Source organism: Xanthobacter autotrophicus (assembly GCF_005871085.1).
In the GTDB taxonomy this organism is placed as follows: domain Bacteria; phylum Pseudomonadota; class Alphaproteobacteria; order Rhizobiales; family Xanthobacteraceae; genus Xanthobacter; species Xanthobacter autotrophicus.
Genome location: NZ_VAUP01000007.1, coordinates 1 through 110,819 on the forward strand (window position 1 = coordinate 1; position 110,819 = coordinate 110,819).

General features: G+C 68.1%; 105 protein-coding genes and 1 tRNA gene. 43 read left to right on the top strand and 63 right to left on the bottom strand.

Annotation, left to right across the window (positions count from 1 at the left end):
* Positions 1-367: 367 nt before the first annotated feature.
* Genes FBQ73_RS02490 through FBQ73_RS02500 form a run of 3 tightly spaced genes read right to left on the bottom strand, consistent with a single transcriptional unit; the run spans position 368 to position 1,815 of the window.
* Complete coding sequence (locus FBQ73_RS02490; protein WP_138397955.1) at positions 368-910, bottom strand: hypothetical protein; 543 nt, start codon at positions 908-910, stop codon at positions 368-370.
* Positions 903-1,433: a twin-arginine translocation signal domain-containing protein gene (locus FBQ73_RS02495; RefSeq protein WP_138397956.1), complete on the bottom strand. Its 531-nt coding sequence runs from the start codon at positions 1,431-1,433 to the stop codon at positions 903-905. Before FBQ73_RS02495 ends, FBQ73_RS02490 begins: the two co-directional genes overlap by 8 nt.
* A complete protein-coding gene (locus tag FBQ73_RS02500) occupies positions 1,426-1,815 on the bottom strand; it encodes a hypothetical protein (protein WP_138397957.1) in 390 nt (129 codons plus the stop codon). Before FBQ73_RS02500 ends, FBQ73_RS02495 begins: the two co-directional genes overlap by 8 nt.
* Positions 1,816-1,905: 90 nt before the next feature.
* Between FBQ73_RS02500 and FBQ73_RS02505 the strand changes: the two genes are divergently transcribed.
* The 6 genes from FBQ73_RS02505 (at position 1,906) to FBQ73_RS02540 (ending at position 5,386) form a co-directional block, all read left to right on the top strand.
* Complete coding sequence (locus FBQ73_RS02505) at positions 1,906-2,145, top strand: transcriptional regulator (protein ID WP_138398051.1); 240 nt, start codon at positions 1,906-1,908, stop codon at positions 2,143-2,145.
* Positions 2,142-2,348 carry a hypothetical protein gene (locus tag FBQ73_RS02510; protein ID WP_138397958.1) on the top strand — a complete coding sequence of 69 codons (207 nt, stop codon included), beginning with the start codon at positions 2,142-2,144 and terminating at the stop codon, positions 2,346-2,348. The genes FBQ73_RS02505 and FBQ73_RS02510 overlap by 4 nt, the downstream gene beginning before the upstream one ends.
* Before the next feature lie 99 nt (positions 2,349-2,447).
* Positions 2,448-2,837, top strand: a complete 390-nt coding sequence (locus tag FBQ73_RS23040) for an excisionase (RefSeq protein ID WP_246089521.1) — start codon at positions 2,448-2,450, stop codon at positions 2,835-2,837.
* A gap of 21 nt (positions 2,838-2,858) precedes the next feature.
* Complete coding sequence (locus FBQ73_RS02525; RefSeq protein ID WP_138397959.1) at positions 2,859-3,038, top strand: hypothetical protein; 180 nt, start codon at positions 2,859-2,861, stop codon at positions 3,036-3,038.
* A gap of 452 nt (positions 3,039-3,490) precedes the next feature.
* Entirely contained in the window at positions 3,491-4,738 is a 1,248-nt protein-coding gene (locus tag FBQ73_RS02535; protein ID WP_138397960.1) for an AAA family ATPase, read from the top strand.
* Positions 4,739-5,386: a hypothetical protein gene (locus FBQ73_RS02540; protein WP_138397961.1), complete on the top strand. Its 648-nt coding sequence runs from the start codon at positions 4,739-4,741 to the stop codon at positions 5,384-5,386.
* Between the two features lie 284 nt (positions 5,387-5,670).
* Here FBQ73_RS02540 and FBQ73_RS02545 read toward each other — a convergent pair whose 3' ends face one another.
* The 6 genes from FBQ73_RS02545 to FBQ73_RS23045 all read right to left on the bottom strand — a co-directional run bounded on the left by FBQ73_RS02545 (position 5,671) and on the right by FBQ73_RS23045 (position 12,839).
* Positions 5,671-6,102 carry a terminase small subunit gene (locus FBQ73_RS02545; RefSeq protein WP_138397962.1) on the bottom strand — a complete coding sequence of 144 codons (432 nt, stop codon included), beginning with the start codon at positions 6,100-6,102 and terminating at the stop codon, positions 5,671-5,673.
* On the bottom strand, positions 6,099-9,926 hold the full coding sequence (locus FBQ73_RS02550; protein ID WP_138397963.1) for a hypothetical protein: 3,828 nt from the start codon (positions 9,924-9,926) through the stop codon (positions 6,099-6,101). Before FBQ73_RS02550 ends, FBQ73_RS02545 begins: the two co-directional genes overlap by 4 nt.
* The gene (locus FBQ73_RS02555) at positions 9,926-11,092 is read right to left on the bottom strand and encodes a hypothetical protein (RefSeq protein WP_138397964.1); all 1,167 of its coding nucleotides are present in this window, start codon (positions 11,090-11,092) and stop codon (positions 9,926-9,928) included. The genes FBQ73_RS02550 and FBQ73_RS02555 overlap by 1 nt, the downstream gene beginning before the upstream one ends.
* Positions 11,093-11,095: 3 nt before the next feature.
* Complete coding sequence (locus tag FBQ73_RS02560; RefSeq protein WP_138397965.1) at positions 11,096-11,284, bottom strand: hypothetical protein; 189 nt, start codon at positions 11,282-11,284, stop codon at positions 11,096-11,098.
* A 134-nt stretch (positions 11,285-11,418) separates the two neighbouring features.
* Entirely contained in the window at positions 11,419-11,832 is a 414-nt protein-coding gene (locus FBQ73_RS02565) for a hypothetical protein (RefSeq protein WP_138397966.1), read from the bottom strand.
* Between the two features lie 11 nt (positions 11,833-11,843).
* Entirely contained in the window at positions 11,844-12,839 is a 996-nt protein-coding gene (locus FBQ73_RS23045) for a winged helix-turn-helix domain-containing protein (RefSeq protein WP_246089522.1), read from the bottom strand.
* 216 nt (positions 12,840-13,055) lie between these two features.
* Between FBQ73_RS23045 and FBQ73_RS02575 the strand changes: the two genes are divergently transcribed.
* Entirely contained in the window at positions 13,056-13,289 is a 234-nt protein-coding gene (locus FBQ73_RS02575) for a hypothetical protein (RefSeq protein WP_246089523.1), read from the top strand.
* Positions 13,290-13,537: 248 nt separating this feature from the next.
* Here FBQ73_RS02575 and FBQ73_RS02580 read toward each other — a convergent pair whose 3' ends face one another.
* The 8 genes from FBQ73_RS02580 to FBQ73_RS02615 form a co-directional block, all read right to left on the bottom strand.
* On the bottom strand, positions 13,538-15,646 hold the full coding sequence (locus FBQ73_RS02580; protein ID WP_170218724.1) for an AAA family ATPase: 2,109 nt from the start codon (positions 15,644-15,646) through the stop codon (positions 13,538-13,540).
* Between the two features lie 2 nt (positions 15,647-15,648).
* Entirely contained in the window at positions 15,649-15,915 is a 267-nt protein-coding gene (locus FBQ73_RS02585; RefSeq protein WP_138397969.1) for a hypothetical protein, read from the bottom strand.
* On the bottom strand, positions 15,912-16,214 hold the full coding sequence (locus tag FBQ73_RS02590; protein WP_138397970.1) for a hypothetical protein: 303 nt from the start codon (positions 16,212-16,214) through the stop codon (positions 15,912-15,914). The genes FBQ73_RS02585 and FBQ73_RS02590 overlap by 4 nt, the downstream gene beginning before the upstream one ends.
* On the bottom strand, positions 16,214-16,408 hold the full coding sequence (locus tag FBQ73_RS02595) for a hypothetical protein (RefSeq protein WP_138397971.1): 195 nt from the start codon (positions 16,406-16,408) through the stop codon (positions 16,214-16,216). The genes FBQ73_RS02590 and FBQ73_RS02595 overlap by 1 nt, the downstream gene beginning before the upstream one ends.
* 78 nt (positions 16,409-16,486) lie before the next feature.
* Entirely contained in the window at positions 16,487-16,723 is a 237-nt protein-coding gene (locus tag FBQ73_RS02600; RefSeq protein WP_138397972.1) for an excisionase family DNA-binding protein, read from the bottom strand.
* A 133-nt stretch (positions 16,724-16,856) separates the two neighbouring features.
* The gene (locus FBQ73_RS02605) at positions 16,857-17,699 is read right to left on the bottom strand and encodes a hypothetical protein (RefSeq protein ID WP_138397973.1); all 843 of its coding nucleotides are present in this window, start codon (positions 17,697-17,699) and stop codon (positions 16,857-16,859) included.
* 106 nt (positions 17,700-17,805) lie between these two features.
* Positions 17,806-19,011 (bottom strand): tyrosine-type recombinase/integrase, encoded by a 1,206-nt coding sequence (locus tag FBQ73_RS02610; protein ID WP_138397974.1) that lies wholly within the window; start codon positions 19,009-19,011, stop codon positions 17,806-17,808.
* A gap of 174 nt (positions 19,012-19,185) precedes the next feature.
* A tRNA-Ile gene (locus FBQ73_RS02615) sits at positions 19,186-19,261 on the bottom strand.
* 223 nt (positions 19,262-19,484) lie between these two features.
* Between FBQ73_RS02615 and FBQ73_RS02620 the strand changes: the two genes are divergently transcribed.
* The gene (locus FBQ73_RS02620; RefSeq protein WP_138397975.1) at positions 19,485-20,240 is read left to right on the top strand and encodes an SIMPL domain-containing protein; all 756 of its coding nucleotides are present in this window, start codon (positions 19,485-19,487) and stop codon (positions 20,238-20,240) included.
* 282 nt (positions 20,241-20,522) lie between these two features.
* Positions 20,523-21,926: an NUDIX hydrolase gene (locus FBQ73_RS22885; RefSeq protein ID WP_210236647.1), complete on the top strand. Its 1,404-nt coding sequence runs from the start codon at positions 20,523-20,525 to the stop codon at positions 21,924-21,926.
* A gap of 184 nt (positions 21,927-22,110) precedes the next feature.
* On the opposite strand, the gene FBQ73_RS02630 is transcribed toward FBQ73_RS22885, so the two are convergent.
* Together FBQ73_RS02630 and FBQ73_RS02635 are read right to left on the bottom strand one after the other, a co-directional pair.
* On the bottom strand, positions 22,111-22,908 hold the full coding sequence (locus FBQ73_RS02630; RefSeq protein ID WP_138397976.1) for a DUF2189 domain-containing protein: 798 nt from the start codon (positions 22,906-22,908) through the stop codon (positions 22,111-22,113).
* 111 nt (positions 22,909-23,019) lie between these two features.
* Positions 23,020-23,490 carry an Lrp/AsnC family transcriptional regulator gene (locus tag FBQ73_RS02635; RefSeq protein ID WP_138397977.1) on the bottom strand — a complete coding sequence of 157 codons (471 nt, stop codon included), beginning with the start codon at positions 23,488-23,490 and terminating at the stop codon, positions 23,020-23,022.
* A 159-nt stretch (positions 23,491-23,649) separates the two neighbouring features.
* Here FBQ73_RS02635 and putA point away from each other — a divergent pair, with 159 nt between their 5' ends.
* A complete protein-coding gene (gene putA / locus FBQ73_RS02640; protein WP_138397978.1) occupies positions 23,650-27,330 on the top strand; it encodes a bifunctional proline dehydrogenase/L-glutamate gamma-semialdehyde dehydrogenase PutA in 3,681 nt (1,226 codons plus the stop codon).
* A 30-nt stretch (positions 27,331-27,360) separates the two neighbouring features.
* On the opposite strand, the gene FBQ73_RS02645 is transcribed toward putA, so the two are convergent.
* The 11 genes from FBQ73_RS02645 to FBQ73_RS02695 all read right to left on the bottom strand — a co-directional run bounded on the left by FBQ73_RS02645 (position 27,361) and on the right by FBQ73_RS02695 (position 37,600).
* Positions 27,361-27,630, bottom strand: a complete 270-nt coding sequence (locus FBQ73_RS02645; RefSeq protein ID WP_246089524.1) for a cysteine rich repeat-containing protein — start codon at positions 27,628-27,630, stop codon at positions 27,361-27,363.
* Positions 27,631-27,921: 291 nt separating this feature from the next.
* A complete protein-coding gene (gene ltnD / locus FBQ73_RS02650) occupies positions 27,922-28,845 on the bottom strand; it encodes an L-threonate dehydrogenase (RefSeq protein ID WP_138397979.1) in 924 nt (307 codons plus the stop codon).
* Between the two features lie 183 nt (positions 28,846-29,028).
* Complete coding sequence (locus FBQ73_RS02655) at positions 29,029-30,039, bottom strand: polysaccharide deacetylase family protein (protein ID WP_170218725.1); 1,011 nt, start codon at positions 30,037-30,039, stop codon at positions 29,029-29,031.
* A gap of 171 nt (positions 30,040-30,210) precedes the next feature.
* Positions 30,211-31,077: an ABC transporter permease gene (locus FBQ73_RS02660; RefSeq protein ID WP_138397981.1), complete on the bottom strand. Its 867-nt coding sequence runs from the start codon at positions 31,075-31,077 to the stop codon at positions 30,211-30,213.
* On the bottom strand, positions 31,070-31,918 hold the full coding sequence (locus FBQ73_RS02665) for an ABC transporter ATP-binding protein (RefSeq protein ID WP_210236648.1): 849 nt from the start codon (positions 31,916-31,918) through the stop codon (positions 31,070-31,072). The genes FBQ73_RS02660 and FBQ73_RS02665 overlap by 8 nt, the downstream gene beginning before the upstream one ends.
* Before the next feature lie 10 nt (positions 31,919-31,928).
* Positions 31,929-32,987 (bottom strand): ABC transporter substrate-binding protein, encoded by a 1,059-nt coding sequence (locus FBQ73_RS02670; RefSeq protein WP_246089525.1) that lies wholly within the window; start codon positions 32,985-32,987, stop codon positions 31,929-31,931.
* A 17-nt stretch (positions 32,988-33,004) separates the two neighbouring features.
* Positions 33,005-34,189 (bottom strand): FMNH2-dependent alkanesulfonate monooxygenase, encoded by a 1,185-nt coding sequence (ssuD, locus tag FBQ73_RS02675; RefSeq protein ID WP_138397982.1) that lies wholly within the window; start codon positions 34,187-34,189, stop codon positions 33,005-33,007.
* Between the two features lie 113 nt (positions 34,190-34,302).
* Positions 34,303-34,779: a tetratricopeptide repeat protein gene (locus FBQ73_RS02680; RefSeq protein WP_246089526.1), complete on the bottom strand. Its 477-nt coding sequence runs from the start codon at positions 34,777-34,779 to the stop codon at positions 34,303-34,305.
* Entirely contained in the window at positions 34,776-35,558 is a 783-nt protein-coding gene (locus tag FBQ73_RS02685) for an ABC transporter ATP-binding protein (RefSeq protein WP_138397983.1), read from the bottom strand. Before FBQ73_RS02685 ends, FBQ73_RS02680 begins: the two co-directional genes overlap by 4 nt.
* A 24-nt stretch (positions 35,559-35,582) precedes the next feature.
* Positions 35,583-36,434 carry an ABC transporter permease gene (locus FBQ73_RS02690; protein ID WP_138397984.1) on the bottom strand — a complete coding sequence of 284 codons (852 nt, stop codon included), beginning with the start codon at positions 36,432-36,434 and terminating at the stop codon, positions 35,583-35,585.
* 71 nt (positions 36,435-36,505) lie between these two features.
* On the bottom strand, positions 36,506-37,600 hold the full coding sequence (locus FBQ73_RS02695) for an ABC transporter substrate-binding protein (protein WP_138397985.1): 1,095 nt from the start codon (positions 37,598-37,600) through the stop codon (positions 36,506-36,508).
* Positions 37,601-37,805: 205 nt separating this feature from the next.
* Between FBQ73_RS02695 and FBQ73_RS02700 the strand changes: the two genes are divergently transcribed.
* From FBQ73_RS02700 to FBQ73_RS02730, 7 genes are all read left to right on the top strand, one after another.
* Positions 37,806-38,663, top strand: a complete 858-nt coding sequence (locus FBQ73_RS02700) for a transporter substrate-binding domain-containing protein (protein WP_138397986.1) — start codon at positions 37,806-37,808, stop codon at positions 38,661-38,663.
* Between the two features lie 41 nt (positions 38,664-38,704).
* A complete protein-coding gene (locus FBQ73_RS02705) occupies positions 38,705-39,739 on the top strand; it encodes a cytochrome-c peroxidase (RefSeq protein WP_246089527.1) in 1,035 nt (344 codons plus the stop codon).
* Between the two features lie 69 nt (positions 39,740-39,808).
* Complete coding sequence (locus FBQ73_RS02710; RefSeq protein WP_138397988.1) at positions 39,809-40,894, top strand: LLM class flavin-dependent oxidoreductase; 1,086 nt, start codon at positions 39,809-39,811, stop codon at positions 40,892-40,894.
* Between the two features lie 64 nt (positions 40,895-40,958).
* Positions 40,959-41,786, top strand: a complete 828-nt coding sequence (locus FBQ73_RS02715; protein WP_392567215.1) for an ABC transporter permease subunit — start codon at positions 40,959-40,961, stop codon at positions 41,784-41,786.
* Positions 41,783-42,493, top strand: a complete 711-nt coding sequence (locus FBQ73_RS02720) for an ABC transporter ATP-binding protein (protein ID WP_138397989.1) — start codon at positions 41,783-41,785, stop codon at positions 42,491-42,493. The genes FBQ73_RS02715 and FBQ73_RS02720 overlap by 4 nt, the downstream gene beginning before the upstream one ends.
* A 22-nt stretch (positions 42,494-42,515) precedes the next feature.
* The gene (locus FBQ73_RS02725; protein WP_138397990.1) at positions 42,516-43,514 is read left to right on the top strand and encodes an NrtA/SsuA/CpmA family ABC transporter substrate-binding protein; all 999 of its coding nucleotides are present in this window, start codon (positions 42,516-42,518) and stop codon (positions 43,512-43,514) included.
* 57 nt (positions 43,515-43,571) lie between these two features.
* Entirely contained in the window at positions 43,572-44,801 is a 1,230-nt protein-coding gene (locus FBQ73_RS02730) for an acyl-CoA dehydrogenase family protein (protein ID WP_138397991.1), read from the top strand.
* Positions 44,802-45,045: 244 nt separating this feature from the next.
* On the opposite strand, the gene FBQ73_RS02735 is transcribed toward FBQ73_RS02730, so the two are convergent.
* Genes FBQ73_RS02735 through FBQ73_RS02745 form a run of 3 tightly spaced genes read right to left on the bottom strand, consistent with a single transcriptional unit; the run spans position 45,046 to position 50,736 of the window.
* Positions 45,046-48,399, bottom strand: coding sequence for an error-prone DNA polymerase (locus tag FBQ73_RS02735; RefSeq protein WP_210236650.1), 3,354 nt, complete (start codon positions 48,397-48,399; stop codon positions 45,046-45,048).
* An 11-nt stretch (positions 48,400-48,410) separates the two neighbouring features.
* On the bottom strand, positions 48,411-49,853 hold the full coding sequence (locus tag FBQ73_RS02740) for a DinB/UmuC family translesion DNA polymerase (RefSeq protein WP_138398059.1): 1,443 nt from the start codon (positions 49,851-49,853) through the stop codon (positions 48,411-48,413).
* Positions 49,854-49,866: 13 nt separating this feature from the next.
* On the bottom strand, positions 49,867-50,736 hold the full coding sequence (locus FBQ73_RS02745; RefSeq protein ID WP_210236651.1) for a hypothetical protein: 870 nt from the start codon (positions 50,734-50,736) through the stop codon (positions 49,867-49,869).
* Between the two features lie 337 nt (positions 50,737-51,073).
* On the opposite strand from FBQ73_RS02745, the gene FBQ73_RS02750 reads away from it, so the two are divergent.
* Positions 51,074-52,231, top strand: a complete 1,158-nt coding sequence (locus tag FBQ73_RS02750) for an SbmA/BacA-like family transporter (RefSeq protein ID WP_138397992.1) — start codon at positions 51,074-51,076, stop codon at positions 52,229-52,231.
* A gap of 90 nt (positions 52,232-52,321) precedes the next feature.
* On the opposite strand, the gene FBQ73_RS02755 is transcribed toward FBQ73_RS02750, so the two are convergent.
* The 9 genes from FBQ73_RS02755 to FBQ73_RS02795 form a co-directional block, all read right to left on the bottom strand.
* A complete protein-coding gene (locus tag FBQ73_RS02755; RefSeq protein WP_138397993.1) occupies positions 52,322-52,900 on the bottom strand; it encodes a hypothetical protein in 579 nt (192 codons plus the stop codon).
* A gap of 271 nt (positions 52,901-53,171) precedes the next feature.
* The gene (locus tag FBQ73_RS02760) at positions 53,172-54,773 is read right to left on the bottom strand and encodes a GMC family oxidoreductase (protein WP_138397994.1); all 1,602 of its coding nucleotides are present in this window, start codon (positions 54,771-54,773) and stop codon (positions 53,172-53,174) included.
* 38 nt (positions 54,774-54,811) lie between these two features.
* Positions 54,812-56,200 (bottom strand): FAD-binding oxidoreductase, encoded by a 1,389-nt coding sequence (locus FBQ73_RS02765; protein WP_138397995.1) that lies wholly within the window; start codon positions 56,198-56,200, stop codon positions 54,812-54,814.
* 164 nt (positions 56,201-56,364) lie between these two features.
* On the bottom strand, positions 56,365-57,120 hold the full coding sequence (locus FBQ73_RS02770) for an SDR family NAD(P)-dependent oxidoreductase (RefSeq protein WP_138397996.1): 756 nt from the start codon (positions 57,118-57,120) through the stop codon (positions 56,365-56,367).
* Complete coding sequence (locus FBQ73_RS02775) at positions 57,117-57,950, bottom strand: shikimate dehydrogenase family protein (protein WP_138397997.1); 834 nt, start codon at positions 57,948-57,950, stop codon at positions 57,117-57,119. Before FBQ73_RS02775 ends, FBQ73_RS02770 begins: the two co-directional genes overlap by 4 nt.
* A gap of 28 nt (positions 57,951-57,978) precedes the next feature.
* On the bottom strand, positions 57,979-58,683 hold the full coding sequence (locus tag FBQ73_RS02780; RefSeq protein ID WP_138397998.1) for an ABC transporter ATP-binding protein: 705 nt from the start codon (positions 58,681-58,683) through the stop codon (positions 57,979-57,981).
* Positions 58,667-60,517 carry a branched-chain amino acid ABC transporter ATP-binding protein/permease gene (locus tag FBQ73_RS02785; protein WP_138397999.1) on the bottom strand — a complete coding sequence of 617 codons (1,851 nt, stop codon included), beginning with the start codon at positions 60,515-60,517 and terminating at the stop codon, positions 58,667-58,669. The genes FBQ73_RS02780 and FBQ73_RS02785 overlap by 17 nt, the downstream gene beginning before the upstream one ends.
* Before the next feature lie 4 nt (positions 60,518-60,521).
* A complete protein-coding gene (locus FBQ73_RS02790; protein WP_012113643.1) occupies positions 60,522-61,394 on the bottom strand; it encodes a branched-chain amino acid ABC transporter permease in 873 nt (290 codons plus the stop codon).
* A 227-nt stretch (positions 61,395-61,621) separates the two neighbouring features.
* Positions 61,622-62,848 (bottom strand): ABC transporter substrate-binding protein, encoded by a 1,227-nt coding sequence (locus FBQ73_RS02795; RefSeq protein WP_138398000.1) that lies wholly within the window; start codon positions 62,846-62,848, stop codon positions 61,622-61,624.
* A 331-nt stretch (positions 62,849-63,179) separates the two neighbouring features.
* On the opposite strand from FBQ73_RS02795, the gene FBQ73_RS02800 reads away from it, so the two are divergent.
* The 4 genes from FBQ73_RS02800 to FBQ73_RS02815 all read left to right on the top strand — a co-directional run bounded on the left by FBQ73_RS02800 (position 63,180) and on the right by FBQ73_RS02815 (position 66,466).
* Complete coding sequence (locus FBQ73_RS02800; protein WP_392567214.1) at positions 63,180-64,163, top strand: NAD(P)H-quinone oxidoreductase; 984 nt, start codon at positions 63,180-63,182, stop codon at positions 64,161-64,163.
* Positions 64,160-64,930, top strand: coding sequence for an SDR family oxidoreductase (locus tag FBQ73_RS02805; RefSeq protein ID WP_138398002.1), 771 nt, complete (start codon positions 64,160-64,162; stop codon positions 64,928-64,930). Before FBQ73_RS02800 ends, FBQ73_RS02805 begins: the two co-directional genes overlap by 4 nt.
* A 17-nt stretch (positions 64,931-64,947) precedes the next feature.
* Positions 64,948-65,688, top strand: a complete 741-nt coding sequence (locus FBQ73_RS02810; protein WP_138398003.1) for an SDR family NAD(P)-dependent oxidoreductase — start codon at positions 64,948-64,950, stop codon at positions 65,686-65,688.
* Positions 65,689-65,749: 61 nt separating this feature from the next.
* Entirely contained in the window at positions 65,750-66,466 is a 717-nt protein-coding gene (locus FBQ73_RS02815; RefSeq protein WP_138398004.1) for a FadR/GntR family transcriptional regulator, read from the top strand.
* A gap of 716 nt (positions 66,467-67,182) precedes the next feature.
* Here FBQ73_RS02815 and FBQ73_RS02820 read toward each other — a convergent pair.
* Complete coding sequence (locus FBQ73_RS02820) at positions 67,183-68,784, bottom strand: serine hydrolase (protein ID WP_138398005.1); 1,602 nt, start codon at positions 68,782-68,784, stop codon at positions 67,183-67,185.
* Positions 68,785-69,077: 293 nt separating this feature from the next.
* On the bottom strand, positions 69,078-71,390 hold the full coding sequence (locus FBQ73_RS02825) for a sensor histidine kinase (RefSeq protein ID WP_210236652.1): 2,313 nt from the start codon (positions 71,388-71,390) through the stop codon (positions 69,078-69,080).
* 302 nt (positions 71,391-71,692) lie between these two features.
* Between FBQ73_RS02825 and fae the strand changes: the two genes are divergently transcribed.
* From fae to FBQ73_RS02840, 3 genes are all read left to right on the top strand, one after another.
* Complete coding sequence (fae, locus tag FBQ73_RS02830) at positions 71,693-72,232, top strand: formaldehyde-activating enzyme (protein ID WP_138398006.1); 540 nt, start codon at positions 71,693-71,695, stop codon at positions 72,230-72,232.
* A gap of 344 nt (positions 72,233-72,576) precedes the next feature.
* Positions 72,577-73,110: a sigma-70 family RNA polymerase sigma factor gene (locus FBQ73_RS02835; protein WP_246089528.1), complete on the top strand. Its 534-nt coding sequence runs from the start codon at positions 72,577-72,579 to the stop codon at positions 73,108-73,110.
* Positions 73,107-73,823, top strand: a complete 717-nt coding sequence (locus FBQ73_RS02840; protein ID WP_138398008.1) for a cupin domain-containing protein — start codon at positions 73,107-73,109, stop codon at positions 73,821-73,823. The genes FBQ73_RS02835 and FBQ73_RS02840 overlap by 4 nt, the downstream gene beginning before the upstream one ends.
* A gap of 109 nt (positions 73,824-73,932) precedes the next feature.
* Here FBQ73_RS02840 and FBQ73_RS02845 read toward each other — a convergent pair whose 3' ends face one another.
* Complete coding sequence (locus tag FBQ73_RS02845) at positions 73,933-74,472, bottom strand: DUF2244 domain-containing protein (RefSeq protein WP_138398009.1); 540 nt, start codon at positions 74,470-74,472, stop codon at positions 73,933-73,935.
* A 373-nt stretch (positions 74,473-74,845) separates the two neighbouring features.
* Between FBQ73_RS02845 and nth the strand changes: the two genes are divergently transcribed.
* Positions 74,846-75,523 carry an endonuclease III gene (gene nth / locus FBQ73_RS02850; protein ID WP_246089529.1) on the top strand — a complete coding sequence of 226 codons (678 nt, stop codon included), beginning with the start codon at positions 74,846-74,848 and terminating at the stop codon, positions 75,521-75,523.
* A gap of 9 nt (positions 75,524-75,532) precedes the next feature.
* Here the strand turns inward: nth and aroB are convergent, their stop codons facing one another.
* The gene (gene aroB / locus FBQ73_RS02855; protein ID WP_138398062.1) at positions 75,533-77,257 is read right to left on the bottom strand and encodes a 3-dehydroquinate synthase; all 1,725 of its coding nucleotides are present in this window, start codon (positions 77,255-77,257) and stop codon (positions 75,533-75,535) included.
* Positions 77,258-77,553: 296 nt separating this feature from the next.
* On the opposite strand from aroB, the gene FBQ73_RS02860 reads away from it, so the two are divergent.
* Together FBQ73_RS02860 and FBQ73_RS02865 are read left to right on the top strand one after the other, a co-directional pair.
* Entirely contained in the window at positions 77,554-77,697 is a 144-nt protein-coding gene (locus tag FBQ73_RS02860) for a potassium-transporting ATPase subunit C (RefSeq protein WP_138398010.1), read from the top strand.
* Positions 77,694-78,788, top strand: coding sequence for a site-specific tyrosine recombinase XerD (locus FBQ73_RS02865; protein WP_281278778.1), 1,095 nt, complete (start codon positions 77,694-77,696; stop codon positions 78,786-78,788). Before FBQ73_RS02860 ends, FBQ73_RS02865 begins: the two co-directional genes overlap by 4 nt.
* A 4-nt stretch (positions 78,789-78,792) precedes the next feature.
* Here FBQ73_RS02865 and FBQ73_RS02870 read toward each other — a convergent pair whose 3' ends face one another.
* Positions 78,793-79,356, bottom strand: a complete 564-nt coding sequence (locus FBQ73_RS02870; RefSeq protein WP_138398011.1) for a nitroreductase family protein — start codon at positions 79,354-79,356, stop codon at positions 78,793-78,795.
* A gap of 229 nt (positions 79,357-79,585) precedes the next feature.
* On the opposite strand from FBQ73_RS02870, the gene FBQ73_RS02875 reads away from it, so the two are divergent.
* Positions 79,586-80,659: a hypothetical protein gene (locus FBQ73_RS02875; RefSeq protein WP_138398012.1), complete on the top strand. Its 1,074-nt coding sequence runs from the start codon at positions 79,586-79,588 to the stop codon at positions 80,657-80,659.
* 118 nt (positions 80,660-80,777) lie between these two features.
* Positions 80,778-81,134, top strand: a complete 357-nt coding sequence (locus tag FBQ73_RS02880) for a c-type cytochrome (protein WP_138398013.1) — start codon at positions 80,778-80,780, stop codon at positions 81,132-81,134.
* 64 nt (positions 81,135-81,198) lie between these two features.
* Here FBQ73_RS02880 and thrS read toward each other — a convergent pair whose 3' ends face one another.
* Complete coding sequence (gene thrS / locus FBQ73_RS02885; RefSeq protein WP_138398014.1) at positions 81,199-83,181, bottom strand: threonine--tRNA ligase; 1,983 nt, start codon at positions 83,179-83,181, stop codon at positions 81,199-81,201.
* Positions 83,182-83,632: 451 nt separating this feature from the next.
* Between thrS and FBQ73_RS02890 the strand changes: the two genes are divergently transcribed.
* The 3 genes from FBQ73_RS02890 to FBQ73_RS02900 all read left to right on the top strand — a co-directional run bounded on the left by FBQ73_RS02890 (position 83,633) and on the right by FBQ73_RS02900 (position 86,623).
* Positions 83,633-84,262, top strand: a complete 630-nt coding sequence (locus FBQ73_RS02890) for a L,D-transpeptidase (protein WP_392567216.1) — start codon at positions 83,633-83,635, stop codon at positions 84,260-84,262.
* A 39-nt stretch (positions 84,263-84,301) separates the two neighbouring features.
* Positions 84,302-85,315, top strand: a complete 1,014-nt coding sequence (locus FBQ73_RS02895; RefSeq protein WP_138398016.1) for an amino acid ABC transporter substrate-binding protein — start codon at positions 84,302-84,304, stop codon at positions 85,313-85,315.
* Positions 85,316-85,594: 279 nt separating this feature from the next.
* Positions 85,595-86,623 (top strand): MBL fold metallo-hydrolase, encoded by a 1,029-nt coding sequence (locus FBQ73_RS02900; protein WP_138398017.1) that lies wholly within the window; start codon positions 85,595-85,597, stop codon positions 86,621-86,623.
* 32 nt (positions 86,624-86,655) lie between these two features.
* On the opposite strand, the gene cutA is transcribed toward FBQ73_RS02900, so the two are convergent.
* On the bottom strand, positions 86,656-86,982 hold the full coding sequence (gene cutA / locus FBQ73_RS02905; protein WP_138398018.1) for a divalent-cation tolerance protein CutA: 327 nt from the start codon (positions 86,980-86,982) through the stop codon (positions 86,656-86,658).
* 268 nt (positions 86,983-87,250) lie between these two features.
* Here cutA and FBQ73_RS02910 point away from each other — a divergent pair, with 268 nt between their 5' ends.
* The 3 genes from FBQ73_RS02910 to FBQ73_RS02920 all read left to right on the top strand — a co-directional run bounded on the left by FBQ73_RS02910 (position 87,251) and on the right by FBQ73_RS02920 (position 90,771).
* Complete coding sequence (locus FBQ73_RS02910) at positions 87,251-88,033, top strand: NAD kinase (protein WP_138398019.1); 783 nt, start codon at positions 87,251-87,253, stop codon at positions 88,031-88,033.
* 90 nt (positions 88,034-88,123) lie between these two features.
* Positions 88,124-89,542, top strand: coding sequence for an MBOAT family O-acyltransferase (locus FBQ73_RS02915; RefSeq protein WP_138398020.1), 1,419 nt, complete (start codon positions 88,124-88,126; stop codon positions 89,540-89,542).
* 14 nt (positions 89,543-89,556) lie between these two features.
* A complete protein-coding gene (locus tag FBQ73_RS02920; protein ID WP_138398021.1) occupies positions 89,557-90,771 on the top strand; it encodes an alginate O-acetyltransferase AlgX-related protein in 1,215 nt (404 codons plus the stop codon).
* A 33-nt stretch (positions 90,772-90,804) separates the two neighbouring features.
* Here the strand turns inward: FBQ73_RS02920 and FBQ73_RS02925 are convergent, their stop codons facing one another.
* From FBQ73_RS02925 to folE, 4 genes are all read right to left on the bottom strand, one after another.
* On the bottom strand, positions 90,805-91,443 hold the full coding sequence (locus FBQ73_RS02925; protein ID WP_138398022.1) for a flavin reductase family protein: 639 nt from the start codon (positions 91,441-91,443) through the stop codon (positions 90,805-90,807).
* Positions 91,444-91,624: 181 nt separating this feature from the next.
* Positions 91,625-92,731, bottom strand: coding sequence for a patatin-like phospholipase family protein (locus FBQ73_RS02930; RefSeq protein WP_138398023.1), 1,107 nt, complete (start codon positions 92,729-92,731; stop codon positions 91,625-91,627).
* 293 nt (positions 92,732-93,024) lie between these two features.
* Positions 93,025-93,516, bottom strand: coding sequence for a phosphoribosyl-AMP cyclohydrolase (gene hisI / locus FBQ73_RS02935; RefSeq protein ID WP_138398024.1), 492 nt, complete (start codon positions 93,514-93,516; stop codon positions 93,025-93,027).
* Positions 93,517-93,635: 119 nt separating this feature from the next.
* Positions 93,636-94,364 (bottom strand): GTP cyclohydrolase I FolE, encoded by a 729-nt coding sequence (gene folE, locus FBQ73_RS02940; RefSeq protein ID WP_138398025.1) that lies wholly within the window; start codon positions 94,362-94,364, stop codon positions 93,636-93,638.
* A gap of 383 nt (positions 94,365-94,747) precedes the next feature.
* Here folE and FBQ73_RS02945 point away from each other — a divergent pair, with 383 nt between their 5' ends.
* Positions 94,748-95,206, top strand: coding sequence for an iron-sulfur cluster assembly scaffold protein (locus FBQ73_RS02945; RefSeq protein ID WP_138398026.1), 459 nt, complete (start codon positions 94,748-94,750; stop codon positions 95,204-95,206).
* A 4-nt stretch (positions 95,207-95,210) separates the two neighbouring features.
* Here the strand turns inward: FBQ73_RS02945 and FBQ73_RS02950 are convergent, their stop codons facing one another.
* Positions 95,211-95,819, bottom strand: a complete 609-nt coding sequence (locus FBQ73_RS02950; RefSeq protein ID WP_138398027.1) for an HD domain-containing protein — start codon at positions 95,817-95,819, stop codon at positions 95,211-95,213.
* A 126-nt stretch (positions 95,820-95,945) separates the two neighbouring features.
* On the opposite strand from FBQ73_RS02950, the gene yidD reads away from it, so the two are divergent.
* Positions 95,946-96,332 carry a membrane protein insertion efficiency factor YidD gene (gene yidD / locus FBQ73_RS23050; RefSeq protein ID WP_138398028.1) on the top strand — a complete coding sequence of 129 codons (387 nt, stop codon included), beginning with the start codon at positions 95,946-95,948 and terminating at the stop codon, positions 96,330-96,332.
* A 227-nt stretch (positions 96,333-96,559) separates the two neighbouring features.
* Here the strand turns inward: yidD and FBQ73_RS02960 are convergent, their stop codons facing one another.
* Both FBQ73_RS02960 and FBQ73_RS02965 read right to left on the bottom strand, forming a co-directional pair.
* Entirely contained in the window at positions 96,560-98,716 is a 2,157-nt protein-coding gene (locus FBQ73_RS02960; RefSeq protein WP_392567217.1) for a transglycosylase domain-containing protein, read from the bottom strand.
* Positions 98,717-99,022: 306 nt separating this feature from the next.
* The gene (locus FBQ73_RS02965; RefSeq protein ID WP_210236653.1) at positions 99,023-99,439 is read right to left on the bottom strand and encodes a YidB family protein; all 417 of its coding nucleotides are present in this window, start codon (positions 99,437-99,439) and stop codon (positions 99,023-99,025) included.
* A 233-nt stretch (positions 99,440-99,672) separates the two neighbouring features.
* Here FBQ73_RS02965 and ccmI point away from each other — a divergent pair, with 233 nt between their 5' ends.
* Genes ccmI through FBQ73_RS02985 form a run of 4 tightly spaced genes read left to right on the top strand, consistent with a single transcriptional unit; the run spans position 99,673 to position 103,801 of the window.
* Positions 99,673-100,848, top strand: coding sequence for a c-type cytochrome biogenesis protein CcmI (gene ccmI / locus FBQ73_RS02970; RefSeq protein WP_138398031.1), 1,176 nt, complete (start codon positions 99,673-99,675; stop codon positions 100,846-100,848).
* Positions 100,845-101,327 carry a cytochrome c maturation protein CcmE gene (ccmE, locus tag FBQ73_RS02975; protein ID WP_138398032.1) on the top strand — a complete coding sequence of 161 codons (483 nt, stop codon included), beginning with the start codon at positions 100,845-100,847 and terminating at the stop codon, positions 101,325-101,327. The genes ccmI and ccmE overlap by 4 nt, the downstream gene beginning before the upstream one ends.
* Before the next feature lie 3 nt (positions 101,328-101,330).
* The gene (locus FBQ73_RS02980; RefSeq protein WP_138398033.1) at positions 101,331-103,316 is read left to right on the top strand and encodes a heme lyase CcmF/NrfE family subunit; all 1,986 of its coding nucleotides are present in this window, start codon (positions 101,331-101,333) and stop codon (positions 103,314-103,316) included.
* A 5-nt stretch (positions 103,317-103,321) separates the two neighbouring features.
* The gene (locus tag FBQ73_RS02985; RefSeq protein WP_138398034.1) at positions 103,322-103,801 is read left to right on the top strand and encodes a cytochrome c-type biogenesis protein; all 480 of its coding nucleotides are present in this window, start codon (positions 103,322-103,324) and stop codon (positions 103,799-103,801) included.
* Positions 103,802-103,816: 15 nt separating this feature from the next.
* On the opposite strand, the gene miaA is transcribed toward FBQ73_RS02985, so the two are convergent.
* On the bottom strand, positions 103,817-104,767 hold the full coding sequence (gene miaA, locus FBQ73_RS02990) for a tRNA (adenosine(37)-N6)-dimethylallyltransferase MiaA (RefSeq protein ID WP_138398035.1): 951 nt from the start codon (positions 104,765-104,767) through the stop codon (positions 103,817-103,819).
* On the opposite strand from miaA, the gene serB reads away from it, so the two are divergent.
* Positions 104,766-105,665, top strand: a complete 900-nt coding sequence (gene serB, locus FBQ73_RS02995) for a phosphoserine phosphatase SerB (RefSeq protein WP_138398036.1) — start codon at positions 104,766-104,768, stop codon at positions 105,663-105,665. The genes miaA and serB overlap by 2 nt on opposite strands.
* Positions 105,666-105,761: 96 nt before the next feature.
* On the opposite strand, the gene FBQ73_RS03000 is transcribed toward serB, so the two are convergent.
* The 6 genes from FBQ73_RS03000 to FBQ73_RS03025 form a co-directional block, all read right to left on the bottom strand.
* The gene (locus FBQ73_RS03000; protein WP_138398037.1) at positions 105,762-107,258 is read right to left on the bottom strand and encodes a DegQ family serine endoprotease; all 1,497 of its coding nucleotides are present in this window, start codon (positions 107,256-107,258) and stop codon (positions 105,762-105,764) included.
* A gap of 373 nt (positions 107,259-107,631) precedes the next feature.
* Positions 107,632-107,820 (bottom strand): DUF2065 domain-containing protein, encoded by a 189-nt coding sequence (locus FBQ73_RS03005; protein WP_138398038.1) that lies wholly within the window; start codon positions 107,818-107,820, stop codon positions 107,632-107,634.
* A gap of 19 nt (positions 107,821-107,839) precedes the next feature.
* Positions 107,840-108,742: a protease modulator HflC gene (gene hflC, locus FBQ73_RS03010; protein ID WP_138398039.1), complete on the bottom strand. Its 903-nt coding sequence runs from the start codon at positions 108,740-108,742 to the stop codon at positions 107,840-107,842.
* Positions 108,739-109,896 carry an FtsH protease activity modulator HflK gene (hflK, locus tag FBQ73_RS03015; protein WP_138398040.1) on the bottom strand — a complete coding sequence of 386 codons (1,158 nt, stop codon included), beginning with the start codon at positions 109,894-109,896 and terminating at the stop codon, positions 108,739-108,741. Before hflK ends, hflC begins: the two co-directional genes overlap by 4 nt.
* 244 nt (positions 109,897-110,140) lie before the next feature.
* Positions 110,141-110,419, bottom strand: a complete 279-nt coding sequence (locus FBQ73_RS03020) for a ribbon-helix-helix domain-containing protein (RefSeq protein WP_138398041.1) — start codon at positions 110,417-110,419, stop codon at positions 110,141-110,143.
* Entirely contained in the window at positions 110,400-110,615 is a 216-nt protein-coding gene (locus tag FBQ73_RS03025) for a DUF4169 family protein (RefSeq protein ID WP_342780521.1), read from the bottom strand. Before FBQ73_RS03025 ends, FBQ73_RS03020 begins: the two co-directional genes overlap by 20 nt.
* Between the last annotated feature and the right edge of the window lie 204 nt (positions 110,616-110,819).

The following is a 110,819-nucleotide window of genomic DNA, read 5'->3' on the forward strand; positions in this document are numbered from 1 at the left end:
ACCTACGCCGACATCGTCGATGCCGCCTGCGAGGCTTGGCGCAGTCTCACCGAAAACCCAGAAACCATCACATCCATCGGCAGCAGCCAATGGGCGCACATCGGTCATTCATAAGGGCCGTTGGTATTAGTCATTGAAAAATGATGATGAAAAACTCTGGAAGATTACGTTAGCTTACGCCGATGAAGCGGGAAGGTGTACCCGGCAGGACGGACAATAAGTAAAAATACTTGTTAAATATCAAATACATATGTTTGATGATTTTTTATAGATACCAGCAAAAATACCAGCAAATCGCGACGTTGGCCCCTGTTTGGCACCTTTCGGAATTTGCCGGGATCAGGCGGGATTGGGTGGGACGCGACCGTTAGGCCGCCTCTCGCCGCCCCGGCACCCACACCCCCACGATGCGCCCCACCAGTTTCTCGGCGGCGTGCTCGGTGGTGAAGGGGCCTTCACTGGTGCCGACACAGCCCGTGCGCAGCGCGGCGGCGTACCCCTCCCGCGTGCCCGGCGGGATCCAGTGGCAGGCGGTCCAGCACACGACCGGCACCGCGCCCTCTTCCGGCCGGAGCACCATGCACCCGTCCGGGCGCTGGAATTCTCTCCGGCCGCGCATCTGGCAGATGCGATAGACGAAGCCGCATTCCGTGTTCGGAGACGTGTAGGACATCAGGAACAGCTCGCCCTCGGCCGGTTGATGGTCGGCCAGGTCCACCACCGCGAATTCGCCGCGCCGCAGGTGCGGATAGAAGGCGTCGTCCGGGACGGGAAACGTCATGTGCCCGGCCGGCAGCGTCGGGAACATCATCAGGGCGCGCAGTTCGGGCTGGTGCTCGAAGGGGATGGCGCGGGCTTTCGGGGCAGGCCGGCCGGCAGAGGTGCGGCGGGAGGGGCTGCGCTCAGACATGGGCCGCCACCTTCGCCATGCGCTCCACCTCGCGGACAAGCTGAAGGAAACAGCCTTCCTGCCAATCGATCTGATCGGGCGGCAGGTCGAAACTCAGGCTGAAATGGCAATCGTAGGCCGTCGCACGCACCTTCACCGCGAGGCCCGCGATGGTCCGGGCCGGAATGGACCGGATCACGCTGGTGATGGCATCCAGCTTGTCGAACTGATCGCTCGCTTGCGAGACGGCTTCCTTGGCCCCGACTTCCTCATGCAGCGCAGTCAGGGCGTCCCATCCTCTGGTGCCGCGACGCTCCTTCTCGGCCTCGAAGACGGAGTTGAGGCGGTCTTCCTCATTTTTCAGGCTGGCGAGGGTGACGTGCTCGCGCTCGAATTCAGCGCCCAGGCGCAGCAGCTCAGCGTCGGGGTGTTCTCCGGCCTCCGCCTTCGGGAGGATGGCCACCGGCACCGCGAGGGCCGCGACGGTGCCGAGGGCTCCGGAGGCCTTGAGAAGGGAGCGGCGGGTGGCGGTGCGCTCACGCATGGGTTGCCTCCTCAGCGCTTGAAGAGGCGATGATCCGGGCCGCCGCCATGGCGTATTGATTCACGCCCCGGACAAAGCCGGCGTGCACACCGCTCCACCTCTGCCCGGCTACGGCATGGTCGATCATGTCGCGAATTACGCAGGGCAGCAGCGTCGAATGCCCCACGGTGGGATGCGCGCCGATGAATGCGAGGAACTCGTCCGCCAGGCGCTCTCCGGTCTCCAGGTCGGCGCCGTAGTGGCCGGTCGGGCTCACCACCCAATGGTCGATCCCGCTGCCTCGCGGCTTGCGCAGCGCCATGAACGAAAGAGCGGCGGCGTAGTGCGGGACTTTGGGGGCAGGCAAGGGGGCGGCGTTTGCCGCCGCGGTGGGCTTCGGCATTGGGTTTGCTCCATTGATCGGAAACGCGTTAACTGATATGAAACAGATCATGTGGATGATTTGAGCGAATGTCAATCAGGAGATAGGAAATTGATCACTGGCGCTCAAATCCGGGCCGCGAGAGGCCTCATCCGGTGGAGCGCCGACGCGCTCGCCGAAAGCTCCAAGCTTGGTGTAGCCACAGTCCGCAGGGCTGAAAGTGTTGATGGCGTTCCGACAATCACCGAGGCAAACTTGGCCGCCATCCGTGCCGCCCTGGAAGCTGCCGGCGTGCTCTTCATCGAGCAAAATGGTAATGGTCCGGGCGTGCGCCTGAAGGATCGGAAATGACGGACGAGCCAGACGGCCAGACGCCGGCCACGCCCTATCACCCCGAGGAGATGAGGGCGACGTGGGACCTGAAAGTCGGCAAGAGCATCTCCCTGCAGGGTACGGCCCGCTGGACGCCTGCCGGCGTCGTGACGGCGGGGATTGCCGCCTCGGCCGTGCTGCTCTCGATTGCCGCCCTGGTTCGGGCGACGCGGCGGTCGTGATGCACGTCCTCGAAACCGCCGGCGTCATCTTCGTGGCGGAGAACGGCGAGGGGCTTGGCGTGAGGCTCAAGAAGCATCTGTGATCCCAAAGGTTCGACCATGACGAAGCGCATCCCACGCCTGGACGAAGTCACGGACACGATGCCCCTGCGGCTCACCGTCGCCGCTGCCCTCGCATTCCCGGATGGGAGCATGGGCGCGAGCGGCCTACGCCGGGAGGCGGCGAGGGGCCGGCTTGCCGTTGAGCGTATTGCGGGCAAGGATTACACCACCCTGCGCGCAATCGAGGAGATGAGGGAGCAATGCCGCGTCCAACCAAAGGCGCCCGCTTGTGGCTCCGCCCAGCCAGGCGCGACGCGGCGGGAAAGCTCACGCACGCAGCGGCATGGGTCATCCTCGACGGTGGACGACAGCATTCCGCTGGCGTCGGCCCTGATGATCGCGAGGGGGCTGAAAGAGCGCTCGCCGACTACTAAGCGCCGATCCTGAGACCCGAGCGGAGAAGCAATCATGAGCCGCCGTGCCGCTCGCTTCACCCAGGCAGACCTCGCCCGCGTCTTTGCCGCCGCGAAGCGCACAGGGATGGCCGTCCGCATCGATCTGGTGAACGGCGTGGCCGAGGTCATTCCATATGAGCGCTTGTCGATTCCTTGCGAGGAGCCGAAACCCAAGCGCATCCCGATCCTGTAGGCAGGCGAGCGAAACCACCATGGCCCGCGACAAGGACACCTCTGGTCCGACCATCGAGCCGCGCTGCCTGACGCAGCAGCAGGCCGCGGCATACTGCGGCCTTACTTCCAGCGGGTTCGCGGCTTGGTGCCGGCAGGGCATCGTTCCTGGCCCGATCCCTGGCACCAAAAGGTGGGATCGCCACGCACTCGATGCTGCCCTCGACAAGGCCAGTGGCCTGCGTCACGCTGAGGTTGAGCCAGATGACCCTTGGGCGGAATGGGAGCGCCAGCAAAATGCGGCAGAACCTGCCAGGGCTCGCTAGCGCCACCAAGACGCTCGTAGACGATCATGGTAAGGACAAGCCGCTCTAGCATGGGGAGGCAACTTTTGCCCTACCTTAGCGTTGGTCGTCGCCAAAAATCTCGACACAGCATCGCAGCGCCGCTAAGGAATGCCAGATATACCGAGGTATGGATGTGCTGAAAAAGCTGAGAATAGAGCGTTTCAAGTCGATCTACGAACAGGAGATCGAATTCGGGAGCGTTAACCTTCTTGTTGGCCCAAATGGCTCTGGCAAATCGAACTTGCTGGAAGCTCTTGGCGTTTTATCTGCAGCCCTATCGTCAGGTTTAGAGTCAACCACACTCGATATTAAGGGCGTCAGGCTTTCGCTTCCTCACATTTTTAAATCTGCATTCAAAAATCATGAACTTCCCAAGACTTTTCGTCTCGAGGCTCATTTTGAGCATGGCCGGTATGATTGCAGCATTCGGTCCGGCATTAATAGCCAGTTCCTAGAGTTCGCAACTGAGGCCCTATATGACGGTGATGCTCAAGTATTTGGGAGGAGCGGTCATGGAACAAGGCTCCATTCCGTAGCTAAAGACGTGCCAAATTTCGACAAAAGCCTCGTGCCAAGCACCAGAAGCGTTTGGAGCGTAATCGAGCCCTTAGTGCGCATTTCGGCCGAACTGCGCGCCGAGCTCGATGAGTTTTCGAAGTTTGCGATTTATGCACCCCAAACTGCTGTCATGCGTGGCTTGGCCATCGACCAGCGGGTCGTAGAGCCCTTGGGCTTAACGGGATCTGGCTTGGCTACGGCGTTGGCGACGACAGAGCGACGCGACCCGATAAAGTTCAGAAATTTGATGAAAATAGTTTGGGAACCGGGCTGGGCAGACATGATCCGCCCAGGGGCTTTTGACCCTCAAGTGGTTCCCTCACAGGTCCGATCCGAGGGCACGGTTCTATATATTCGCGATAAATTTATGAAGGGGGGCCGCAATTTACTTAGTGCATTTGATGCGAGCGAGGGCACTTTGTACCTAATATTTGTCGCAACTTTCTTAGCGCACAATTTAACGCCACAAGTATTTTCGCTCGATAATATTGATGGGACCTTGAATCCAAAACTGGTTAGGCGAGTTTCACGGCATTTGATTGATGCGATAATATCGGCCGAAGCTTCAGACAAGAAGCAGGCTTTCATGACATCGCACCACCCATCTTCTCTAGATAGCTTTGACATTTTCGATTCACATCAATGCATCTTTGTTTGCAGCCGCAGCTCCGAAAATTCGGCAAATGGTGGCGGGCAGACCACATTCCGAAAGCTTTTGCCGCCGAAAGATATGACCAAAGAGGATTGGACTCTAAAGCATGGAGCGAGAAACCTTTCTGAACTGATGCTTAACGATCGAATCCCGGGCGCGCTCTAAATGATAAATATTGGATTGGTCGCCGAAGGCACGCATGATTTCATCATGCTAAAGCCATTCATCACCCATGAGGTATCCTCCCGATTTGGCAAGCGCGTTCAGTTTCGGCAACTTCAGCCCGCCCCCGACTCCACTGGCAATATGACATCTGGAGGGTGGGCGCGCGTTGTCGGTTGGTGTCAAAGTAATTCCGGACCTAGATTGGACACCTTTTTCACACCGCTGTTCTCGAATGACGCACCATGCGACATAATTATTTTACACTTGGACGGGGATGCCCTGGAGGTGGCGAGTCAACATCACTCATTTACTGTTCCATCTGCCATTTTGGATGCTAAACAGCGCGTATCTATTTTGACATCTATACTTGAACACTTCCTCTCTCCGACGACAGAGCAGAGGGGGAAAATCGCGATGGCCCTGCCCGTGCAGCACACTGAGTCATGGGTCCTCTCAGCCGAAAACTTGCCCGGAGATCCAGAAACTATCGATGCCAAAAAGGAGCTGAGAAAAGTATTTCCAAAGCCCCACAGACGCCTTTCGGACCATTATCAGAAGAGGGTGTCAGGTTTAAATGGGGCGATTCCCAAAGAAACCTGTGTCAGCTATAGGTGCTTTGTTGATGAAATATCTAATATCCGCATATGATTTGATATTGCGGCAGCTTATTTCCAACTACGTTTCATGGACATGGCGCCGGACGCGGTAGTATTACGTTTTTCCGAACTATCATGATCGCCCGGTCCAGTTCGTTGCAGCTTACGGCTGCGGCGCGGCGCCTACCGCGGCCCAGGTTTCACACATGGCGGGTAGCCGGACGGTGGACCGCAGTCGCCCAGCTCATCCCCTCAATGCACCACCTCGCCCTCGCCGAACGTGAGGTCGAGTGCCGCGGCGAGCTGGCGAATGCGGCGGTCCAGTTCCTTGTCGCCTCAGCCGGCCCCAGCACCTTCCGGCCCATATTCCGCTGCCCATTCCTCTTCGGACATAGGCTTGTCGGTAATTGTGTGGGTGACGCTCACGCTCTCGCTCTTGTCCACCACGAGGCCGTTTAGCTTCGCGACGTCCATCCATGCGGCGCGGGCCACCGAGAGGCCAGGCGCTCCGCCTTCCTCCTCGGCTGCCTCCGCGATGCGCTTCAGGTTCTCGGTCACGTCTGCCAGGGTGATTTCCGCGCGCATGGCGCCACCTCTCTGAAGGCCGGTGATCCGGGCGCGCACGTCCGGATCGTTTGCCAGCCGATGGGCGTTCTGGCGGTTCTCACGAAAGCCGGCCTCGGTGTAGGCTTCCGCCACGGTGCGCCCTTCGGCCACGAGCTGGGCGAACCGCTCGCGGCGGCCGTTGCGAAGTGGGGGCGTGGTCACGGCCCCACCCCCAGCAGGCGCCCGGCCAGTCCGCCGGGCGTGGGAGGCGGCAGAAAGCCGGCCGCTGGCCGCGTCGGCGGGCGAGGAGCACTACCCCGCTGCGGCTGGGGCGCCTTGTTCTCTCCGTCCGATCCAGGCAGCAGCCCGGCCCGCATGTAGACCCGGGCAAGGCTGATCGCCTGCCCGCGCGTCGGCGCGTCAGGCACCTTCGCCAGCAGCGCGCGCGCCCGCTCCGGGTTCAACAGCGCGTCCTTCACGATGTCGTCCACGCTCGCGAGGCCGGCCTGTCGCATGGCCTCGATGACGCGGCCGAGGTGGGCACCACCACCGGCGCCTGCCGCAGCCCCGAGGCCGCCGCTGGCCATGCTGCCGGCCGCAGCACCGGCGCTGGCGAGCGCGCCTGGCGAAAGCAGCCGCGAGAGCCAGGATTGCGCGCCTCCGGCCTGCCCCACTGCCAGCGCGTCCTGCACCGTGTTGGACTGGCCCGGCAGCTTCACGGCCGCTACCGAGCGGTTGGACCGCTTCAGGTCGGCCGCGATGGCGTGCAGCGTCATGATCTCGGGGCCGGACAGCACCGTCTTGAGCGCCGGCACCGACTGCCGCAGGAATTGCTGGAAGGCGTCCGAGCGCATCATGTCCGCGCCGGAGGTTGCGCCCTCGGTGTTCCCGATGAAGCGCAGGTTGACGTAGTCGGCCACGGCCTTGCGCAGGCCCTGCCGCGCTTCCTCGCTGCCGGCTGTTTCACGAGCAAGGCGGCCCATCTGCTGCACGGCGTCCTGCCGGCTGAAGATGCCGCCGATGGTCCGCGTCACGTCCGCCGGGTCTTCCACCCTCAGCAGGCGGGCGACGGCGCCCTGTTCGAAGGCGTCAAGCTGGGCTTTCCGCTCGGCTGCGAGGCGGGCCATGGTCTCGGACGCCTGCACCGGGTCGGCCAGCATGCGGTCCACCTCGGGCATGGCCCGGAGCGCGTCGGCATGCTTCTGGCGCCACGCCTGCACCTTGGCCGGGTCCAGCGTGCCGTCAAGCGGGCTTTCCGCCGCCTTGCGCAGGGTGGAGATGGCATAGTCCCGGATCTGCGGCAGGGCCTCAGGCGCAGCATTGCGCAGCGCCTGCATGGCCTCGAAGCCGCGCGGGCCGGGTAGGAAGAAGCGGCCGGGGACGACAGAGGCTTCCGTCTGGAACGGGCCGGATGCGCCCGAGCGCCGGGTGACGGCGCCCACCCGCCCGGCGTCGAAGGTCTGCGCCCGCTGCTTTGTCGCCGCGGATGCCGCCTTCAGTCGGCCGGCGGCTCCTTCGTCGAAGTTGGGGGCGAGGTTGTCGGGGAAGAGGCCAGGGCTTTGTACTCTCTCACCGCCCGGAGCTTGTCCAGATCGCCCTCGGCCTTGCCCTGCCGCTCCAGATCCTGGAGAAAAAGCGGTCGATCCGGCGCGGGCATCTGATCCAGCACCTTCTGCAAAGCTCTGCCCCATTTGAGCTTCGGAGGATCGCCGGTCATACCAGTTGTCAGCCCACCCCTGGATATGCGCCGCCATGGTGTCCTCTTCGGACATCGCGCCGGCCTGCACCGCCTGCTGTTCCATTGCAGCCTTGGACGCCACCGCGCCTTCAATATCGCGTTCGATGGCGCCGCGCAGCTGCGACAGCCGAGCATATACACGGGTCTGGCCGTTCGTCACCATCTCCTGGCGCATGGCGTCCGAAACCCGGCTGCGGAGCGCCGTCATCTCGCGGAACGGCACCACATCAGGGTAACGCAGGGCTGTTGCGATAGCGGCCCGCTCTTCGCCGGCCAGCGGCGCGGCCGACTTCTCCAGCCCCTTCACGATGGTCCGTGCCGTGTCGCGCACGCCGGTCGCCGGCAGGTTCAGGTCGTTGCCGGGGTCCACGGCCTTCCACAGGGCGCGCTCGCGCTCCTTCGCCGCGCCACGGGCGTCCATGATCTGCTGCCGGATGCCGGCGCCGTACGCCTCGGGCGCGCCCTCTCCGCCCAGCCGGCCCGCGGCCTCGCGCGCCGCGTTCGTGGCGCCGGTGAGCGCATGCCCCGTGGCTTCATCCAGCGCGGCGAGGTTCTGGCGCAGCACGCCCACCACCTGCTCCGGCGCCCCCTTGGGCTGGATGCCTTCCAGCGCCCCGACGCGGGCCGCGTTCTGGTCGGCGCGGCGCTGCATGAACTCGGCGGGGTTCTGGCTGGCGCTGGCCCGCTCAAGGCCGCCAAGACCCATGTCTCCGGTCAACTGGAACGTGGTGGGTTCGGATCCCGCCACCAGATTGCGCGGAACGGCGCCGGGCTCGGTGGGCAGGCCCACCGTCTTCGAGGCCGCAGCCGCGTCCAGCGCATCGCGCACCGCCGCCGGGTCCGTGGCCGCCTGGCGCAGCCGCGCGCCGGCCGCCGCCTCCTGCGTCGCCGGATCGGACAGGCGAAAGTCGCGCCACGCCTGCGGCAGCTGGGCAGCGCCCCGGCCCGCCGCGATGGCGCCGGCACCAGCCGCGCCGCCCACGAGGTTGCCCGCCGTCTCGGCAAGGGGCTTCCACGGCTCGGGCACCACCTGGCCGGCCATCTGTCCGCCGACACCGGCGGCCGCGCCCACCGCCGCATTGGTGGCGACATCGCCCACCGAGGCCGAGCGGCCGAAGATGGAGCCGAGCGTGTTCATGGCGCCTTTGCCGACGACGCCGGCCCGGTTGAGTGCGCCAAGCGCCGCTTCCGGCGCGACCATGCCGCCAACGCCGGCACCGGCCGCGCGGGCCAGCTTATCCGGGATGGTCGCGGCCTGCACCTTGCTCGGATCATTCACGCCCACCGCTTCACCGGCGCCGGCGAGCCACCGGCTGGAGCCGGGAAGGTTGGTGCGCGCCTGAGGCAGCTCTGCGCCGGTCACCGCATTGATGCCCTGCACGGCCTTGTTGGTGATCCACGTCGCGGCGTCCACCGGCGCGCCGAGGGTCGAATAGATGGCGTCGTTGAGGCCGGCCGTGGCGTTGTTCCAGGGGCCGGCCGGCGCGGGCTGGGCGTCCTGTTGGGGCTCATCGAACTGATCGAAGATGTTCGGCGCGGCTCCCTGCGACGGGGCGGGGGAATCGAACTGATCGAAGATATTCGGCTGTGCCCGCTGCACCGGGGGCGCCGGCATGGACTGCACTACCCCATCCTGCCAGGGGCTGGCCTGTCCGCCGAACTGCGGGCGAGGCGGGATCGGATCAGCGCCGGGAACGGGGCGAATTGCACTCTCGATGGCCTGCACTCCTGCCGTCTTCGGCGGTTGCGCCGTATAGGCCATGGGATCGCCCTGGCGCATCCGCTGAACCCATGCCCGATCTGGCCCCTCGATACCGAAGCGCTCGCCCCCATAGGCCGAAACCTGCGGCCCACCATTGAAGCCGACGGTGCCCGAGGCGTTTCCGGTAGCGAACTGGCCAACGTTCGATCCGCCGAGAGCGTCTCCGATCATGCCCGAATACCGGCCATTTACGGACGGGTCAGAGGCGTATCGCTCGGCACGCTGGTGGGTGACAGGCGGGAAGTATCCGCCGGTGAGCGTCTGCGCCAACGTCTGCCCGCGCGACGCTGCCCGGTTCATGATGGTCTCGATGAAGGCTTGCTGTGCCTGCGGCCCCTGTCCTCCGACTTCCGCCTGCGTCACGGCGGCGAGGCGGGAGGAAACCGCCGGGTCCTGAAGCTCACGGGAGAAGACCGCCCGCGCCTGAGCAAGGGGCGGAACCGGTTCGGGGCGTTGAGGCGTCGGGCCGAGAAGGCGCGTCGCGTAGCTCGGCCCGGCTTCGGGGAGGGGAATGAGGTCGTTGAACTGATCGAAGATGTTCTGCATCACTGCCCTCCAAGGACGCGAGCGGCAGAGCCGGCGCCGTACTTGCGGTCGAAGTCCGCGGAGAGGCCGGGGTTGCTACGCAGGAGGCTTGCCGCCGCGGGAGGGATAGAAGCCGACTGCGCGGGCCCACCCTGTCCGCCACCGGAGGGAGACGCGCCCGGCGCCTGAGCGCCACCCGGAGCCCCGAAGTTCTGGCCCGCACCCGGCACCATCTCCCCCTGCGCCCGGAGCTTGGCGAGGCCCGTCGTGAGCGCGTCCTTGAACTCGCCGAGCGCCGCCTTGTAGTCGTCCACACTCTGCGCGGCGCTGAGGCGGGCCATCGCCTGTTCGGCCTTCAGCCCTTCCACCTCCGTGATGGCGCCGCCACCCTTCAGCATCCCATAACCCTGGAGGAACACCCCACCGCGAAGCTGATCCATCTTGGCCTGCACACGGGCCGCGTCAGCCGAGACGTTCGGCATGCGGGACGCCATCGGCCCGAGCATGTCCGGCAACTTGGGGTCCTTCGCCAGATCCTCGATATGCTGGCTGATCTGAGCCGCCATCCCTTCGGCTCCAGGCAACTGGGCTTGTGCCTGGCCCGCCGCCTTCCCGACTTCCCCGGCGGCCGCCTTGCCCGCCACGTTCTTCGGAATGGTGGCGATGGGCTGGTGGGTGATCTGGTCCGTCAGGACGAAGTGCGTGCCGGCATCGCTCACGATGGGCTTGTTGGACAGGGTGACGCCCGGCGGCGTCTGTGCCTGCCGTACCGTGCCGTTGCTGCCCAACTGCAGCATCACGGGGTTGCCTTGCGCGTCCACCCCGAATTGCGGCGTGAGCCCGTAGGTCGGGTGCCCGTCCTTGTCCAGCCGCTGGCGCATGATGTCCAGCTTCTGCCGCTCGAAGGAGTTCATCGTCTCCTGCTGCCCGAGCTTCATGAAGGTGCCGGCGCCCTCCAGGTCGCCATTCCCGAGCAATCGGGCGGCCATCGACTGGCTGTTGGGCGGGGTTCCCGGCGGAAGTGCCGCCATTTCCTCGCCCAGTGCCTTGCGACCGGTGAGGATGTCCTGTTCCCGGCGCGAGGCGCGGCCTTGGTCGAAGCTGCCCAATAGCCTGTCGGCATAGGATGCAATCTGGCCGCCCTGGTTGACCTGAACAGGAATTGCGAACGAAGGAACGTCCCACATCGGTCAGCCCTCCCGCTTCACGGTGTGCTTCACGGCCGGCGGCGTCACGCCGGTGCGCTCGATGCGCTCCAGAATCGCGCGCCGGGCGAATTCGCTCAGCGACAGGCTCTCCCGCGCCGCTGCTTCGTTGATCGCCGCAGTGAACCCTTGAGGGCCACGCATGGTCATGAATTCAGGGTAACTCGCGATCATCTGCACATCTCCATTCAAGGAAGAATACCGCAGATCACGAGGCATGATGACAATGCGTCTCACGATATTTGTTGATGTATTACATTTTCCGAGAGTCCACCGGAGTTCACTGAAGTTCACAAACGGTCGAAACATCAATTTAATTGAAGTTTCCGGGCAATTTCCGCTTCTTGTGCCCTTTCTCCTTCCGCGAAGCGCTTCCAGTGTTCGGCCTCGTGCTGCGACGTGGCGCATTGGTCCAGCAGGTAGGTATTGCGCCGGCCGAGGTTTTCCATGCACTCGTGATGAATATGGATCTGCTGCTGCAGCCGCTCGCGGTCGGTATTGAGCCCGTCCACCATCTGGCGCAGGGCATCGACCTGAGCGCCGAGGCTCTCGCCGGCGGCCTGATACAGGTCTGCCAGCGCCGCGCGGGCTTTCAACCGCTGCCTGGCACGGCGCCGACGCTCGGCGCGGGCCGACTGCTTCGGCGTCCCATGCTGGGCACTGGTCCAGTCCGCGACGGTGCGCAGGAGGGCAGCGAAAAGCGAGGTCTTGGTGGTGGGCATGGCTCGGTCTCCTATGCGGCCGGCTTGGGGGCTCGCCTGTGGTTCCCGACTGTCTGCGGTGACACGCCCGTGCGGCGGGCAATCTCCCGGTCGGAAAGCTCGGGCTGGGTGTCCAACATGGACAGCACGTCGGCGCGCTTGTCGGCGGTGGTGCGGCGGCTCGCCGGCTGCATATGCGGGTGTCCAGAATGGACAGGGTGCGCATTCGCCCTGAGGAAGGCGAAGTCGGCCTCCAGCCGTTCAAGGAATGGCTCGTCGCGCTTCTGGGGATCACGCCATGTGCGCTCATGGGCGTAGCGCTTCCAATCGAAGCGCGCCTGCATGTCATCCCACGACGCGGCGGGGCGCCCGGTTTCCAATTCGTCTTCCAGCAGCACCACGCGACACCGCACCTCGGCGTAGTGGGTCCATTCGCCAGGCCGGCAGAAGAGACCGCGATCAGCCGCGAGGCTGTCCCACGCCTTCACCTCGGCGAGGGCGTCGGTGAGCGTCGCTGGCCACGGATAGGCACGGCCCACGGCCTCGCGGATGGCAGGTGAGATGTCCTTCGCGTTCCAAATATCGGCGCTCCGGCCGTCGAGCGTCTTCGCGAAGCGGTGCACCGTACCGTCGTCACCGGTCCAATGGCCCCAGGTCGCGAGCGGCGCAATGGCTGCATCCAGCAGCGCTTCGCGCTCGGTGCGGGCGAACAGGGCCGCTTCCGAGCCGTAGGCGGCCAGCACTTCCGCACGGCGCCGCGCATCGCGGGCTTCCCGCTCCGCCCGATTCGCAGCCTGCCGCGCCTTGTATCCGGGTTCCTTCGCCTCCATCCAATCGTCGAAGCCGTCGAAGAAGCTGCGGGGCTGGGGCTTCGCGTCCAACTTTGAGAGGGCCGCATCCAGCGACATGCCGGCGGCCTTGGCGATGGCCTCGGCGCGGGAGCGGGCGGCGGCGCGCTCGCCCTCGGTCGCGCCGCCGGTCATCAGGCCGCGCACCTTCCGCAGCTTCTCGATATCGAGCGTCGCCATCAGGGCCTCACGGTGGTGGGAGCAGAGGGCGCAGGCCAATTCCTAATGGTCCAAATTGGACGGAGAGGCCGCGGCACGGATGTTGCTCGGTGGTGACGACAAATGACGACCTCGGCCGCATTCCCCGGAATTGTCACATGCCCCCCAAAGTGGGGACGCGTTTCGACGCCAGGATCGCGATGACGGGGGCGACCGTTCATGCAGGAGAACCGAACCATGCAGAGCCTCGACACCCGCCCGATGCAGGTCCGCGCCATCCGGCCGACCGTCGTCCTGAATTCGATAGATGAGGCGGTGGGCTTCCTGCGCACCCTGTCCATCGCCGAGCACACCGAACCGCTGATCGACGTGATGGAGGCGGCCGACGCGCCCGATCTGGAGCGACGCGCCAGACTGGCGTTCGAGACCTTCGCGTTCGCGATGCGGCTGCCGGTGCAGTTGGTGAACTGAGTAGCGGGAGGCGTGCCGGAAATTCCTGCTGCCGGCGATATGGGAAATCCCATGACGAGGCGGGGCGGGCGAGGTCGGAATTCCGGCTTCAGCGAGCACCAAAAGTGCCACACCCTGAAAATCGATCCTCGGGCGCCCCGCCACACCACCCCACCCTCCTATAGAGGGTGTGGTGGGGCAGGCGAGGCGCGCCTTTTTTGCCCCACTTGCCCCACGTTGCCACACCACACGTTTCAAGGTGGGGCAGGTCATGATTCCCACCCCGCACCGACCACTACGAACTCGCGCATCATCCGTTTGACGTCCGGCCGGCGCTCTTTGCCGAGGGCCTTGGAGGCGAACCACATGGCCAGCGCCCGCTTCACCTTCTCCTTGTCGGCCTTGTCGTCGACGTTGAGGCCCAACACGTCGGCGACGACGTGGCCGATCCAGTTCCCCGCTTGCACATCCACCCGGTAATCCGGGTTCGCCTTCACGGCCGCCACGACCTTCTCGATATGCTCGGCGCGGACATTCTGGAGCGCGTCCGGCATCTCCCACGCCGTGACCACGCCCACGAAGTCCTCGGTGGAGATGAGGCCGTAGTCCTCGCCGTTGCCGAGCCCGACAGAGGCCAGCCGGCGCCACACCGCGCGTTCCATCGGCGGGGACATGTTGGCCTTGCCGTTGTCTACCCGGAAGTGGAGCCGGCGGTGCTCGGGTTCGATCCCGGCCCGGTCGGCGTCGTCCTGCGACATGACGTTGAGCACCCGGGCGGAGCGCACGGCGCCGATGAGCGCCGATGCGCCGCGGGCGTCCTCCACCGTGTAGGTGTGTTCGCCCATGGCCTTGCGGACATGGTGGACCAGCTCGATTGCGCAGTTGCACCGCTCGGCGATGCGGGCCCATTCCTTCGCCACCCGGTCCACCGCGCCGTTGTCGTTCTCGCCCACGCTGTGGGACGACACGAACGGATCGACGATGAAGGTGCCGATGTCGTTGCCACGAATGGCCTCTTCGACCTCCTCCACCATCGGCCGGGCGACGACGACGCGCTCGCCCACCTTCTCCGCGATGACGATAGGCACCTCGCGTCCGCTGTCGATGAACAGCCGGTTCTCGATATCGGCGGGCTCGATCCCATAATGCAGGCAGGCGCCAGCCAGCCGCCGGTCCAGCTCTTCCTTCGGATCCTCGCCGTTCCAGTACCAGACGTTCGTCTGCTCCTGCACCAGCACGTCCAGCAGGGGCCGCCCCGTGGAGATGGCCAGTGCCTCCGCGATGATGAGCGAGGACTTGCCGACGCCGCCCGGGGCTACGGTTCCGGTCACGAAGCGGCGGACATAGTGCTTGTCGTAGATCCAGCGCCGCGGCGGGATGGTCTTCGGATCGACCCATTGCCAGGGCGTCGCAGAGATGCGCCGGCGGGGGGCCTCGGGCTGGGCAGGAACTCCCCCGTCAGTGCCGGTGGCCCGCATCTCCTGCTGCCTGTCCGGAACCTCGCGGGGCTTCAGCCGTCCGGCCGCGATCCCGCTGTCGATGGTGGCGCACGTCGCGCGCTCGCCATCGTCGGCGATGAGGCCACAGGATGCCGCCGCGCTCATGAGCGAGCCGCGCGCCGTGTCTTCATCCACCATGCCGGCGCCCACCAGCTGCCCGAGGCTGAATGCGGCCGTGTTGAGCCGGTTGTTGCGCTCGCCGCGCCCGCTCTGCGCCACCGCCCAGCACTCGCCGGCAATGGCCGTCTGCACGTAGCGATCCGGCGGGGCCTGGCGGGAAGCGAAGTCCACGATTTTGGGGCTCTGCCGCGCTTCGGGCGCTGGCTCGGTCAACAGTTCATAGAGCCAGTCCCCAGCCTCGGCGAAATGGAAGAAATCCATCGGATCTTCGATTTCGTAGCTGCGGCCGTCTGTCAGCCGGGAGCCGGCGGCGATGACATAGCCGCCTTCGCCGCGCACGTTGATGCCGTGGATGCCGCGCGCCCGCAGGCCGCGTTCCGTGTTCGTCACCGGCCGGTCTTCGCGCCAGCGGAACAGCAGGTGCTTGCCGCCGCTGGGCGTGAGGTGGGCATGGGTACGGATCGGCGGATGCTGGCGCGCGATGTTCTCCCATGCCTTGAGGCCGTCCGCGTCGCCCGGTTCCTTCGCCACGTCGGGGTCGATGGCCCAAACTTCATTCTCGCGTCCCATGGGCACGCCGATCAGGGCGTCAGGCCATTGCGTCCACCAAGCGCGGAGCTGGGCGGCGTCCCGGCTTGCGGCCTTGAAGCCGGCGGAGATGAGGGGGCGCTTGGAAATGCCGCGCTCGGGCGAGGGGTTGCAGGGGAACACCTTCCACCCGCGCCGGGCATAGTCGAGAGCCAGGTCGAGAGGCGTCATGTTCATCCCCAATCGTCCGTGGTGTCGTGGGAAGCGCCCTGCAGCTCGGCGTCCGGCACCGGCTCTTCGCCGGAGCCCAGGCGCTGCGCCAGCGCGCGGGCCTCGCGCTCGGTCGCGCAGGAGATGCGGCGGATCAGCCAGCCGTTGCTGGCGAGGCGCTGCACCACCCACCACGGGCCGCCATCATGTTCGACGGCGAAGGTCGTCTCGGCGCTGGCGTGTTCCCGTGAAAGGATCGCCGAAGGGGGGAAGCTGACGACGCGGCTCATGCGGCGCCTCCGTCGCCCATCTCGGTGATGATCGGAGCGCCGAAAGCCTGGTGCTGGGGATCGCGGTTGATACGCAGCGCCGTCGTCAACGCCCCGCCGAAGCTCGCGTGCTCATCTTCCAGCCAGCCACCGCTATCTCGCTCGTGGTCCACCACAAGGCACTGGAAATGCGTGAGGCTGTCGGGGATCACATAGATGCGGTAGCGGTGCTGGCGCTCTTCCTTGATCTGGATCCACCCACCCGGATGGGGGGTGACAACGCGACGAACGCGACCGGGGTTGGAGATGCGCGCTGCCATCACTGCACCTCGCGACCAAGGCCGGCGGCCTCGGCGTGGACAAGAGCGACGCTGAAGGGAACGCCGAGGGCGGACGCGAGCCGATGGGCCGCGAGGTGAAGGGTGTTCGGGAGGATCGAAGACGCGGGCTTCGCGCTGCTGGTGGGCGGCGGACGCTTGCCCGCACGGCGGGCCTGAGGTATGGATTTGGTCATGGAAATCGCTCTCGGAAGGGGTGGTTTCGACGCGACAATCCGCACCCGGCGCTGACCAGAGCGTCGGGTGTTGTCGTTTCAGGCAGCACGGACAGGGAGTTTGGCGAGCCAGGCGTCGGCGTCGGTGCGCACGATCAGCGTGCGGTTTCCCGCCTTCCTCGCCGGGAGGCGGCCAGCCTTAATTTCCGCGAACAGCGTCGTCTTGCCAATGCCGAGGTAGCGGGCCGCACTGGCGGTGTCGAAGGCCGCCGGCTCGGGCGTGGTGGAAACGATGGGGGCGGGGGCAGTGGAGTTGAGAAGGGCGGCGTGAGCCATCAGTGTCCTCGCTCATCTGAACCCGAGCGGATGCGCCCGGTTGATGAAGCGAGGATGAGCAATTCACGCTCATCTGTCGTAAGAAGAATATGGCCCGATTTTGGAGCTTATTTCATCTTAAACGTAAGATGAATTATGGGCGATTTTCTATGGATTTTATCTTATTGCGTCCGTAAGCCTCCCGAGCCGCGCGAATGGGGCGGTCCAGAGAGGGGTGCGGCAACGGTAGCTCTGCCACGACGGCCCGCACAAAATCAGCAAATGGACCGCCCTCGAAAGAGGATTTCCCATCCATGCGCACACTACCCAGCGGCGGGGAGCCGGTTACATCAGTCCAAATGCGTGCAAGGCCAAAAACCAGATTGTCGATAGCGGCTTCTGGAGGACGTCTCGCGGGCAGTCGGTCGAGAGCGCGCGATACGGCCTCAGCATGGATCGCCAAGGACAGGCGCAGCGGGTCGTTACCAACCTTGTTGGCCCAAATCTCCTTCAGAGCGTCGTCTGCGACTGTGAATTGGTCCCGAACAAAGAAGGTTCCTTCGCCACCGGATGGCGGGAGGACGTCTAGCAACCCGTGAATGGCCGAAAGCCGGTCTTTTAAAGATTTCCTGAATTTCTTAATGTCAACCGAAGATCCCCTTTCAAGTTCAAACCATTCGAGGAGTTCTGCGACGCGGTCGCGTACGGTCATCCCAACGGTGTTGAAGAATATTTCCTTCTGCCAAGCCTTTTGCGGAACCGCCTGCACAAACTGTGGCGCGTTTATTGCTTCCTGATCGTGAGCATGAGGATGCAGCGTGTCTGCAATTCTTTTCCAAATGTCATCATGAAGCGTGCATTGCGGTTTCCATCCTACAGAAGCCAGGGGGAGACGCGGGGTTGCGTCAGCCCTTTCCGAAGTGGCGATGCGCTCCCACGCATCCCGAGAAATGCCCAGGCTGTATGCCGTTGGCCACCACTTCTCCTTGAAGGACATCGGTGCGCTCTCGTCTCTAGGTTCCACTTTTGTTCATGGTAGTCTGCCGAGGTTCGTGGGCGCCCGCAAGGGTTCGCCTGCCCACACATCGGGAAGTTCGAGCGATCTACGCCCCTGTATTGGAAGCGCCTCGCCTCAGGCTATCCAGGAAATCCGCCCAGTCGCACATCATCTGTCGGCGTCCCGTGAGGTATTGGGCGCTGTTATAGGCGCCGCGGACCTCGTTGCGTTCGTCATGCGCGAGCTGCCTCTCGATCCAATCCGGATGGTAGCCAGCCTCGTTCAGCCAGGTGGACGCCACGCCGCGAAAGCCGTGGACTGTCGCGCGGCCGTGGTAGCCCATGCGGTACATGGCGAAGAGCATGGTGTTGTTCGACATGAAACCCTCCTTGCCGGGGGAGGGGAAAAGCTGAGGGCTGCGTCCAGCGAGGGGGCGAAGTTCCTGCAGCACGGCGACGGCCTGCTGCGAAAGTGGCACGAGGTGCTCGAACCTCATTTTCATGCGTTCGGGCGGGATGCGCCACAGCGGCTCGGGGCCGTCCAGCCCTTCGAACTCGGGCCAGCGCGCGGCGCGTAGCTCGGTGGTGCGTACGAACGTGAGGACCATCAGCTTCAGGGCGAGCTTCGTCATGTGCTCGCCGTCGTAGGCGTCCAGGGCCTTGAGGAAGTCCGGCAGATCCTCGCGGGGCAGGGCGCGATGGTGCTTCTGCCTGCCCGGCGATTTCAGAGCGCCGCGCAGGTCCTGCGTGGGGTCCCGTTTGGCCCGGCCGGTCGCGATGGCGAACCGGAAGATCTGGCCGACCACCTGCATCTCGCGCTTGGCAAGCTCGATGGCGCCGCGAGCCTCTACCTTGCGAATGACCTCAAGGAGTTCTGGCGGCTCGATATCGGCGATTGGGCGATGTCCCAAGGTAGGATAGATGTCGGCCTCCAGCCGGCTCAAGAGCCGATCTGAGTATGAGGGAACCCATCCCGGCAGCTTCGCGGCGAACCACTCCTGCGCGACGACCTCGAATATCCGGCTGGAGTGAAGGCGAGCTGCCCGCTTTTCGGCCCTTCGTGCCTCGCTGGGATCGATCCGCGCTGCCAACTGCTCCTTTGCAGTCTCGCGGCTCTTCCTGGCGTCGGCGAGCGACGTGATGGGATAGGTGCCCAGAGCGAGCGTCTTCTGCTTTCCAGCAAAGCGATAATTGAGGCGCCAGTAGCGTGCCCCATCGGGGTTCACGAGTAGATACAGGCCGCCACCGTCCGCGAGCTTGTACGGCTTATCGCGCCCCTTCGCACTTCTGGCGGCAGTGTCGGTGAGGGGCATGTTGGTATCTCAAAAAGGGTAGGGCAAACCGATCCCCCAAAACTACCAACAAATTTCCCGGATGCCAACGAACCCGAGCGAACTCAGGCGACGGCTTGACGGCTCCAACTGCCTGGTATCGTCTGATTTTCCCGAACCCCGGCGAACTGCACCGAACCTCGGCGGCGTTTAAAATGGTGGGCCCGGCAGGACTCGAACCTGCAACCAGACCGTTATGAGCGGTCAGCTCTAACCATTGAGCTACAGGCCCCCGGCAGGGGCGGCACGGGGCCGCCGCCGGTTGCGCTTCTCGTCTAGCAATCCCGTCGTCGGCGAACAACAGGAGACCGCGTGCGGCGGGGTCGGGCGGTCGCAAAACGCGTGGATGGCGGGGGGCGCGGCGCGGACTGCCCCATTGGCGCCGCCTTCGCAGCGTCGTCTCCCGCCGAAGGCTCAGGCGGGTCCGAGCCAGAAACAACCCGAGGGAAACAACCATGCGTCTTGCTTCGTCCGGTCCGGCGTCCGCCCTCCGCGCCCCGCGCCGCGCTGCCGCAGGCGCCGTGATGGCGGCCATGGCGGCCTTCCTGCTCGCGGGCGGACCCGCCGCGGCGGCGGCGACGCTCACCGTGGTGGGCGAGGCCCGCGTCTCCGCGCCCCCCGACATGGCCGTGCTCACCACCGGCACCCTGACCACCGCCAAGACCGCCGATGATGCCCTCGCCGCCAATTCCAAGGCGGTGAGCGACGTGATCGCCGCGCTCAAGGCCGCCGGCATCGAATCGCGCGACATCGCCACCGCGAACTTCTCCGTCCAGCCGCAATATTCCATGCCCCAGCAGGGCTCCCGCGAGGCGCCCAAGCTGATCGGCTTCGAAGTGCGCAATTCCGTGCGCATCACCGTGCGCGACCTCGCCAAGCTCGGCCCGCTGCTTGACAAGGTGGTGCAGTCCGGCGCCAACCAGGCCTCGGGGCTCGCCTTCGCCCTCGCCGAGCCCGGTCAGCTCGATCGCGAGGCGCGCGCCGCCGCGGTGAAGGATGCCATGGAGCAGGCGAAGCTGATCGCCGCCGCCGCCGGCGTCCGGCTTACCCGCATCACCTCGATCCAGCCCGAGACCCAGGGCGGTTTTCCCATGCCGGCGGCTCCCATGATGATGAAGGCCGATGCCGGCCGCATGGCGGTGCCGGTGGAGGCGGGTGAGATCGAGGTGCGCGCCCGCACCGTGATGGTCTACGAGATCGAGCCCATGTAGTTTCGAGCCCCCGTAGCGCGCGCCCCCGTAGCCTCGCGCCCATGTAGCCTCGCGCCGATGTCGGGCCATCGCCCATCGGTCGGCCTCGGATCCGCAACGGTTTGGGGTGGGGGAAGGCGGTGCGGGTGCGTCGCGGGGCCGCCTCCGGAAGGGGGGAGCTTGCCCGCACCCGGCGCTATGATAGATCAGAATAGGTGACTGATTCGGATGCGCGCGCGACGAATCGGGTCGCGCGTCGCACATTCCCCTCGACCTGCCTTTGGGTCTGCCGCAGGACCGCCCATGTCGCCTTCCCCGGTATGGCCAGAGCTTCCGGTCGCCACCGGCGGTCCATCCGGCCGGCGGGTGCAGTATGCGGCGCTGCCGTATCGGGTCCGGCGCGACGGCGAAGTGCAGATCCGCCTCATCACCTCCCGCGAGACCCGGCGCTGGGTCATCCCCAAGGGCTGGCCCATGAAGGGCCTGTCCCCGCCCAAGGCGGCCGCGCGCGAAGCCTATGAGGAAGCCGGACTGGTAGGCGTGATCTCGCGCGAGCCGCTGGGCATGTACACCTACGAGAAGCGGCTCGGCACGCGCTCGGTGCTGTGCGACGTGCTGGTGTTCCCCTTCAAGGTCAAGCGGCTGCTGCAGAAATGGCCGGAGCGGTTCCAGCGCTACGGGTTCTGGTTCTCCATCGACAGCGCCGCCGCGGCTGTTCAGGAGGAGGACCTTTCCGAGCTGATCCGCAGCTTCGGCGAGATCATGGCCCGCCGGTGGGAGGCCGAACGCCTCGAAGCCCAGCAGGCCAAGGCGTCGAAGGAAAAGCCAGGCGCCGCCCCGGCTGGGGACGAGCTGCCCGACGCGGACCGGCAGGCCAAGGGCAAGCCAGCCAAGATGAAGGCCGCCAAGGGCAAGCCGGACAAGGCCCGGCCTGATCTGGTTGCGCAACCCGCCGACGACGCGGACGAGATCGCTGCGCCCGCGTTCCAGGCCACCGGCAAGGGCAAGCCGGAGAAAATCAAGCTGGAGAAGGGCAAGCCGGACAAGACACGTCCGGCCAAGGTCAAGGCGGAAAAGGCCAATCTGGCCAAGGGCGTGAAGGCCAAGTCAGAGAAGGCGGCCCGGGCCCGGGCCGGGATGGACGGGGGTGAGCTGGTGGGGGAGGTCCCCGCCGGAGCCGAGCCCGGCCATGAGTCCGAAGCCACCGCGAAGAAGGCTGCGAAGGGCAAGGGCGGCAAGGCGGCCCGGAAGGGGGAGTCGACGGCCCTTCCGCCGGTGTCGGATGCGCCGCCCGCCGCTACGGAGGCGGGCCACGATGGGGCCAAGGCGGGGTTTAAGGGCGCGCCGGCGAAGGTCGCAGATGGCCCGGTCGCAGGCGATCTGGTCCCCGAAGGTCTGGTCCGCAAGGTCGCCGCCGTCAAAAAGCCGGAGCTGCCCGTAAAGGCTGCTGGCGTGCCGCCGAGGAAGGCGTTGGCGGCGAAAAAAGTGCCGGTGGTGAAGAAGGGCGCGGCGGTGCGCAAGGCCGCACCGGCCAAGACTCAAGCCAAGATTCAAGCCAAGACTCAGGTCAAGGGGCTGACCAAGGGACCGACAAAGCGGGCCGCGAAGGGTCTTGCGAGCGAGGGCGCCAAGGGTGTGTCGAAGGGCACGCCGACCGGCCGTCGCAAGGCGAAGGTGCCCGGCCCATCGGAGAAGCCGAGGGCCTGAACCATCGCGGCAGTGGCGGTCGTGGCGAAAGTCGGCCAGATCGCGCCGCTCTCCATCGTGTCACTCTGATGCCAGCCGGCCAGACGTAGCAATCCACCCGGCGGGACCGCAGGAGCGCTGACGCCGTCCGCGATCCGGAGCCTGCAGTTTTCCCGCCGGCTGCAATGCGGCCGGCGGGTGCGCGCTAGGCGGCGGGAACGATGGCCTTGCGGTAGAGGTGCCAGGTGGCGTGGCCGAGCACCGGCAGCACCACGATGAGCCCGAGGAAGCAGGGCACCGAGCCCGCGGCGAGCAGCGCCACCACGATCAGGCCCCAGGCGATCATCGGCCCGGGGCTCGCGATCACCGCCTGGACGCTGGTGATCATGGCGGTGACCACGTCGATGTCGCGATCCATCAGCAGCGGAAACGACACAACGGTGATGGAGAACAGGCCCAGCGCCAGCGCCGCGCCCACGAGGTGGCCCACCGCGAGGAAGGTCAGGCCGTCCGGGGTGGTGAACACCACGTGCAGGAACTCGCTCAAGGTCCCGAACGAGGAATAGCCGAGGAATAGCGCCAGCAACAGGCGCACCTGATACATCCAGATGATGAAGGCGAAGATGGTGACGAAGGCCATCCAGCCCAGTTCCCGCTGGCGCTGGTCGAAGATGGTGGACATCACCCCCTGAAGCGTCGGCTGGCGCCCCTCCTCGATTTCCCGGCTCACGCCATAGATCCCCGCCGCCACGAACGGGCCGATGAGCACCGAGCCGGCCAGCAGCGGATAGGCGAGGTAGCTGAGATCCAGCGCGAACACGCACGACACGAGGAAAATGCCGCCGAAAGCGTAGACCGCGCCCAGAAGGGCGCCGATGACGGGTGCGCGATTGAAATCCTCGACCCCTGCGAGAAGGGCCGCCTTCACGTCGGCAAAGCTAATGGCGCGGACAACGGGCGCCGCCGGCCCGGCTTGTGCCGGCCGATCAAGAACAGTGGCCATATGTCACTCCCTGGAGGCCGCGGGGGGCCTCTTATGTTTTGCAGAGAGAGTGAGGTTGGATCATCCAGTTGTAAAGGGCGACGAAGGGTCAAGGTTCACGATTGTCGCAGTTCACGCCCCGTCGTCCTTCACCGGCTCCATGACCACGTAGGTGGAGGTGCTGGCCACATGGGGCAAGGCGGAGATCTTCTCCCCCAGCACCGCGCGGTAGCGGCGTATGTCGCGGGTGCGCACCTTCAGCAGGTAGTCGAACGAGCCCGCGATCATGTGGCAGGCTTCCACCTCCTTGATCCTGAGCACCGCCGCGTTGAAGGCGGACAGCGCCTTCTCCGTGGTCTCGGAGAGCTTCACCTCGGTGAAGGCGATGTGCTCCAGCCGGAGCTTCACAGGATCGAGCACGGCGCGAAAGCCACGGATATAGCCTTCGTCCATCAGCCGCTTCAGCCGCGCCTGGCACGGGCTGCGCGACAGGCCCACCCGCGCCGCGAGATCTGTGACGGACATGCGCCCGTCTTCCACCAGCGCAGCGATGATGCGGGCATCGAAGGCGTCGATTTGACTGTCTATAGCGTCATTTTCCATCAGAGTTATCTCATATAGCGGTCATTTAAAGTCAGTTTGATCGATCGTCCGCCATATGAAAAGCCGGAATGCCTGCCGTCTCTGGATTAGGATGAATCCCGTCGTCGAAGCCGTTCCGTGCCACGGGGATTCGCAGGCCGGAGGGACGAGGAAATCCAGATGATCCACGCTGCCGCCGCGCCCTTGCCCGCCTCTGAAGCCGCCCCCCTGTTCGCCGATTTCGCGCCACCGGCCGGCCCGCCTCCGGCCCTGCGCGCGGCGCTCGCCATCGCCCACCGCCGGCCAGAGCGGGAGGTGATCGCCGATCTTTTGCCCGCAGCCCGACTTCCGACAGAGCTGCGCGCCCGCATCGCCGCGCGGGCGGGGGATCTCGTCACCCGGCTGAGGGCGAAGCCGCGCGGATCGGTGGTGGCGGCGCTGGTGCAGGAATATGCCCTCTCCAGCCAGGAGGGCGTGGCCCTCATGTGCCTTGCCGAGGCGCTGCTGCGCATTCCCGACAGCGCCACCCGCGATGCTCTCATCCGCGACAAGATCGGCCATGGCGACTGGCAGGCGCATCTCGGCGGCGGGCGCTCCCTGTTCGTGAATGCGGCCACCTGGGGCCTCGTCCTCACCGGCAGGCTCACCGCCACCGCCGACGACGGGCGTCTCGGCACCGCGCTCACCCGCCTTGTGGCCCGCTGCGGCGAACCTCTGATCCGGCGGGCGGTGGACATGGCCATCGCCCTGATGGGCGCCGAGTTCGTCATGGGCCGCACCATTGAGGAGGCGCTGCACCGCGCCGGCAAGCGCGAGGCGCAGGGCTTCTCCTATTCCTTCGACATGCTGGGCGAGGCGGCCATGACGGCGGCTGACGCCGAGCGCTATTTCGCGGCCTATGGCGCCGCCATCGAGGCCATCGGCAAGGCTTCGGCGGGGCGGGGCATCCACAAGGGGCCGGGCATCTCGGTGAAGCTCTCCGCGCTTCATCCGCGCTATGCTCGCGCCAAGGCCGGGCGGGTGATGGCGGAACTGCTGCCGCGCCTTGAACACCTCGCGCTTTTGGCCCGGCGCTACGACATCGGCATCAATATCGATGCCGAGGAGCAGGACCGCCTGGAACTCTCCCTGGACCTGCTGGAGGCGCTCGCCGCCCATCCCGGCCTTGCGGGGTGGGATGGCATCGGCTTCGTGGTGCAGGCCTATGGCAAGCGCTGCCCCGCGGTGCTCGACTTCATCATTGATCTGGCCCGCCGCACCGGCCGGCGCATCATGGTGCGCCTCGTGAAGGGCGCCTATTGGGATGCCGAGATCAAGCGCGCGCAGGTGGATGGGGTGGCGGATTTCCCCGTCTTCACCCGCAAGGTTCACACGGACCTCTGCTACATCGCCTGCGCCCGCAAGCTGCTTGCCGCGCGCGATGCGGTCTTTCCCCAGTTCGCCACCCACAATTCCCAGACGCTGGCCGCCATCTACGAGCTGGCAGGGCCGGATTTCCGCGCGGGCGACTACGAGTTCCAGTGCCTCCACGGCATGGGCGAAGCTTTGTACGAGGAGGTGGTGGGGCCGCTTGCCCGGCCGTGCCGCATCTATGCGCCGGTAGGTACCCACGAGACGCTGCTCGCCTATCTGGTGCGGCGGCTACTGGAGAACGGGGCTAATTCCTCCTTCGTCCATCGCCTTGCCGATGACAGCGTGCCGCTGGCGGAGCTGATCGCCGATCCGGCCGAGACCGTGTCCGCCATGGTGGACCCCGGCTCTCCCAGCCCCGCCATCGCCGCCCCGCGCGATCTCTATGGCAGGCGGGCCAATTCCGCCGGCCTCGACCTGTCGAGCGATGCCGTGCTGGCTGCCCTGGGCCAGACCCTCGTGGCGGGCCGCGCGACGCCATGGCGGGCGCATCCTGCGGGCGGCGGCGGGCCGGCGCGGATGGTGCGCAATCCCGGCGATCATCGCGACGCGGTGGGTGAAGCGCGCGAGGCGGGCGCGGACGATGTGGCGCGGGCGGTGGCGAGGGCCGCCGCTGCGGCGCCCAGCTGGGCGGCGCGCTCACCGGCCGAACGGGCCACCCCTCTGCGCGCAGCTGCCGACATGCTGGAAGCCCAGATGCCACATCTGCTCGGCCTCATCATGCGCGAGGCGGGCAAGTCCGCCGCCAACGCCGTGGCCGAAGTGCGCGAGGCGGTGGATTTCCTGCGTTATTATGCCGACGAGGCGACAGCCCGCCTCACCCGCGACCATCGTCCGCTGGGGCCGGTGGCCTGCATCAGTCCGTGGAACTTCCCCCTCGCCATCTTCACCGGGCAGGTGGCGGCGGCGCTGGCGGCGGGCAATCCCGTGCTCGCCAAGCCGGCGGAAGAAACGCCCCTCATCGCCGCCGAGGCGGTGCGCCTGCTGCACGCCGCCGGCATCCCTCAGGATGTGCTCCAGCTTTTGCCCGGCGACGGGGCGGCGGGGGCGGCGCTGGTCGCGGCGCCGGAAGTGGCGGGGGTCATGTTCACCGGCTCCACGGAGGTGGCGCGGCGCATCGCCGGGGTGCTCACCCAACGCCTGTCGGCGCAGGGCAAGCCGGTGCCGCTCATCGCCGAGACCGGCGGGCAGAATGCCATGATCGTGGACAGCTCCGCCTTGCCCGAGCAGGTGGTGGCGGACGTGCTCGCCTCTGCCTTCGACAGCGCCGGCCAGCGCTGCTCGGCGCTGCGCGTGCTGTGTCTGCAGGAGGAGGTGGCTGCCCCCATGCTCGCCATGCTGAAGGGCGCCATGGTGGAGCTGGAGATCGGCCGCACGGACCGGCTTGCTGTGGATGTGGGTCCGGTCATCACCGCCGAGGCGCGGGCGGGCATCGAGGCTCATGTGGCCGCCATGGCGGCGCGGGGCTTTCCCGTCCATCGCCTGCCGCTGCCGGCGGAGGCGGTCAACGGCACCTTCGTGGCGCCGACGCTGATCGAGATTTCATCCATGGCCGATCTCACCGCCGAGGTGTTCGGCCCGGTGCTGCATGTGCTGCGCTGGCGGCGGGCGGATCTGCGCCGCCTCGTGGAGGACATCAACGCCACCGGCTACGGCCTCACCTTCGGCCTGCACACGCGGCTGGATGAGACCATCACCGCCGTGACGGGGCAGGTGGGGGCCGGCAACCTCTATGTGAACCGCAACATGATCGGCGCGGTGGTGGGGGTGCAGCCGTTCGGCGGCCACGGCCTCTCCGGCACCGGGCCGAAGGCGGGCGGGCCGCTGTATCTCAGCCGGCTGGTGACGGGCCCGGCCTTCGCCCTTGGCGCCGGCACGCCGGACGGGGCGGCGCTGGCCTTCGTCGATTGGCTGGAGGGGCGAGGGCGCGCGGACGACGCGGCGGCGGTGCGGGCGTTGGCGCAGGCCGTGCCCCTCGGCCTGTCGGCGGACCTGCCCGGCCCGGTGGGCGAGCGCAATACCTGGCGGCTGCGTCCGCGCGGCACGCTGCTGTTGCTGCCGACCAGCGAGACGGGGCTGATGCGCCAGATCGGCACAGCGCTGGCCACCGGTAACCGGGTGGTGGTCGAGGCCGAGGCGGGGCTCTTGAGGCAGCTCGTGGATCTGCCGCCGGCGGTGGCGGCGCGCGTCCGCCTGGATGGGCAAGCTATGGGGGCAGAGGGCGGCCCCTTCGCGGCGGCGCTGGCGGAAGGGGAGGGCGCGCGGCTCGTGGCCATGGCCGGGCGCCTCGCGGCGCGGCCGGGGCCGATCGTGCCGCTCCATGGGGCGACGGCGGACGAGATCGCCGCCTCGCCCTTTGCCTTTCCGGTGAGCCTGCTGCTGGAAGAGGTCTCGCTCAGCGTGAACACGGCGGCTGCGGGCGGCAATGCGAGCCTTCTGGCCGTGGCCTGAGCCCGCACCCGCCCCGAGCGCTCTATCGCTCTATTGCTTGCGCATGCTGGCGGCCAGTGCGCCCAGGCTCGCCTGGCAGGGCGGGGTCACCTCGTCCTTGTGTTCCTTGAGGCACTGGAGGAGGCGGCCGCCGCCCGGCTGGATGCCCGCGCACAGCTTCTTCACGTCAGTCTCGCAGGCGGTGCGCAGGGCGGTGACCTGTTCGGCGGTTTGCGCCCCGGCGCCGGCGGCGAAGCCCAGGGAGAGGCCGTAGGCAACCAACGGCGCGGCAAGCATCGCGGCAAGAGCAGCACGGGACATGAGGGTTCTCCTGATCTGGCGCAGTCCCGCTCCCGTGGGGAAGCCCGGGACGGGACGTGTTGCCTTTTGTTGATCGCCTGTTCGCCTCGCGAACCGGCGCGCGCTGTGTCCGACGGGGGCTTGCACCGGACGCCAGCGAACGGCGCGACCCTGACGGTCCCGGATTGCGGCAGCATGCCGGGCGCGTGACGATGGATGACAAAATGTAACAGGCGCAAGAGGAAAGCGGGCGCCTTCTGGCCGCGCAGGCACGCCGGCCCCAAAGCGCTCCTCCGGCCCCCATGCGCCCATTCAGACACCCGGCAGCTTGGTTCCGGTGATCTGCGCATAGAGCCGCGCCACGGAGGCGTCGTCATCGCGCCCCATGCCGGAGGCGGAGGCCGCGATGAACATCTGGAGCGCGGCGGCGGAAACCGGCACCGGGAATTTGGCGCTGCGGGCCATGTCCTGCACGATGCCGAGGTCTTTCACGAAGATGTCCACCGCGCTTTTGGGCGTGTAGTCGCCAGAGAGCACGTGGGGCATGCGGTTCTCGAACATCCAGCTGTTGCCGGCCGATGCGGTGATCACCTCATACACCTTCTTCAGGTCGAGCCCCTGCCGGGCGGCGAAGGCCATGGCCTCGCATGCGGCGGCGATGTGTACGCCGGCGAGCAGCTGGTTGATCATCTTGAAGGCCGCGCCAGCCCCCGCCGCATCGCCCAGGGTGTAAAGCTTGGCCGCCATGGCATCCAAGGCCGGCCGGGCTCTGGCGAAGGCCACCGGGCTGCCAGAGGCGAGGATGGTGAGCGCGCCTTCCGCTGCCCGCTGCGCGCCGCCGGAGATGGGCGCATCTAGATAATGTCGCCCGGTGACTTCGAGCCGCGCGGCGAGGGCGCGGGCCACGTCCGGGTCCATGGTGGCGCAGGAGATGAAGACCGCGCCGTCCGGCAGCGTCTGCGCCACGCCTTCGGGGCCGAACAGGATGGCCTCGGTCTGCGCGGCATTCACCACCACGCTCACCACCATGTCGGCGCCCTTCGCCACCTCGGCGGGGGACGCGCCGCCGCGCCCGCCCTGGGCCACGAAGCGGGCCACGGCTTCGGGACCCACGTCGCAGCCGGCCACATCGAGCCCCGCCCGCAGCAGGGACTGCGCCATGCCGAAGCCCATGGAGCCGAGCCCCACGACGCCGGCGCGCTTGGTGGTCTTCGGCGTTTCCCCGGTGCTGGTCATGGGCCTGCTCCCTGTCTCATGGCGTCGGCATCGGGTGCCGGCGCATCTTGCTTTTGGCCTTTGTAGGAGCGCTGGCTGGAACCTTCAAATCGTTTCAGCCGCACGGGCGCCCCGCCACACGCACAAATGAAAAGAGCCCGTTCCGGGGGAACGGGCTCTGCGGTTTGAAAAGGACAGGCTGCCTCAGTAGACGCCGCCGGCGCGCTGCTGTGGGGCGGCGTTGGCCGCCGGCTTGGCGGGCTTGGCATCCGGCTTGGCGGAGGCCGTGGCGGGCTTGGGCTTCTGTGGCTTCTGGCTCGCCTGCTGCGGCTTGCCGTTGGGCAGGGCGGCGACGAGCTGCACCTTCGGCGTCTTGTCCATGGCGACGAGGTCGGACAGGGTGCCGAACTTGTAGCCCTTGGCGATCAGCTCATCGAGGATGCGCGGCATGGCCGCCACCGTGGTCGGATAGATGTCGTGGGAGAGCACGATGGCCCCCGGCGCCGCCTGGGCGATGATGGCATCATGCACCTTCTGGCTGTCACGGAACTTCCAGTCGTTCGGGTCAACCGACCAGTTGACGACGGTGAGGCCGAACTTGTCCTCGATATAGGTGCGCAGGGTCGGCTTCATGGAGCCGTAGGGCGGGCGCAGATACATGGGACGCTTGCCGGTGACCTGGAAGATGGCCTCGGAAGTATTGCCCAGCTCCTTGTCCACCGCCGCCTGGCTGATGCGCGTCAGCTGCGGGTGGCTCCAGGAATGGCTGCCGATCTCGTGGCCCTCGTCGGAGATCATCTTCAGCACTTCGGGGTGCTTGGCCACCATGTTGCCCAGCACGAAGAAGGTGGCCTTGATGCCGCGCTCCTTCAGGATGGCGAGCAATTGGGGCGTGGTCTCCGGGTTGGGGCCGTCGTCGAACGTCATGGCGATGTACTGGCCATCCACGTTGAACGACTTGTAGGTGTAGTTCTTGCGCGGAGTCACCACCGGCGGAGGGGCCGGAGCGGGTGCCGGGGCCACGGCCTCAGCCTGCGTGCCCTTTCCCGACGCGCCTTTGGCCTGCGCGCCGGAGGCGTTTTGCGAGATGGACTGCGTGGTCGCAGGTCCATCGTCCCTCACGGCCTTGGCCGACGTGAGCATGGGGGAGATCGCCACGCCCGCGCCAACGGCGCTCGCGACCAGAATACCAGAAACGATCAGGAGCGGCTTCACGGTGGCGGCTTCCCAGCTGTAATTCCATCTGGGCACAGCCTCACGCGTTTTTGTGGATAAATCGTGAAGCGCGACCGCTGAGGACGTCTTTTCCTCCGCAACGGCACTTTATTCGCGATGGCGACGGGGCGGAGTACCAGTAAAGGTAAGGCGCTCTTGTATTCCGTAGCGTCAGCGTTGGAGACCCCAGCGCCGCACCGTGCGCTGCTCCACCGCGCGAAACAGCACCTCCACGGTCAACCCGATGAGGATCACCGTGAGCAGGCCGGCGAAGACACGGTCGGTGAGCAGCTCGTTGCGGTTGCGATAGACGAACCAGCCGAGCCCTCCGGAGCGGGAGGACACGCCGAACACCAGCTCGGCCGCGATCAGCGTGCGCCAGGCGAAGGCCCAGGCGATCTTCAGCCCCGACAGCAGCGAGGGCAGGGCCGCCGGGATGAGGATGAGCGCCACGTAGGACAGCCCCTTCAGCCCGTAATTGCGGCCGACGAGGCGCTGGGTCTCGGGCACCTGCTCGAAGCCGGTGAGGGCCGCCAGGGCGAATGGCCAGAGCACCGCATGCACCATCACCAGCAGCAGGCTGGCCTCGCCGAGGCCCAGCCACAGCATGGACAAAGGCAGAAGCGCGATGGCGGGCAGGGGATTGAACATGGCGGTGAGCGTCAACAGCACCTCTTTCAGGAACGGCACCGCGATGGCGGCCGAGACCAGCACCAAGGCCAGCGCCACCGCCAGCACGTAACCCTTGACGAGCACCGCGAGGGAAGCGAGGGCGGCGGGCAGGAGGTCGCCCTCGGTGAGCGCCGAGGCCAGCGCCGACATGGTGTCGGTGAAGGTGGGGAACAGCAGCGGATTGTTCTGCCACACCGAAGCGATTTGCCAGAGGGCAGCCAGCGCCGCCAGCACCACGGCGCGGCGCACCAGCGTGAAGCCCCACAGCCGGGCGAGGGCGGCCCTGGGCAAGGGACGCGTGGGCGCCTCGGTGCGGGGGCGGGCTGTGTTGGCGAGACCCGAGCCGGACACGGTGGTGTCAGACATGATGGCCTCCGTCGGTGAAGATGAGATTATGGACATCGCGCACCACCGCCTCGAAGGCCGGAGTGCCGCGCGCCGAAATACCGAAGGCGGCGGTGTCGAAGGTGGCGAGGGTACGGCCCGGATGGGCCGCGAGCAGGTGCAGGCGCGTGCCGATGAGCACCGCCTCGTCGATGGCGTGGGTGACGAACACCAGGGTGAAGCCCTGTTCCTCGGCCAGCGCCAGCAGGTCGTCCTGCAGGGTGCGGCGGGTGAGGGCGTCGAGCGCCGCGAAGGGCTCGTCCATGAGCAGCACGTCGGGGTCTGTGGCCAGCGCGCGGGCGATGGCGGCGCGCTGCTTCATGCCGCCAGACAGCGTGTGCGGATAGGCATCCAGCGCGCGGGCGAGGCCCACCTTCACCAGCGCCGCCTCGGCGCGGGCGCGGGCCTCCTTCTGCGACATCCTGCGGGCGACGCGCAGGGGGAAGGCCACGTTGTCGCGCACGCTCTTCCAGGGCAGGAGCTGGTCGAATTCCTGGAACACCACGATGCGGTCCGGCCCCGGCCCGGTGATGGCCTTGCCGCGGATCTGGACCGTTCCCGCCGCCGGCTTCAGGAAGCCGGCCAGCGCCTTGAGGATGGAGGACTTGCCGCAGCCCGACGGCCCCAGCAGCACCAGCCGCTCGCCGGCCGCGACGGAGAAGCTCACGTCCTCCACCGCCCGGTGCCGGCCCTTCGCGCCGGCATAGTCGAGGGTGAGCCCGCGCGCCTCAAGGACGGGCGTGGCCTGAACCGCGGCCTTTGCCGGGTGCGGCGCGGGCAGGATTTGGGGACGAGATTCAAGACGTGCGGCTGCGGCGGTCATGGTCGTGCCCTCAGCTGCCGGAGGCCGAGTGCAGCTCTTCGAAGGTGAATTCCTTCCAGCTGGTGGGCTTGTTCTTGATGGCACCGATCCGGTTCATGAAGTCCGCGAACTTGATGGTGCCGAGGGGCACCAGCGTATAGGTCACCTCGGGGTCGGACAGGACTTCCGCGATGAAGGCGGGATCGAGCTTGGACTGCTCCACCTTCACGTAGATCTCGGCCGCTTCCTTCTTGTTCTCGTCCACCCATTTGGTGGCCTCGGCGAAGGCGTCCAGGAAGGCCTTGTAGGTCTTGGGATTCTCCTGGCGGAACTTCACCGTGGTGTAGGCGACAGTGGGCGTCGCCGGGCCGCCGAGGATGTCGTAGGAGGAGAACACCTTGTGGACCTTGGGGTCCTTCAGCGCCTGGTTCTGGAACGGCGGGTTGGACAGGTGGGACGTGATCTCGGTGCCGCCGGCGATCAGCGCGGCGGTGGCGTCGGGATGGGGCAGGGTGACCATCAGCGGGTCGAGCTTCTTGGCATTGCCGGGGCCGAAGGCCTGCTCCGCCGCCATCTGCAGGATGCGCGCCTGCACCGAGACGCCCGCCGCCGGCGTCGCGATCTTGTCCTTGTCGGTGAAGTCCTTGATGGTCTTCACATTGGGATTGTTGGTGAGCAGGAAGTTGGGCTGCGCCCCGAAGGCGCCGACGATCTTCACCTCCTGCGCCGTGCCGCGGGTCTTGTCCCAGATGGTGAGGAACGGCCCGATGCCGGCGGAGGCGATGTCGATGCTGCCGGAGAGCAGCGCGTCATTCACCGCGCCGCCGCCGGACAGGCGGATCCACTCCACCTTGATGTCGATGCCCAGTTCCTTGCCGTGCTTCTCGATGAGGCCCTTTTCGCGCAGCACGTGGAAGGGCGTGTAGAGGGTGCCGAACTGCTGGGCGATACGCAGCACGCCTTCCGCCCGCGCCGGCACGGCAGCGAAGGCTGCGGACAGCACCACGCTGGCGGCGGCGAGGCGCGTGAAGGAGCGGCGCGAGAACATGCGGCGCGAGAACTTGGGGCGCGAGAACTCGGGGGTGCTCATCTTCATCTCCTCGGGGCTCAGGACACGGCGGCGCGACGCCGCTCCGCGAGGTGGGAGCCCACGGCGAACTCATTGACGATATTGTCGGAAACCTTGCGGCGGCGACCGTCGATGCCAAGCTCGGGGAACAGCAGCTCGGCGACGCGATAGGCCTCTTCCAGGTGCGGATAGCCCGAGCCGATGAAGGTCTCGATGCCGATCTCCTGATATTCGCGGATGCGGGCGGCGACGCTCTTGGGGTCTCCCACCAGCGCGGTGCCGGCGCCGCGTCGCACCAGGCCGATGCCGGCCCACAGGTTGGGCGCGATCTCCAGCTTGTTGCGGTCGCCGGGCTGGAGCGCAGCCATGCGCGCCTGGCCGACCGAATCCATCTCCACCTTGAAGCGCTTCTGCGCGCTTTCGATCTGCTCGTCGGAGACCTGGGAGATGAGCCTGTCGGCAGCGGCCCAGGCCTCGGCCTCGGTCTCGCGCACGATGAAATGGATGCGCAGGCCGAACTTCAGCTTGCGCCCGCGCCTGGCGGCCCGCGCCTGCACATCGGCAAGCTTGTCTTTCAGGATATGGGGCGGCTCGCCCCAGGAGAGATAGACGCTGGTGTGCTCGGCCGCCACCTCGTGGCCGGCCTCGGACGAGCCGCCGAACCACAGGGGCGGGTGGGGCTGCTGCACCACCGGGAAGTCGAGCCGGCCGTGTTCCACCCGATAGTATTTGCCGGTGTGGTCCACGGTTTTGCCAGCCACCAGATCGCGCCAGATGGAGAGAAATTCGTCGGCCTGGGCGTAGCGGGCGTCGTGGTCGAGGAAGATGCCGTCGGCGGCGAGTTCCGCCGGATGGCCGCCCACCACTACGTTGAGGAGAAGCCGGCCGTCGCTGAGCCGGTCGAGGGCTGCCGCCTGCCGCGCGGCGAAGGCCGGCGTGGTGACGCCGGGGCGAAGCGCCACCAGGAATTTCAGCCGCTCGGTGGCGGTGGCAAGGCCCGCCGCGGTGATCCAGCTGTCCTCGCAGCTCTGGCCGGTGGGCAAAAGCACGCCCTTGAAGCCGAGCCGGTCCACCGCCTGCGCCACTTCGCGGAAGTAGGCGAATTCCGGCGGGCGCTGCCGCGTCTCCGACCCCAGATAGGCGCCGTCGCCATGGGTGGGGATGAACCAGAAGATGTCCGGGCTCTGCGCGGCGGCAGCAGGAACGGGAACGGGATGACTCATGGGAAGCTCCGTCATTTCCCTGAAAATGACGGGCAATTATGCATAATGTCAATAGAACTTGTTGAATTAGGTGTGAGCCGTGCCGTCGCAGCCCTTTGCAGGCGAACGGGCGTTCAGGACGCAGGGTTTCGTCCGGCCGCGCGCAAGGCGTCGCGCAGCTTGTCGGCCTCTTCGCAGCCCTTCGGGTGGCAGAGCAGGTGGATCAGCTCGAGGTTCTTCTCAGCCTTCTTGAAGTCGCCGATCGCGATGAAAAGCTCGCCCTGATATTCCAGCGCCGGGCGATGGGCCGGATCGTAGAACAGGGCTTCCTTGTACCAGCGCGCCGCCTCGTCGTAACGCTTCAGGTTGCGGTTGGCGAAGGCGATCAGATTGTAGAGATCGGCATGGCGCACCGTGGCCGTCAGCGGCATCAGCAGCGCCAGCGCCCGCTCATAATCCCCGGCATAGATGGCCGCCCGGCTCTGCGAGAGGTCGGGCAGGTCGGTGGATGGCGCGGTGTCCATGGCGGCGGCCGGCAGGGCGGCCAGCAGCACGGTGGCGAAGGCGGCACTTCGGAGGGCGGCGCCCCGCATGCGAGCGGCGCCCGTCACGCCGCGTCCCGCCGGCTGCCGCCATCCTCGCCCATGGCGGCGAGGATGCGCCGCTTGAGCGCGACGAACTCGCCATCCGCCCGATCGCGGGGGAAGGGCAGGTCGATGGTGAGGTCTTCCACCACGCGGCCGGGATTGGCGCTCATCACCACCACCCGGTGGCTGAGATAGACCGCCTCCTCCACGTCGTGGGTGACGAGGATCATGGTGGTGCCCTCGGTCTCCCAGATGCGCTGGATCTCCGCTTGCAGATGCACGCGGGTGAGGGCGTCCAGCGCGCCGAGCGGCTCGTCCAGCAGCAGGATTTCCGGCCGGCTGGCAAGGCCGCGGGCGATGGCGCCGCGCTGGGCCATGCCGCCGGACAATTCGTGGGGATAGGCCTTCTGGAAGCCGGAGAGACCCACGAGGGCGATATGCTCGGCCACAGCCTCGGCCTTCTCCTTCTGGCTCCAGCCGGAGTTTTCAAGGCTCAGGCCGATGTTCTGCTCGAGCGTCAGCCACGGCAGCAAGCGATGGTCCTGGAACACGATGCCCCGCGTGAGCGAGGTGCCGGTGATGCGGCGGCCGTTGAGCAGGATGTCGCCGCGATAATCCTCATCCAGCCCCACCACGAGGCGCAGCAGGGTGGATTTCCCGCACCCGCTCGGCCCCACGATGGTGACGAAGGCGCCGGGCTCCACATCGAAGCTCACGTGGGAGAGCACGTTGACGAGGGGCCGGCCCGGCAGGGCATAGGTCTTCGACACGTTGCGGAATTCAAGATGTCCGGGGGTGGCCATGGTCTGGCTCCTGAGGTTCTGGGGTCAGCCGTCGTAGCCCTGCTTCCACTTCAGCACCCGCTTCTGGGCGACATACATGGAGCGGTCGATGGCGAAGCCCACGAGGCCGATGATGACCATGCACACCAGCAACTGGTCGGTGAGCAGCAGGCCCTGGGCGCGGAAGATGAGGAAGCCGAGGCCCGAAAGGCCCGAAAGGCCTTCCGCCACCACCACCAGCGCCCAGGCAAGGCCCGCCGCATAGCGCAGGGACACCATGATGGAGGGCATGGCGGCGGGCACGATCACCTTGCGCACCAGCTGCCAGCGGGTGAGGGTGAGCACCTTCGCCAGCTCGATATAGTTCTTCTCCACGTTGCGGATGCCCTGCAGCGTATTGAGGAACACCGGGAAGAACACCGACTTGGCGATGACCAGCACCTTCGCCGGCGCGCCGATGCCGAGCCACAGCACGATCAGCGGCAGCCAGGCGATGCCGGGAATATGGCGGATGGTGTCGAAGGTGGGCCCGAAGAATTGCTCCACCTTGCGCGACAGCCCGGCCGCGATGCCGAGGATGATCGCCGCCACCGAGCCGTAGAGAAAGGCCTGCCCCACGATGCTGATGGAGGCCAGGAAGTCGAAGGCCAGATGCTGCTTGGTCAGCATCTTCCAGAAGGCGGTCACCACCGTGATCGGCGCCGGCAGGAAGACCGGATCGATCCACTTGTTGGCCGCCGCGGTCTGCCACAGCGCCAGAATGGCGAAGGGCAGGATGAGGCCGATGAGGTTGGGCCGCCCCGCGCCGAAGAGGCCACCGGCAAACCGCGGCGCCGGGCGATCGACCGTGCCGGCCTCGACCGCCGCGGCTTCGATGGTGTCCGATGTATTGGCCATGTGCTGAGTGTCCGGATCGCGGAAAAAAGCTTCAAGGAAGAGCGCCGGGAGCGTGTCCCGGCGCAATTTCATCAGTTGTAGATGGAGTATTGGCCGCCAACGAAGAAGCGCCCGTCGATGAAGGCATCGATCTGCGCGCTGGTCAGGCCGCGTTCGGCGAGGATGTCGTCACCGTTTTCCACGTACCAGGCCTGGAAGGTCTTGATGGCATTGCGGGCGCGCTCGGCATTGGGCTCGCCGGCCATGAACTCCCACTCGCCTGCATGGGTGATCTGGAACTTGGCCACTTCCAGCGGCACGCGGGTCTTGTCGGCGACGATCTCGGCCGCCTCGTCCACGTGGTCGGAGGTCCATTCGCGGGTGCGTTCGCGGGCGGCGAGGAAGGCTTTGACCACCTGCGGATACTTGTTCACGAAATCGCGGCGGGCGAAGTAGGTGACGCGGCCGGCATTGTTCACATAGACGCCGTCGTCGGGCGAGCGGCCGATCACCTTCAGCTTGCCGGAGAGCCACGCGCCGGCGAAGGCGCCGGCAGCGAGGTGCGCCGTCGTCGCGTCGGTGGCGCCGGTGAGGACGGACGTGATGGCCACCGCCGAATTGTCGATGGACGTGTAGCGGATCCGGCCCTGCTTATCTCTGGAATCGAACGGCAGACCGGCCTTGGTGGTCACCTCGAAGGGCGAGGACCAGTAGCAGGAGATGCGGCTCGACCCGAACTTCTTGCCGTCGAGGTCGGCCACCGAATTGATCTTGTCGTTGTCGGCGCGGGCGAGGATGGGCGCGCGGTAGCGGTTGGAGGGCTCGGACGCCCAGATGATGACGCCGTCGAGGCCGTTGGCCCGGTGGACGGTGGCCGGATAGATCATGCGCTGGGCGATGGCGATGGCCCCGCCGTTCACCGCCGCCGCTTCGGCGCCGAGCAGGTCGGCCGCGCCCGAGGCGATGAGGTTCACCTTGGTGGTGCCGATCTTGTCGAAGGCGTCTTTGAAGAAGCCCTTCTCCTGCGCGATCACCGTCCAGGGCGTGAGCTGGAGATTGATGGAGGGCAGGACCTCTTCCGCCCGCGCCGGGGTGAGGGCGGGTGCGGCGAGGGTCAGCGCGAGTGCCAGGGTTGCGGAGATGAGGCCGGGCCGGACGGCGCGGGCAAGGGAAGGCTGGTGGGGCATGGGCGTCTCTCGGGGATGAAATGAGGCGGGCAGGCCAAGAATGGCTTGCAATGTACATATAATCGACAGATTTTATATAAAATAGCAATCCGGCTTTCAAGCCCTGATCTGCCCCTAGGTCCGCCGCGGGCCGGGAAGAGGCGGGGCGGCTGGGGCGCAGCACATTCTGTCGATTGGCGAATTTCCGCTTCGGGTGCCCGTGCTCATGTCTCTGACCTTCCGTCCACCCCGGTCTATCCTGCGTCTGCTGCTTGGCGGTGTCGCCCTGGCTTGTCTTGTGGCGGCGGCCCTCTTCGCGGCGGGATTTGCCGTGGTCTCGGCCGTGGCGCGGGGACCTGCGCCGGACTTTTCCGGCCGGCCGCTGCGGGTGGGCGTGGGCTGGCTGCCGCCGCCGGACACCCCGGACATGCGGCTTTATATGGAGGAGGGATTCGAGCTGGATCTTGCCGCCGTGCTCGCCGGTGCGCTCGCGGCCGAACTGCGGCTGGTGCGCATCGCGCCCGAGGCCGCCGAGCAGGCGCTGAAGGCGGGCGAGGTGGACCTGGTGGTGACCCGCGCCGGTGCCGAGGATCCCCTGCGCCGCCGCGCCCGGGTGGTGGAGACAGGCTTCTCCTCGGGCCTCAGCCTCGCCATGCGTTCGGACCGGCCGCTCAAGGCGTGGAGCGCGCTTCAGGGCCGCACTGTCTGCGTGACGGAGGCCAATGCGCACGGCCTCGCCTTGGCCGTGCGGCTGGGGGCGCAGGTGCGGGTGCTGCGCGCCCCGGCGCAGGCGTTGATGTCGGTGCGTACCGGCGAATGCGACGCCGCCCTGCATGACCGGGCGCTGCTCGATCCCTTGTTCGGCAAGATGTCGTGGCAGAAGTTCTCCGCCACCCTGCCGGCGGTGGAGCCCACGGACCTGGTGGTGGCCGTGGCGCCGGACGATGCCGGCCTTGCCGAGGCGGTGGAAGGTGCCCTCAAGCCCTTGTCGAATTCCCAGACATGGCAGGCGCGGCGCGAGAAATGGGCCGCCACCGTCTCGTTCGAGGTCTATCGCGATCAGGTGGCGGCGGATTGCCATTGAGGCGCCGGTTCACCCGCGCGGCGGCGATCGCGGCGGGTCTTATGGCGCTGGCCAGCCTTCCCCCCGCGTTGGCGCAGGAACGCGCGCAGGATCTGCGCGCCGCCTATGCCGGGCCGCCGCAGACATGGCCGGTGCCGTGGATCGACCCCGGCGTCGCCTTCGTGGAACTCGCCGCCGCGCCGCCGCCTGCGCCGCATTCGCCTGAGGCGGAGCTGGGCGGGCGGTTGTTCCGCGATGGGATGCTCTCCGCCGACGGGCGCATCGCCTGCGCCTCCTGCCATGATCCCGCCCACGGCTTCAGCGTGCCGGAGGCGGTTGGGCGGGGCATCGGCGGAGCGCCGGGGCGGCGCAATCCGCCGGCGCTGTTTGCCGTCGCCGGCCGTCCGAACCTCGACTGGGACGGCGGGGGCGGGACCCTGTCCGCCCGCGTGCTCGCCCCGCTCGCCGCCGCCGACGAGATGGGAAACACCAGCCTCGCCTTGGTGATGACGCGCCTGTCCGCCAGCCCCTATGCGGCCGATTTCACGCGCCTTTTCGGGGCGGAGGGCGCGTCCCCGCGCACCCTCGCGGCGGCGCTGGCCGGCTATCTGGAGACGCTGGATACGCCCACCCGTTTCGACCGCTTCATGGCCGGCGACCGGGCCGCGCTAACCGATACTGAAGTGGCCGGCCTGCACCTTTTCCGCACCAAGGCGCGCTGCGCCAATTGCCATTTCGGCCCGCGCCTTTCCGACGAGGGCTTCCATAATCTGCGCCTCTCCTTCTTCGGCGAGCCGGCGCAGGACCTCGGCCGCTTCGCCGTCACCGGTGACGGCGAGGATGCGGGGCGCTTCCGCACGGCGTCCCTGCGCCATCTGAGCGAGAGCCCGCCCTACATGCACAACGGCCTGTTTCCGACCCTGGATGGGGTGGTGAATTTCTATGACCGGGGCGGCGGTGAAGTGTGGGCGCGCAACGCCCGGGAGGCCGAGCGCCCGCTGTATCGCGAGGCCGCCCGGCGTGCCCCGCACATCCGCCCGCTGGGCCTCACCACTGGGGAAAAGGCCGCGCTGGTGGCCTTCCTGAAGGCGCTGTGACGTCGGCGCGGCTTGACATGTCCATTATATCGATCTTTTTTATGGAAATAATTGACAAAAGGGTAAGCCATGTCCCTCCCTCCTCTTCGCATCGGTGTATGGGCGCCTGTCCACGGGCCGCGCGCGGCTCTTCAGGATCCGGCCGAGCCGTTCAATGCGTCGTGGGAGCACAATCGCGATACGGTGCTTCAGGCCGAGGCGCTGGGATATGACGCGACGCTGGTGGCGCAGCACACGGTGAACCCGCACCTGCCGGACTACGACCAGCTTGAAGCCTGGACCGCCTCAGCCGCGCTGGCGGCCCTCACCAGCCGCATCGAGATCATCGCCGCCATCAAGCCCTATCTCTACCATCCGGTGGTGCTGGCGAAGATGGCGCTGCAGATCGAGAACATCTCCCGCGGGCGGTTCGCCTTCAACCTCGTCAACGCCTGGAACCGGGCGGAATTCGAGAAGGCCGGCATCCCCTTCGGCGAGCATGACGAACGCTACGCCTATGGCCGCGAGTGGATCACCGTGGTGGAGAAGCTCATCCGCGGCGAGAGCGTGACCCACACCGGCGAGAATTTCGCCCTCACCGATTATCTGCTGACCCCGAAGGACCTCCACCGCGCCCGGCCGCGCATCTATCTCGGCGGGGAATCCGAGCCCGCCCGCGCGCTGGCGGCGGATGCGGCGGACGTGTTCTTCATCAACGGCCAGCCGCTGGAGGACGTGACCGCCTTTATCGCCGACCTGAGGCGCCGCCCGCGCACGCTTGCGCCCCTGTCGTTCGGCCTTGCCGCCTTCGTCATCGCCCGGGAGACCGAGCGAGAGGCGCAGGAGGAATACCAGCGGCTCGCGGCTCTGGCCGCCAGGGATGCGAGCGTGCGCGCCGCCCAGGCCGCCCGGACCGATCCCAACGTGGTGATGGTGAAGACCTTCGCCAAGTCGGAGCGCGTGGGCACCAATGGCGGCACCGCGGCGGGGCTGGTGGGCAGCTACGATCAGGTGGCCGAGCGCATCCGCGCCTTCCATGCCGCCGGCATCGAATTGTTCATGTTGCAGTTCCAGCCGCTCACCGTCGAGCTTGCCCGCTTCGCGCAGGAGGTGTTCCCGCGCCTTGGCCGCGCCGCGCCGCCGCGCGTGGAACTGCGCCAGTCGCAGGCCGGCTGAGCCCTTCCTTTCCCCTCGCCCCGAGGTCATCGTGAGCCAAGCCGACCACACCGCCATTCTTGCCTTGCCGGGCCTTGCCTCCGGCTCGTCCGCCGCGCCTGCGCGCCGGGTTCGCGTCTTCGGCCCGCGCGCCCTTCTGGCCCTGTCCTGGCTGGCGCCGCTGCTGCTGGTGGCGGTGTGGGAAATCCTCGCCCAGACCGGCTATGTCACCCCGCAAGTGCTGCCGGCGCCGAGCAAGGTGGTGCGCACGGCGTGGCGCCTCGCCACCACGGGCTCACTGCTGAACGATCTCGGCACCAGCCTGCTGCGCGCGGCGGTGGGCTTCGCGATTGGCGGCAGCATCGCCTTCGCGCTGGGCATCCTGGTGGGCTTCTCCCGCCTCGCCGAGGCGCTCATCGACCGCAGCGTGCAGATGGTGCGCGCCATTCCCTTCCTGGCGCTGCTGCCGCTGGTCATCGTGTGGTTCGGCGTGGGCGAGGGGCAGAAGATCTTCCTGGTGGCGCTGGGCGTCGCCTTTCCGATCTACATCAACACCACGCTGGGCATCCGGCAGGTGGACGGCAAGCTCTTGGAACTGGGCCGGGTGCAGGGCCTGACCACGGCGCAGATGATCACCCGCATCATCCTGCCGGGGGCCTTGCCCTCCATCCTCACCGGGGTGCGCTATTCGCTGGCCACCGCATGGCTGGCGCTGGTGGTGGCGGAGACCATCGGCGCCCAGGCCGGCATCGGCTTCCTCGCCATGGATGCGCGCGAATTCCTGCGTACCGACGTGGTGGTGCTGACCATCGTCATCTACGCCCTCATCGGCGTGGTGGCCGATTCCATTGCCCGGCTGCTGGAGCGCCGGCTGCTGGCCTGGCATCCCAATTTCAGCGGGGCGGCCCGATGAGCGCCGCCCTTCAGGACGCCCCCGCAGCGGTGCGGGTGTCCGGCCTGCGCCGGGCCTATGGGTCGCGCGTGGTCATCGACCGGCTCGACCTCACCATCAGGCGCGGCGAGTTCGTGGCCCTGCTGGGCGAGAGCGGCTGCGGCAAGACCACTTTGCTGCGGGCGCTCGCCGGTCTCGACCCCATCGACGGCGGCCGCATCGAGGCGCCGAAACGACCGGCGGTGGTGTTCCAGGAGCCGCGCCTGCTGCCGTGGGACAGTCTGTGGCGCAACGTGGCCCTGGGCCTGCTCGCCGAGGGCGCGCGCGACAAGGCGGCCGCCGCGCTCGCCGAGGTGGGCCTCGGCGGCCGGCTCGACGACTGGCCGCGCAACCTCTCCGGCGGACAGGCCCAGCGCGTGGCGCTGGGCCGCGCGCTGGTGCAGCAGCCCGAATTGCTGCTGCTGGACGAGCCGTTCGCGGCGCTCGACGCCCTCACCCGCATTCGCATGCATGTGCTGGTGAAGGACCTGGTCGCGCGGCACCGGCCGGGCGTGCTCCTCGTCACCCACGACGTCGTGGAGGCCATCGCGCTGGCCGACCGCATCCTCGTCATGCGCGGCGGCGCCATCGCCGCCGAGCACCGGCCCTCGGCGCCGGGTCAGCCCGCCGCCACCCGCGCCATCCTCCTCGCCGAGCTCGGGGTCGTCGACGACCTCAGGAGCGCCTGATCCCCTTTTTGGAAGAGAAGCCATGTCCTCGTTCCTGACCCCCTCCCGCCGCCAGTTCCTTGCCACCGCGCTCGCCGGCGCGGGCGCCGCTTCCGGCCTGCTGCCGTTCGGCGCCAATGCTGCTCCCGACACCCGCAACACCGACACGGTGCGCCTCACCTGGGGCTTCCATGGCCTCACCCTCATCGCCAAGGAGCGCGGCACCTTCGAGAAGGCGCTGGCCGAAAAGGGCATCAAGGTGGAATGGCTCGGCCCGTTCCCCAACCATGCGCCCACCCTACAGGCGGTGACCGGCGGCAGCGCCGATTTCGGCTTCGGCGGCTCCACCACCCCGGCGCTGGCCGCCATCATCGCCGGCTCGCCGCTGGTGTTCAGCCAGTTCGTGCTCTACGAGCCGCGTACCACCGCCATCATCGCCAAGGACGGCTCGGGCATCGACACGGTGTCGGACCTGGTGGGCAAGTCGGTTGCGGTGAACCGCTCGGGCCTCGGCGAGTTCCTTTTGGTGGCGGCGCTGGAGAAGAACGGCATCGACCGCTCCAAGGTGAAGTTCGTCTATCTCAACCCGCCGGACGCCGCTCCGGCGCTCGCCTCCGGCAAGGTGGACGCGTGGTCCATGTGGAGCCCCGGCGTCGACATCGCGCGGCTCGAATACAAGGCCCACGACATCTTCCTCGAGGGTCGCGACCTCGAATTCTACATCGATTACAGCTCGTATGTGACCAGCCGCAAGTTCTCGCAGGAGAATTCGCAGATCGTCCGCGCCGTGGCCGCCGCCTATGAGGAGGAGGCCAAGTGGGTGAATGCCAACACGGTGGAGGCCGAGACCATCGTGCAGAAGCGCGCCGGCTATTCCGACGTGATCCGCGACCAGTTCATCGAGCGCCGGCGCACCTACAAGCTCATCCCCGTCACCGACAAGGCCTTCGTCGCCGACCTCCAGAAGGCGGCGGACTGGCTGGTGGCGCGCAAGATCCTGCCCGAGCCTGTCACCGTCTCCGATCATCTCGCGCAATTCTGATTTCGAGCCCTTCGCCGGGCCCCTTCACTCTGCCCATTCCAAGTCTTCGAGGTCTTCATGAACAAGCCCGTCACCGACCTGTCCGTCCGCCTCCCGGGGCCGCCCGTGGCTGATCCCGCGCCCTGGCGGCGCCTAATCGAACATATCGGGCGCGGCTCGTCGGAGCGCGAGCACCAGCGCATCCTGCCGTTCGAGGCGGTGGACCTGCTGCGCGAGGCCCGCTTCGGCGCCCTGCGCCTTTCGAAGGAGGACGGCGGCGCCGGCGCCTCTTTCCGCGAGCTTTATGCGCTTGCGCTGGAGCTGGCGGCGGCGGATGCCAACGTCGCCCACATCTTCCGCAATCATTTCACCGTGGCCGAGCAGTTCACCCGCGTCCCCACCGATGGCCGCAGCCGCTTGTGGCAGCAGCAGGTGCGCGACGGCGCCCTGTTCGGCCTCGCCAGCACCGAGGCCAATGCCAGCCCTGCCGGCGGTGGCGTGCCCACCGACACCGTGCTGTCGCCGGACGGCGACGGCTTCCGCCTGGACGGCGTGAAATATTACAGCACCGGCACCCTGTTCGCCGACGCCATGCTGGTGCGCGCGGGCACCAGGGACGGCCGCGTCGCCTCGGTGATCATCCCCACCAAGCGCGAGGGGCTGGAGGTGGTGGACGACTGGGACGGTGCCGGCCAGCGCCTTACCGGCTCGGGCACCACGCGCTTCCACGGCGTACGGGTGGAGGCGGACGAGGCCATTTTCGACACGCCGGACCGCGGCTATGGCCTCGCCTATTCCAACACCCAGGCCCAGCTCTTCCTCACCACCGTGGTGGCGGGCATCGTGCGCGGCGTGCTGGAGGATGCCATCGCGCTGGTCACCCGGCGCAAGCGCAGCTTCTATTACGCGCCTACGCCGAACCCGGTGGACGACCCCTTCCTGCAGCAGACCATCGGCCAGATCGCGAGCCACGCCTTCGCCGCCGAGGCCATCGTGCTGGCCGCCGCCGACGCCCTCGACCGGGTGAGCCGCGCCCGCGACCGCAACGAGCCGGCCGAGGCGCTTGCCGCGGAAGCCGCGCGGGCGGCGGCACAGGCCAAGATCGTGGTGGACGAACTGTCGCTGCGCGCCGGTACGCTGTTGTTCGAGGCGGGCGGGGCCTCCGCCACCGAGCGCAGCGTCAACCTCGACCGCCACTGGCGCAACGCCCGCACCATCGCCGCCCACAATCCGGCGAGCTACAAGGCGCAGGCCATCGGCGCCCTTCTGGTGAAGGGCACGCCGCTGCCGTCCAAGGGCTTTTTCTGACGGGCGGGGCGAGGGGCGGGGGATGCGCTCTCCCGCCTTGTCACCGTCCGTTGTTGGTCACAGGACGTCACCCTTCGGCTTGACCGGAGGGTCCATCCCTCCGCTTGTCGGGAGCGGGGGGCCGGCGCCTATCCCCGTCCATGCGCGTCCCCTCACCCCGGCCCCCTCGCGAGAGGGCGAGGGGGGACCGCTTGGCCTCGTTCCAAAGCCTCATTCCAAAACCGTCCCCGTCCATCCCCGCCTCTCAATGAAAATCCCGCGATTTCGGCAGCACCCGCACGTCACGCGGATGCTGGCGCGGATGCTGGGGGTGGGCGAATTCGTCGGCGCGCGACAGCTCCATCTGCGGCTTGCGCACGCGCGAGAGCAGAGCGAGGTCGGCGGTGCGGTCGACGAGGCGCTCGGCCATGAGGTGCACCACCCCCTCCGGGCTCTTCTGCACCCGGCCTTCCACCAAGAGCAGGCGCGATCCCATCACCGCGCGGCGGAAGCGCTCCAGCGTGCGCGCCCACAATACGATGTTGGTGATGCCGGTCTCGTCCTCCAGCGTGATGAAGATGGCCTTGCCATTGCCCGGCCGCTGACGCACCAGCACCACCCCGGCGGTGCGGGCGAAGGCGCCGTCCTTCAGCGCAGCCGTCTCGGCGCAGGAGAGGACGCGCCCGGCCCGGAAATGATCCCGCAGCTCGCCCATGGGATGCCCCTTCAGGGAAAGCCGCGCCGTCTGGTAGTCGGCGACGATGTGCTCGGAGCGGGCCATCTCCGGCAGGCGCACCTCTTCCTCCATACCCAGCTCGCGGGCATCCGCCGCGGCGAACAAAGGCAAGGCGTCGTCGTCGGGCAGGCGGCGGGCGTGCCACAGGGCCGCGCGCCGGTCGAGGCCGAGGGAGCGGAAGCCGTCCGCATCCGCCAGCAGCTTCACCGCACGGGTGGGCAGGCGGGCGCGGCGCGCCAGCACCTCGATGCTGGAAAAACCTACCCCCCGCGCGGCGACGAGGCGTTCGCCCCATTCTTCATGGAAGCCGTCCACCTGCCGGAACCCCAGGCGCAGGGCCAGCGCGCCGTCGGCGCGGCGCTCCAGCGTGTTGTCGTGGTGGCTGTGGTTGATGTCGATGGCGCGCACCTCCACGGCATGCTCGCGGGCGTCGCGCACGATCTGGGCGGGAGCGTAAAAGCCCATGGGCTGGGCATTGAGCAACGCGCAGGCGAACACCGCCGGGTGCCGGCACTTGATGTAGGACGAGATGTAGACGAGCTTGGCGAAGGAGGCGGCGTGGCTCTCGGGAAAGCCATAGCTGCCGAAGCCCTTGATCTGCTCGAAGCAGCGCTGGGCGAAGTCGCGCTTGTAGCCGCGCGCCACCATGCGCTCCACCATCATGGCCTCGAACTCGTGGATGGTGCCGAGATTGCGGAAGGTGGCCATGGCCCGGCGCAGGCGGTTGGCCTCCGCGTCCGAGAAGCAGGCCGCCACCATGGCGAGCTTCATGGCCTGCTCCTGGAACAGGGGCACGCCCATGGTCTTGTGGAGCACGTGGTACAGCTCGTCCGGCTTTCCGTGCGCGGGGTCGGGGGAGGGGTAGTCCACCTTCTCCTGCCCGTTGCGGCGGCGCAGGTAGGGGTGGACCATGTCGCCCTGGATGGGACCGGGCCGCACGATGGCGACCTGGATGACGAGGTCGTAGAACTTTTGCGGCTTGAGGCGCGGCAGCATGTTGATCTGGGCCCGGCTCTCCACCTGGAACACGCCGATGGAATCCCCGCGCGAGAGCATGGCGTAGACATCCTTCTGCTCGCCCGGCACGTCGGCGAGGCCCCAGTCGATGCCCTCATGGTCGCGCATGAGGTCGAGGGCCTTGCGAATGCAGGTGAGCATGCCGAGCGCCAGCACATCCACCTTCATGAGGCGCAAGGTGTCGATGTCGTCCTTATCCCATTCGATGAAGGTGCGGTCCGCCATGGCGGCGTTGCCGATGGGCACGGTCTCGTCGAGGCGCCCGCGCGCCAGCACGAAGCCGCCCACATGCTGGGACAGGTGGCGCGGCGCGCCCATGAGGCGGCCGGCAAGGTCCACCGCCCGGCGGATGAGCGGGTTCGACGGGTCGAGCCCGGCCTCGCGGATCTGGCTGTCGGCGATGTCGCGGCCCCAGCTGCCCCACTGGGTGGAGGCGAGGCGGGCGGTGATGTCCTCGGTGAGGCCCAGCGCCTTGCCCACGTCGCGGATGGCGCTCCTCGGGCGATAATGGATGACGGTGGCGACGATGCCGGCGCGGTGGCGGCCGTATTTCGCATAGATGTGCTGGATCACCTCCTCGCGCCGCTCGTGCTCGAAATCCACGTCGATGTCGGGGGGCTCGCGCCGCTCGGTGGAGATGAAGCGGGCAAACAGCAGGTCGTTGTCGGCGGGGTCCACGGCGGTGATGCCGAGCACGTAGCACACCGCGGAATTGGCCGCCGAGCCGCGCCCCTGGCACAGGATGCCCCGGCTCTCGGCGAAGCGGACGATGTCGTGAATGGTGAGGAAATAGGGCGCGTATTCAAGCTGCCGGATGAGGGCCAGCTCGTCGGCCAGCAGCTGTTCCACCTTTGGGGGGAGGCCGGCCGGATACCGCACCCGCGCGCAGCGCCAGGTCAGCTCCTCCAGCCAGGCCTGCGGGGTCCAGCCGGGGGGCACAGGCTCTTCCGGATACTCGTATTTCAGCTCGCCCACGCTGAAGTCCATGCGGGCGAGGAGGTGGCCGCCCTCGGCGATGGCCTCCGGCGCATCCTTGAACAGGCGCGCCATCTCGGCGGCGGGCTTCAGGTGCCGCTCGGCGTTGGCCTGAAGCCGGCGGCCGGCCTCGCAAATGGTGGTGCCCTCGCGGATACAGGTGAGGATGTCCTGCAGGTCGCGCTCGCGCGGTGTGGCGCACAGCACGTCGTTGACCGCGAGCAGCGGCACGCCATGGGTGCCGGCCAATGCCTTCAGCGCGGCGAGGCGGCGCCGGTCGTCGCCGGCAAACGGCATGTCGGCGGCCAGCCACACCGCGCCCGGGGCGGTCTCCTGAAGGCGGGCGAGGGCGGGTGACAGCCGCTCCGCCAAAAGGTCCACCCCCGGCCCGGGCATGAGCACCAGCAGCAGGCCGCCGGGATCGGCCAGCAGGTCGGCGAGGGTGAGGTGGCATTCCCCCTTCTTCGCCCGGCGGTTGCCGGTGGTGAGCAGCCGGCACAGCCGCCCCCAGCCGGCGCGATCCGCCGGATAGGCGAGGATGTCCGGCGTGTTATCTGAGAAGACGAGGCGGGTGCCGGTGGCGAGGCGGAAGGCGCGGGCGCGCGCGGCGAGACGGCTCTTGGCGGCGCGCGTTTCCGCATCGTCTTCATCCCCCGCATTCTCGTCCGCGTCCAGGCGGCGCAGCTCTTCCAGCGCGCTATAGGCCCGCACCACGCCGGCAACGGTGTTGCGATCGGCGATGCCGAGGCCGGTGTGACCGAGGCGGACCGCCACCTCCACCAGCCGCGCCGGCGCGCTCGCCCCGCGCAGGAAGGAGAAATGGGAGGCGGCGGCCAACTCCGCATAGGCCGGCGCCGGGGCGATGGCGGTACTCATGGAAGGCGTACTCATGGAAGGCGTACTCATGGGAACAACCCGTGCAGGAACCAGCGCGGCTCCGATGTCTCCCGCCCGTAGGTGCCGGCGCGATAGAGCCAGAAGCGGCGGCCTTCCTTGTCCTCCACGCGGAAATAATCGCGGGTGAGCGCCTGTGCCCCGGTCCACCATTCGGCGGCGATGCGCTCCGGCCCCTCGGCGCGCACCACCTCGTGCAGCACCCGCCGCCAGCGGAAGCGCAAAGGCGGGCCGTCGGGCACCTCGGCCAGGGTCTCCACCGGCTCGGGATGGGCGAACAAAGCCGGCGGGCGGGGCAAAGGCGCCCCCTCCGCCGCCGGCGCGGGCCAGGCGGCAAGGCCGGCCACGGCCCAGCCCTTCTGCGCCGGCACGCTCGCCGCCGCCCGCTCTGGCACATGGCTGTCCTGCGGCTGAAGGCACATCACCCGGCGCGGGCCGAGGCGGGCGGACAGCACATCCACCAGCTCCGACAGGGCCGCCTCTTCAGGCGCCGCGCCGAAGGTGGCCTGGGTGGCCGCAAGCGGTTCGCAGGCGGTGACCGACAGGCGGATCACGTCATAACCGAAGCCGGGGTCCAGCGGATCGGCCAGCGCCGAAAGCCGCTCGCGGAACAGGCCGGCGAGGCGCGCGGCATCGCGCAGGGGCGCGGCGGTGCCCGCTTCCACCCGCCGCACGGCGCCGTCGCTGCGGAAGAAGGCCGCCGCAAAGCGCCGCCCGCCTTCCCCGTGCCGCTCCAGCACGGCGGTCAGCTCGCGGGCAAGGTCGGCGAGCACAATGCGGGCGGTTTCCTCATCCCCCATGGGCTCGGCGAAGCGCCGCTCCGCCACGTAGACGGGCAGGGGATTGAGGGGGGAGATGGGGGCATCGGCCGCGCCGGTGATCTCCTCCAGCCGGCGAACGATCTGGCTGCCGAAGCGGGCGGCGAGCGCGGCCCGGGGCTTGCCCGAAAGGTCGCCGATGGTGGCAAGGCCGAGATAGGCGAGGCTGCGCTCGGCCTCCGGATCCAGCTCCAGCGCGGCCACTGGCAGGCCGGCCACGGCCTGCCCCTCCGTCCCCGGCGCGGCCACGAGGCCGGGGCGCCAGCAGGCGAGGGCCAGCGCCGCGCGGGCGGTGCCGGCCACCGCGCCCTGGACCGCGAAGCCCTGGGCGGCGAGGCGCGCCACCATGGCGGCGAGCATGGCCTTCTCGCCCGCAAACAGATGGGCGCAGCCGGTGATGTCGAGCACGATGCCATAAGGCGGCGCGAGCGCCACGAACGGCGTCCAGCGCTCGCACCAGCAGGCGATGGCGGCGAGCAGCGCGCCGTCCGCCGCAGGGTCCGCCTCCACCGCCTGAAGCTCCGGCACGCGGGCCTGCGCATCCGCCAAGGTCAGCCCCGGATGGAGGCCAAGGCGGGCCGCCGCCGCGTCCACCGCATGGAGGCGGCGGGCGTTGGCGAGGGTGTGCACCACCGCGAGAGGTGCCTCATCCGGCGCGGCGCTCGAAGGCGCCGACGACCACGGGTGCCGGGCCGTCTGCGCGTGCCGGGCCTTGCGATGCAGCCGGTCGGTGGGCAGGCGGGGCAGCAGCAGGGCGGCGAGGCGCCGGGGCGAAGCGTCGGGCATGGGCATTCCATTCCACAATCCAGCGGCCGGTGGGCCCGGCCCGGTTGCGGGCCAGCTCCAGGGCGAAGGCGGGTGGCCCGAGGCAGAAGGCCGGCGCCCCCGCCGCGCCGGAGGGAGCGGCCGAGGCCAGCCAGCGGGTGGCGGCGGCGGAAGGCACGGGCTCCGCCGCCGAACGCAGCAGCAGGGCCGGCACCCCCGAGCGCTCCGCCCTCAGCGCGAGGCGGCGCGTGGCGGTGAGGTCGAGGCGGGACGGCATGCCCCAGGGCTCGACCACCACGAGGCCGAGGACGGCATGGTGCAGCGCCTCCTCGGCGGCGGCGAGGGTGTCGGCGGCATCCGCCCCCTGGACCAGGATGAGCCGCGCCGGATCGAGGCCGAAGGCGGCGCAGCCCGGCCCGTAGAGGTCGCCGCCCTCCAGCGCGGCAAGGTCCTGCCGCACCCACACCACCGGCCGCCCTGTGCCGGCGGCAAGGGCCAAGGCGAAGCCGAGGGCGGCGGCGCCATTGCCCTTGTCGCACGCGAACACCTCGTGCAGCGCGCCCAGCGCCAGCCCCCCGCCCAGCGCCCCATCCAGCGGCGCGCCGAGGGCCAGCCGCCCCCACGCCGCCCCCGCCGCCGGGGCGCCGGCGTGCTGGATCTCCTCCACCCGCCGCCGCAGCGCGGCCAGGGAATCCCCCCCGTTTCCCAGCCGCCCGATGCCCTCGCGCCCGATCCTTTCGCGCTCATGCATGATGTTCCTCTTTTGTTCTTATAAAAGGACTCCGTTGGGGGCGAATGTCAACGGGGAGGGGGAGGACCTGGATGGCCCGTCGTGATGTCTCACATATCGGCTTGGGAGCATGTTGCTCGGCGTTGAGCCAGGGCGGATCACCGTATTGGCGTTCCGTTGCAGGTATTGCCGTACTGACAGGGCAGGGTGGCGATCCGGCACGGGGTGGATGCGCCTTGCTTCCGCCCGCCGCGATGGGATCCTTGACCCATGAGGTAAGCCTGGGTGACGCTGCCGCAGGCGCCACGTCCAGCTTGGCGTGCCGCGGGGTCGATCTGGCGCCTTCTGGATGGTTCTGATGTCTCTCGTTCCGTACCTTCCTCCAGATCAACGGCGCCTTCTCTCCCGCTTCTGGGAAAGCGCATCGGGGTACTGGCGCGGCCGCGCGGCCTGGCGCGCCTGGGTCCTGATCGCGATGATGGTGGCCACGGTGCTTTTGCAGTTGTGGACCCAGTATCGGCTGAATTTCTGGAACCGTGATTTCTTCAATGCCATCGGGCGAAAGGATGGGACGGAACTCTGGAGACAGGCGTGGCTTTTCGTGCCGCTCGCCGCCGCCAGCATCTTCCTCGTCATCGTCTCGGTCTGGGTGCGCATGACGACACAGCGCCAATGGCGCCAATGGCTGAGCAGCCACCTTTATGATTTCTGGCTGTGCGGCGGTCGCTACCGCCGGCTGAGGTTCATGCTGGGAGAGCATCAGACGCCCGAATACCGCATCGCCGAGGACGCGAAGGTCGCAACCGACGTGCCCGTGGACCTCGTGGTGGGCCTGCTTTCGTCGGTGCTCAACGCGATCACCTTCATCGGCGTTCTCTGGAGCGTCGGCGGCTCACTGGTCCTCAAGGTCTTTGGGCAGCACGTCTCCATCCCCGGATATCTGGTGCTCGCGGTCGTCGCCTATTCCGTGCTGGTCACGGCCGCGATGATGTTCATCGGGCGCCACCTGATGCGGGTGCTCGGGGAAAGCAAGCGTGCCGAAGCCGACCTGCGGGCGATCGGGGCGCATCTGCGCGAGAGCGGCGAAGGATCTGCGCTTCCGGATGAACGTCAGGACGGACGACAGGTTATCGGCGGGGCCCTGGCGAAGGTGATCGCCCAATGGCGCGCATTGTGCTGGCAGCTCATGCGGATGACGCTGGTCTCGCAGACCAACCTGCTGCTGACGCCGGTGATCGGATTGCTGCTTTGCATGCCGAAATATCTGGTCGGGCTGATGAGCCTTGGTGAGGTCGTCCAGGCTGCCGCGGCGTTCACCATCGTGCAGGCGGCATTCAACTGGATCACGGACAGCTATGCCCGCCTCGCCGAGTGGAGGTCTTCCGCGAACCGGGTCGCGTCCCTCCTGCTCGCGCTGGATCAGGTCGACCAATCCGAAGAGCCCGCAGACCCCGAGATGGCCGAGGGAAACACAAGCGGCGCCAAGGCTCAGTTCGGTCGCCTTGCGCAGGATTAGAGTATTTTCGAGCGGCGTGGGTCTCAGTTCATGTGAATAAAACATGTAATAGGATAATATAGAATGGTTCTGGCCCATCCCCTGGAGAGCTCAGATTCGCCTCTCCCAAGGATGCCGCGCAAACTTCAGCTTTCCTTCCCCCACATCGTGCCGGGCGAGGATCTCGTCCAGGGCGGGGCGGTCGATGGTGAGGGTGTCGGACAGACGGGTGGCGATGTCCGCGATGGCGGCCTGGGCGTTGGGGTGGAGGACGATGCGGCTGGCCTTGTCCGTGCAATAGCCCATGAACATGGCCTGCTGCTCGGAGCCCAAAGCGAAGTGGGATCTCAGCTGTTGGATCTCGGCGTCGTCGGTGCGGTGGGAATCGATGCGCGGGATGTAGAGCGAAGCGAGCTTTTTCCAGTAGTGCGCCTCGGCGATCTGCCCGGCCAGAAGAATGACGATGGCATCCTCGATGAAGTGTCGGTCGGCCTTGGCGTTCAGGTCCAGCACCAGCTCGCTCGCGCCCTCGAACCGTGTTTCGCCGCTGAGGCCATGGGGCGGGTGAAGCGCCGCGCCGGTCACGTCGCGCTTGTGGAGGAGGGCGACCAAGGCATGCCCGGCCTCGTGGACCGCCACCGCCTTGCGCCGGATGTCCAGGGGGATCTCGTGGGCCGGCGTGGCAATCATGACGGCGGTTCGCAATGGCTGAGAACGGGCTAAAACGCTCTTATACCATTGCGCGGGCGATCGGCTCCAGCGGCTTGTGCCTCAAGGGGCGTGGGGCTCAGCTTGAAGAAGCACCGCCGCTCCCTCTCCCGCTTGCGGGGGAGGGCCGGGGAGGGGGAGGATCCCTGCCAAAAGTGCTGACGGTGGGAGGGAAAACGAGCGGTTGCCCCCTCCCTGCCCTCCCCCGCAAGCGGGAGAGGGTTCCCACCGCGCCCGGCCGCGCCGCTTGCACCTACCGTGCGTCCGCCTTGATCATGTCGGCGGCCTTCTCGGCGATCATCATCACCGCCGCCGCCGTGTTGGCGGAGACGATGGTGGGCATCACCGAGGCATCCACCACACGTAGGCCCTCAAGGCCGATGACCTTGAGGCGCGGGTCCACCACCGCCGCGGGGCCGGTGCCCATGCTGCAGGTGCCCACCGGGTGGTAGATGGTCTGGCCGGTGCGGCGGGCGAATTCCAGGAAGTCGGCGTCGCTGCGCACATCCGGGCCGGGGTTCATCTCGAACGCCCGGTAGGGGTCCATGGCCGGCTGCTCGATGATGCGCCGGGCGAGCTTCATGCCCTCCACCAGGCAGTCGCGATCCTCCTGAACCGCAAGGAAATTCGGCCGGATGGCCGGGGCCTTGAACGGGTCCGCCGAGGTCACGTGGATGGAGCCGATGGATTGCGGGCGCAACTGGGTGACGCCGATGGTCATGCCCGGCTGGCGGTCGAGGGAACGGTCGGCGGCGTTGGCATAGCTGGCGTGCATGAAGAAATACTGCACGTCCGGCCCCTCCAGCCCCGGTCGCGTCTTCACGAAACCATGGGCAAGGCCGGTGCCGAGGGTGAGAATGCCTTTGCGCGTCAGGAAATACTGCGCCACCGCCTTGGCGAGGGCGAGGCCGCGGGTCTGCTCGTTGAGGGTCACCGGCTGCTTGACGCGCCAGTTCATGCGGGTGGCGAAATGGTCGCGATAATTGTTGCCGACGCCTGAAAGGGCATGCACCACCGGGATGCCCGCCGCCTTCAGCGTGGCCGGATCGCCGATGCCCGACAGCTCCAGCAACTGGGGCGACTGCACCGCCCCGGCGGCGAGCAGCACCTCCGCCCGCGCGCTGGCCGCCACCTCGCGCCCACGCTGCCGATAGGTCACCCCGGTCACCCGCCGGCCATCGAGGGTGAGGCAGAGAGCTTGGGCGTGGGTCGCCACCTTGAGGTTGGGGCGGGAGAGGGCGGGGCGCAGATAGCCGTCCACCACGGTCCAGCGACGCCCGTTTTTCTGGTTCACCTGATAATAGCCGAACCCGTCCTGAACCTTGCCGTTGTAGTCCGGGTTGCGCGGGTAGCCGGCCTGTTCGGCCGCCTTGATGAAAACCTCAGACAGAACAGGGCGTTCGCCCACGCGGACGATGTTGATGGGGCCGTCGGTTCCGCGCTCGTCCTTGTCGATGTCGAAGGCCTCGAAGGTCTCGAACTTCTTGAAGTAGGGCTTCACGTCGTCCCAGCCCCAGCCGGTGGCGCCGAGCTGGGCCCAGCCGTCATAATCCTGGCGCTGGCCGCGCACGAAAATCATGCCGTTGATGAGGGTTGAGCCGCCAAGCCCCTTGCCGCGCGGCACCACGATGGGGCGGTCGTAGGTATTTTGTTCCGGCTCGGTGTGGAAACGCCAGTTGAAGGCGCTGCCGGCCAGAAGCTTGGAGAAGCCGGCCGGAATGGGCACCCAGAAGCCCCGGTCCGTGCCGCCCGCCTCCAGCAGGAGGACGGTGCGGCGGGGGTCTTCCGAGAGGCGGGCCGCCAGGATCGCGCCTGCGGTTCCGCCTCCCACGACGATATAGTCGAAGCTGTCCATGGCCTTGTTCCAGCGTGCCTTTTTGTGCGGGCGGAGGGTCAGCCCCCGGCCGGCAGGACCTTTCCGGGGTTCAGGAAATCGTCCGGGTCAAGAGCTTTTTTGAGGGTGCGGGCGAGGGCGATCTCCGCCGGCGCGCGGCGCAGGAGAAGCTCGTCCACCCGATACTGGCCGATGCCGTGCTCGGCGGAAATGGAGCCGGCAAAGCGGGCCACCACGTCGTGGACCAGGGTGTTGATGGCAGCGCCGTCCTGGCCCGGGGCGAGCACCACGTTGTAATGGATGTTGCCGTCGCCCAAGTGCCCGAAAGCATTGACCTTTGCGCCCGGCGCGCCGTCCGCGATGGCGATGTCCGCGGCCTCCAGGAAGGCGGGAACATCGACGATGGGCACGGAAACATCGTGCTTCATGCTCTTGCCCTCGCGCGCCTCGCCATCGGTGATGTGCTCGCGCAAGGCCCAAAGCTGGGTCGCCTGGGCGCCGGTCTCGGCGATGACGCCGTCCAGCGCCGTGCCGTTCTCCAGCGCCGCCGCCAGCGCCGCCTCCGCCGCCTCCCTAAGGCCGGACAGGCTGGCGCCGGCTTCCAGCAGCACGAACCACTCGCCGGAGGCGATGGGCGGGGTGAGGTTGAGGTGCCGCTTCAGCAGGTCGAAGGAATAGCCGCTCATCAGCTCGAAGGCGGAGAGGGTGTCGCCGAGCTCTTCCTGCGCCAGCGCGAGCAGGTCGAGAGCGGCCTGGGGGCTGGGCACTGAGAGCAGGGCGGTGACCGTATGCCGGGGCCGGGGCACCAGGCGCAGCACGGCGCCGGTGACGATGCCCAGCGTGCCCTCGGTGCCGATGAAGAGCTGCTTCAGGTCGTAGCCGGCGTTGTCCTTGCGGAGCTGGCGGGCCATGTCCACGATGGTGCCGTCGGCGAGCACCACCTCAAGGCCCAGCACCAGCGCGCGGGCCATGCCGTAGCGCACCACATTGACCCCGCCCGCATTGGTGGAGACCACGCCGCCCACAGTCGCCGAGCCTTCTGCCGCAAGGCTTATGGGCAGCAGGCGACCGGCCTCGGCGGCGGCGTCCTGCGCCACCTTGAGGATGCAGCCGGCATCGGCGGAGATGGTCAGGCCCACCGGGTCGATCGCGCGCACCTTGTTCATGCGGTTCAGCGAAAGCACCACCTGTCCGCCCGAGGCGTCGGGCACCGCGCCGCCGGCAAGGCCGGTATTGCCGCCCTGCGGCACGATGGCGGCGCCGGCCGCGCGGCAGGCCTTCACCACCTCGGACACCTCGGCGGTGGAGGCGGGGCGGGCGACGCACAGCGGGCGGCCGGGAAACAGGCGGCGCCAGTCGATGGCATAGGAGGCCATGTCCGCCTCGTCGGCGAGGAGGCCGGAGGGGCCGAGAATGGCGGCAAGGCGGGAAACAAGATCGGCGCTCATGAGGCAGCCCTCAAGACATCTGGCATGAAACGGGTGCGGGCTTCAGCCGGATGGCCCCGCCCGCGCGGTGGCGAAGCGGATGCATCCGTTGGCCGCGCGCTGCAAGCCCCTTTCTCCCGCAGACGCCGTGTCCTTGCCCTGGAAAGCCGGGACACGGCATGCCGTCACACATATCCGTAGGCGGACCAGCCGCCGTCCACGCCCATCACCTGCCCGGTGACAGCGCTTGAGGCATCGGAGGCGAGAAACACCGCCATGCGCGCCACTTCGTCCGCCTCCACGAGCCGGCCCATGGGGGTGCGGGCCTTCAGGCGGTCGAGGTCGAGGCGGCCGCGGGCGGCGAGGTCGTCCAGCAAAGCGGTGCGCACATAGCCGGGGGCGATGGCGTTCACCCGCACCTTGTCCCGTGCCCATTCGCAGGAGAGGGCCTTGGCCATCATGGCGACGGCCGCCTTGGAGGCGCAATAGCCGATGCGCTCGGGCGCGGCCACCACGCCATACATGGAGGCCATGAGCAGCAGGGAACCGCCGCCCTGGGCGATCATGCGCCGCCCCGCCTCCTGCGCCGTGAGGAAGGTGCCTGTGAGGTTGATGTCGATGACGCGCTCCCACTCCTCCTCGGTCACCGAGAGGGTGGGCGCGTTCTGGGAGACGCCGGCATTGGCAACGCAGATGTCCACCGGACCGAAGCGGGCCTCGGCGGCGTCGAAGGCGCGGACGATATCCGCCTTCCGCGTCACCGAGCCCTTGACCGCGATGGTCTCGCCCAGCTCCTGCGCCCGCGCTTCGGCGGCGGGGTCGAGGTCGAGCAGCACCAGCGTGGCGCCCTCCGCCCGGAAGGCCTGCGCCACGGCAAGGCCCAGCCCGGAGGCGCCGCCGGTGATGAGGGCGCAGCGGCCCGCGAGGGACCCGCCGCTCACTTGCCGGCTCCGGCGAGTGTACGCATGCCGAGGAAATCGGCCATGAGGTCCAGCTGGCAGGCCAGCATGGGCTTGCCGAAATGGATGCGGCAGCCTTTCGCCTTGGCGGCGGCGAGGAGGGCGGTCTCCTCCGGCTGCATGATCACCTCGGCGACGATCTGTTCCGGCGACAGGCGCGCGGTATCAAGCGGCAGGGCATCGCCCTCCTTGAGGCCGAGGGAGGTGCCATTCACCACGATGTCGTGGCCGGAGGGGTCGGGCGTGCCGATGTCCACCTGCGCCGTCGGATAGGCCTCGGCGAGGCGGGCGGCGAGGTCTTCCGCCTTGGCGCGGGTGCGGTTGGCGATGGTGAGGCGGGAAATGCCGGACTCCACGAAGGCGAAGGCGATGGCGTTGGCCGCGCCGCCGGCGCCGGCGAGATAGACACTCTTGCCCCTAGGATCGATGCCCGCCGCCAGCAGCCCGCCGACGAAGCCCTTGCCGTCCAGCATCTCCCCGATGAGCCGGCCGTCCGCCTCGCGACGCACGGTGTTCACGGCGCCGATGCGGCGGGCGCTGTCGGAGACGGCGTCGCACAGGTCCACGATGGCGGTCTTGTGCGGCACCGTCACCACGAAGCCGCCGAGGCTCTTCATGGCCTTGAGGCCGGCGACCAGGGTCGCAAGGTCGTCCGAGGCGACATGGAACGGCACCATCACCCCGTCGCGGCCCTCGCGCGCCATCAGCGCGTTGAGCATCTGCGGCGTCTTCACGTGGTGGATGGGGTCCGCGAGGATGCCGTAGACACGGGTGTGGCCGGTGATTTCGCGGGTGGTCTGGGGCGTGGTCATGGGGCAGGTTCCGGGGTGGCCCGAAGGCTCAGATGCCGAGGTAGGCGGTCTTGATGTGCGGGTCGGACAAAAGGCCGATGCCGGTGTTCTCAAGGGCGATCTGGCCGTTCTCGATCACATAGGCGCGGTCGGCGATCTTCAGGGCGTGGAACGCCTTCTGCTCCACCAGCAACACGGTGGTGCCGCTCTTGCAGATGCGGTCGATGACGTCGAACATCTGCTGCACGATGATCGGGGCAAGGCCCAGCGAGGGTTCGTCCAGCATCAGCAGCTTGGGCTTTGCCATCAGGCCACGAGCGATGGCCACCATCTGCTGCTCGCCGCCGGAGAGGGAGCCGGCCATCTGGTCGAGGCGCTCGCGCACGCGGGGGAAGATGTCCAGCACCTCGTCGAAGCGCTGGGCCATGCCGGTGCGGACCTTGGGGTGGTAGCCGCCCATCAGCACGTTGTCGCGCACGCTCATGACCGGGAACAGCTGGCGGGCTTCCGGCACCATGATAAGGCCCGCGCCCACGATCTCGTCCGGCGGCAGGCGATCGATGCGCTGGCCGTCGAACTCGATGCTGCCGGCGGTGGGCTTCACCAAGCCGGAGATGGCGCGCAGCAGCGTGGTCTTGCCGGCACCGTTGGAGCCGATGATGGTCACCACCTCGCCGCGCCCGACCCGCAGCGAGATATCCTGGAGGATGACGGTGCGGCCGTAGCCGGCGGTGATCTCAGAGACCTTGAGCATCGACGAAATCCTCTCCGAGATAGGCCTCGATCACCCGTCGCTCGCGCACCACGGCGTCGGGCTTGCCTTCGGCGATCACCTTGCCGCTGTCGATCACCACGATGCGGTCGGACAGGCTCATGATGGCCTGCATGTTGTGCTCGATGGCGATGACGGTGACGCCGGTGTCGCGGATGGCGCGGATCAGTTCCACCATCTTCACTGTGTCGGACTGGCTCTGGCCGGCCATCACCTCGTCGAGCAGCAGGATTGTGGGCTCGGTGGCGAGCGTGCGCGCCACCTCCAGCCGCTTCAGGCCGCCGATGGGCAGGGTTCCTGCCTCCACGTCCTTCACGTCGTCGAGGCCCATGAGCTTGGCCACCCTGAGGGCGACGGCGCGGGCATCGTCCACGGAGCGGTGACGCAGGAAGGCGCCGATCATGATGTTCTCCAGCACGGAGAGCTTGCCGAAGGGTTGGACGATCTGGAAGGTGCGGCCAATGCCGAGCCGGGCGAAGGCATCCGGCGAACTGGGCTGGTGCCACTTGCCGTCGGGACCGAGGATTTCGATGGTGCCGGCATTGGGGGTGAGGAAGCCCGAGAGCTGGGCGAAGACGGTGGTTTTGCCGGCGCCGTTGGGGCCGATCACGCCCAGGATCTCGCCCCGCTTCAGGGTGAGGGAGACGTTGTCGGTGGCGGTCAGCCCGCCGAAGCGCTTGACGAGGTTCTGCGCCTTCAGCACCACCTCGCCGGGGGTGCCAGTGATGATCTTGGTGGCAGGCGCGACCACATCCGCGCGGGTCCGTCCGCCGCCGGGCAGCCTGTCGATGAGGCGCACCACGAACGGGCCGAAGGTGCCCACCAGCCCGCCCGGCAGGGTCAGCGTGATGATGACCAGCACGGACCCATAGACGAAACCGTGCAGGCCATTGGCCGAGGCCCCGAGCCAGCCGCGGGCGAGTTCCGCGAGCGGAACCACCAGCACCGTGCCGAGCAGGGGCCCCGCCACCGTCCCGAGGCCGCCTATCAGGGCAAACATGGCGATCTCGATGGCGGTGGCGAGGGAGAACAGCGTCGCCGGCTCCAGGAACGTCATGTACATGGCGTGGAAGGTGCCCACCAATGCGGTGAGCGCCGCCGAGATGGCCATGGCCCAGAGCTTGACGCCGTTGATGTTGATGCCCGCCGCCTGGGCCGCGCTGTCGCGTTCACGCACGGCCGTGAGGGAATAGCCGAGGCGGGAATGGCGGATGGCGTAGGACACCGCCAGGCAGAGCATCAGAAGACCGAATGCGATGTAGAGATAGTTGATCTTCTCGCGGAAGATCATCCACGGCCAGCCGATCTGCAGCGGCACCACGAGGCCGGCCGAGCCGCCGGTGACCCCGTTGAAATGGATGGACAATAGCCGCACCACCTCCAGGAAGGCGATGGTGGCCAGCGAGAAGAATGGCCCGCGCAGGCGGAAGCAGGGATAGCCGATGCCGAGGCTGACGAGGGCCGCCAGCGCCGCGCCGGCGATCATGCCGATCCAGGGCGAGAGGCCGAAATGGGTCAGCAGCAGCGCCGCCGTATAGCCGCCCAGCCCATAGAACACCGTGTGGCCCAGCGAGAGCTGTCCGGCATAGCCGCCCAGAATGTTCCAAGCGGTGGCGAGCGCCCCGAACACGCAGATGGTGACGAACACGTGCACCATGAAGGTGGAGCCCGACCAGGCCGGGATGATGACCAGCAGTGACAGGGCGAACAGGGTGCAATAGACGCGCGGGTCGGTGAGCCGCGATAGGACCGAGAGCCCGCCGGGGGTGGCCGGGGCGCTCCGGGAGTCCTTGAGCGAGGAGTCGTGAAGGCTCATCGTGTCACTCCGTGCCGCGGCCGAGGCCGAACAGGCCGGTGGGCTTGAAGATGAGGATCAGGAGGAACAGCGCGAAGTAGACGACCTCTTTCAGGTCGGGCGCGATGTAGTAGCCGGAGAGGCTGTCCACGAGGCCGATGATCATGGCCCCGAAGAAGGCGCCGTACATGGAGCGCATGCCGCCCAGCACCACCACCACGAAGGCGGTGAGCACGAAATAGGTGCCGATGGTGGGTGTCACGGGGTAGAGCGGCATCACCAGCGCGCTGGCAAGGCCCACGCAGGCCGCGCCCATGCCGAAGGCGATGACGTAGATCTTGTCCACCTTCACACCCATGAGCAGCGCCGCGTTGCGGTTCTGCGCCGTGGCGCGGATGGCGCGCCCCAGCGCGGTGGACTGCATGAACAGATGCAGTCCCGCCACCAGCGCCAGCGCGCAGACGAACATCACGATCTGCCCCTTCACCAGGGTGAAGCCGGCGACCTGGACCGAGCCTTGCGCCGCCGAGGGCGGCACCGAATAGAGGTCGGCACCGAACAGCAGCAGGGCGAGGTTCACCAGCGCGGTGGACAGGCCCACCGTGGCGAAGATCTGGATGTGTTCGTCGGCGGAGAGCAGCGGCTGGATCAGGAAACGCTGCACCAGCGCGCCGAGGGCGAACAGCAGCAGCACCACGGGAATCGCGGACGCATAGGGATGCAGGCCGAACTTCGCGGCGAGTAAATAGGCCGCATACATGCCGACCATCAGGAATTCGCCATGGGCGAAGTTCACCACCCGGACGATGCCGAAGATGAGGGTGAGGCCAACGCTGATGATGGCATACATGCTGCCAAGCAGGATGCCGTTGAGCACCAGCTGAATGAGAACGTCCATCGCGCTCCGCTCCAGTAGTCCGCAGGGTCTTTCGGCACGGAGGCCGGACATGGGGTGGATAGCTTGGGGGTGAACCGGCTTGGGGGTGAACCGGCTGGATGCATGCCCCCGCGCGAGGCCAGATCGCGCGGGGGCTGCGCGGCGGCCGGTCAGGGGCGCCGCAGGCAATCGAGAAGCTGTTCAGACGAAGCGGAACCCGATCCGCCTGAGGAAAGCATTCCCGATGATCAGTTGGAGCCGACGCCGACCTTCATCTTGGCCACCGCCGCCGTCTCGGGGAACACAGTCACGAGGTTGCCGCCCTGCCACTGCATGAGGAACGGCTTGGCGCGGGTGTTCTGGCCCTGCTCGGAGAATTTGGCGCCCCAGCCGGTGGCGGTCTCGCCCACGGGGATGTCCACCTTCATCACGGCGGCGCGCACCTTGTCGGCATCCGTGCTCTTGGCGGCGGCGATGGCGTCGAAGAACACCTTGGCACCCATGTAGTTGGCAAGCGAATGGCCGGAGCGCGGATCAATGCCGTACTTCGCCTTGTACTTGGCCACGAATTCCGTAATGCCGGGGGCGGCCTTGGGGTTCGTGTTGTACTGGGTGAAGTCCACGTCGAGGGCGCCTTCCATGTTCTCCGCGCCCACTGCCATCATGGTGTCGCGGGTGGAATAGCCGCCGCCAGCGCCCATCACCGCCTTGGGCTTGTAGCCCTGATCCTTCATCTGGCGGAAGAACAGCACGGTGTCGTTCTGGTAGGAGGTCTGCAGCACCACGTCCACGCCGGCCGACTTGAGGCGCAGGATGACTGGAGTCAGATCCACGGACTTGGCGGAATAGGGCAGGGTTTCCACCACGTTGAGACCCATCTCCTTGGCGCGGGTCTTCTGATAGCCGGAGACCGTCTGACCGTAGAGGCTGTCCTCGTGGATGATGCCGACCTTCAGGTCGGCGGGCTTAATGCCAAGGGCCGGGGCAATGGCCTCAATGACGGAATCCACCATGCGGTTGGCGAAGTCACGGGCCGTGGCGTTGGTGCGGTAGACATATTTGAAGCCGCGCTCCGTGATGGGATCGGACACCGCGCCAAGTTCGAAATAGGGGATGCCGGCGAGCTCGGTCACCTGCGTCGCCGCCAGCGACAGGGACGAGGAATAGGTGCCGAAAATCGCCGAGACCTTGTCCACCGAAGTCAGGCGCCGGGCTTCGCCCACCGCCTGGTTGGGATCGACCGCGTCGCCCTTGATGAACTCGATCTTCTTGCCGTCGATGCCGCCGGCCGCGTTGCGCTCTTCAACCGCCAGCTCGAAGCCGCGGAAGCTCTCATCGCCCAGCAGGGCGAGGCCGCCGGAGAAGGGATAGAGGGCGCCAAATTTGATGGTGCCCTGGGCCGCCGCGGGTCCCGCGAACGGGGAGGCGGCAACAAGCAGTGCGGCGGCAAACGCCGCCCGCGCGAAACTCTTCATCGTCTCCTCCCTCGTCCGGCGCGTCTGCGACCGGCCCTTGCAACCCGTTATTCGGGAACGATTTTTAAGTGCCAGATGGCGGACGAGCGGACATTGCCGCCCGTCAGACGCTGCGGATAATGCAGATAACCAAGTTGCCTGACAAGTGGGACTTATGTAGTTTTCCCGCACCGAGGTGTCCGCCGCCAAGGGGCACCGGCCAAGTGCCGCGCAACGTGCTCGGCGGAAGGCTCTGAACGCTAGAAAAAGACGGCGTATCCCATCCGGCCTGCCCTGCAGGTCGATCGGCGCGCTTCACGGAGGAATGCTCGTGATTGAAATTCCCAGTTCCATGCGTCAAGCCCGATTCACCGGTGCCGGCGGGCCGGAGGTCATTGCCATCGAGACTGCGCCGGTGCCGCGCCCCGGGCCGGGGCAGGTGCTGGTGGAAGTTGTGGCCGCCGGCGTTAATCGCCCCGACTGCCTCCAGCGCGCCGGCAATTATCCCCCGCCTCCCGGTGCCACGGAGATTCCGGGCCTTGAGATCGCGGGACGTGTCGTCGCGCTCGGCGACGGTGTTGATACTCTGAAGATCGGCGACGAAGTCTGCGCCTTGGTGATTTCGGGCGGCTATGCCGAGTATTGCGTGGCCGAAGCCCCGCTCTGCCTGCCCATTCCCAAGCCGCTTTCGATGCTTGAGGCCGCCGGCCTGCCGGAAAACTATTATACCGTCTATGATAACGTCTTCACCCGTGGCCGCCTGAAGGCGGGCGAAACCATCCTCATCCATGGCGGATCAAGCGGCATCGGCTCCACCGCCATCCAGTTGGCGCACCATGCCGGCGCCCGTGTCATCGCCACCGCCGGCTCGCCGGAGAAGTGCGACTTCTGCCTGAAGCTGGGGGCGGACGCCGCCATCGACTATCGCGCCAAGGATTTCGTGGCCGAGGTGAAGGCGCTGACCGACGGGCGCGGCGTGGATGAGATCCTCGACATGGTGGGCGGCCCCTACGTGGCGCGGAACCTCCAGGCGCTGGCGGTTGAAGGGCGCCTGGTGCAGATCGCCTTCCTCCAGCCGAGCGAGGTCACCATCGACCTCATGCCGGTGATGCTGAAGCGCCTGACCTTCACCGGTTCCACCCTGCGCGCCCGCTCCGTCGCGCTGAAATCCGAAATCGCGGAAGCGCTGAAGCGGGACGTGTGGCCGCTGCTGGAGGCTGGCAAGATCAAGCCCTTCGTCCACGCCACCTTCCCGCTGGATCAGGCGCGGGAGGCCCATGCGCTCATGGAATCGAGCGCCCACCTCGGCAAGATCATGCTGGAGACCGGACGGTGAGCCTGTCGTCTTCCCCCGTCGTTTTCGTCACTGGCGCCGGGCGCGGCATCGGCCGCGCCATGGCGGACGCCCATGCGGATGCCGGCGCCGCCGTCGCCTATGTGGACTTTGATCCCGCCCTCGCGCAGGAGGCGGCCAACGCCGCCATCCTGCGTGGGGTGAAGGCCGTGGGGCTTGCGGCGGACGTGGCGGACTATGCCGCCGTTGAAGCCGCCGCCCGAGCCGCCGCCGAGGCGCTCGGGCCAGTGAGCGTGCTGGTCAACAATGCCGGCATCTCGCCCAAGGGTGGGGCCGACGGGCGCCGCGCCGAGGCGCCCGACATGGATCCGGCGGAATGGCGGCGGGTGATCGACGTCAATCTCACCGGCGCCTTCAATTGCGTGCGCGCGCTGTCGCCGGGCATGAAGGCGTTGGGGCAGGGCCGCATCGTCAACATCTCGTCGGTGGCCGGGCGCACTTATTGCGACATCGTGGGGGTGCATTATGCCGCCTCCAAGGCCGCCCTCATCGGCTTTACCAAGCATCTTGCGGGGGAGCTGGGGCCTTACGGGATAACGGTGAACGCCATCGCCCCCGGCCGCATCGATACTCCCATGGTGCGGGGCACCGCCACCGCCGCCAACGAGGCGGTGCGGCTGGTCACGCCCCTGCGCCGCCTCGGCCAGCCGGAGGAGGTGGCAGAGGTCTGCCGCTTCCTGTCGTCGGACGCCGCCGCCTTCGTCACCGGCCAGGTGATCGACGTGGCCGGCGGCTGGCTGATGACCTGAAGTTCGGGAGGATCTCCATGTTCGACTTCAGGAACCGGACCCTGCTGCTCACCGGTGCCAATGGCGGCATCTCCCGCGCCATCGCGGAGACCTTCTTCGCGCTCGGTGCCAATTGCGTGCTCACCGACCTGGACGAGGCGGGCATCGCCGCCTTCGCCCGGGAGCTGGACCCCAGCGGCGCCCGCGCCGTCGGCATCCGGCAGGATGCGGCCAGCCCCGCCGACGCCGACCGCGCCCTCGCGCTGGTGAAGGAGCGTTTCGGCGCGCTGGACGTGCTGGTCACCTCCGCCGGCCTCTACCGCGACCGCAAGGTTGCCGAGATGACCGACGCCCACTGGCGCACCGGCATCGCTGTCAATCTCGATGGCGTATTCTACACCTGCCGCGCCGCCATTCCGCATTTCTCCGAGACTGCGGCCATTGTGAACGTCGCCTCCATGGCGGGGCATCGCGGCAGCGTGGGGCATGCGGACTATGCGGCGGCCAAGGGGGCGGTGCTCAATTTCTCCCGCACGCTGGCCATGGAACTGGCGCCCCGGGTGCGGGTGAATTCCGTGTCCCCCGGCCTCATCGACACGCCCATGGTGCGCGGCCTGATGGATGCCAACGGCGCGGCGCTGATCGCCGGGACGCCGCTAAAGCGGCTCGGCACGCCGCAGGAGGTCGCCCGGGTGGTGGCCTTCCTCGCCTCCGACTGGGCCAGCTTCGTCACCGGCGAGACAGTGCATGTGAACGGCGGGCTCTATATTGCAAGTTGAGTTTGCAGGGAGAGCCGCGCGGTTCTGCGCGCGGCTCGGTCGGCTGAGCTAGGAGCAACGGATGGCCCAACCCCGCGACATCATCGGCCGGGCGCCCTCCCTCGCCGAGACGCTGGCGCACCGGCTCCGGGAGGAGATCGCCTCCGGCCGCCTGCAGCCGGGCGAGCGGCTGCCCACCGAGCATCAGATGGCCGAGACCTACGGCGTGAGCCGGCCCATCGTGCGCGAGGCGGTGGGCCGGCTGAAGCATGACGGCCTCGTCACCACCCGGCAGGGGGCGGGCGCGTTCGTGGCCGAGCCGGGCGCCGCCTCCACCTTCCGGCTCGACATCGCCGATTTCAGCGACAAGGTGGAGATGCGCGCCATCGTCGAGCTGCTGATGGCGGTGGAGGCCACCGCCACCGCCCATGCCGCGGTGCGCCGCACGGACGAGGACCTCGCCCGCATCAGGGAGCAGCTCGAAGCCATGCAGGAGGCCATCGTCCGTGGCGAGCCGGGCGTGGACGAGGACATGGCCTTTCATCGCAGCATCGTGGAGGCCACGGGCAATCCCTACTTCCGCGACCTGTCCCAGTTCCTGGACCACCGGGTGCGCCATTTCATCCGCACGGCGCGGGCGAACACGGCCCGTCATGGCGGGCTGGCGCAGGCGGTGCAGCGTGAGCACGATGCCATCTTCGCCGCCATCGAGAAGAAGGACCCCGTCGCCGCCCGCGCCGCCGCCGAGGAGCACCTGCGCAACGCCGCTGCCCGCCTCGCGGTCTATCTGGGACCATGAGGGGGAAGGTTTGTTCCTCGTGGTGTGCGCCGGAGCCTTGTTGCGCTGCCGCTGAACCCTCTCCCGCTCGCGGGGGAGGGCAGGGTGGGACCGGAGGCTTCCGCAATCGCGCCCCTGCGGGGCAAGGCCGCGTCCCATTTCGCTACACCCGTTCGCGCCGGGGCGGCACGCAGCCAGAACGCAGCGTGTCCGAATCGGTTCTTGGCGTTCTTTCCCGGTTCGTTCCTTCCGGGGCCTTTGGTTCGGCGCCCGGCATGTTGTCCTCTCCCCTGCCCGCGGAACGGGGGCGGGGCTTCTCCACCCCGTCGCCCTTGACCGGAGGGCCCATCTCGCCGCTTTGCAAGCCCCCGCTCCAGAGGAGCGGTGCGATCCCGCTTGCGGGGGAGGGCAGGGTGGGGGCTGGTGCCTCCCCACCCGTGCGGATCTCCGCGGGTAGGGCTCTGCCCCCTCCCCAACCCTCCCCCGCACGCGGGAGAGGGGGCGGGCCGGCGGTTCCCCGCCCATCTCACCATCGTCGCCCTCCGGCTTGACCGGACGGCCCATCTCGCCGCTTTGCAATCCCCCGCCGCCTTGCTCTCCCGCCGCCTTGTCCAGGCCGGGCCATGGGCCGTCCGGTCAAGCCGGACGGCGACGGCGCGTGGGGGCCTGAAAGCGCGGCCCCCGCCCCAACGCTGCTCCGCCGCCTATCCCGGCGGGGGCCCTCTCGCCGCTCGCCCTCACCGCCGCTCGAAGGTGCCGAGGCCGTTTTCGTTGAAGAATTCCACCTTCATCCGCCGGTCCGAGAAGGTCACCTGCGACACCGATCCCACTGGCGCCGTCTCCTCGCCCTCGGGGCGGAAGATGAAGTCGTCCCCGCTCCAGTGGTCGAGGATGAACACGCGTGGCTTCGGCCCCACGGTGAGGACGAGGCGGCCCTTCTCTTCGCTCACCCGCGCCTCGCCGAAATAGGCATTGGCGTAGGTGCCCACATAGGTGGCAAGCGGCTTGGCCGGCGCGGGCTTGGCGGGCGCGCTCTTGCCGGCGAGGGCGCCGAGTGGCGTGTAGAGCGGATCGATGAGCAGGCCATAGGCCGTGAGCCAGTCGCGCGTCACCGTGCCGAACTGGGCAAGGTCCATGAAGCTGGCGGAGAGGGCTTCAGGCGCGCCCGTGGGCTGGGCATTGGTGAGCACCACGATGCCCAGCTTCTCGGAGGGCAAGAGCACGTAGGTGGTACCGGCGCCGAGAATGAAGGCGCCGGAATGGTCGATCATCACCCGGCCGGCCGGCGAGACGTTCACCGAGAAGCCATAGCCATAGAAGCCGGCGCGGGCATCGGGGGCATAGGCGGGCGAGGAGATCATCTCCGGCCGCATGGCCGGCAGCAGCGCCTTCTCGGGCACGATCTGCCGGCCCTCATAGGTGCCGCCGCCCAGCACGAAGCCGAGCCAATGGGCCATGTCCCGCACGGACGAACTCACCCCGCCCGCCGGGGACTGGGCCTGTGGATCGCGCTGGAACTTCGCTGCGAAGGTCTTGCTCTCCCCGATCTTGCCGACCCGCACATGGGGCACGGCGCGGTTGGAGCGGGCCATGTAGTCGGCAAAGCGCGAGGAGGTGGAAGCCATGCCCAGCGGCTTGTAGAGCACCTCGTCGGACAAGGTCTCCCAGTCCTTGCCCGCCGCGCTGGCCACCGCCTCGGCGGCGGCGGTGACGCCGAAATTGGTATAGGCATAGGAGACGCGGAACGGGGCGAGGGGCAGCTTCTTCAGCCGCTCCAGCACCTGCCGGCGATCGTAGCCGAGGTCTTCCAGCTCGTCGCCGGCATGGTCCGGCAGGCCCGAGCGGTGGCTGTAGAGATCGGCGATGGTGACATGCTCGGACACCCAGTCGTCGTTCAGGGCGAACCAGGGCAGGAGGTCCTCGACCGGGGTGTCCCATTTCACCGTGCCCCTGCCCACCTCGTGGGCCACCACGCCGGCGCCCACCGACTTGGACAGGGAGGCGAGCTGGAACACGGTGTCCGCATCGATGGCCGCGCTCTCGCCCACCTTGCGCACGCCATAGCCCTTGAGGAACACCGTCTTGCCCTCGTGCACCACGGCCACCGCGAGACCGGGAATGCCGGAGCGCTCCATGAGGTCCCGGGCGAGGGCGTCGACCTTGCCCACCGCGCTCTCGATCTGCCCCTTGGGGATGGGCACTCCCGATGTCTGCGGCGGCGGCCGGGAGGCGTCGATCTGGGTCTGGGCGAGGGCCGGGGAGGCGAGGAGGAGGAGGGCAAGAGCGGTACAGGACAGGCCGGCGCGCCGGCCGGCTCGTGGGAAACGCCTGTGGGCCATGGGTGATGCCTCCATGCACCTGCGCTCACCGGCGCAGGCTGCTTGTGGCTCCAGGCTTAGCGGCAGGGGCCGGAGGCCCGCAAGGGGGCGGGTGGAGCAGGACCGGCGGGGAACCGCGAGGGACGCCGGGGCTGGGGGTTAGGGGCTATCCCCCGTGTTCCCGAACACGCCGCCGGGCCGGTGGGCGGACGGGATCCTGACTACGTGCCGTGCCTCGGCTTCCTGCTGCTGCTCTCGGCGGGCGGGGAGAGGGCAACGACAACGGCTGAGGCCCTCAGTCCGGGCCCCCGCCCTCACATCACCGCGGCCAGCCTCGGCGTCTCGTTGGAGTTGGCGGCGCGGCCGTTCACCGGTAGGCGGACGATGACGGTGGTGCCCTGCCCCTCGATGGAGCGGATGCGCATGGCGCCGCCGTGCAGCTCCACCAGCGACTTGGCGATGGCAAGGCCGAGGCCCGAGCCCTTATGGGTCTTGGTGAACTGGCTTTCCACCTGCTCGAACGGCCGCCCGATCCGCGCCAGTGCGTCCTTGGCGATGCCGATGCCGGTGTCCTCGATGGCGATCACCGCTGCCGCGCCGTTGACGCGGGCCTTCACCGCGATGTTGCCGCCCTCGGGGGTGAACTTCACCGCGTTGGACAGCAGGTTGAGCAGGATCTGCTTCAGCGCCCGACGATCCCCCTTGATGGCGAGGTTGTGGGCCGCCGCCATGGTCATGGTGATGTTCTTCTCGTCGCCGTTCACCGCCGTGACGCGCAGGGCGTCGGCGATGATGTCGTCGAGGGCCAGGTCCTCCACCTCCAGCTGCATGCGGCCGGCCTCGATCTTCGACATGTCGAGGATGTCGTTGATGACGTCGAGGAGGTAGGTGCCCGAGCCTTTGATGTCGGTGCAGTATTCGGCGTATTTCTCCGAGCCGAGCGGGCCGAACATGCCGCTCTCCATGATCTCCGAGAAGCCGATGATGGCGTTGAGCGGCGTGCGCAGCTCGTGGGACATGTTGGCGAGGAACTCGCTCTTGGCGCGGTTGGCGTCCTCGGCCTTGTTGCGCTCTTCCGAATACTTCTCCGCCAGTTCCGCCAGCTGCTGGGCCTGGTGCTCCAGGGTCTGCTGGGACTTGCGCAGGTCGGCCACCAGCGCCATCAGGCGCTTCTCATTGTCCATGAGGCGCTCCTCGTGGCGCTTCATGGTGGTGATGTCGGTACCCACCGAGACGTAGCCGTTGTCCTTGGTGCGGCGCTCGGCGATCTTCAGCCAGCGGCCGTTGGAGAGCTGGGCCTCGAAGGCGCGCGAGCCCTCCTCGGGCTTGTCCTCGGGCTTGAGTGGGGTGCGGGTGATGGGGTGGCGGCCCACCGAGGCGATCACGTCGAAGGGCGTGCCGGCGTGGATGGCCTCGTCGGGCAATTCGTGCAGGGACTGGAACTTGGAATTGCACAGCACCAGCCGGTTCTGGCTGTCCCACAGCACGAAGGCTTCCGAAATGCTCTCGATGGCGTCGCGCAGGCGCATGTCGGCGGTCACCGTGCGCTCGGCCATGCGCTGGGCCTCGGTGACATCCATGGCGATACCGATGAGGTGGGGGCCGTCCTCGCCCTGCTGCTGGACCACTTCGGCGCGCATGCGCAGCCATACGAAGTCGCCCTTGGCGGTGCGCATGCGGAACACCCGGTCCACCGGCGTGCCCGGGCGCTCGGCCAGCTCCTGGGCCAGCTCGTAGAGGTCGCCGTCGTCGGGATGCACGAGCTTGGCGATCTCGCCGAAGGAGACCAGCTCGTCCTTGCGCTCCAGCCCGAGGATCTCGAACATGGTGTCGGACCAGTACATGCGCCCGCGGGCCATGTCCCAATCCCACATGCCGCAGCGGCCGCGGTTGAGCGCGGTGTCGATGCGCCGGCGCACGGTGTCGTAGATGGCGTCCGCCTCGCGCGCCCGGCTCGCCTGCCAGTGGAACGAGAAGCCGAGGATCAGCAGCACCGTGCCGGTGGTGGTGAACAGGGTCACCGTCAGCGTGGTGGAATCCGACCAGGCCGCCAGCGCCCGCTCGGTGGGCTGGAGAAAGACGATCTGGCCGAGCGGTGCGTTGAGGTTGCGCACGGTAGCGAGCGCAGTGCCCTCGCCGAACGGCACTTCCAGCACGCCGGCGCGCTCGGCGAAGATGACGAGGGGCTGGGCGGGATCGATCAGGTCGGCAAGGGTCGCCGGCGCCTCGCCACGGGGGGCGGAGGCGATGATGCGGCCCTGGGCGTCGGTGACATAGGCGCGCCGTCCGCTTTCGGTGGCGCGGGGGGGCAGGCTCTCGTCGAGGGCGGAGGGCACGCGGGCAAGAGCATTGCCGGCGCGCAGGGTCAGCCCCTCGGCGGTGGCGAGGGCCAGGAGGGAGAGATCGTCCTTGGCGTTGTTCAGCTCGGCCACGCGGTGGGCGTGGATCTGCACCACCGCGCCGACCCCGATCACCACCAGGAAGGTGACGATGAGCGCCGGGACGATCCGGCGCAGGACCGGTTCCGCATCAAGCAGGCGCTGGTAGGCAGGGCGCGCGATCGACCGTGCCAGACCTCGAATGGCTTGGTCGCGCACGCCTACGCTCTCAGCGTTGGCGCGTGCCATCGCCGGTCTCCTCCGGGTGTCCGGGGGCATCGAGCGGCCTACTGCTCTTGAAGCCCCCACGTCCTAGATCTGGAGGGACGTGCCGCATCTCTCCGAATCGAGCCCATTGGAATCGAATCGGGTGGCTGTTGTCTAGAGTCCAGCCGAGTCAAGAGGCGGAAAATTGCGGTCACGCTTTGGTTTTCGCCGGTTTTCGGGGCGGTGGATAGCGATGTTCGCCGCCGGTGGCCGGAGCGACGCTGGGTCGCCGTGGACGGGGCGGCAGCGGGGTGCTTCTGTGCCGTCCCAAACAGGAGGAAAACATGACCGACATCTGGTTCAAGGCGGGTGAAGCGACGGTTCTCGCGGCGGAGGGGCAGGCCACCGACGCCATGCCGGAAGTGCTGATCGGCTCCGTGCGCGGCCCGGTGGGGCAGGCGGTCGCCTCCATGATGGGGCAGGTGCAGGGCCACACCCGCATGTTCGTGGTGCGCGACCTGAACCAGCTGGTGCGCCCGCTGACCATGATGACCACCAAGGCCACCATCCACACCGCCGAATATGTGGACCTCCTCGGCGGCGTGGTGCAGGCCGCCATGGGCGACGCCATCATCGATTGCGTCAGCGAGGGCATCCTGCCCAAGGACGAGGTGGACGAACTGGCCATGATCATCATGGTGTGGCTCGATCCGCGCTGTGCCGAGGATCCGGACCTCGACAAGGCCGACCTCTACCGCACCAATTACGAGGCGACCAAGCTCGCCATCTCTCGCGCCATGAAGGGCGAGCCGACCATCGACGAGCTGATCGCCAATCGGAAGACGGTAAAACACTACGCCCTGGAAGGCGTGGTCGACTACTGAGCGGCCCGGTCGCTGCCGAGGTCACGGTGACGTTGGTGGAGGTCTTCCGGGGGCTGGGCTAAGGTCGCGGCGCGCGCGGCGCAATCGGGGGCTCGTATCATCCGATTGCGTCCACGCTTCGTATCGAGTGCATGGATGTCGCCGAGCCCTGTCTTCTGGTTCCCTCTCTCCCGCCGTCGCCCCGGGCGCGGGCGCGGGCGCTGCCGCGTGGCGGGCGTCCGGCCGGGCTGTTTGCCGGTCCGGTGGCTGGATCCGCCAGTGGGCTTCCCGACGGCGGCACGTCTGCCGGGCTGCCTGATATGAGCGCGGCCCCACCGGTGTCCGCGCCCCGCCCGGGGGCCGACATGAGCGCCCTCGTCGTCGCCATTGCCCGCACCGGGGATCGCGAGGCCTTCGCTCTCCTGTTCCGGCATTTCGCGCCACGGGTGAAGGCCTTCCTCATGCGCAGCGGCCTTGCCGCCAATACGGCGGAGGAACTGGCGCAGGAAACCCTGCTGACAGTGTGGCGAAAGGCGTCCTATTTCGACCCGACTCGCGCCGCTGCCTCCACCTGGATCTTCACCATCGCCCGCAACCTCTCCATCGACATGAAGCGCCGTGAGCGCAATATGGGTACCGTCGACTTGGACGCGGTGGACGAGGAGGCCGACGAGACCTCCGGCGAGACCATCCTCATGAGCGCCGAGCGCGAGGCGCGGGTGCGGGCGGCCCTTGCCAAGCTCTCCGAGGAGCAGGCCGCCATCGTCCGGCTCTCCTTCTTTCAGGAGAAACCCCATTCGCAGATCGCGCAGGAGCTGGGCATTCCGCTCGGCACCGCCAAGTCGCGCGTCCGGCTGGCCCTGAGCCGCCTGCGGACGCTGCTGGAAGATTTGAAATGAGCGTTCATTCCCATCCCGGCGACGACACCCTGCTGCGCTATGCGGCAGGTGTGCTGCCGGCCGGCCCGGCCCTGCTGGTGGAAATCCATCTTCAGGCCTGCCCGCACTGCCGCGCCGCCGTGCGCCGCTTCGAGGCGGTGGGCGGCGTGCTGCTGGATGCGGCCGAGCCGGCGGCCCTCGCCGGCGACGCCTTCGCCCGCACCCTGGCGCGGCTTGGCCCCGCGCCGGTGTCTGGGCCGGTGTCCGGCGGCCTGACGGGCAGCGGCGCCCGGCGCGATCATCTTGAGGCCGGACCGTCGGGCTCCGCCGCCGCGCCACGTGCGGAAGGGCTGGTGCTGCCGGATGGCGTCCGCCTGCCGCGACCGCTCGCTTCCCGCCGCATCGGCGCCATGATGCCGGTGGCCCCCGGCGTTCGGATGGGGCGGGTGCATGTGCCCGAGGATGGGCAGTCCAATGTCTTCCTGTTCCAGATCGGCCCGGGCCGGGCCATTCCCCGTCACACCCATGCCGGAACGGAATATACTCACGTCATCTGCGGCGGCTTCAGCGATCCGTCCGGCCACTACGGTCCCGGCGACTTGGTGGAAGCTGACGGTGACGTGGATCATTCGCCGCGCGTGGACGACGATGGAACCTGCATCTGCCTCGCCGCCTTCGAGGGCCGGCTGCGCTTTCATGGCCTGCTGGGCGTTGTGCTGCGGCCCTTCATCTAGAGCGTTCTTCGCTCGCCCTAGCTCACGAAAATCGCTCTAGAGTCTTGCTTTGACGCGTTTTCTTCACGCGAAATGGTACCCGTTTCGCTGAAAAATGCTCTGAGGGCGCTCAGAAGGAATTGCGCGGCACGCCCTTCTTCACCACGGACAGGGCGTGGGAGAGGTCGGTCGCCAGCTCGGCCTTCTGGTCCGGTCCCAAAAAGCGCCCCACCGGCACCGTGCGCGGGCCGCTGACGAGGGCGACATCCAGTGTGCCGTGGTCCTCGTCGTCCTCCCGCGTCAGGCGGGTCCAGAACGGGTTGAGCCGGGTGATGGTGCGCCGCCCGCGCGCCGGCTCGCGCCGCACCTCGATGACGCTGGGGGTGACGAGGATATGCTCGCGCGCCCGCGCCGAGCGGAAGCTGGCGCGGAAGGCGATATAAATCAGCAGCACGTCGAGGCCGAAGAAGCCGAAGATGGGCCAGGCCCCCATGGCGAGGAAGCCGAGCCCGGTGACGAGGCTGACGCCGCCGACGCCCATCATCACCATGCGAAAGCCGCGCGGGGTGAGCGAGCGATGCGGGGCAAGCGTCACCGCATAGACGACGGGTTCCTCCGGGAAGGCCTCGTCCCCTTCGGGTGCGGTATCACGGTCGCTGGCTTGGGGCATGGACCGACAGTATACCGGAAAAATGCCGCTCAAGATCACTCCGCCCAAACCTTCCGTTGCGACCGAGGATGGTGTGCCCAAGACGGGGCCCGCCGGGACGGGAGCAGCCAAGTCTGGTGCTGTCAAGTCCGCTGTTTCCGCACCGGCAGCGAAAGCCAAGACCGGCGGCGGCAAGACCGGCGGTGGCAAGACCGGAGCAAAGGCCACGGCCGGGACGGGCGCACCCAAAGGCGGCGCCAAGGCTCCGGCCAAGCTAGCCGCCAAACCGGCTGCGAAGCCCGCCACGAAGCCCGCCACGAAGCCCGCCTCCACGGGCAAGCGCAGGCAGGTCGCTCCCCCGCCGCCCGGCCCCGCACCCCGCCGCAACAAGGCGGTGGCGAATGCGGCGGCCGCCGCCCACGGCAAGACGCTGCTTGCCTGGAGCGAGGAAGAGATCGCCGAGGCCTTCGCTCGCTTCGAGGCGCAGGACCCCGAGCCCAAGGGCGAACTCAACCACACCGATGCCTTCACCCTGCTGGTGGCCGTGGTGCTCTCGGCGCAGGCCACCGATACGGGGGTGAACAAGGCCACCACCGGCCTGTTCGCCGCCGCCGCCACGCCCGCCGCCATGGTTACGCTCGGGGAGGAGGAGGTGGCCCGCCATATCCGTACCCTTGGCCTCTATCGCGGCAAGGCGAAGAATGTGGTGGAGCTGTCCCGCCTGCTGCTGGAGCGCCATGCCGGCGTGGTGCCGCGCGACCGCGAGGCGCTGGAGGCGCTGCCGGGGGTGGGCCGCAAGACCGCCAATGTGGTGCTGAACATCGCCTTCGGCGCGCCCACCATCGCGGTGGATACCCACCTGTTCCGGGTGGCCAACCGCACCGGCCTTGCGCCCGGCCCGACGCCGCTGGCGGTGGAGCTGGGCCTTGAGGCGCGCATCCCTGACCACTTCAAGCTGCACGCCCACCACTGGCTGATCCTGCACGGCCGCTACATCTGCAAGGCGACCAAGCCCGAATGCGGCCGCTGCATCATCGCGGATCTCTGCCGCTGGCCGGAGAAAAGGTTCTGAGGCGGCGCCTCAGCGCATCTCCGCCAGGAAGGCGCGCACCTCGTCCGGGTTCACGTCTTTCGCCACGAAGGCCTCGCCGATGCCGCGCACCAGGATGAAGGTGAGCGCGCCGCGGCTCACTTTCTTGTCCTGGGCGATGAGGGTCATCAGACCGTCGGTGTCCGGCAGGTCGCCCGGCACGTCGGAGATTTTCGTGGGCAGGCCGGCGGCTTCCAGGTGCCGCACCGCCCGCGTCACATCCTGCCCCGGGCACAGGCCGAGCCGCGCCGAGAAGGCGAAGGCCAGCGCCATGCCGATGGCGACGCCCTCGCCGTGGAGCAGCCGGCTGGAATAGCCGGCGCCCGCCTCCAGCGCGTGGCCGAAGGTGTGGCCGAGATTGAGCAACGCCCGGTCGCCGGTTTCCTTCTCGTCCCGGGCGACAATGGCGGCCTTGGCCATGCAGCTGGCCGCCACGGCGGTGATGCGCTCCGGCCCGCCGTTGATGACGCCGGCAAAGTCGCGCTCCAGCGTGTCGAACAGGGCGCGGTCGCCGAGCAGGCCGTATTTCACCACTTCCGCATAGCCGGCGCGCACTTCGCGCACGGGCAGGGTGTCGAGCGCTGCGGTGTCGGCCAGCACCAGAACCGGCTGGTGGAAGGCGCCGACCAGGTTCTTGCCCTGGGGCGAATTGATGCCGGTCTTGCCGCCGACGGAGGAATCCACCTGGGAGAGCAGGGTGGTCGGCGCCTGGACCACGTCCACTCCGCGCCGCAGCACCGAGGCGGCGAAGCCCGCAAGGTCGCCCACCACGCCGCCGCCCAGCGCCAGCACCAGGTCGCGCCGCTCGATGCGGGCTGAAATCAGCCCTTCCACCACCTGCTGCAGGCCGGGCCAGCCCTTGGTCTTCTCGCCCGGCTCCACCACGATGGCGGTATGGTCGATGCCGGCGGCGGATAGCGAATCCTGAACCGTCTTCAGGTGGCCGGCGGCCATCACGTTGGAGTCGGTGACGATGGCGACCCGCGCGCCCTTGCGCAGCACGGTCACATGGGTGCCCGCCTCGGCCAGAAGGCCGGGGCCGATATAGATGTCATAGGGCCGCCCGGCCAAGTCCACGCGCACGGTGCTGCGGGTGATGTCGCCGACGGCGAGAGGCTCGGGCTCGGCATGAGCCAGATCGGCGGGACCAAGGGGGGCGGACATGGAACGGGTCCCTTCGGGATACTGGATGAGATGACGGTGAACGGCGCCGATCACCTCTTCCACCACCATCTCGTGCACCACGTCGCGGCTGTCCACGATCACGTCGGCGAGGGCGTAGGTGTCGCCGCGCTGCTGCAGCAGGGTGGCAAGCTTCTGCGCCGGGTCACCCTGGGCGAGGAGGGGGCGGTCGGTGCGCTTCTTCACGCGCTTGAGCAGGGTGTGGAGGTCGGCGCGCAGCCAGACGGAGACGCCCTGGCGGGCCACCGCGTCGCGGGTCTCGCCGTTCATGAAGGCGCCGCCGCCGGTGGCGAGCACGCTGGGGCCGGACTGGAGCAGGCGCGCCACCACCCGCTTCTCGCCCTCGCGGAACTCCACCTCGCCACGGCGGGCGAAGATTTCCGGAATGCTCATGCAGGCGGCGCGCTCGATCTCCTCGTCGGCGTCGACGAAGGGCAGGCCGAGCCGCTTGGCGAGCCGCCGCCCCACCGACGATTTGCCGGCCCCCGGCATGCCCACCAGCACAATGGAGCGGCGCCCGAGGCGGCGAACCATGTCGACAGGCGTCGTGGAGACGGGCGCGGCCTCGGCGGCTTCGCTGGTCCCGGCTTCGCTGGTCTCGGCGTCCTTGCGGGACGGGGGGATGTTCTGGGTCTGCACCCGCGCCTTCCTCGCTGCGGCGGCTTGGCCGTGCGCGTGCAAACCTGCGCGCGAACGGCGGACCGGACGGGTGCGGCTCTAGCATCCGCAACGCGAGCCGGCAATGCGGTTGAACAAGACAGCCCGGCGTGGCACCTCTCAAACGGAGGGGCCGCGCGGGTCGATTCGCGGCCCGGCACGAGGAGGCGAAGGTGCCGACGCTCTTCCGCTTGCTGGCGGTCCTGGCCGTGCTGTGCGGCCTCGCTTATGCGGCCATGTGGGCGCTCGCCAACAAGGTGGAGCCGCTGCAGCGCGAAATCAGCTTCACCGTGCCCGCCGAGAAGATCGGCAAATGAGCAGTGAAGGGCTGCCCCAAGACGGGCTGCCCCAAGAAGGGCCGCCCGAAAACGGGTCGTCCGAAGGCACGCCACCTGAAAAGGGTCCTTCCAGGAAGATCCTTTCCGCATCCGGGCCGCTGGCGCTGTTCCTGGACATGCAGGCGATCGAGCGCGGTGGCGGGCCCAACACCCTCGACGCCTATCGCCGCGACCTCACCGACCTTGCCGAATTCCTCGCCCCCGTATCCCTCGCCGAGGCCGACACATCGGCGATCCGCGCCTATCTAGCGGACCTGTCGGCGCGGGGCTTCGCCGCCACCACGGTGGCGCGGCGGCTGTCGGCCCTGCGCCAGTTCTACCGCTTCCTGTTCGCCGAGGGTCACCGCGCCGACGATCCAGCTGCCGTGCTGGAAGGCCCGAAGCGTGGCCGGCCCCTGCCCAAGGTGCTGAGCGTCGCCGAGGTCACCCGACTCATCGACACCGCTCATTCGCGCGCCGCGCAGGCCGAGGCGAGCCTGAATGCGGGGCAGGGGGGTGATGGGCAGGGCGATGAGACGCCGGCAGCGGGCGCGGCGAGGGCCGGTCGGGGCGAACTGCTGCGGCTGCGGCGCGTCGCCTGCGTGGTGGAACTGCTCTATGCCAGCGGCCTGCGCGTGTCCGAGCTGGTGGCGCTGCCCGCCGCCGCCGCCCGGGCGCAGGGCGAGGCCATCCTTGTCACCGGCAAGGGGCGCAAGGAACGCCTCGTTCCGCTTTCGGGACCGGCGAAGGTGGCTATGCTGGCCTTTCTCGCCGCGCGGCGGGCGGCGGGGCTGGAGGCCTCGCGCTGGTTATTCCCCACCGGCAGCGAGAGCGGGCATGTCACCCGCCAACAGGCGGCGCGGGACCTGAAGGAACTGGCGCTGGCGGCGGGGCTCGATCCGGCGAAGCTGTCGCCTCACGTGCTGCGCCACGCCTTCGCCAGCCATCTTTTGGCCCATGGCGCCGACCTGCGGGTGGTGCAGACCCTGCTCGGCCATGCCGATGTCTCCACCACCCAGATCTACACCCACGTCCTCGACGAGCGGCTGAAGAGCATGGTCCGCGACCTGCACCCGCTCTCGGACGAGTGAGCCGTCAGAACCGGGTCACCACGGCGGCGAGGTCGGGGCGGGGACGGTCTTCCAGCTTCTGGGTGGCGGTGCCGATATAGATGAAGCCGGTGATGCGCTCGAAGGTTTCCAGGCCCAGCGCCGCGCGGGCGGCGGCATCGTAGGTCGGCCATTCGGAGAGCCAGGTGGCGCCATAGCCGAGGGCGGCGGCGGCGATCAGCAGGTTCTGGCAGGCGGCGGCCGAGGACATGAGCTGCTCGAATTCCGGGATCTTCACATGCGGCGCGGCGCGCGAGACCACCGCCACCACCACCGGCGCGCGCAGGAAGCGCCCGCGCTCGTCCTCCAGCCGCTTTTCAGACACGCCGGGATCGGCCTCCGCCAGCACGTCGGCGAGCTTTGCTCCGGCCCGCGCGCGGCCCTCGCCCTCGAACACGATGAAACGCCACGGGGCGAGCTTGCCATGGTCCGGCACGCGGGAGGCGATGGTGAGGATGGTGTCCAGCTCGTCCGCCGAAGGGCCCGGCTCGATCAGGTCGATGACGCGGGACGAGCGGCGGGTGGCGAGGAGTTCGAGGGCGTCGGGCATGGGGCAATGGCTCTGTTGAAGAATGGGGAGAAGCAAGGCGGGTAGAGCGGCACCATAAGGGCAAGTGCCGCCGGTTTGAACAGGGTTGGGGCCGGCAAGGATGCGGGCGAAAAAGCCGGCGCGCGGCCCTTTCTCCTGCCGGCGTCCGGCCGGCTCCGGCGCGGCGGTACGAAGCTGACGCAACGGCTCAGACTTGAATCCGCCCCGAATATTGTGCACGTCAGCACACATGATCCGCTTTGCTCGCGCTTTTGGCCGCTCTCCTGCCGTTCGCCGCCCCGTGCCGCGCCGCCGGGGACTGCGGCTTGCGGCGCTGGCGTGCGCCGCGCTGGCCGTGGCCGCGCCGGTGCTCGCCCTCCCGCGTGATGCCATCGCACAAACCATGCAGTTCCTCGGTCCGCCCGCCGCGCCGCCGCCGGCCGGGCCGTTCCAGACCCCGCCCAACGTGCCGCGTCCGGCCTTCCAGGCTCCCGGCGGCGGAGCCGCCGTCCCCGCCCCGTCGAGCCGCGAGCCCCATGCGGTGCTGCCCCAGGCCCCGCCCGGCAAGGCGGCGCTCGGCGTGTTCGCCCGGTTCGGGGCCGAAGGCGCGGCGATCCCCCGCGGCCTCGTCTGGCGCGTGTTCGCCGACCAGCCGGAAAGCACCGGCGCCTTCCCGCTGGTGGCGGAAAGCTCCGAGGCGACGCCGGTCTTCTTCCTCAATCCGGGCGGCTATATCGTCCACGTGTCCTACGGCTTCGCCACGGTCGCCCAGAGGGTGCAGATGGGGCCGCTGTCGCGCCGCCAGGCGTTCGACGTGCCGGCCGGCGCCCTGCGCCTGTCCGCCGACGTGGAGGACAAGCCCATTCCCGCGCAGAAACTGACCTTCGACATTTTCGAAGGGTCGTTCCTGCAGGGCCGCACCTCCAGCCAGCCCTATTATCGCGGCGCCGGCGCCGGCGAGGTGGTGTTGCTGCCCGAGGGCACCTACCACGTGGTATCCACCTACGGCGACGCCAACGCGGTGGTGCGGGCGGACGTCACCGTCGCCCCCGGCAAGCTCACCGACGCTACCGTGCACCATCGCGCCGCCCAGATCATGCTGAAGCTGGTGAAGGTCGCGGGCGGCGAGGCGCAGGCCGACACCCAGTGGACAGTGATCACCCCCGGCGGCGACACCATCAAGGAATCCATCGGCGCCTTCCCCACCTTCGTGCTGTCGGAGGGCGACTACACCGCCATCGCGCGCAAGGACGGCAAGAATTTCAGCCGCGAAATCAAGGTGGAAGCCGGCAAGAACCTGGAAATCGAGGTGCTGGCGAAATAACGCGCCAGCCCGGCCTGAAGCCGCACCCACCAAACATCCGGACGGAGCTGCCCCGCCGTCCTGCCTGAACCCAGACGCGCCCGGAGCGGGCGCCGGACACTGACAGGGGAGGACGAGAATGGGGTCCCGCTTCGCAGCCTTTCATCTTGCGGGGGCGGCCGTCGCCGTGAGCGCCATCATCGCCGCAATGGCGACCGGCATGGTGTCCGCGCCTCCGGCTCAAGCGGCCGATGCCGCCGCAGGCCGTGCCCTTGCGGAGCGCTGGTGCGCCACCTGCCATGTGGTGGGGGAGGCCCCCCAGAGCGCGGCGAGCGATGCGCCCCCCTTTACCGCGATCGCTGCGCGCGACGGTGACATTTCGCCGGCATGGCTCGCCTTCCGCCTGCTCGTCCCCCATCCGCAGATGCCTCAGGTGTCGCTCTCCCGCGCGCAGGCGGCCGATCTTTCCGCTTATCTGGCGACGCTGAAGAAGTAGCGGCCTCAGAGGTGAAAAAGGCGGGAGGCCTGCCCCCCCCGCCGTTTTCATTCCCTGCTGGTCCTCACGCCGCGTGCTGGGCTTTCGCCAGCGCCTTGCGCTTGAGGTCCGGCGGCACGGCTTCATCCACCAGGGCAGCGACCACCTCGTCCAGCGTTCCGCCGGTCTGGGCATTGGAGCCGAGGCGGCGAATGGAGAGGGTGCGCTCGGCCGCCTCCTTCTTGCCTGCCACCAGCAGCACCGGGACCTTGGCCAGAGAGTGCTCGCGCACCTTCAGATTGATCTTCTCGTTGCGCACGTCGAGTTCCACGCGCAGGCCTTCCGCCTTCAGCAGCTCCGCCACCTCGGCGGCATAATCGTCCGCATCCGAGGTGATGGTGGCCACCACCACCTGGGTGGGGGCGAGCCAGAGCGGGAAGTGGCCGGCGAAATGCTCGATGAGGATGCCGGTGAAGCGCTCCATGGAGCCGCAGATGGCGCGGTGGATCATGACCGGCGTCTTCTTCTGGCCGTCGGCGTCCACATAGAAGGCGCCGAAGCGCTCCGGCAGGTTGAAGTCCACCTGGGTGGTGCCGCACTGCCATTCACGGCCGATGGCATCCTTCAGCGTGTACTCGAACTTGGGGCCGTAGAAGGCGCCCTCGCCGGGCAGGATGCCGGTCTTGATGCGCCCGCCCGAGGCGGCCTCGATCTGGCCGAGCACGCGGGTCATCACCTCCTCGGCGTGGTCCCACACCGCGTCCGAGCCCACACGCTTTTCCGGGCGGGTGGAGAGCTTCACGACGATCTCGTCGAAGCCGAAATCGGCGTAGGTAGAGAGGATCAGGTCGTTGATCTTCAGGCACTCGGCCGCCATCTGCTCCTCGGTGCAGAAGACGTGGGCGTCGTCCTGGGTGAAGCCGCGCACGCGCATGAGCCCATGCAGCGCGCCGGACGGCTCGTAGCGATGCACCGCGCCGAATTCGGCAAGGCGCATGGGCAGGTCACGGTAGCTCTTCAGACCATGCTTGAAGATCTGCACATGGCCGGGGCAGTTCATGGGCTTCAGCGCGAACACGCGCTCGTCGTCGGTCTCGTCGCCGGCCGACTGCACCTTGAACATGTTCTCCTTGTACCAGCCCCAGTGGCCGGAGGTCTCCCAAAGCGAGGCGTCGAGCACCTGCGGGGCGTTGACCTCGCTGTAGTCGGCCTTCAGGCGGCGGCGCATGTAGGCCACAAGCTCCTGGAACAGGGTCCAGCCCTTAGGGTGCCAGAACACCGTTCCGGGGCCTTCCTCCTGGAAGTGGAAGAGATCCATCTCGCGGCCGAGGCGGCGATGGTCGCGCTTCTCCGCCTCCTCCAGGCGATGGATGTAGGCGGCCAGCTCCTTCTCATCCTGCCAGGCGGTGCCGTAGATGCGGGTGAGCATGGGGTTGTTCGAATCACCGCGCCAATACGCGCCCGCCACCTTCATCAGCTTGAAGGCGTTGCCGATCTTGCCCGTTGAGGGCATGTGCGGGCCGCGGCAGAGGTCGAACCATTCGCCCTGCTTGTAGATCTTCACATCCTGATCGGCGGGGATGGCGTCCACCAGTTCCACCTTGTAGCCCTCGCCCTTGGCGGCGAACACGCGCTTGGCCTCGTCGCGCGTCCACACCTCCTTGGTGAAGGGGCGGTCGCGGGCGATGATCTCGCGCATCTTCTTCTCGATGAGCGGCAGGTCCTCGGTGGTGAAGGGGGCGTTGCGGGCGAAGTCGTAATAAAAGCCGTTCTCGATCACCGGGCCGATGGTCACCTGGGTGCCCGGCCACAGCTCCTGAACCGCCTCGGCCATGACGTGCGAGCAGTCGTGGCGGATCAGTTCCAGCGCGCGCGGGTCGTCGCGGGTGACGATCTCCAGCTTGGCGTCGCGGGTGATGGGCTCGGACAGGTCGGTGAGCGCGCCGTCGAGGGTGACGGCGACCGCCTTCTTGGCCAGGGATTTGGAGATGGCGGCGGCAATGTCCGCGCCGGACGTCCCCTCGGCATAGTCGCGCTTGGCGCCGTCGGGGAAGGTCAGGGAAATCATTTGGCAACTCCTTGTCGCCCACTCCTGCGGACCACGCAGGTAGGCGTCTTTTCATGGTCACGCGGGTCTTTTAAGCGAGAGCGGGCGCCCGCGTCCAGAACGGGGGATTGAGGGGGACCGGCGGGTAATGTTCACGCGGATGTGCCGAGGTGGATACCGTTCGGCAACGCTTTGGGTGGAAAATGCTGCACTGCTCGGGCCGCGACCCCCCTTTTCCTCGCGCGCGGCCTCGGCTAATCCCGTGAGCGGGGTCGTGAGTGTTCGCCATGCCGGCGTCGTCCGACCGGGCCTGATGGATCGGGTCCGGATCGGGGGCAGGGCGGTTCACGCCGGGGAGGGGAATAGGTTGGCCACGGAGCGGATTTTCCTGCCCCGGTTCCGACCTATTCACGTGTCACCGCTGTCAAAAGGGCGGATTCTGCCCTCGGACGCGTAAAGAGAGGCCGGCATGATGCCATCCACGTTCAAGACCTTGACCTTCGCCGCCCTGCTCCAGGTCGGCGTGTTCGCCTTCGCTTCCGCCGCCAGCGCCCAGGTCGGCCCCCGCGGCGCGCCGGGCGCCGTGATGGACATCGACGACCAGCCGGGCCTCGAGGCGCCGCAGGACGACTACGCCCAGATGGACCCGGCCTTCCGCCGCCAGCCGGTGTATTTCCGCACCACCGAGAAGCCCGGCACCATCGTCATCCACACCAACGAGCGCTTCCTGTACCTCGTGCAGGGGGACAACCGCGCCATGCGCTACGGCATCGGCGTGGGCCGCGACGGCTTCCAGTGGTCCGGCCTCAAGAGCATCGAGCGCAAGTCCGAGTGGCCCGACTGGACTCCCCCGCCGGAGATGATCCAGCGCCAGCCCTACCTGCCGCGCTTCATGGCCGGCGGCCCCGGCAATCCCATGGGCGCCCGCGCGCTCTACATCAGCGGCACCGTCTACCGCATCCACGGCACCAACCAGCCGCAGACCATCGGCTTTGCCGTGTCCTCGGGCTGCTTCCGCCTCGTGAACAGCGACATCATCGACCTCTACGGCCGCGTGCCCGTGGGCACCAAGGTCGTCGTGCGTCAGCAGGCCGCCCTCTGAGGGCGGTCCTTTTTCTCCTTATTCTCACTGGGGGCATTCATGAAGACGATCCTGGCGCTACTGGCCGGCGCCACCTTTGCGCTTGCCGCAACGGCGGCTTCGGCGCAGACCCTGAAGACGGTGAAGGACCGCGGCGAGCTGGTCTGCGGCGTGTCCAAGGGCCTGCCCGGCTTCTCGGCTCCCGACGCCTCCGGCAAGTGGACCGGCTTCGACGTGGACGTGTGCCGGGGCCTGGCCGCCGCCATCTTCAACGACCCGAACAAGGTCAAATTCGTGCCGCTGTCGGCGGACGAGCGTTTCCCCGCCCTCACCAAGGGTGACGTGGACGTGCTCTCGCGCAACTCCACCTGGACCCTGGAGCGCGAGGCCAAGCTCGGCCTGCTGTTCGCCGCCATCAATTATTATGACGGCCAGGGCTTCCTGGTGCGCGACGCCCGCAAGGTCACGTCCGCCCTTGAGCTGGGCAAGTCCAAGGTCTGCGTCCAGGCCGGCACCACCGCCGAGGACAATACCAAGGATTATTTCGCCGCCAACGGCATGGCGCTGGAACTCGTCACCCTGCCCACCAGCACCGATCTGGTGAAGGCCTATGAAGAGGGCAAGTGCGACACTCTCACCACGGACGTGTCTCAGCTTTATGCCCTGCGCCTGACCATGGCGAAGCCCGGTGACCACATCGTGCTGCCTGACGTGATCTCCAAGGAGCCCCTCGGCCCCGTGGTGCGTCAGGGCGACGACCAGTGGTTCAACCTCGTCAAGTGGACCATCTTCGGCATGATCAATGCCGAGGAGCTGGGTGTGTCCACCGCCACCATCGACGCGGCGCTTGCCTCCAAGAAGCCGGAAGTGCGCCGCCTCGTGGGTACCGACGGCAATTATGGCGAGCAGCTGGGCGTGACCAATGATTTCGTCGTGCGCATCGTGAAGGCAGTGGGCAATTACGGCGAAAGCTTCGAGCGCAACGTGGGTGCCGCCTCCAAGCTCGGCATTCCGCGCGGCATCAACCAGCTGTGGAGCATGGGCGGCATCCAGTACGCCCCCCCGGTGCGCTGAACCGCGTCCTTTTCCACGCTCATAACGATGGCCCATGAGCTTGTCTCATGGGCCATTCTCATGGGCCATCGTTCAAGCCCGCGCGGCACGTAAGCGAAGCCCACTTGGCATCGGTCAACGACCAAGGCCGATGGCATTGAGGGTTTGAAGGGCCGGTCCGTTTCCGCGGGCCGGCCCTTTTCGCTCGCGGCGATGTGAGAGCGAAATACCGTTGCGGCATCGACCTTGCGATACCTCCCGCCTAATCTCCCCTCGTCTTCATGCAGCGAGGAGAGATTGATGACCGAGGTTTCTCGGCGGACGCTTCTGGCCGGAACTGCGAGTGCCACGGGCGCCATGCTCGCGGGTGCAGGCACACTGGCCGGTGGCCTTGTGGCAGGAAGCACAATGGCAAACGCACAGACTCCTCCGGCCGCGCCCGCTGCCGCCGCACCGCGGGCCGGACAGGTGCCGAGCGCCTATCGCTACAAGGTGGGCGACGTGGTGGTCACCGCCGTGTCCGACGGCATGCGCACCATTCCCCTGTCCGACACCTTCGTGCGCAACCAGCCCCGCGACGCGGTGAACGCGGCCCTGAAGGCGGCCTTCCTGCCGGAGAACGAGGTTCCCATCTCCTTCACCGTGCTGCTGCTCGACATTGGCGGCAAGCGCGTGCTGGTGGATACCGGAAACGGCGGCAAGCCGGGGCCGGTGGGTCAGGTGCGCTCTACCCTCGCCGGGATCGGCGTCGATCCGGCCACGGTGGATCACGTCATCATTTCCCACTTCCACCCGGACCACATCAACGGCCTGCTCACCCCAGAAGGCGCGCCGGCCTACCCCAATGCGCAGCTGAGCGTGCCCGCGCGCGAGTGGGCGTTCTGGATGGACGAGGGCCAGCTGAGCCGCGCCCCCGATGGGCTGAAGCCCAATTTCCAGAATGTGCGCCGCGTGTTCCAGCCGTTCGGCGACAAGGTGGAGCGCTACGCCTGGGACAAGGAACTGGCCCCCGGCCTCACTGCGGTGGGCACGCCCGGCCATACGCCGGGGCACACCTCCTTCACGCTGGCTTCCGGCTCCGACGTGCTCTTCATCCAGTCCGACATCACCAACCTGCCGGCCCTGTTCGTGCGCAATCCCACATGGCACGCAGTGTTCGACATGGACCCGGTGATGGCGCAGGAGGTGCGACGCAAGACCTATGAGCGGCTTGCCGGCGAGCGCACGCAGGTGGCCGGCTATCACTTTCCCTTCCCCGGGGCGGCGCATCTGGAAAAGGACGGCGAGGGCTTTCGCTACATCCCGGTCTACTGGCGCCCGGTGCTGTGAGCCGGCCGGGCTCTTAGCGTGGGGCTTCCGCCTCAGGCCGGCGGGGCCGCCACCTCGGCGCCGATCCAGCTCAGATAGGCGGCAAGCCCGCCCTCCACCGGCAGCACCAGGATGGCCGGAACCTCGTAAGGATGGCGGGCGCGCACCGCCTCCATCACATCGCTCGCGCGGGCGGCGGTGGTCTTCAGGATCATCACCACCTCGTCCGCGCGCTCGACCTGCCCCTCCCAGCGGTAGATGGAGACCATGCCGGGCAGGATGTTGGCGCAGGCGACGAGCCCCTCCGCCACCAGGGCGCGGGCCACGTTTTCGGCCGATTCCAGCGAGGGGAGGGTGGTGTAGACGAGGCGCGGCTGCATGGGTCTTCTCCCTGTCCGGGGGATCTTCCATAGCCGATGCTCGGCCCCCGGCGAAGGTGACCGGCCGGGCACGGCCTGGAACTCTCTCTTGCAAGCGGGGGAGGGAGCCGAATCGTGCGGGATGGAAAGGGACCATGGCTCCAGTCCCATCTGAGACACCCCGCCGGTGCCGATACCTCGACAGATGGTGGCGGGGCCGCTAGACCTCAAACCCCATTCCCCGCGTGCCCGGCGCTTAGCGCCGGATGCGGACCAGGCCGCCGCACCGATGAGCGACTCTCCCCGCTTCTTCAACAAGATCGCCTTCGTTGCCAGCCAGACGCCCGAGGCGGAATCTGCGCGGGAACGCCTGATGACGCGCTATGGCGCGGTGGCGCCGGAGGATGCGGACATCGTCGTCGCCCTCGGCGGCGATGGCCTCATGCTTCAGACCCTGCACCGCTTCCGCGACAGCGGACTGCCCATCTACGGCATGCATCGCGGCTCGGTGGGCTTCCTCATGAACACCTTCCGGGAAGAGGGGCTGGTGGAACGACTGGCGGCGGCGCTTCCCGTCACCATCCATCCCCTGCTCATGGAGGCGGTGGATGCCAGCGGCGTGCGCCACCGCGCGCCCGCCTTCAACGAAGTGTCGCTGCTGCGCCAGACCTACCAGGCGGCGAAGCTGCGCATCTCCATCGACGGCCGGGTGCGGCTGGAGGAATTGATCTGCGACGGCGTCATCGTGGCGACGCCGGCCGGCTCCACCGCCTACAACCTCTCCGCCCACGGGCCGATCCTGCCTTTGGGCACTGCGCTGCTGGCGCTGACGCCCATCTCGCCGTTCCGCCCCCGCCGCTGGCGCGGGGCGCTGGTGCCGGACAAGGCGCGCATCGACATCGCCGTGATGGAGGCCGACAAGCGCCCGGTCAGCGCGGCGGCGGACCATTTCGAGGTGCGCGACATCATCGCCGTGTCGGCGCGTCTCGACGCCACGTCGTCCATCGACATGCTGTTCGATCCGGACCACGGGCTCGAGGAGCGTATCCTGCGCGAGCAATTCGTGTATTAGAGGCGGCCGGACGGAAGGGATGCCGTCCGGATTTGTCGAGCGCTGCCGCGCGCTCGCGTCGAAAAAGGGCATAACGGCTTCCAGCGCTCCATGGTCTTCTCTTCAGTCACCTTCCTCTTCTATTTCCTGCCGGCGTTTCTGCTGTGCTACTTCGCGACGCCGGGCGTCCGGGCGAAGAACCTCGTCCTGCTGGCCTTCTCGCTGGTCTTCTATGCCTGGGGCGGCCTTGCCAACGTGGCGGTGCTGGCGGTGTCCATCGTCGGCAACTACCTGTTCGCCCTCTTCATCGACAAGCGCAGCGAACGCTGGCGGCTGCGGGCGCTGGGGCTCGCGGTGGCGGCCAACCTTGGCGGCCTCATCGCCTTCAAATATGCTGGCTTCCTGGCGGAGAACCTGAACGTCCTGCTCGATCCGCTCGGGGTCGCGCTGCCGGTGGTCCATCCGGCGCTGCCGCTGGGCATCTCCTTCTTCACCTTCCACGCCATCTCCTACCTCGTGGACGTCTACCGGCGGAAAGCCGCGGCCAACGGGCGGTTCGAGGAGATCGCGGTCTACATCACCATGTTCCCGCAACTGGTGGCGGGACCCATCGTGCGCTACTCCACCATCGAGCGGCGGATCCACACGCGGCGCACCACGCTCGGGAGGGTGTCGGCGGGCCTGCGCATCTTCATCATCGGCCTGTCGTGGAAGGTGCTGATCGCCGACGAGGTGGCGCCCGTGGTCGCCGCCGTGTTCGATAACACGCCCCATCCCAATCTCGGCGAGGCGTGGCTGGGTCTCACCGCCTATGCGTTGCAGATCTATTTCGACTTCGGCGGCTATTCCAACATGGCCATCGGCCTTGCCATCGCCATGGGGCTGAAGTTCCCGCGCAACTTCAACCTGCCCTATGGCGCGCGCTCCATCAGCGACTTCTGGCGGCGCTGGCACATGAGCCTGTCCAACTGGTTCCGCGATTATGTGTACATCCCTCTCGGTGGTAACCGGGCCGGGCATGCGCACACGGCGGTGAACCTGTGGACCGTGTTCCTGCTCTGCGGCCTGTGGCACGGGGCAAGCTGGACCTTCGTGATCTGGGGCATCCACCACGGCACCTTCCTGGTGCTGGAGCGCACCCGCTTCGGTGCCGCGCTGAAGGCGGCGCCCCGGCTGCTGTCCCACGCCTATGTGCTGCTGGTGGTGCTGTCAGGCTGGGTCTGGTTCCGCGCCAACAGCCTGCCCGACGCCATGGAACTGTTCGAGGGCCTCATCGGCCTCAACGGAGCGGGACCGCTCGCCGCCCACCTCCAGGTCACGCTGAAGACCGTGACCATGGTGATCATGGTGCTGGCCTGGCCGCTCGCCATGTTCGGCCTGCCGCGCCCCGGCGCACGGGCGCTCAGCCCCCGGCTGCGGCTTGCCCTGTTCGGCACGGTGGATACGCTGGTGGTGTGGGCGCTGTTCGCCCTGTGCGTGCTTTCGGTGGGCGCGGCGACCTACTCGCCCTTCCTCTATTTCCGCTTCTAGACGGGGGACGAACGATGCCGCTCATCATGTCCTTCCGCCGCTGGTGGGCCGCCATATTCGTGGCCATCCTGCTGCTGCCGGCTCTTGGCCATTTCCTGCCGGATGCGCCTGCACCCATGCGCACGGTGCTGGCGCCGGAGGCGCGCTGGTGGGAGGACGCCGCGCGCCGCCTCGACCCCTGGATCAACAACACCTTCGGCTTCCGCGGTGCGGTGCTGGCGGCGCACCGCTCGTACGTGCGTTTCATCGGCGACAGCCAGAGCCGGCTGGTGCTGAAGGGCGAGCATGGCGCCCTCTACCTCAACAGCGAGAAGGCGGTGGAGCAGTCCATCGGCCAGGTGGTGCGGCCGGAGGAAGTGGCGCACTTCCTCGCCTTCGCCCAGCGCATGAATGCCTATATGACCGCCCAAGGCGGGCGTTTCGTGGTGGTCGTGGCACCCAACGGGCAGACCGCCAATTTCGAGCTCTTGCCCGCCTATGCCCGCCAGCTGAAGAAGAGCCCCACCGAATTCGATCTCGTCGCGCAGGGCCTCAAGGCCGAAGGCGTCGCCTTCGCGGACGTGCGCCCGCTATTCACCGAGGCCAAGAAGACAGGGCCGGTCCACTGGCTGTATGACACCCACTGGAACCGGCGCGGCGCCCTCATCGCCTTCAACGCGACCATGGTGGCGGCGGGTCGTCCCGACCTCCAGATCAGCGCCGACGATGCCCTGGGGCCGCCGGAGCCCACCATGAAGGGCGATCTGGCGCGCATGGGCGGCATCACGCCCGCGCGGCCCGACGTGGATTATCCGCCGAAGGGGCCGACCCTCGACCAGCCCGGCCAGGTCGAGATGCCCGGCGTGATGCAGCCGGTGGGCATGACGGACCCATTCGAATCCTACGCCTATTCCACCGGCCATGCGGGGCCGCGCATCCTGGTGATCGGCGATTCCTTCACCCAGGGCTTCTGGCGCGGCTGGCTTGCCTATCGCGCCTCGGCCTATGGCTGGACCCACCACCGCTATTGCCGCTTCGACATGGGGGCGGTGGAGCGCTTCAAGCCCGACATCCTCATCTATGCTCCCACGGAGCGCGCCATGCAGTGCAAGGGCGAGCCCTTTGTCGCGCAGGATGGGCCCGGGCAGGGCGGACAGGGGCAGGGAACACCGGGCAACGCAGCACCGGGCAACGCAACACCGGGCAACGCAGCCCCGACCAACGCAACCCCGACCAAGGGCGGGGGCTGATCCGCTCGCCGCGCAGTTTTCGTGGCGGCGGCGTTACGCCACCGGGGTGCGTGCCTTCATATCCATGCCGCCGCCGGGCGGGCGCTCCCGCTCGATCAGGCGGTCCACCGGCGCGTAGTCGAGATAGCCGCAGCGAGCGATCACCTTGAGCGCGGCGATATCCACCCGCCCGTCGATGATGGCGGCGTCGTCGATGTAAACCCCCACCACCTCGCCGATGATCATGTAGGCGTCGGCCTGCACGCCATTGCGGCCGCGTGGGCGGAAGGTCTCCACATAGACGCATTCGAGCGCGCAGGGCGCGGCGGCGACCCGAGGCGGCTTCACGAGGCGCGACGGCGCGCGGGCAATCTCCGCGGTGTCGAACTCGCTGACGTTGCGGGGCACGGGGGAGGAGGTGAGGTTGACCTTGTCCACCAGGTCGAGGGTGGCGAGGTTGCACACGAACTCGCCGGTGGCCTCGATGTTGGCGAGGCTGTCCTTGGCGCCCTGCGAGGAGAACATGACGAGGGCGGGCACCTCGGAGATCATGTTGAAGAAGGAATAGGGGGCAAGGTTCGCCACCCCGTCCGGGGTGAGTGAGGAGATCCAGCCGATGGGGCGGGGGGCGACGATGGCCTTCAGCGGCGCGTGGGGCAGGCCGTGGTTGCGCTTGGCGGGCTCGTAGAACATCGCAGGGCTTTCGTATGGCGCGGGTCGACCGGACGGCTGGGCATCCGGTCGGGTAACGCGTCCTGGGTCTCGACCTGACGGGGCGGTCGGGATGGTCCGCCTCGGGGGTCAGCATAATGCGGCGTTCGCCATCGCGCAGCGCCCCGGGGCGCACCGCGGCTTTCACGATCGCCGGGTGATCTCAGGCGCCGAGCGCCACCATGGCCGTCTGGATGTCCGCAAGCCCGCGCTCGGCGGCCTCAGCGCCGGCGGCGATGGCCTCCTTGGCCCGCTGGAACTCGAACAGGCCGATCTTGCCGAGCTTCGGCGAAAGCATGATGTCCGGGGGATCGCCGGCGAGCCGCGAGCGGGCGATGCGGTCCTGGGTGATGTTGAAGGCGTCAATCATCACGGTGGAGAGCCCACGCGGGCCGTCGCTGGCCTGGCCGCCATGGCCGGCGAAGAACTGCCGCCGGAGCCGTTCCGGGCTCAGCATGGCGGCGATGCCCTCCTTCTTTCCCCCGAGGGCGGCCTCGGCCACACGCTCCACCACGCCGCCATGGTCCTGGATGACGGTGCCGCGACCGAACACGTCGGCGTTGAGGTTCACTGCGATGACCAGCCGCGCGCCCATGGCGCGGGCGGCGGAGACCGGAACGGGATTGACCAGCGCCCCGTCCATCAGCCAGCGCCCGCCCACCTTCACGGGCGTGAAGATGCCCGGCAGCGCATAGGAGGCGCGGATCGCCTCCACGAAATCGCCGCGGGTCAGCCAGATCTCGTGGCCGGTGCCAAGCTCTGTGGCGATGGCGGCGAACACGACCGGCAGGTCCTCGATGGACACATGGCCCACATTCCTGCGCATCAGCTCCACCAGCCGCCGGCCGCCGATGAGGCCCGCCCCGCCCAGAGCAAAATCCAGCAATCCCAGGACGTTGCGCTTGTTGAGGCTGAGCGCCCACTCCTCCAGCGTGTCGAGCTTGCCAGCGGCGGCGATGCCACCCACCACCGCTCCAATGGAGGTGCCAGCCACCACAGAGGGGTGGATGCCCGCTTTCATGAGCACCTTGAGCACGCCGATATGGGCAAAGCCTCGCGCCGCGCCACCGCCGAGGGCAAGGCCGATGGCGGGCCGTCCTCGATCGCCGTCGCGTGCGGGCTGGTGGGCCGGTGCGCCGAGATCAGGGGGGGTGCCATCGTCTTCCGTGCCCGGCCGCCCTGGCGCGTTGCGCGCGGGGGGCAGGGCTTCCGGGGCAGCCGTTTCCGGGGCTGCCGCCGGGCTGGAGCGCCAATGGAGGGACTCGAACATGCGCGCCTCCTGGAGCCGTATCCGATCGGGCGATCGGACCGGACGCATTCCGCGCCGCCGCGACGGCGCCTTGCGGGCGCCGGACCCGCCTGGTCTTCCAACCCTGGCGAACGTCCGGTGTCCCGGCTTGCGAAAGCGAACGCTGATCGATCAGCCTGCACTGCAGCCGGACCGACCCGTGCGTTCGCGTTGCCCCCCGAAAGTCCCCGATCCCACGCCATTCCCGGCGCAGACTCAGCATGCCTGAAGTTTATTTATGTCCGGTGTCGGAAGCGTGGCCTGATTTTACCGCTTCAGTGGTCGTGGCCGTCCTTGCCGTAGACGGCGGCAGGATCGAAGCGTGGCGCATCGCCGGTGAAGGCGAGCCGCACTTCGGCGGAGGGCGCCGCGCCGAGCGGTACTGTGCGGTAGAAACAGGAGCGCCGGCCGGTGTGGCAGGCGGCGCCCGTGCCGCCCATCTCCACCTGGATCACCACCGCGTCCTGGTCGCAGTCGATGCGCATCTCCCGCACCTTCTGGGTGTGGCCGGAGGTCTCGCCCTTCTTCCAGAGCTTGCCGCGCGAGCGGCTGAAATAATGGGCCTCGCCGGTCTCCATGGTGAGGGCGAGAGCCTGCGCATTCATGTGGGCGAGCATCAGCACCTCGCCGGTCGTGGCATCCACCGCTACGCAGGTGATGAGGCCGTTGGCGTCGAAGCGGGGGGAGAGGATGGTGTCCTCCTCCAGCGCCGCGCCCTTGCCGGGGGCGGGGAACGCGGTCTCGGGGCGGATCGTCTCGGAGCTCATGGTCTCTCACTGAACGGAAAGGGGCGTCCCCGCATGGCAGGAACGCCCCGATGAAGTGTGAACGTCAAGTGCGCCCGGGACCTGAAATCAGGACGTCCTGCGGTCAGGACGTCACCGCCTCAGGACTTGGAACGCACCAGGGTGATGAAGCGCACCTGCTCGGCCGGGTCGTCCCGGAACACGCCGGTGAACTGGGTGGTGAGGGTGGAGACGCCCTGCTTGGTGATGCCGCGCATGGACATGCACATGTGCTCGGCCTCGATCATCACCGCCACGCCGCGCGGGCGCAGGCCCTCGTCGAGGGTGGTGGTGATCTGCGAGGTCAGGTGCTCCTGGGTCTGCAGCCGGCGGGCGAAGATGTCCACCACCCGCGCGATCTTGGACAGGCCCACCACCCGCTCCACCGGGAAATAAGCGATATGCGCCTTGCCCACGAACGGCACCATGTGGTGCTCGCAATGGGAGTGGAAGGGGATGTCCCGCACCAGTACGAAATCGTCGAAGGTGCCGATCTCGCCGAAGGTGCGATCCAGCAGCTCGTCGCCGTCCTCGCCATAGCCGGAGAACAGCTCGTCATAGGACTTCACCACGCGCTTGGGCGTGTCGAGCAGTCCCTCGCGGGCAGGGTCCTCGCCGATATAGGCCAGCAAAGTGCGCACGGCAGCTTCCGCCTCCTGCCGCGAGGGCCGGGGAGTGCCATCCGCCAACGGGGGATGAATTTTCGGGGCCGGGGGCGCGCCGTCCGGCCGCGCCGCAGCCTTGGAGACTGCCTTGGCTTCCGCCTTGAGCTTACGCTCACGCTCCTCGTTCTCGGCCTGCGCCTTGAACAACTTCACAACCGCGTCCATGCCCAACTCCGTTCGACCCGCTGCCCGGCAGCGCCCATCAGGGCCAACCCGTGGAAGCGGGAGTGTCACCGGTCGTCGGCTACGCATGCGCGGTGTCGCTCAAACCGCGCCCCGCCGGCTTTATCCGGCGGCGGCTTTGCCGTCCGTATCCTGTTCCGAGATCCGAAAAGCCGGACCTGATGATTATGATGGGGCCGAACGCCCGTTTTCGCAAGAGCAGAGCCTTGACTGGAGGTGTCTTGATGCCGTGTGCGCCCGCAGCTCGGGCAGCCCTTCCGCCCGTTGCTCCCGAGGCTATATAAGAACCTTGAGCCGGCCAGGCCCGCGCCCGTGCCGCCCGTCCTTCGCAACCGACCCGCCCTTCCTGGCGGGGGAAGCCGCCCATGATCAACGACGTCTACAACGCCCGCATCCTCGCCCTCGCCGCCGATATCCCCCGCATCGGCCGCCTCGCCGCTCCGCAGGCCAGCGCCAAGGCCCATTCGCGCCTGTGCGGCTCCACTGTGACGGTGGATCTGGTGCTGGATGGTGACCGCGTGGCCGATTTCGCCCACGAGGTGCGCGCCTGCGCCCTCGGCCAGGCCTCCTCCTCGCTGATGGCGCGCCATGTGATCGGTGCCAGCACGGCGGAACTGCGCGCGGTGCGCGAGGCCATGTGGAAGATGCTGCGCGAGAACGGCCCCCACCCGGATGGCCGTTGGGACGAACTGAAGGTGCTGGAGCCGGTGCGCGACTATAAGGCCCGCCACGCCTCCACCATGCTCACCTTCGATGCGGTGGTGGACGCCATCGACCAGATCGAGGCCGCGCGCGCCGCCCCAGCCTCCGCCGTGGCCGGCTGAGACCTCAGTCCGCCGGGTGTGCGGCGCGGGTGTCGATGGCGGCGATGGCTTCCCCGGCGGCCTGATCGAAGGCGGCTTCCAGCGCCGGGCTGGCGCCGGCAAGGCCCGCTACCACGGCCCGGGCCCATTCCACATAGGCCCGCGCGCGGGCGGGACTCCAGTCCTGCGGCGGATCCTCGGCGATGGAGCGCAGGTTGGCGGTCTTGTCGGCGAGTTTCAGCACCTTGGCGCGGGCCGACAGGTGCGGGGCGTGGGCTATTTGCAGACGCTTGCGCTCGGTGGCTTCCAGGGCCTTGTCGTCGGTGACCTCCATGACGAGGCCCGCCACATCGGCCCCGAAGGTGGCTTCGATCTCGGCGGCGGTCACGTCCTGGTCCTCCACCACGTCGTGGAGCAACGCGGCGGCGACGAGTGCTGCGTCCTGCCCGCCGGTGGCCTCGCTCACCAGCAGTGCCACCTCGGCCAGATGGTTGACATAGGGCTGGGCGCGCCGGCCCTTGCGGCGCTGATCGGTGTGGCGCAGCGTCGCGAAGGCGAGGGCACGCACCACCAATGCCAGCGGCGGGGCGGATGCGGCTGGTTCGGTCGCAGGGTTGGCACGGTCGGGAGTCACGGGTTCACCTCCGCGAGGCGGAGCCGTGGCGGTCGCCGGGACCAACACGGCCCGGCCACGTTTGTGGGATTGGATGATATCCATCAGCGCCGGTCACCATGGCGAATCTGAGGCGACGGGACTCACATGGACGGGGAGCAGGCAGGGGACGGAGCGGTGGATGGGCCGCTGGAGGCCGGTACGGCGCGGCCGGGTTTGGCGGGCTTCATCCGGCGGCTGCCACGCCATGTGGTGCGCGTCCCGATCCTGTTTTATCGCTACACCCTGTCGTCCTTCATGGGCCGGCAGTGCCGCTATCTGCCCACCTGCTCGGAATATGCCGAAGAGGCGGTGATGCGCCATGGCGCGCTCGCCGGCTCGGTGATGGCCACCGCCCGCATCTGCCGTTGCCATCCCTGGGGAGGGCACGGCTACGATCCCGTCCCCCGCTGCCTGCCGGCGGAGGCGCGCTGGTATCGCTTCTGGCGCTACGGCGTCTGGCGCATGCCCAAGGGGACGGACGACGCGGGCTGAGGGCTTTGACCGATTTCAGTCATCCGTGCCCCGGCCGATTGCAACGAAGCGTAGCGGAGTGGCGGAGAGCCGGAGCCCAGCGCAAGGACTCCGCCTCAGGCGCTTCCTGATCTGAACTCTGTGACACCCGATTGCCTGCTGCGCAGGAGTCGTGCGCTTACGTCCTGGCTGGGCGCTTCGGCTGGGCCGTCTCTGGTCCGGGATGCGATGCGCCGTTTGGCCGGTGCTCAGTTGCGCTGCACCGGGGCGGGCATGGGAGCAGCACCGGGGACCGCAGGGCCGGCGGCGCGAGCTGCCGGTTGGGGCGCCGTGGCCGGGGTGGCATCGGTGAGGCGCACCTCGGCCTCCTTCAGCATGCGTTCAAGCGCTGCGAGCCGTTCCGCCGCGCGCGGGGACAACGTGATCGGGCGCTCGTTGTCGAGACCGGCCACGGTCATGGACGCGGGCGCCTCGTCGAGCTTCGGGATCGGCGAGGTGACGCCGGGGATCGGCTTGATCTCGATGCCCTGGTGAGCATAGGCCATCACCTTCTGCCAGGTCATGGCAGGCAGCGATCCGCCGGTCATCTTGTTCATCATGGCGTAGTCGTCATTGCCGAACCACACGCCGCCCACATAATTGCCGGTGAAGCCCATGAACCAGGCGTCGCGATAGGCATTGGTGGTGCCGGTCTTGCCCGCCACCTTGGAGTTGACGAGGCGGGCGCGGCGGCCGGTGCCGTTCTCCACCACGTTGTTCAGCATGTCGTTGATGTCATAGAGCTGCTGGGTGGGGATGATCTGCACGCTCTTGGGCGCGTCGCGGTCGAAGCGCCAGACCACCTCGCCGTTGCCGACCCGCATCTCCACCACGGCGTGGGGATAGACGCTCTTGCCGCCGTTGGCGAACACCGCATAAGCGGTGGTCATGTCGAACAGGGTCACCTCGGCGGCGCCCAGCGGCAAAGGCGCGCTGATGGGCAGCGGGGTGCGGATGCCCATCTGGTGGGCGAGATCCACGATCCTGCGGCGGCCGAACTTCTCCGCGAGACGCACCGCCACCGTGTTCAGCGAATGCTGGAGCGCGGTCTTCAGGGTGATGGACCCCATGTAGGAGCGGCCGTAATTCTGCGGGCACCAGTTGCCGAGGCAGATGGGCGCGTCCTGCACGATGGTGGACGGCTTGAAGCCGTTCATCAGCGCCACCGTGTAGACGAAGGGCTTGAAGGACGAGCCGGGCTGGCGCAGGGCGTCGGTGGCGCGGTTGAACTGGCTTTCGCCATAGTCGCGCCCGCCCACCATGGTGCGCAGGGTGCCGTTGGGCTCCATCACCACGATGCCGCCCTGCCTGACCTTGTAGTCGCGGCCGAACTCGGCGAGCGAGGTCTCCAACGCCGCGTCCGCCACTTTCTGGATGTTGGGGTCTAGGCCGGTGCGCACGATGAAGTTGCGCTCCACCACCGTGGTCGGCAGCTGGTCCACCAGCTTCTTCACCTCGCCGAAGGCGTAGTCGAGGTAAAAGTCCGGTACGTCGTCGTCGCGGCGGTCCACCGGGGTGGCCGGGTTGCGGCGGGCGCCGAACACCTGGCCCTCGGTCATGAAGCCGGCATCCACCAGGTTGTCGAGCACGGTGGAGGCGCGGGCGCGGGCGGCGGGCAGGTTCACGTGCGGGGCGTATTTGGACGGGGCCTTGAACAGGCCGGCCATCATGGCGGCCTCGGCGAGGTTCACCTCGCGCACCGACTTGCCGAAATAATAACGCGCCGCCGCGTCCACCCCATAGGCGCCGCCGCCGAGATAGGCGCGGTCAAGATAGAGCTTCAGGATCTGGCTCTTGGTGAGACGCGCCTCCAGCCAGATGGCGAGGAAGGCTTCCTTGATCTTGCGCTCGATGGTGCGCTCGTTGGACAGGAACAGGTTCTTGGCGAGCTGCTGGGAGAGCGAAGAGCCGCCCTGCCGCACGCCGCCCGCCCGCGCATTGGTGACCACGGCGCGGAACGTGCCGGCCACGTCAATGCCCCAGTGCTCGTAGAAGCGCCGGTCTTCGGTAGCCAGCGTCGCCTTGATGAGGTTGTCCGGGATGTCCTCCAGCGGCACCGTGTCGTTCTGCTTCACACCCCGCTCGCCGATGGTATTTCCGTAGCGATCAAGGAAGGTGACGGCGAGTTCCGTGCGCTTGAGCCAGTCGTCGGAGGTCTCGTGGAAGGCGGGGATGGCCAGGGCCAGCATCACCAGGGCACCGGCGACCGCGAGGGTCAGGCCTTCCGAGGCCATGCCGGCGGCGAAGCGCGACACGCCGGTGAGGTTGAACCGCTCGGTGAACGCCGCGTAGGCGGAGACGGCCCGGCGGGTGCGTGCGCCGAGGCTGAACAGCCCGCTGTCGAGCAGGGCGTCGAAATCGAGCATCAGCCCGCGCAGACGCGTGCCGAAAGACGAGCGGGCCGGGCCGGAGCGCGCCGAATCGGGATGCTTCTCGGCGGGGTCCGTTTCGCCGGGGCGCCTGTCGTCGCTGGCCTTGGGGTCGGTCGGTTCGCGCTCGGTCACGGTTCGGGCTCGGTTCAGCGGCTCGGTTCAGCGGCTCCGGCGGCGCCCCCGCGCCCGCGCATCGCCGCTCATGTCTTCATTGCTCGGCCCCACTCTATAACGCACCGCCGAAAGTCGCGCGAGTTTCGGTGCGCGGCTTGTGGGCGTCGCGCGGGCGGCGAAGAAGGCTCAGCGTCCCGGTACGTCCAGAACGCCCTCGGGGCTCAGGCGGTCGATGATGGTGGGCAGATGCTGCGCCAGGAGGTCCGGCAGCTGATCCGCCGACAGCCCGAGGGTGGTCGCCACCTCTGCCAGCCGGTCCGCTCCGAGGGCGGCCGTGATCTGCTCGGCGTTCACCGGGGCGTTGGGGCCGGTGGAGACCCAGCTGGCCACGGCGTCCGAGAGGCCGGCCTGCTGGAGTTGCTCCAGCACCCCGTCGAGGCTGCCGAAGGGAGTCTTGGCGAAGGCTGAATTGAGCAGGCCGGGTAGCATCTGCCCCATGGGGCCGTTCAGCACGGTCTCCAGCAGGCTGCCGGCGCCGTCGGTGCCCGCCTTGCTGAGCATGTTGCTCAGGATACCACCCACCATATTGTCGAAGAGGCCCATGGCCGACGCTCCGTTGGTCCCGCGGCGCGCGCCCGCGCGCCCTATGGTGCTCCGCTGCACTGCATGATGCGGCGCGGTAGAGGTTGGTGTACCGGATCGGGTGTGCGAAGTCGATTGTGTCCGCCGTGCCCCTGGGGCCGATCACAAGTCGGAGCGTACCCTGCGGCTCCGCGCCGCTGGGACGGCATGTGGCCTATGCAGCCACCCATTCACCCGTTAACGGCTTTGAGGTGATGATCTCACTCTCCTTGTTCGCAGCCTTTGCGCTCATGACCGCCATCGCGGCGTTCGCCGTGCTTTGGCCCCTGTCGCGCACCCGCGCCGCGCAGGCCGCGCGCGAAGCGGACCTTGCTGTCTATCGCGACCAGCTCGCCGAGATCGCCCGCGACGCCAAGTCCGGACGCTTGCCCAAGGCCGAGGCGGAAGCCGCGCGCATCGAAGTGGCGCGGCGCATGCTGGCGGCCGATTCCGCGCGGGAGACGGCTTCGACCGAGGATCCGGCGCGGATCACGCGCCAGACCACCTGGCGCCGCCGCATGGCCGCCGTGTTCGCCCTGCTGTTCGTTCCGGTCTTCGCGGTCGGCCTCTATGGGATGCTCGGTTCCCCCCGGCTTCCCGGCGCGCCCCTGGCCGAACGCCTGACGGCGGCGCCCGACCGCGGCGACGTCGCCATCCTGGTGCGGCGGGTGGAGGAACATCTCCAGAAGACTCCCAATGACGGGGCGGGCTACGAGATCCTGGCGCCGGTGTATTTGCGCATGGGCCGGCCGGAGGATGCCGCCCGCGCCTATGCCGAGGCCATCCGCATCCTTGGCCCCTCCGCCCTGCGCCATTCCTCCCGCGGGGAGGCGCTGGTGATCGCCTCCGACGGCCTCGTGACCGCCGACGCCGCCCGCGCCTTCGCCGATGCGCTGGCCCTCGATCCCAACGAGCCGCGCTCCGCCTATTTCCTGGGCCTTGCCGCCGAGCAGGATGGCCGCGCCGCGGATGCCGCGCGGATCTGGGGCCAGCTTCTGGCCCGCACGCCGGCCGATGCGCCCTATCGGCCCGTGGTGGCGGCGGCTCTCGCCCGGGTGGGCGGCACTGCGCCTGCGGCCCCTGGCGTCGCTGCGCCCGGCCCCGGCGCGGCGGATGTGGCGGCGGCGGCCGCCTTGTCGTCCGACGAGCGCAACGCCATGGTTCGTGGCATGGTGGACCGGCTTGCCCAGCGGCTCGACAGCGCCCCCGACGATATCGAAGGCTGGCTGCGCCTGGTGCGGGCCTATGGCGTTCTGGGCGACAAGGACAAGGCGGCGGAGGCCCTGAAAAAGGCGCGCGCCACCTTCAAGGACAATGCAGAAGCTCTCGGGCGGCTCGATGCTGCCGAGAAGGAGCTCGCGGCTAAGACGGGTGCGGGAGAAAAAGGATGACGCGCAAAGGCCGGCGGCTGGTTCTCATCGGAGCAGGACTCGGCGTGCTCGCGCTCGCGGCGGGGCTCATCCTGTCCGCCCTCACCGATACCATCGTGTTCTTCCGCTCGCCCACGGAAGTGGCCCAGCAGCAGGTGGCCCCCGGCGCCCGCCTGCGCCTCGGCGGGCTGGTGGAGACCGGCAGCGTGGTCAAGTCCGGCACCCTCACCACCTTCAAGGTCACCGATGGCAACGCCACGGTGAAGGTGGCCTATTCCGGCATCCTTCCGGACCTGTTCCGGGAAGGGCAGGGGGTGGTCGCCGAGGGCGCGCTCCAGGCCGACGGCAGCTTCAAGGCCGACAGCGTGCTGGCCAAGCACGACGAGAAATACATGCCCCGCGAGGTGGCCGACGCACTGAAGGCGCAGGGGCGCTGGCAGGAGGGCGGCCCTGCGCCCGGAGCGGCGTCGCCGCCGGCCCAGCGCGCGCCGGGGAGCTGAGCCATGATCGCGGAAATCGGCCAGTACGCCCTCGCCCTCGCCTTTGCCCTCTCGCTGGCGCAGGTGATCCTCCCGGCCTGGGGCGCCCGGCGCAACGACCCGGTGCTGATGAGTTCGGCCGGACCCATCGCCTTGGCCCTGTTCGGCTTCATCGCCTTTGCCTTCGGCGCGCTGGTGCAGCTCTACGTCACCTCGGACTTCACCGTGGTGAACGTGGCGGAGAACTCCCACTCCCAGATGCCGCTGATCTACAAGATCACCTCCACCTGGGGGAACCATGAGGGCTCAATGCTCCTGTGGGTGTTCGTGCTGGCCTTCTTCGGCGCCCTGGTGGCGGAGTTCGGCTCCAACCTGCCGGACCGGCTGAAGGCGCTGGTGCTGGCGGTGCAGGGCGCGGTGGCGGCCGCCTTCCTCTCGTTCATCCTGTTCACCTCGAACCCGTTCGCGCGCCTCGTGCCGGCGCCGGCGGAGGGGCGTGATCTCAATCCCATCCTTCAGGATCTCGGCCTCGCCATCCATCCGCCGCTGCTCTATCTCGGCTATGTGGGGCTCTCCATCTCCTTCGCCTTCGCCATCGCGGCGCTGATCGAGGGGCGGATCGACGCCGCCTGGGCGCGCTGGGTGCGGCCGTGGACGCTGGCCGCCTGGATCTTCCTGACCCTGGGCATCGCCATGGGCTCGTACTGGGCCTATTACGAGCTGGGCTGGGGCGGCTGGTGGTTCTGGGACCCGGTGGAAAACGCCTCCCTCATGCCGTGGCTCGCGGCCACCGCGCTGCTGCATTCCGCCGTGGTGATGGAGAAGCGCGACGCCCTGAAGGTGTGGACCATCCTGCTCGCCATCCTCGCCTTCTCGCTGTCGCTGGTGGGCACCTTCCTGGTGCGCTCGGGGGTGCTGACCTCGGTGCACGCCTTCGCCACCGATCCGGCGCGGGGCGTGTTCATCCTCGCCATCCTCACCTTCTTCATCGCCGGCGGGCTGACGCTGTTCGCGTTCCGCGCCTCGGAGCTGAAGCAGGGCGGGCTGTTCGCGCCCATCTCGAGGGAAGGCGCCCTCGTCCTCAACAACCTGTTCCTCACGGCCGCCACCGCCGCGGTGCTGGTGGGCACGCTCTACCCGCTGGCGCTGGAGGCGCTGACCGGGGACAAGATCACGGTGGGGCCGCCCTATTTCAACCTCGCCTTCGGTGGGCTGATGGTGCCGCTGGTGTTCGCCATGCCGTTCGGCCCGCTTCTGGCCTGGAAGCGCGGCGACCTCATGGGCGTGGCCCAACGCCTGATGCTGGCCGCCGCCCTCGCGGTGGTGGCCGCGGTGGTCATCGCTGCCGCCACCACGGGCGGGCCGGTGCTGGCGCCGCTGGCGGTGGGGCTCGCCGTCTTCATCATGCTGGGCGCGCTCACCGACATCGCCGAGCGCGCCGGTCTCGGCCGGGTGACGGCGCGGGTGGCACTGGCACGCCTCGCCGGCGTTCCGCGCTCCGGCTATGGCACCGCCATCGCCCATTTCGGCGTCGGGGTGTGCCTGCTCGGCATCGTGTGCGAGACCGGCTGGAGCCTGGAGAAGATCGCCTCGGTGAAGCTCGGCGACACCGTCACCATCGGCGCCCGCTCCCTCACCCTCGACCGGCTGGAAAACCGCACCGGGGCCAACTTCCGCGCCCGCACGGCGGTGTTCTCCATCCGCGAGGACGGCGCGCCGCAGGGCACCATCGAGGCTTCCCGCCGCATGTTCGCCGCCCGGCAGATGGCCACCACCGAGGCCGGCATTCGCACCTTCGGCCTCAGCCAGCTCTATGTGAGCATGGGCGAAGAGAGCCCGGACGGTCACATCTCCATGCGTGCCACCTACAAGCCGTTCGTGACGCTGATCTGGCTCGGGGCGGTGGTGATGGCGCTGGGCGGCGCGCTCTCGCTGGCGGACCGCCGCCTGCGCGTCGGCGCCCCCCGCCCCGCCACCAAGCGCCCCCGCGCCCCGGTGCCGGCCGAGTGATGGGCATGCGCCGTCTCCTCGCCGCCCTTCTCCTCCTCGCCAGCTTCGCGCTGCCCGCTCTGGCGGTGCAGCCCGACGAGGTGCTGGGCGATCCGGTGCTGGAAAGCCGCGCCCGCGCCATCTCCGCCGAATTGCGCTGCATGGTCTGCCAGAACCAGTCCATCGACGATTCCGATGCCCCGCTCGCCAAGGACCTGCGCCTCATCGTGCGCGAGCGGCTGAAGGCGGGGGACAGCGACGGGCAGGTGATGGACTTCATGGTGGCGCGCTATGGCGAGTTCGTGCTGCTGCGGCCGGTCATGTCCTGGCGCAATGCCCTGCTGTGGGCGGCGCCGGTGCTGGTGCTGGCGCTGGGCGCGCTCGCCGCGTTCTTCGGCCTGAAGCGCCGCCGCGCCGTCGCTCCCCAGCGCCTCTCCGCCGACGAGGAAGCCCGCTTCAAAAAGCTTCTGGCGGAAGGGGAGGGGCCGTCCCCCGAAGGTCGCTGAGCCTTTGCCGCCGCCTCAGGGCGCGGGCGTCTTGATCAGGCCAAGCAACGCCTCCAGCGCATCATCCGGCGTGGCGCGGGGCCAGTCCGCCATCTGGTGGCGAAAGAAGGTCTCCTGCCGCTTGGCGTAGCGGCGGGTGTCGCCTTGGCCCTCGGCGATGGCGGCGTCCAGCGTCATCTTGCCGACGAGATGGCGGGTGAGGGCCGGGGCGCCATGGGCCTTGAGCACCGTGCGGGCGGGATCGAGCCGGCGCGCGGCCAGGGCGCGAACCTCCTCCAGCGCGCCGTCCGCCATCATGGCTTCGAACCGAGCATCGATGCGCTGGCGCAGCACCGCGCGGTCCATTTCCAGCACGAGGCACACACAGCGGGAGGCGTCCAGCACCGGCGTCGGCGCATCCCTTTGCCAGTCCGAGAGGGAGCGTCCGCTGGCGGTGATGACCTCCAGCGCCCGCAGCACCCGCTGGCGGTCGTTGGGCTGGAGCCGGGCGGCGGTCTGCGGGTCCATGTCCGCAAGGCGGGCATGCAGGGCGAGGCTGTCGAGGCCTTGCGCCATGCCGCGAACCTCGCCCCGCACCGCCTCCGGTACCGGAGGGATCTCGGCAAGGCCCTGCGTCAGCGCTCGGAAATAGAGGCCGGTGCCGCCGACGAAAATGGGCACAAGCCCCTGTTCGCGCGCGGCGGCGAGGGCGCTGGTGGCATCCGCGAGCCAGCGGCCCACGGAATAATCGGTTTCCGCATCCACGTGACCATAGAGGCCGTGGGGCACCCGGGCCGCCTCCGCGACGGTCGGCCGCGCCGTGAGGACCCGAAGATCGCCATAGACTTGCATGGAATCTGCATTGAGCACGATGCCCGTGAGTCGCTCGGCGAGCGCCATCGCGAGGGCCGACTTGCCGCTGGCGGTGGGACCTGCGATGAGCACCGCCTGGGGCTCATTCCCCTGTTCGAGTACCGATACTGCCATGGCCTATGTCGCGACGCTGATCTCAAACCCATCTGCCCCGGCTTTGACCCGGGAGGCAATCCACGATGCGCGCGCGGTGCTGCCCGAGGCGCAGGAGGCCGTGGTGCTCGCCCCCGACGTGGCCGTGGACATCCATTTCGCCCCGCCGCTGGGCGCCGATGCCCGGGAACTGGCCGATGCGGTCCGCGCCGCCCTCGGCGATGCGCCCATCGACGTGGTGGTGCAGCTTGAGGCGGCCCGGCGCAAGCAGCTTTTCCTCGCCGACATGGATTCCACCATGATCGGGCAGGAATGCATCGACGAACTGGCTGACCTCGTGGGTGTGAAGGCCCATGTGGCCGCCATCACCGAGCGCGCCATGCGCGGGGAGATCGCCTTCGAGCCGGCACTGCGCGAGCGCGTGGCGCTGCTGCGCGGGTTGCCGGCCGGCGTGGTGGCCGACGTGCTGCGCGAGCGCATCAAGCTTACCCCCGGCGGGCTCGAGCTGGTGGGCACCATGAAGGCCAACGGGGCCTATACGGCGCTGGTCTCCGGCGGCTTCACCGTGTTCACCAGCGCCATCGCCGAGCGCATCGGTTTCGACGAGCACCGGGCCAACACCCTGCTCATCGACGATGGCCGCTTCGTCGGCGCGGTGGCGGAGCCCATCCTCGGTCGCGAGGCCAAGCTCGCCGCCCTCGAGGAGCTGCGCGACCGCATGCATCTCGCCCCGTCCGAGACCATGGCGGTGGGCGACGGCGCCAACGACCTCGCCATGCTGCAGGAGGCCGGGGTCGGCATCGCCTATCACGCCAAGCCGGCGGTGGCGGCGGCCGCCCACGTGCGTATCGACCACGGCGACCTCACCGCCCTGCTCTACATGCAGGGTTATGGGCTGAGCGAGTTCCACACCGCCTGAGGCGGCGTTCGGCTCTCCCTGATGGCCTTGCGCCGCCGTCATGCCCCGGGGATAGGCCGGGGATGACGGCGGCGCATCAGCTCAGTTCAGTGGCCCTCAGTTCAGCGGAATGGTGACGAACTCCTGCTTGCCCTCGCCGTCGGAGACGAGGAGCAGGGCGGAGCGCTTGCCCTGCTTGCGAAGGGCGTCCACCTGCTTCTCCACGTCGGCGGGGCTTACCACCGCCTCCTGGCCCACCTGGACGATGACCTGGCCCGCCTTGATGCCCTTGTTGGCGGCGGGGGTGGAGGCATCGACGCCGGTGATGACCACGCCGTTGATCTCGCTCTTGATGGAATAGCGCTTGCGCAGCTCGTCGCTCATGGCCGACAGCTCGATGCCGAGCGCCTTCCGGGGCGCCACCTTTTGGGATTCGGCGGCGGGCTTGGCGGTCTCCGGCTTGTCGTCCTCGGGCATGCGGGCGACCTTGAGGCGCAAGGTCTCTTCCTTGCCTTTGCGCACGACCACCACGTCCACCTCGGTGTCGGCCATGGTGTCGGCCACGGTGCGGGTCAAATCGCGCACCTCCTTGATGTCGCGGCCGTTAAACTTCACGATCACGTCACCAGCCTTGATGCCGCCCTTGGCCGCCGGGCTGTTCTCCGAGACCACGCCGATAAGCGCACCGCGCGGCTTGCCGAGGCCGAGGCTCTCGGCGATGTCGTCGGTGACCGGCTGGATGCGCACCCCGATCCAGCCGCGCCGCACTTCCTTGAACTGTTCCAGTTGGGCCAGCACCGGCTTGGCGGTGGCGGCCGGAACCGCGAAGCCGATGCCGATGGAACCGCCCGAGGGGGAGATGATGGCGGTGTTGATGCCGATCACCTCGCCTTCCATGTTGAACAGCGGACCGCCCGAATTGCCGCGGTTGATGGCGGCGTCGGTCTGGATGAAATTGTCGTAGGGGCCGGAATTGATGTCGCGGTTGCGGGCGGAGACCACGCCCACCGTGAGCGTGCCGCCGAGGCCGAACGGGTTGCCGATGGCCATCACCCAGTCGCCCACCCGCAGCTTCTCGCTGTCGCCGAACTTCACCGAAACCAACGGCTTGTCGGGCTTCACCCGCAGCAAGGCCAGGTCGGTCTTGGTGTCGCGACCGATCAGCTCGGCCTTCAGCTTCGAGCCGTCATTGAAATTGGCGAAGATCTCGTCGGCATCAGCGATGACGTGATTGTTGGTCACGATGAGTCCGGAGGGATCAATAACGAAGCCCGAGCCGAGGGAGGAGACGCGTCGCGAGCGCTGTTCGCCGCCGTCGTCCTGCCGCCGCTTGAAGAATTCGTCGAAGAAATCCTCGAACGGCGAGCCCGGCGGCAGTTGCGGCTGGGGCACCGAGCGCGACGCCGCCACGTTCTGCGAGGTGGAGATGTTCACCACCGCGTCCATGACCCGCTCGGCCACGTCCGCTACCGTGTCCGGCCCCTTGCCGGGCGCGGCGAGGAGGGGGACCGGGCTGAGGGTCGAGAAGGTCGCGGTGAGGAGCGCGAGGGCGGCTGCCAGGACAAAAGCGGGCAGGCGGGCGGCGGGAGCTGAGGAACGAAGCGGTTGGGGCATGTCTCTCCTCGACGCGGCGGTCGTTCCTTGAGGCTGAACCGGCCGCCGCGCGGGCGCAAGCCCCGGGCGGTCACGATCCGGCGTCGGCCACACCGGAGGCGACCCGTCCTGGCCGGTCTCCCGGCGCAGGGCCGTCCCCGCATTCAAGACCAGCTGGAGACCCGACGCCACCGGCATGCGGTCGGATCGGGCCCTGATCACAGATGAATCGGTGCGGGCGCAATGCGGCCAAAACGCGACCGCCCCGTCCGCCGGCTTACGGGCGAACGGGGCGGTCTGCTTGGCGAAAGGCTCATGGGCCGGACTTCCTGTCGGTCTGAAGCTGGGCTTCGACGACCATGCCGGCGGGGGTGCTGCCGGTTGTCCCTCGCCCTCAAAAAGTGCGGATGAGGAAGACCAACAGCACGCCGAGGGCGCCGACGCCCAGCCCCGCGAGGCGCATGGGAGTCTCCGGGGCGTGGAGCGCCGCCTCCATGGCCCTGCGCCATGCCGCCGGGAAGGCGGCAAGGCACAGGCCCTCGATGGCGAGCATGAGGCCCAGCGCGGCAATCAGATCCTTCATGCCGAACTCGGCCCTTTTGTCAGTTGCCGGTGGTGGGCGCAGCGGGGGTCACTGCGCTCACAGGGTCTTGGAAATAGCGGAAGAAGCGCGAATCCGGGCTCAACAGCATGCGGGTGTCGCTGGGCTTGATGCTCGCTTCATAGGCCTGCATGGACCGGTAGAAGGAGAAGAAGTCCGGATCGCGCCCGAACGCGTCGGCGAAGATGCGGTTGCGCTCCGCATCACCTTCACCGCGTACCTGCTCGCCCTTGGAGTTGGCCTCGGCGACCACGATGGTCACCTCGCGGTCGGCGCGGGCGCGCAGCCGCTGGGCGGCCTCGTTGCCCTGGGCGCGGATTTCGGCCGCCTCCCGCTGGCGCTCCGTCTGCATGCGCTGGAACACCGCCTGGCTGTTGGCTTCCGGCAGGTCGGCGCGGCGGATGCGCACATCCACCACGGTGATGCCGAAGTTCGAGGCCTCGCGGTTCACCTGCTCGGCGATCTGGTGCATCAGGCCTTCACGACCGTCGCGCACGACGCTGATGAAGCTGTTCTCGCCCAGCACGCGCCGCAGCGCCGAGTTGAGCACCGTGGACAGGCGAGAGTTGGCGCCCTGCACCGTGCCCACCGACTGGTAGAAGCGCAGCGGATTGGTGATCCGATAGCGGGCGAAGGCATCCACCACCAAGCGCTTCTGGTCGGCGGCAATGACTTCCTGCGACGGATTTTCCAGGTCGAGGATGCGGTTGTCGAGATAGACGACGCTGTCGATGAACGGCACCTTCCAGTGCAGTCCCGGCGTGGTGACGGGCGCGAGCGGGTCACCGAGCCTTAGCACCAGGGCCTGCTGCGTCTGGTGGACGACGAAGGCGGCGGAATAGATGAGGACGAGGGCGACGACGCCGAGAATGGCGAGAACGCCGCCGATGATCGGATTTCTCATCGCGTGGCTCCCTGGGGCTGGGCGGGGGTGGCCGACGGGCGGCGGAGGAGGTCATTGAGCGGCAGGACGGGCACGACGCCGCCTGACCCTCCGGTTGACGTTCCTCCTGCCCCCTGACGCGCGGCGCCGGAATCCACCAGCACCTTGTCCACGCCTCCGAGCACGCGTTCCATGGTTTCAAGGTACATACGCTCGCGCGTCACCACCTTCGCCTTCTGGTACTCGTCATAGATCTTCAGGAAGCGCGCCGCCTGACCGCGGGCTTCCACAACGGTGCGCTCGCGATAGCCCTGGGCGGCGTTCTCGATGCGGGAGGCCTCGCCGCGCGCCTCGGGGAGGACCCGGTTGGCGTAGGTCTGCGCCTCGTTCTGGGAGCGCTCGGCGTCGGCGCGGGCGGCCTGCACGTCGCGGAAGGCGTCGATGACCTGGCTGGGCGGGTCAACCTTCTGCATCTGCACCTGGGTGATCTGGACGCCGGCCTTGTAGCTGTTCAGCACCTGCTGCATCAGCTCCTGCACGCCGGTCTCGATGTTCTGCCGGGCGCCGGTGAGGATGGGCTGGATATTGGTGCGGCCGATGACCTCGCGCATCGCGCTTTCGGCCACCGCCTTGATGGTGCCTTCGGGGTTCTGGACGTTAAACAGATAGTCCTGGGCATTGGAGATGACCCAGAACACGGCGAAGTCCACGTCCACGATGTTCTCGTCGCCGGTGAGCATGAGGCTTTCCGCCGGCACGTCACGCATCACGGGGGAGCCGCGGCGCGCGTCCTCGCTCACCTGCATGCCGATGTCGATGCGGTTGACGAAGGTCACCTTGGGGGTCAGCACCGACTGGATGGGATAGGGCCAGTGGTAGTTCAGGCCGGGCTGGGTCGTGCCCACATAGCGGCCGAACTGGAGCACCACGCCCTGCTCGTCGGGCTGCACGCGATACCAGCCGGACATGAGCCAGCCGAACACGATCAGCGCGATGATGACAGCGATGCCCTTGGCGCCGAAGGAGCCGGGGATCATGGTGCGCAGCCGGTCCTGGCTGCGGCGGATCAAGTCTTCGAGATCTGGCGGCGTCGGTCCTGATGAAGAGGGCCCCGATCCCCAGGGACCCCGCGGCCCATTACCCCATGGGCCGCCACTTTGATTCTTCCACGACATCCGTCGTCTCCCGTGAGCGGTGCCGCCATCGGCACACGCGTCGCTGCGAGCCTCCGCCGGATCCGTGCGGCATGCCGCACGGATCTGGTCCGACAGGCGGACCCATCCGAGAAGGCAGGCCGGGCGCCGGCGAAAACCAGCACCTGAGGCCACCCCATCGGGTTGGGCGGTTATAGGAAACCGCGCGTCGCCTTTCAACGCGACGCGCGGTCAGCCTCGTTCGCAGATAAGGTCGAGCCGCGCTTTACGCAACGGGAGGACTGACCGCTGGAATGCGATCCCCCAGGGCCTGACTCCGGGCCGCCGTTGCAACGCCGCGATAGTAGTCGAGGACGAAGAGGCGGATGGCGGACGACAGGTTGCCCTGCGTGCGCGCGGAATCGATGGTTGCCACGAGGTCGGACAGGGTGAGCCGGCGGCCGCTGGCAATCTCCTTCAACGCCTCCCAGAAGGCGTCTTCAAGGCTGACGCTGGTTTTGTGGCCGGCGATGACGATGGATCTTTTAACCACGGGGCTTTTCATGTTCTTCCCTCTCGGTCAGGGCGTGGCCTTCAAGGTGGCGTCGCTGCCGCTCAAGCTCGTCTGCCAGCCTTTGACGATCGGCCTTGGTCCGTCCGAATCGGATACGGTTCTCATCGGCTGCCGTCTGCGCCACCTGACGGACCCGCGCCTTGCGCGCCCGGTGAAGATTGACCACGTCGCCCAACGCTTTTCTCACCTTGTCGCCGGTTTCCTCCGCACCCGGCGGCCGGTGATCTTATACGGCCGGCGCACCGCGTCAGGCCCACGAGCCCAATGAGATACTAATACCTCAAGGCAACCTAAGGATATGGCGAATTGTTGGAGAGGTAACATCCGCCGGCTACCGCCTTGGAATTATTTTAGCCTAGAGGTCTAGCTCCCCCGAGGGCCGTCAGCTGTG

What these genes read in the sequence shown, in the direction of transcription:
- FBQ73_RS02580 (WP_170218724.1), bottom strand. Translation starts at nt 15,646, where the DNA reads ATGACGCCTCTCGACCTGGCTCTCGACTATGCCCGGCGCGGGTGGAAG.
- FBQ73_RS02930 (WP_138398023.1), bottom strand. Translation starts at nt 92,731, where the DNA reads ATGTTCGAGTCCCTCCATTGGCGCTCCAGCCCGGCGGCAGCCCCGGAA.
- FBQ73_RS02965 (WP_210236653.1), bottom strand. Translation starts at nt 99,439, where the DNA reads ATGGGCCTCTTCGACAATATGGTGGGTGGTATCCTGAGCAACATGCTC.
- FBQ73_RS02750 (WP_138397992.1), top strand. Translation starts at nt 51,074, where the DNA reads ATGTCTCTCGTTCCGTACCTTCCTCCAGATCAACGGCGCCTTCTCTCC.
- FBQ73_RS02880 (WP_138398013.1), top strand. Translation starts at nt 80,778, where the DNA reads ATGGGGTCCCGCTTCGCAGCCTTTCATCTTGCGGGGGCGGCCGTCGCC.
- ltnD (WP_138397979.1), bottom strand. Translation starts at nt 28,845, where the DNA reads ATGACCAGCACCGGGGAAACGCCGAAGACCACCAAGCGCGCCGGCGTC.
- FBQ73_RS02745 (WP_210236651.1), bottom strand. Translation starts at nt 50,736, where the DNA reads ATGCATGAGCGCGAAAGGATCGGGCGCGAGGGCATCGGGCGGCTGGGA.
- FBQ73_RS02605 (WP_138397973.1), bottom strand. Translation starts at nt 17,699, where the DNA reads ATGTCCTTCAAGGAGAAGTGGTGGCCAACGGCATACAGCCTGGGCATT.
- FBQ73_RS03000 (WP_138398037.1), bottom strand. Translation starts at nt 107,258, where the DNA reads ATGCCCCAACCGCTTCGTTCCTCAGCTCCCGCCGCCCGCCTGCCCGCT.
- FBQ73_RS02985 (WP_138398034.1), top strand. Translation starts at nt 103,322, where the DNA reads ATGCGCCGTCTCCTCGCCGCCCTTCTCCTCCTCGCCAGCTTCGCGCTG.
- FBQ73_RS02845 (WP_138398009.1), bottom strand. Translation starts at nt 74,472, where the DNA reads ATGCCCCAAGCCAGCGACCGTGATACCGCACCCGAAGGGGACGAGGCC.
- FBQ73_RS02685 (WP_138397983.1), bottom strand. Translation starts at nt 35,558, where the DNA reads ATGGCCACCCCCGGACATCTTGAATTCCGCAACGTGTCGAAGACCTAT.
- FBQ73_RS02635 (WP_138397977.1), bottom strand. Translation starts at nt 23,490, where the DNA reads ATGGAAAATGACGCTATAGACAGTCAAATCGACGCCTTCGATGCCCGC.
- FBQ73_RS02660 (WP_138397981.1), bottom strand. Translation starts at nt 31,077, where the DNA reads ATGTCTGACACCACCGTGTCCGGCTCGGGTCTCGCCAACACAGCCCGC.
- FBQ73_RS02760 (WP_138397994.1), bottom strand. Translation starts at nt 54,773, where the DNA reads ATGGACAGCTTCGACTATATCGTCGTGGGAGGCGGAACCGCAGGCGCG.
- FBQ73_RS02890 (WP_392567216.1), top strand. Translation starts at nt 83,633, where the DNA reads ATGCCATCCACGTTCAAGACCTTGACCTTCGCCGCCCTGCTCCAGGTC.
- FBQ73_RS02725 (WP_138397990.1), top strand. Translation starts at nt 42,516, where the DNA reads ATGTCCTCGTTCCTGACCCCCTCCCGCCGCCAGTTCCTTGCCACCGCG.
- ccmE (WP_138398032.1), top strand. Translation starts at nt 100,845, where the DNA reads ATGACGCGCAAAGGCCGGCGGCTGGTTCTCATCGGAGCAGGACTCGGC.
- FBQ73_RS02555 (WP_138397964.1), bottom strand. Translation starts at nt 11,092, where the DNA reads ATGTGGGACGTTCCTTCGTTCGCAATTCCTGTTCAGGTCAACCAGGGC.
- FBQ73_RS02925 (WP_138398022.1), bottom strand. Translation starts at nt 91,443, where the DNA reads ATGTTCTACGAGCCCGCCAAGCGCAACCACGGCCTGCCCCACGCGCCG.
- serB (WP_138398036.1), top strand. Translation starts at nt 104,766, where the DNA reads ATGGCCTATGTCGCGACGCTGATCTCAAACCCATCTGCCCCGGCTTTG.
- FBQ73_RS02820 (WP_138398005.1), bottom strand. Translation starts at nt 68,784, where the DNA reads ATGGCCCACAGGCGTTTCCCACGAGCCGGCCGGCGCGCCGGCCTGTCC.
- FBQ73_RS02585 (WP_138397969.1), bottom strand. Translation starts at nt 15,915, where the DNA reads ATGAGCCGCGTCGTCAGCTTCCCCCCTTCGGCGATCCTTTCACGGGAA.
- FBQ73_RS02755 (WP_138397993.1), bottom strand. Translation starts at nt 52,900, where the DNA reads ATGATTGCCACGCCGGCCCACGAGATCCCCCTGGACATCCGGCGCAAG.
- FBQ73_RS02510 (WP_138397958.1), top strand. Translation starts at nt 2,142, where the DNA reads ATGACGGACGAGCCAGACGGCCAGACGCCGGCCACGCCCTATCACCCC.
- FBQ73_RS02630 (WP_138397976.1), bottom strand. Translation starts at nt 22,908, where the DNA reads ATGGCCACTGTTCTTGATCGGCCGGCACAAGCCGGGCCGGCGGCGCCC.
- FBQ73_RS02915 (WP_138398020.1), top strand. Translation starts at nt 88,124, where the DNA reads ATGGTCTTCTCTTCAGTCACCTTCCTCTTCTATTTCCTGCCGGCGTTT.
- FBQ73_RS02790 (WP_012113643.1), bottom strand. Translation starts at nt 61,394, where the DNA reads ATGGACGTTCTCATTCAGCTGGTGCTCAACGGCATCCTGCTTGGCAGC.
- FBQ73_RS02980 (WP_138398033.1), top strand. Translation starts at nt 101,331, where the DNA reads ATGATCGCGGAAATCGGCCAGTACGCCCTCGCCCTCGCCTTTGCCCTC.
- hisI (WP_138398024.1), bottom strand. Translation starts at nt 93,516, where the DNA reads ATGAGCTCCGAGACGATCCGCCCCGAGACCGCGTTCCCCGCCCCCGGC.
- FBQ73_RS02865 (WP_281278778.1), top strand. Translation starts at nt 77,694, where the DNA reads ATGAGCAGTGAAGGGCTGCCCCAAGACGGGCTGCCCCAAGAAGGGCCG.
- FBQ73_RS02705 (WP_246089527.1), top strand. Translation starts at nt 38,705, where the DNA reads ATGGCGCTGGCCAGCCTTCCCCCCGCGTTGGCGCAGGAACGCGCGCAG.
- folE (WP_138398025.1), bottom strand. Translation starts at nt 94,364, where the DNA reads ATGGACGCGGTTGTGAAGTTGTTCAAGGCGCAGGCCGAGAACGAGGAG.
- FBQ73_RS02560 (WP_138397965.1), bottom strand. Translation starts at nt 11,284, where the DNA reads ATGATCGCGAGTTACCCTGAATTCATGACCATGCGTGGCCCTCAAGGG.
- FBQ73_RS03005 (WP_138398038.1), bottom strand. Translation starts at nt 107,820, where the DNA reads ATGAAGGATCTGATTGCCGCGCTGGGCCTCATGCTCGCCATCGAGGGC.
- FBQ73_RS02535 (WP_138397960.1), top strand. Translation starts at nt 3,491, where the DNA reads ATGGATGTGCTGAAAAAGCTGAGAATAGAGCGTTTCAAGTCGATCTAC.
- miaA (WP_138398035.1), bottom strand. Translation starts at nt 104,767, where the DNA reads ATGGCAGTATCGGTACTCGAACAGGGGAATGAGCCCCAGGCGGTGCTC.
- FBQ73_RS02900 (WP_138398017.1), top strand. Translation starts at nt 85,595, where the DNA reads ATGACCGAGGTTTCTCGGCGGACGCTTCTGGCCGGAACTGCGAGTGCC.
- FBQ73_RS02765 (WP_138397995.1), bottom strand. Translation starts at nt 56,200, where the DNA reads ATGAGCGCCGATCTTGTTTCCCGCCTTGCCGCCATTCTCGGCCCCTCC.
- FBQ73_RS02795 (WP_138398000.1), bottom strand. Translation starts at nt 62,848, where the DNA reads ATGAAGAGTTTCGCGCGGGCGGCGTTTGCCGCCGCACTGCTTGTTGCC.
- FBQ73_RS02730 (WP_138397991.1), top strand. Translation starts at nt 43,572, where the DNA reads ATGAACAAGCCCGTCACCGACCTGTCCGTCCGCCTCCCGGGGCCGCCC.
- FBQ73_RS02695 (WP_138397985.1), bottom strand. Translation starts at nt 37,600, where the DNA reads ATGCCCCACCAGCCTTCCCTTGCCCGCGCCGTCCGGCCCGGCCTCATC.
- ccmI (WP_138398031.1), top strand. Translation starts at nt 99,673, where the DNA reads ATGATCTCACTCTCCTTGTTCGCAGCCTTTGCGCTCATGACCGCCATC.
- FBQ73_RS22885 (WP_210236647.1), top strand. Translation starts at nt 20,523, where the DNA reads ATGTCGCCTTCCCCGGTATGGCCAGAGCTTCCGGTCGCCACCGGCGGT.
- FBQ73_RS02600 (WP_138397972.1), bottom strand. Translation starts at nt 16,723, where the DNA reads ATGGCTCACGCCGCCCTTCTCAACTCCACTGCCCCCGCCCCCATCGTT.
- FBQ73_RS02960 (WP_392567217.1), bottom strand. Translation starts at nt 98,716, where the DNA reads ATGCTCGATTTCGACGCCCTGCTCGACAGCGGGCTGTTCAGCCTCGGC.
- FBQ73_RS02825 (WP_210236652.1), bottom strand. Translation starts at nt 71,390, where the DNA reads ATGGCACGCGCCAACGCTGAGAGCGTAGGCGTGCGCGACCAAGCCATT.
- hflK (WP_138398040.1), bottom strand. Translation starts at nt 109,896, where the DNA reads ATGTCGTGGAAGAATCAAAGTGGCGGCCCATGGGGTAATGGGCCGCGG.
- FBQ73_RS02910 (WP_138398019.1), top strand. Translation starts at nt 87,251, where the DNA reads ATGAGCGACTCTCCCCGCTTCTTCAACAAGATCGCCTTCGTTGCCAGC.
- FBQ73_RS02620 (WP_138397975.1), top strand. Translation starts at nt 19,485, where the DNA reads ATGCGTCTTGCTTCGTCCGGTCCGGCGTCCGCCCTCCGCGCCCCGCGC.
- FBQ73_RS02645 (WP_246089524.1), bottom strand. Translation starts at nt 27,630, where the DNA reads ATGTCCCGTGCTGCTCTTGCCGCGATGCTTGCCGCGCCGTTGGTTGCC.
- FBQ73_RS02690 (WP_138397984.1), bottom strand. Translation starts at nt 36,434, where the DNA reads ATGGCCAATACATCGGACACCATCGAAGCCGCGGCGGTCGAGGCCGGC.
- FBQ73_RS02665 (WP_210236648.1), bottom strand. Translation starts at nt 31,918, where the DNA reads ATGACCGCCGCAGCCGCACGTCTTGAATCTCGTCCCCAAATCCTGCCC.
- FBQ73_RS02720 (WP_138397989.1), top strand. Translation starts at nt 41,783, where the DNA reads ATGAGCGCCGCCCTTCAGGACGCCCCCGCAGCGGTGCGGGTGTCCGGC.
- FBQ73_RS02575 (WP_246089523.1), top strand. Translation starts at nt 13,056, where the DNA reads ATGCAGAGCCTCGACACCCGCCCGATGCAGGTCCGCGCCATCCGGCCG.
- FBQ73_RS02840 (WP_138398008.1), top strand. Translation starts at nt 73,107, where the DNA reads ATGAGCGTTCATTCCCATCCCGGCGACGACACCCTGCTGCGCTATGCG.
- FBQ73_RS02565 (WP_138397966.1), bottom strand. Translation starts at nt 11,832, where the DNA reads ATGCCCACCACCAAGACCTCGCTTTTCGCTGCCCTCCTGCGCACCGTC.
- FBQ73_RS03020 (WP_138398041.1), bottom strand. Translation starts at nt 110,419, where the DNA reads ATGAAAAGCCCCGTGGTTAAAAGATCCATCGTCATCGCCGGCCACAAA.
- FBQ73_RS02495 (WP_138397956.1), bottom strand. Translation starts at nt 1,433, where the DNA reads ATGCGTGAGCGCACCGCCACCCGCCGCTCCCTTCTCAAGGCCTCCGGA.
- fae (WP_138398006.1), top strand. Translation starts at nt 71,693, where the DNA reads ATGACCGACATCTGGTTCAAGGCGGGTGAAGCGACGGTTCTCGCGGCG.
- FBQ73_RS23045 (WP_246089522.1), bottom strand. Translation starts at nt 12,839, where the DNA reads ATGGCGACGCTCGATATCGAGAAGCTGCGGAAGGTGCGCGGCCTGATG.
- FBQ73_RS02945 (WP_138398026.1), top strand. Translation starts at nt 94,748, where the DNA reads ATGATCAACGACGTCTACAACGCCCGCATCCTCGCCCTCGCCGCCGAT.
- FBQ73_RS02775 (WP_138397997.1), bottom strand. Translation starts at nt 57,950, where the DNA reads ATGACCACGCCCCAGACCACCCGCGAAATCACCGGCCACACCCGTGTC.
- aroB (WP_138398062.1), bottom strand. Translation starts at nt 77,257, where the DNA reads ATGGTTCGCCGCCTCGGGCGCCGCTCCATTGTGCTGGTGGGCATGCCG.
- FBQ73_RS02920 (WP_138398021.1), top strand. Translation starts at nt 89,557, where the DNA reads ATGCCGCTCATCATGTCCTTCCGCCGCTGGTGGGCCGCCATATTCGTG.
- FBQ73_RS02735 (WP_210236650.1), bottom strand. Translation starts at nt 48,399, where the DNA reads ATGAGTACGCCTTCCATGAGTACCGCCATCGCCCCGGCGCCGGCCTAT.
- putA (WP_138397978.1), top strand. Translation starts at nt 23,650, where the DNA reads ATGATCCACGCTGCCGCCGCGCCCTTGCCCGCCTCTGAAGCCGCCCCC.
- hflC (WP_138398039.1), bottom strand. Translation starts at nt 108,742, where the DNA reads ATGAGAAATCCGATCATCGGCGGCGTTCTCGCCATTCTCGGCGTCGTC.
- thrS (WP_138398014.1), bottom strand. Translation starts at nt 83,181, where the DNA reads ATGATTTCCCTGACCTTCCCCGACGGCGCCAAGCGCGACTATGCCGAG.
- ssuD (WP_138397982.1), bottom strand. Translation starts at nt 34,189, where the DNA reads ATGAGTCATCCCGTTCCCGTTCCTGCTGCCGCCGCGCAGAGCCCGGAC.
- FBQ73_RS02785 (WP_138397999.1), bottom strand. Translation starts at nt 60,517, where the DNA reads ATGAGCCTTCACGACTCCTCGCTCAAGGACTCCCGGAGCGCCCCGGCC.
- FBQ73_RS02525 (WP_138397959.1), top strand. Translation starts at nt 2,859, where the DNA reads ATGAGCCGCCGTGCCGCTCGCTTCACCCAGGCAGACCTCGCCCGCGTC.
- FBQ73_RS02670 (WP_246089525.1), bottom strand. Translation starts at nt 32,987, where the DNA reads ATGAGCACCCCCGAGTTCTCGCGCCCCAAGTTCTCGCGCCGCATGTTC.
- FBQ73_RS02810 (WP_138398003.1), top strand. Translation starts at nt 64,948, where the DNA reads ATGTTCGACTTCAGGAACCGGACCCTGCTGCTCACCGGTGCCAATGGC.
- FBQ73_RS02710 (WP_138397988.1), top strand. Translation starts at nt 39,809, where the DNA reads ATGTCCCTCCCTCCTCTTCGCATCGGTGTATGGGCGCCTGTCCACGGG.
- FBQ73_RS02895 (WP_138398016.1), top strand. Translation starts at nt 84,302, where the DNA reads ATGAAGACGATCCTGGCGCTACTGGCCGGCGCCACCTTTGCGCTTGCC.
- FBQ73_RS02870 (WP_138398011.1), bottom strand. Translation starts at nt 79,356, where the DNA reads ATGCCCGACGCCCTCGAACTCCTCGCCACCCGCCGCTCGTCCCGCGTC.
- FBQ73_RS02550 (WP_138397963.1), bottom strand. Translation starts at nt 9,926, where the DNA reads ATGCAGAACATCTTCGATCAGTTCAACGACCTCATTCCCCTCCCCGAA.
- FBQ73_RS23040 (WP_246089521.1), top strand. Translation starts at nt 2,448, where the DNA reads ATGACGAAGCGCATCCCACGCCTGGACGAAGTCACGGACACGATGCCC.
- FBQ73_RS02590 (WP_138397970.1), bottom strand. Translation starts at nt 16,214, where the DNA reads ATGGCAGCGCGCATCTCCAACCCCGGTCGCGTTCGTCGCGTTGTCACC.
- FBQ73_RS02490 (WP_138397955.1), bottom strand. Translation starts at nt 910, where the DNA reads ATGTCTGAGCGCAGCCCCTCCCGCCGCACCTCTGCCGGCCGGCCTGCC.
- FBQ73_RS02610 (WP_138397974.1), bottom strand. Translation starts at nt 19,011, where the DNA reads ATGCCCCTCACCGACACTGCCGCCAGAAGTGCGAAGGGGCGCGATAAG.
- FBQ73_RS02700 (WP_138397986.1), top strand. Translation starts at nt 37,806, where the DNA reads ATGTCTCTGACCTTCCGTCCACCCCGGTCTATCCTGCGTCTGCTGCTT.
- FBQ73_RS02780 (WP_138397998.1), bottom strand. Translation starts at nt 58,683, where the DNA reads ATGCTCAAGGTCTCTGAGATCACCGCCGGCTACGGCCGCACCGTCATC.
- FBQ73_RS02835 (WP_246089528.1), top strand. Translation starts at nt 72,577, where the DNA reads ATGAGCGCCCTCGTCGTCGCCATTGCCCGCACCGGGGATCGCGAGGCC.
- FBQ73_RS02595 (WP_138397971.1), bottom strand. Translation starts at nt 16,408, where the DNA reads ATGACCAAATCCATACCTCAGGCCCGCCGTGCGGGCAAGCGTCCGCCG.
- FBQ73_RS02500 (WP_138397957.1), bottom strand. Translation starts at nt 1,815, where the DNA reads ATGCCGAAGCCCACCGCGGCGGCAAACGCCGCCCCCTTGCCTGCCCCC.
- FBQ73_RS02875 (WP_138398012.1), top strand. Translation starts at nt 79,586, where the DNA reads ATGATCCGCTTTGCTCGCGCTTTTGGCCGCTCTCCTGCCGTTCGCCGC.
- FBQ73_RS02815 (WP_138398004.1), top strand. Translation starts at nt 65,750, where the DNA reads ATGGCCCAACCCCGCGACATCATCGGCCGGGCGCCCTCCCTCGCCGAG.
- FBQ73_RS02540 (WP_138397961.1), top strand. Translation starts at nt 4,739, where the DNA reads ATGATAAATATTGGATTGGTCGCCGAAGGCACGCATGATTTCATCATG.
- cutA (WP_138398018.1), bottom strand. Translation starts at nt 86,982, where the DNA reads ATGCAGCCGCGCCTCGTCTACACCACCCTCCCCTCGCTGGAATCGGCC.
- FBQ73_RS02800 (WP_392567214.1), top strand. Translation starts at nt 63,180, where the DNA reads ATGCGTCAAGCCCGATTCACCGGTGCCGGCGGGCCGGAGGTCATTGCC.
- yidD (WP_138398028.1), top strand. Translation starts at nt 95,946, where the DNA reads ATGGACGGGGAGCAGGCAGGGGACGGAGCGGTGGATGGGCCGCTGGAG.